Source organism: Chelatococcus sp. YT9 (assembly GCF_018398315.1).
Taxonomy (GTDB): domain Bacteria; phylum Pseudomonadota; class Alphaproteobacteria; order Rhizobiales; family Beijerinckiaceae; genus Chelatococcus.
In genome coordinates, this window is sequence record NZ_JAHBRW010000001.1 from 2,872,731 (window position 1) to 2,985,450 (window position 112,720).

At 63.3% G+C, this 112,720-nt stretch carries 103 protein-coding genes, 1 tRNA gene and 4 pseudogenes (2 of these 108 only partly in view); 65 read left to right on the forward strand and 43 right to left on the reverse strand.

Features of this window, described 5'->3' with window-relative positions; translation table 11 throughout:
* Positions 1–163: the 3' portion of a Do family serine endopeptidase gene (locus tag KIO76_RS13155; protein ID WP_213323696.1), read on the forward strand. 1,241 nt of this gene lie to the left of the window's left edge; 163 of the gene's 1,404 nt are visible here — the last part of the coding sequence; its start codon lies off the left edge, out of view; its stop codon occupies positions 161–163.
* A gap of 65 nt (positions 164–228) precedes the next feature.
* Complete coding sequence (locus KIO76_RS13160) at positions 229–1,542, forward strand: replication-associated recombination protein A (RefSeq protein ID WP_213323697.1); 1,314 nt, start codon at positions 229–231, stop codon at positions 1,540–1,542.
* 5 nt (positions 1,543–1,547) lie between these two features.
* Here the strand turns inward: KIO76_RS13160 and KIO76_RS13165 are convergent, their stop codons facing one another.
* Entirely contained in the window at positions 1,548–1,880 is a 333-nt protein-coding gene (locus KIO76_RS13165; protein WP_213323698.1) for a hypothetical protein, read from the reverse strand.
* 163 nt (positions 1,881–2,043) lie between these two features.
* Here KIO76_RS13165 and crcB point away from each other — a divergent pair, with 163 nt between their 5' ends.
* From crcB to KIO76_RS13190, 5 genes are all read left to right on the forward strand, one after another.
* Positions 2,044–2,427, forward strand: a complete 384-nt coding sequence (crcB, locus tag KIO76_RS13170; protein WP_213323699.1) for a fluoride efflux transporter CrcB — start codon at positions 2,044–2,046, stop codon at positions 2,425–2,427.
* Positions 2,428–2,436: 9 nt separating this feature from the next.
* Positions 2,437–3,987 (forward strand): RluA family pseudouridine synthase, encoded by a 1,551-nt coding sequence (locus tag KIO76_RS13175; RefSeq protein WP_213323700.1) that lies wholly within the window; start codon positions 2,437–2,439, stop codon positions 3,985–3,987.
* A 119-nt stretch (positions 3,988–4,106) separates the two neighbouring features.
* Positions 4,107–5,066, forward strand: a complete 960-nt coding sequence (locus tag KIO76_RS13180) for an omptin family outer membrane protease (RefSeq protein WP_213323701.1) — start codon at positions 4,107–4,109, stop codon at positions 5,064–5,066.
* Positions 5,067–5,190: 124 nt separating this feature from the next.
* Entirely contained in the window at positions 5,191–5,571 is a 381-nt protein-coding gene (gene copM, locus KIO76_RS13185; RefSeq protein ID WP_213323702.1) for a CopM family metallochaperone, read from the forward strand.
* 155 nt (positions 5,572–5,726) lie between these two features.
* The gene (locus KIO76_RS13190) at positions 5,727–6,455 is read left to right on the forward strand and encodes an ATP12 family chaperone protein (protein WP_213323703.1); all 729 of its coding nucleotides are present in this window, start codon (positions 5,727–5,729) and stop codon (positions 6,453–6,455) included.
* 209 nt (positions 6,456–6,664) lie between these two features.
* On the opposite strand, the gene KIO76_RS13195 is transcribed toward KIO76_RS13190, so the two are convergent.
* Both KIO76_RS13195 and KIO76_RS13200 read right to left on the reverse strand, forming a co-directional pair.
* Entirely contained in the window at positions 6,665–7,636 is a 972-nt protein-coding gene (locus KIO76_RS13195) for a glycosyltransferase family 8 protein (RefSeq protein WP_213323704.1), read from the reverse strand.
* Positions 7,633–8,808: a dipeptidase gene (locus KIO76_RS13200; RefSeq protein WP_213323705.1), complete on the reverse strand. Its 1,176-nt coding sequence runs from the start codon at positions 8,806–8,808 to the stop codon at positions 7,633–7,635. The genes KIO76_RS13195 and KIO76_RS13200 overlap by 4 nt, the downstream gene beginning before the upstream one ends.
* A gap of 305 nt (positions 8,809–9,113) precedes the next feature.
* Between KIO76_RS13200 and KIO76_RS13205 the strand changes: the two genes are divergently transcribed.
* Positions 9,114–9,575, forward strand: coding sequence for a hypothetical protein (locus tag KIO76_RS13205; protein WP_110375481.1), 462 nt, complete (start codon positions 9,114–9,116; stop codon positions 9,573–9,575).
* A gap of 46 nt (positions 9,576–9,621) precedes the next feature.
* Here the strand turns inward: KIO76_RS13205 and KIO76_RS13210 are convergent, their stop codons facing one another.
* Positions 9,622–11,028: a TIGR03808 family TAT-translocated repetitive protein gene (locus tag KIO76_RS13210; protein WP_213323706.1), complete on the reverse strand. Its 1,407-nt coding sequence runs from the start codon at positions 11,026–11,028 to the stop codon at positions 9,622–9,624.
* 280 nt (positions 11,029–11,308) lie between these two features.
* On the opposite strand from KIO76_RS13210, the gene KIO76_RS13215 reads away from it, so the two are divergent.
* Complete coding sequence (locus tag KIO76_RS13215) at positions 11,309–12,016, forward strand: DUF599 domain-containing protein (RefSeq protein WP_291977484.1); 708 nt, start codon at positions 11,309–11,311, stop codon at positions 12,014–12,016.
* A 19-nt stretch (positions 12,017–12,035) separates the two neighbouring features.
* Positions 12,036–12,314 carry a DUF3253 domain-containing protein gene (locus tag KIO76_RS13220; protein WP_502761854.1) on the forward strand — a complete coding sequence of 93 codons (279 nt, stop codon included), beginning with the start codon at positions 12,036–12,038 and terminating at the stop codon, positions 12,312–12,314.
* On the opposite strand, the gene KIO76_RS13225 is transcribed toward KIO76_RS13220, so the two are convergent.
* The 8 genes from KIO76_RS13225 to KIO76_RS13260 all read right to left on the reverse strand — a co-directional run bounded on the left by KIO76_RS13225 (position 12,274) and on the right by KIO76_RS13260 (position 20,299).
* A complete protein-coding gene (locus tag KIO76_RS13225; RefSeq protein WP_213323707.1) occupies positions 12,274–13,140 on the reverse strand; it encodes a YdcF family protein in 867 nt (288 codons plus the stop codon). The two genes, KIO76_RS13220 and KIO76_RS13225, sit on opposite strands and share 41 nt — an antisense overlap.
* 154 nt (positions 13,141–13,294) lie before the next feature.
* Positions 13,295–13,855, reverse strand: a complete 561-nt coding sequence (locus KIO76_RS13230; protein ID WP_213323708.1) for a lysozyme inhibitor LprI family protein — start codon at positions 13,853–13,855, stop codon at positions 13,295–13,297.
* Between the two features lie 90 nt (positions 13,856–13,945).
* On the reverse strand, positions 13,946–14,791 hold the full coding sequence (locus KIO76_RS13235; RefSeq protein ID WP_213323709.1) for an aldo/keto reductase: 846 nt from the start codon (positions 14,789–14,791) through the stop codon (positions 13,946–13,948).
* A 29-nt stretch (positions 14,792–14,820) separates the two neighbouring features.
* On the reverse strand, positions 14,821–15,660 hold the full coding sequence (olsC, locus tag KIO76_RS13240) for an ornithine lipid ester-linked acyl 2-hydroxylase OlsC (RefSeq protein ID WP_213323710.1): 840 nt from the start codon (positions 15,658–15,660) through the stop codon (positions 14,821–14,823).
* A 520-nt stretch (positions 15,661–16,180) separates the two neighbouring features.
* Positions 16,181–17,365 (reverse strand): isovaleryl-CoA dehydrogenase, encoded by a 1,185-nt coding sequence (locus KIO76_RS13245; protein ID WP_213323711.1) that lies wholly within the window; start codon positions 17,363–17,365, stop codon positions 16,181–16,183.
* A gap of 132 nt (positions 17,366–17,497) precedes the next feature.
* The gene (locus KIO76_RS13250; protein WP_213323712.1) at positions 17,498–18,229 is read right to left on the reverse strand and encodes a glycoside hydrolase family 25 protein; all 732 of its coding nucleotides are present in this window, start codon (positions 18,227–18,229) and stop codon (positions 17,498–17,500) included.
* A gap of 36 nt (positions 18,230–18,265) precedes the next feature.
* A complete protein-coding gene (mgtE, locus tag KIO76_RS13255; RefSeq protein WP_213323713.1) occupies positions 18,266–19,666 on the reverse strand; it encodes a magnesium transporter in 1,401 nt (466 codons plus the stop codon).
* Between the two features lie 135 nt (positions 19,667–19,801).
* The gene (locus KIO76_RS13260) at positions 19,802–20,299 is read right to left on the reverse strand and encodes a CAP domain-containing protein (RefSeq protein ID WP_213323714.1); all 498 of its coding nucleotides are present in this window, start codon (positions 20,297–20,299) and stop codon (positions 19,802–19,804) included.
* Between the two features lie 159 nt (positions 20,300–20,458).
* Between KIO76_RS13260 and KIO76_RS13265 the strand changes: the two genes are divergently transcribed.
* Genes KIO76_RS13265 through KIO76_RS13275 form a run of 3 tightly spaced genes read left to right on the forward strand, consistent with a single transcriptional unit; the run spans position 20,459 to position 24,341 of the window.
* Positions 20,459–21,703, forward strand: a complete 1,245-nt coding sequence (locus tag KIO76_RS13265) for a GNAT family N-acetyltransferase (protein WP_213323715.1) — start codon at positions 20,459–20,461, stop codon at positions 21,701–21,703.
* Positions 21,700–23,106, forward strand: a complete 1,407-nt coding sequence (locus KIO76_RS13270; RefSeq protein WP_213323716.1) for a lipopolysaccharide biosynthesis protein — start codon at positions 21,700–21,702, stop codon at positions 23,104–23,106. Before KIO76_RS13265 ends, KIO76_RS13270 begins: the two co-directional genes overlap by 4 nt.
* Positions 23,103–24,341 carry a GNAT family N-acetyltransferase gene (locus KIO76_RS13275; protein WP_213323717.1) on the forward strand — a complete coding sequence of 413 codons (1,239 nt, stop codon included), beginning with the start codon at positions 23,103–23,105 and terminating at the stop codon, positions 24,339–24,341. The genes KIO76_RS13270 and KIO76_RS13275 overlap by 4 nt, the downstream gene beginning before the upstream one ends.
* Positions 24,342–24,427: 86 nt before the next feature.
* On the opposite strand, the gene KIO76_RS13280 is transcribed toward KIO76_RS13275, so the two are convergent.
* Positions 24,428–24,513 (reverse strand) — tRNA-Leu (locus KIO76_RS13280).
* Positions 24,514–24,890: 377 nt separating this feature from the next.
* Between KIO76_RS13280 and lipB the strand changes: the two genes are divergently transcribed.
* From lipB to KIO76_RS13320, 8 genes are all read left to right on the forward strand, one after another.
* Positions 24,891–25,637 carry a lipoyl(octanoyl) transferase LipB gene (lipB, locus tag KIO76_RS13285; RefSeq protein ID WP_213323718.1) on the forward strand — a complete coding sequence of 249 codons (747 nt, stop codon included), beginning with the start codon at positions 24,891–24,893 and terminating at the stop codon, positions 25,635–25,637.
* A 237-nt stretch (positions 25,638–25,874) separates the two neighbouring features.
* Positions 25,875–26,627 (forward strand): SDR family oxidoreductase, encoded by a 753-nt coding sequence (locus tag KIO76_RS13290; protein ID WP_213323719.1) that lies wholly within the window; start codon positions 25,875–25,877, stop codon positions 26,625–26,627.
* Positions 26,628–26,834: 207 nt separating this feature from the next.
* Positions 26,835–27,182 carry a RidA family protein gene (locus tag KIO76_RS13295; protein ID WP_213323720.1) on the forward strand — a complete coding sequence of 116 codons (348 nt, stop codon included), beginning with the start codon at positions 26,835–26,837 and terminating at the stop codon, positions 27,180–27,182.
* Positions 27,183–27,375: 193 nt separating this feature from the next.
* Positions 27,376–28,251: a protein-L-isoaspartate O-methyltransferase family protein gene (locus KIO76_RS13300; protein ID WP_213323721.1), complete on the forward strand. Its 876-nt coding sequence runs from the start codon at positions 27,376–27,378 to the stop codon at positions 28,249–28,251.
* Between the two features lie 78 nt (positions 28,252–28,329).
* Complete coding sequence (locus KIO76_RS13305) at positions 28,330–28,767, forward strand: DUF1489 family protein (protein WP_213325249.1); 438 nt, start codon at positions 28,330–28,332, stop codon at positions 28,765–28,767.
* Between the two features lie 242 nt (positions 28,768–29,009).
* The gene (locus KIO76_RS13310) at positions 29,010–29,333 is read left to right on the forward strand and encodes a hypothetical protein (RefSeq protein WP_213323722.1); all 324 of its coding nucleotides are present in this window, start codon (positions 29,010–29,012) and stop codon (positions 29,331–29,333) included.
* Between the two features lie 355 nt (positions 29,334–29,688).
* Complete coding sequence (locus KIO76_RS13315; RefSeq protein WP_502761855.1) at positions 29,689–30,216, forward strand: VWA domain-containing protein; 528 nt, start codon at positions 29,689–29,691, stop codon at positions 30,214–30,216.
* Positions 30,213–30,944, forward strand: coding sequence for a DnaJ domain-containing protein (locus tag KIO76_RS13320; RefSeq protein WP_249729594.1), 732 nt, complete (start codon positions 30,213–30,215; stop codon positions 30,942–30,944). The genes KIO76_RS13315 and KIO76_RS13320 overlap by 4 nt, the downstream gene beginning before the upstream one ends.
* Positions 30,945–31,171: 227 nt before the next feature.
* On the opposite strand, the gene KIO76_RS13325 is transcribed toward KIO76_RS13320, so the two are convergent.
* Positions 31,172–32,662 carry a D-alanyl-D-alanine carboxypeptidase gene (locus KIO76_RS13325; protein ID WP_213323723.1) on the reverse strand — a complete coding sequence of 497 codons (1,491 nt, stop codon included), beginning with the start codon at positions 32,660–32,662 and terminating at the stop codon, positions 31,172–31,174.
* Between the two features lie 429 nt (positions 32,663–33,091).
* Here KIO76_RS13325 and KIO76_RS13330 point away from each other — a divergent pair, with 429 nt between their 5' ends.
* From KIO76_RS13330 to KIO76_RS13345, 4 genes are all read left to right on the forward strand, one after another.
* Entirely contained in the window at positions 33,092–33,433 is a 342-nt protein-coding gene (locus tag KIO76_RS13330) for a phasin family protein (protein ID WP_213323724.1), read from the forward strand.
* Between the two features lie 361 nt (positions 33,434–33,794).
* Positions 33,795–34,142 (forward strand): ATP-dependent Clp protease adapter ClpS, encoded by a 348-nt coding sequence (clpS, locus tag KIO76_RS13335; RefSeq protein WP_213325252.1) that lies wholly within the window; start codon positions 33,795–33,797, stop codon positions 34,140–34,142.
* 28 nt (positions 34,143–34,170) lie between these two features.
* Positions 34,171–36,660 carry an ATP-dependent Clp protease ATP-binding subunit ClpA gene (gene clpA / locus KIO76_RS13340; protein ID WP_213323725.1) on the forward strand — a complete coding sequence of 830 codons (2,490 nt, stop codon included), beginning with the start codon at positions 34,171–34,173 and terminating at the stop codon, positions 36,658–36,660.
* 4 nt (positions 36,661–36,664) lie between these two features.
* Complete coding sequence (locus KIO76_RS13345) at positions 36,665–36,859, forward strand: hypothetical protein (RefSeq protein WP_213323726.1); 195 nt, start codon at positions 36,665–36,667, stop codon at positions 36,857–36,859.
* Positions 36,860–36,968: 109 nt separating this feature from the next.
* On the opposite strand, the gene KIO76_RS13350 is transcribed toward KIO76_RS13345, so the two are convergent.
* From KIO76_RS13350 to KIO76_RS13365, 4 genes are all read right to left on the reverse strand, one after another.
* Positions 36,969–37,409 (reverse strand): HIT family protein, encoded by a 441-nt coding sequence (locus KIO76_RS13350; protein ID WP_213323727.1) that lies wholly within the window; start codon positions 37,407–37,409, stop codon positions 36,969–36,971.
* Between the two features lie 104 nt (positions 37,410–37,513).
* Positions 37,514–38,878: a GNAT family N-acetyltransferase gene (locus KIO76_RS13355; RefSeq protein WP_213323728.1), complete on the reverse strand. Its 1,365-nt coding sequence runs from the start codon at positions 38,876–38,878 to the stop codon at positions 37,514–37,516.
* Between the two features lie 46 nt (positions 38,879–38,924).
* The gene (locus KIO76_RS13360) at positions 38,925–39,665 is read right to left on the reverse strand and encodes a glycerophosphodiester phosphodiesterase family protein (RefSeq protein ID WP_213323729.1); all 741 of its coding nucleotides are present in this window, start codon (positions 39,663–39,665) and stop codon (positions 38,925–38,927) included.
* A 2-nt stretch (positions 39,666–39,667) separates the two neighbouring features.
* Positions 39,668–40,138 carry a RidA family protein gene (locus KIO76_RS13365; RefSeq protein WP_213323730.1) on the reverse strand — a complete coding sequence of 157 codons (471 nt, stop codon included), beginning with the start codon at positions 40,136–40,138 and terminating at the stop codon, positions 39,668–39,670.
* A gap of 199 nt (positions 40,139–40,337) precedes the next feature.
* Here KIO76_RS13365 and KIO76_RS13370 point away from each other — a divergent pair, with 199 nt between their 5' ends.
* Complete coding sequence (locus KIO76_RS13370; RefSeq protein ID WP_213323731.1) at positions 40,338–41,318, forward strand: EipB family protein; 981 nt, start codon at positions 40,338–40,340, stop codon at positions 41,316–41,318.
* Between the two features lie 9 nt (positions 41,319–41,327).
* On the opposite strand, the gene KIO76_RS13375 is transcribed toward KIO76_RS13370, so the two are convergent.
* Positions 41,328–42,617 carry a DNA polymerase IV gene (locus KIO76_RS13375; protein WP_213323732.1) on the reverse strand — a complete coding sequence of 430 codons (1,290 nt, stop codon included), beginning with the start codon at positions 42,615–42,617 and terminating at the stop codon, positions 41,328–41,330.
* A complete protein-coding gene (locus tag KIO76_RS13380; protein WP_213323733.1) occupies positions 42,614–42,904 on the reverse strand; it encodes a DUF3572 domain-containing protein in 291 nt (96 codons plus the stop codon). The genes KIO76_RS13375 and KIO76_RS13380 overlap by 4 nt, the downstream gene beginning before the upstream one ends.
* Positions 42,905–43,041: 137 nt before the next feature.
* Here KIO76_RS13380 and KIO76_RS13385 point away from each other — a divergent pair, with 137 nt between their 5' ends.
* Positions 43,042–43,413: a response regulator gene (locus KIO76_RS13385; RefSeq protein ID WP_213323734.1), complete on the forward strand. Its 372-nt coding sequence runs from the start codon at positions 43,042–43,044 to the stop codon at positions 43,411–43,413.
* A gap of 15 nt (positions 43,414–43,428) precedes the next feature.
* Positions 43,429–44,802 carry a PleD family two-component system response regulator gene (locus KIO76_RS13390; protein WP_213323735.1) on the forward strand — a complete coding sequence of 458 codons (1,374 nt, stop codon included), beginning with the start codon at positions 43,429–43,431 and terminating at the stop codon, positions 44,800–44,802.
* 441 nt (positions 44,803–45,243) lie between these two features.
* Here the strand turns inward: KIO76_RS13390 and rpmG are convergent, their stop codons facing one another.
* Entirely contained in the window at positions 45,244–45,411 is a 168-nt protein-coding gene (rpmG, locus tag KIO76_RS13395) for a 50S ribosomal protein L33 (RefSeq protein ID WP_110375453.1), read from the reverse strand.
* A gap of 235 nt (positions 45,412–45,646) precedes the next feature.
* Between rpmG and KIO76_RS13400 the strand changes: the two genes are divergently transcribed.
* The 4 genes from KIO76_RS13400 (at position 45,647) to dprA (ending at position 49,916) form a co-directional block, all read left to right on the forward strand.
* The gene (locus tag KIO76_RS13400; RefSeq protein ID WP_213323736.1) at positions 45,647–46,606 is read left to right on the forward strand and encodes an aspartate carbamoyltransferase catalytic subunit; all 960 of its coding nucleotides are present in this window, start codon (positions 45,647–45,649) and stop codon (positions 46,604–46,606) included.
* A 39-nt stretch (positions 46,607–46,645) separates the two neighbouring features.
* Positions 46,646–47,947, forward strand: coding sequence for a dihydroorotase (locus KIO76_RS13405; RefSeq protein ID WP_213323737.1), 1,302 nt, complete (start codon positions 46,646–46,648; stop codon positions 47,945–47,947).
* A gap of 25 nt (positions 47,948–47,972) precedes the next feature.
* Positions 47,973–48,572: a glycerol-3-phosphate 1-O-acyltransferase PlsY gene (plsY, locus tag KIO76_RS13410; protein WP_213323738.1), complete on the forward strand. Its 600-nt coding sequence runs from the start codon at positions 47,973–47,975 to the stop codon at positions 48,570–48,572.
* A gap of 93 nt (positions 48,573–48,665) precedes the next feature.
* Complete coding sequence (gene dprA / locus KIO76_RS13415) at positions 48,666–49,916, forward strand: DNA-processing protein DprA (RefSeq protein WP_213323739.1); 1,251 nt, start codon at positions 48,666–48,668, stop codon at positions 49,914–49,916.
* Between the two features lie 7 nt (positions 49,917–49,923).
* On the opposite strand, the gene KIO76_RS13420 is transcribed toward dprA, so the two are convergent.
* From KIO76_RS13420 to ruvX, 3 genes are all read right to left on the reverse strand, one after another.
* The gene (locus KIO76_RS13420) at positions 49,924–51,672 is read right to left on the reverse strand and encodes an adenylate/guanylate cyclase domain-containing protein (protein WP_213323740.1); all 1,749 of its coding nucleotides are present in this window, start codon (positions 51,670–51,672) and stop codon (positions 49,924–49,926) included.
* Positions 51,673–52,212: 540 nt separating this feature from the next.
* Positions 52,213–52,488 carry a hypothetical protein gene (locus tag KIO76_RS13425; protein ID WP_213323741.1) on the reverse strand — a complete coding sequence of 92 codons (276 nt, stop codon included), beginning with the start codon at positions 52,486–52,488 and terminating at the stop codon, positions 52,213–52,215.
* 178 nt (positions 52,489–52,666) lie between these two features.
* Positions 52,667–53,164 (reverse strand): Holliday junction resolvase RuvX, encoded by a 498-nt coding sequence (ruvX, locus tag KIO76_RS13430; protein ID WP_213323742.1) that lies wholly within the window; start codon positions 53,162–53,164, stop codon positions 52,667–52,669.
* Between the two features lie 146 nt (positions 53,165–53,310).
* On the opposite strand from ruvX, the gene KIO76_RS13435 reads away from it, so the two are divergent.
* The 5 genes from KIO76_RS13435 to gatA all read left to right on the forward strand — a co-directional run bounded on the left by KIO76_RS13435 (position 53,311) and on the right by gatA (position 57,452).
* Entirely contained in the window at positions 53,311–53,853 is a 543-nt protein-coding gene (locus KIO76_RS13435; RefSeq protein ID WP_213323743.1) for an MOSC domain-containing protein, read from the forward strand.
* 153 nt (positions 53,854–54,006) lie between these two features.
* Entirely contained in the window at positions 54,007–54,705 is a 699-nt protein-coding gene (locus KIO76_RS13440; protein ID WP_213323744.1) for a metal-dependent hydrolase, read from the forward strand.
* A gap of 242 nt (positions 54,706–54,947) precedes the next feature.
* The gene (locus KIO76_RS13445; RefSeq protein ID WP_213323745.1) at positions 54,948–55,460 is read left to right on the forward strand and encodes a hypothetical protein; all 513 of its coding nucleotides are present in this window, start codon (positions 54,948–54,950) and stop codon (positions 55,458–55,460) included.
* Positions 55,461–55,585: 125 nt separating this feature from the next.
* A complete protein-coding gene (gene gatC / locus KIO76_RS13450) occupies positions 55,586–55,873 on the forward strand; it encodes an Asp-tRNA(Asn)/Glu-tRNA(Gln) amidotransferase subunit GatC (RefSeq protein ID WP_213323746.1) in 288 nt (95 codons plus the stop codon).
* Between the two features lie 97 nt (positions 55,874–55,970).
* Positions 55,971–57,452: an Asp-tRNA(Asn)/Glu-tRNA(Gln) amidotransferase subunit GatA gene (gene gatA, locus KIO76_RS13455; RefSeq protein WP_213323747.1), complete on the forward strand. Its 1,482-nt coding sequence runs from the start codon at positions 55,971–55,973 to the stop codon at positions 57,450–57,452.
* 107 nt (positions 57,453–57,559) lie between these two features.
* Here the strand turns inward: gatA and KIO76_RS13460 are convergent, their stop codons facing one another.
* Positions 57,560–59,128 (reverse strand): hypothetical protein, encoded by a 1,569-nt coding sequence (locus KIO76_RS13460; RefSeq protein ID WP_213323748.1) that lies wholly within the window; start codon positions 59,126–59,128, stop codon positions 57,560–57,562.
* 263 nt (positions 59,129–59,391) lie between these two features.
* Between KIO76_RS13460 and gatB the strand changes: the two genes are divergently transcribed.
* Complete coding sequence (gene gatB, locus KIO76_RS13465) at positions 59,392–60,888, forward strand: Asp-tRNA(Asn)/Glu-tRNA(Gln) amidotransferase subunit GatB (RefSeq protein ID WP_213323749.1); 1,497 nt, start codon at positions 59,392–59,394, stop codon at positions 60,886–60,888.
* A gap of 30 nt (positions 60,889–60,918) precedes the next feature.
* A complete protein-coding gene (locus tag KIO76_RS13470; RefSeq protein WP_213323750.1) occupies positions 60,919–61,425 on the forward strand; it encodes a GNAT family N-acetyltransferase in 507 nt (168 codons plus the stop codon).
* A gap of 220 nt (positions 61,426–61,645) precedes the next feature.
* Here KIO76_RS13470 and KIO76_RS13475 read toward each other — a convergent pair whose 3' ends face one another.
* Positions 61,646–62,443 carry a class I SAM-dependent methyltransferase gene (locus tag KIO76_RS13475; protein ID WP_213323751.1) on the reverse strand — a complete coding sequence of 266 codons (798 nt, stop codon included), beginning with the start codon at positions 62,441–62,443 and terminating at the stop codon, positions 61,646–61,648.
* A 496-nt stretch (positions 62,444–62,939) separates the two neighbouring features.
* Here KIO76_RS13475 and KIO76_RS31745 point away from each other — a divergent pair, with 496 nt between their 5' ends.
* Positions 62,940–63,236 (forward strand): transposase, encoded by a 297-nt coding sequence (locus KIO76_RS31745; protein ID WP_213323752.1) that lies wholly within the window; start codon positions 62,940–62,942, stop codon positions 63,234–63,236.
* Between the two features lie 320 nt (positions 63,237–63,556).
* Positions 63,557–64,665: pseudogene (locus KIO76_RS13485) on the forward strand (IS110 family RNA-guided transposase).
* 295 nt (positions 64,666–64,960) lie between these two features.
* On the opposite strand, the pseudogene KIO76_RS13490 reads toward KIO76_RS13485, so the two are convergent.
* A pseudogene (locus KIO76_RS13490) lies at positions 64,961–65,530 on the reverse strand (IS66 family transposase); the annotation flags it as partial.
* Between the two features lie 96 nt (positions 65,531–65,626).
* On the opposite strand from KIO76_RS13490, the gene istA reads away from it, so the two are divergent.
* Positions 65,627–67,162: an IS21 family transposase gene (istA, locus tag KIO76_RS13495; RefSeq protein ID WP_213320978.1), complete on the forward strand. Its 1,536-nt coding sequence runs from the start codon at positions 65,627–65,629 to the stop codon at positions 67,160–67,162.
* Between the two features lie 64 nt (positions 67,163–67,226).
* Positions 67,227–67,930: pseudogene (gene istB, locus KIO76_RS13500) on the forward strand (IS21-like element helper ATPase IstB).
* 148 nt (positions 67,931–68,078) lie between these two features.
* Here the strand turns inward: istB and tnpC are convergent.
* Positions 68,079–69,122: pseudogene (gene tnpC / locus KIO76_RS13505) on the reverse strand (IS66 family transposase); the annotation flags it as partial.
* A 69-nt stretch (positions 69,123–69,191) separates the two neighbouring features.
* Positions 69,192–69,374, reverse strand: a complete 183-nt coding sequence (tnpB, locus tag KIO76_RS31360) for an IS66 family insertion sequence element accessory protein TnpB (RefSeq protein ID WP_283771437.1) — start codon at positions 69,372–69,374, stop codon at positions 69,192–69,194.
* A gap of 604 nt (positions 69,375–69,978) precedes the next feature.
* Between tnpB and KIO76_RS13515 the strand changes: the two genes are divergently transcribed.
* The 3 genes from KIO76_RS13515 (at position 69,979) to KIO76_RS13525 (ending at position 75,085) form a co-directional block, all read left to right on the forward strand.
* A complete protein-coding gene (locus KIO76_RS13515; protein WP_349629382.1) occupies positions 69,979–70,959 on the forward strand; it encodes a site-specific integrase in 981 nt (326 codons plus the stop codon).
* Between the two features lie 330 nt (positions 70,960–71,289).
* Complete coding sequence (locus KIO76_RS13520) at positions 71,290–72,072, forward strand: IS5 family transposase (protein WP_213320975.1); 783 nt, start codon at positions 71,290–71,292, stop codon at positions 72,070–72,072.
* A gap of 142 nt (positions 72,073–72,214) precedes the next feature.
* On the forward strand, positions 72,215–75,085 hold the full coding sequence (locus KIO76_RS13525) for an EAL domain-containing protein (RefSeq protein WP_502761886.1): 2,871 nt from the start codon (positions 72,215–72,217) through the stop codon (positions 75,083–75,085).
* A 114-nt stretch (positions 75,086–75,199) separates the two neighbouring features.
* On the opposite strand, the gene KIO76_RS13530 is transcribed toward KIO76_RS13525, so the two are convergent.
* On the reverse strand, positions 75,200–75,811 hold the full coding sequence (locus KIO76_RS13530; RefSeq protein ID WP_213323755.1) for a YqgE/AlgH family protein: 612 nt from the start codon (positions 75,809–75,811) through the stop codon (positions 75,200–75,202).
* Between the two features lie 250 nt (positions 75,812–76,061).
* On the opposite strand from KIO76_RS13530, the gene KIO76_RS13535 reads away from it, so the two are divergent.
* Positions 76,062–76,928: a protein-disulfide reductase DsbD domain-containing protein gene (locus KIO76_RS13535; protein WP_213323756.1), complete on the forward strand. Its 867-nt coding sequence runs from the start codon at positions 76,062–76,064 to the stop codon at positions 76,926–76,928.
* Positions 76,929–77,025: 97 nt separating this feature from the next.
* Positions 77,026–77,511, forward strand: a complete 486-nt coding sequence (locus KIO76_RS13540) for a peroxiredoxin (RefSeq protein ID WP_213323757.1) — start codon at positions 77,026–77,028, stop codon at positions 77,509–77,511.
* A 136-nt stretch (positions 77,512–77,647) separates the two neighbouring features.
* Here KIO76_RS13540 and rnhB read toward each other — a convergent pair whose 3' ends face one another.
* The 3 genes from rnhB to KIO76_RS13555 all read right to left on the reverse strand — a co-directional run bounded on the left by rnhB (position 77,648) and on the right by KIO76_RS13555 (position 80,208).
* A complete protein-coding gene (gene rnhB, locus KIO76_RS13545; RefSeq protein ID WP_213323758.1) occupies positions 77,648–78,373 on the reverse strand; it encodes a ribonuclease HII in 726 nt (241 codons plus the stop codon).
* Positions 78,374–78,584: 211 nt separating this feature from the next.
* Positions 78,585–79,031 carry a VOC family protein gene (locus KIO76_RS13550; protein WP_213323759.1) on the reverse strand — a complete coding sequence of 149 codons (447 nt, stop codon included), beginning with the start codon at positions 79,029–79,031 and terminating at the stop codon, positions 78,585–78,587.
* Positions 79,032–79,062: 31 nt separating this feature from the next.
* Entirely contained in the window at positions 79,063–80,208 is a 1,146-nt protein-coding gene (locus tag KIO76_RS13555) for a PA0069 family radical SAM protein (RefSeq protein WP_213325253.1), read from the reverse strand.
* Positions 80,209–80,451: 243 nt separating this feature from the next.
* Between KIO76_RS13555 and KIO76_RS13560 the strand changes: the two genes are divergently transcribed.
* Complete coding sequence (locus KIO76_RS13560) at positions 80,452–80,967, forward strand: glycosyltransferase family protein (protein ID WP_213323760.1); 516 nt, start codon at positions 80,452–80,454, stop codon at positions 80,965–80,967.
* A gap of 51 nt (positions 80,968–81,018) precedes the next feature.
* Here the strand turns inward: KIO76_RS13560 and KIO76_RS13565 are convergent, their stop codons facing one another.
* Complete coding sequence (locus KIO76_RS13565) at positions 81,019–81,903, reverse strand: uracil-DNA glycosylase (RefSeq protein ID WP_213323761.1); 885 nt, start codon at positions 81,901–81,903, stop codon at positions 81,019–81,021.
* A gap of 409 nt (positions 81,904–82,312) precedes the next feature.
* On the opposite strand from KIO76_RS13565, the gene KIO76_RS13570 reads away from it, so the two are divergent.
* From KIO76_RS13570 to KIO76_RS13580, 3 genes are all read left to right on the forward strand, one after another.
* On the forward strand, positions 82,313–83,989 hold the full coding sequence (locus KIO76_RS13570) for an electron transfer flavoprotein-ubiquinone oxidoreductase (RefSeq protein WP_249729597.1): 1,677 nt from the start codon (positions 82,313–82,315) through the stop codon (positions 83,987–83,989).
* A gap of 115 nt (positions 83,990–84,104) precedes the next feature.
* On the forward strand, positions 84,105–85,889 hold the full coding sequence (locus tag KIO76_RS13575) for a tetratricopeptide repeat protein (protein WP_291977123.1): 1,785 nt from the start codon (positions 84,105–84,107) through the stop codon (positions 85,887–85,889).
* A gap of 30 nt (positions 85,890–85,919) precedes the next feature.
* Entirely contained in the window at positions 85,920–86,837 is a 918-nt protein-coding gene (locus KIO76_RS13580) for a 4-(cytidine 5'-diphospho)-2-C-methyl-D-erythritol kinase (protein WP_213323762.1), read from the forward strand.
* Positions 86,838–87,031: 194 nt separating this feature from the next.
* Here the strand turns inward: KIO76_RS13580 and KIO76_RS13585 are convergent, their stop codons facing one another.
* Both KIO76_RS13585 and KIO76_RS13590 read right to left on the reverse strand, forming a co-directional pair.
* Complete coding sequence (locus KIO76_RS13585; RefSeq protein ID WP_213323763.1) at positions 87,032–88,315, reverse strand: NAD(P)/FAD-dependent oxidoreductase; 1,284 nt, start codon at positions 88,313–88,315, stop codon at positions 87,032–87,034.
* A gap of 6 nt (positions 88,316–88,321) precedes the next feature.
* Positions 88,322–89,338, reverse strand: coding sequence for a polyprenyl synthetase family protein (locus tag KIO76_RS13590; protein WP_213323764.1), 1,017 nt, complete (start codon positions 89,336–89,338; stop codon positions 88,322–88,324).
* 209 nt (positions 89,339–89,547) lie between these two features.
* Here KIO76_RS13590 and KIO76_RS13595 point away from each other — a divergent pair, with 209 nt between their 5' ends.
* Both KIO76_RS13595 and KIO76_RS13600 read left to right on the forward strand, forming a co-directional pair.
* A complete protein-coding gene (locus KIO76_RS13595; RefSeq protein ID WP_213325256.1) occupies positions 89,548–89,772 on the forward strand; it encodes a putative signal transducing protein in 225 nt (74 codons plus the stop codon).
* Entirely contained in the window at positions 89,762–90,571 is an 810-nt protein-coding gene (locus KIO76_RS13600; RefSeq protein WP_349629383.1) for a tRNA1(Val) (adenine(37)-N6)-methyltransferase, read from the forward strand. The genes KIO76_RS13595 and KIO76_RS13600 overlap by 11 nt, the downstream gene beginning before the upstream one ends.
* On the opposite strand, the gene KIO76_RS13605 is transcribed toward KIO76_RS13600, so the two are convergent.
* Both KIO76_RS13605 and KIO76_RS13610 read right to left on the reverse strand, forming a co-directional pair.
* Positions 90,572–91,015 (reverse strand): hypothetical protein, encoded by a 444-nt coding sequence (locus tag KIO76_RS13605; protein WP_213323765.1) that lies wholly within the window; start codon positions 91,013–91,015, stop codon positions 90,572–90,574.
* 31 nt (positions 91,016–91,046) lie between these two features.
* Positions 91,047–91,355: a hypothetical protein gene (locus tag KIO76_RS13610; protein ID WP_213323766.1), complete on the reverse strand. Its 309-nt coding sequence runs from the start codon at positions 91,353–91,355 to the stop codon at positions 91,047–91,049.
* A 471-nt stretch (positions 91,356–91,826) separates the two neighbouring features.
* Between KIO76_RS13610 and KIO76_RS13615 the strand changes: the two genes are divergently transcribed.
* The 6 genes from KIO76_RS13615 (at position 91,827) to KIO76_RS13640 (ending at position 100,355) form a co-directional block, all read left to right on the forward strand.
* Positions 91,827–92,744, forward strand: coding sequence for a glycine--tRNA ligase subunit alpha (locus KIO76_RS13615; protein WP_213325258.1), 918 nt, complete (start codon positions 91,827–91,829; stop codon positions 92,742–92,744).
* Between the two features lie 201 nt (positions 92,745–92,945).
* The gene (locus tag KIO76_RS13620; RefSeq protein ID WP_213323767.1) at positions 92,946–93,311 is read left to right on the forward strand and encodes an endonuclease domain-containing protein; all 366 of its coding nucleotides are present in this window, start codon (positions 92,946–92,948) and stop codon (positions 93,309–93,311) included.
* 89 nt (positions 93,312–93,400) lie between these two features.
* Complete coding sequence (gene glyS / locus KIO76_RS13625; RefSeq protein WP_213323768.1) at positions 93,401–95,767, forward strand: glycine--tRNA ligase subunit beta; 2,367 nt, start codon at positions 93,401–93,403, stop codon at positions 95,765–95,767.
* A gap of 166 nt (positions 95,768–95,933) precedes the next feature.
* Complete coding sequence (locus KIO76_RS13630; RefSeq protein ID WP_213323769.1) at positions 95,934–96,095, forward strand: DUF3096 domain-containing protein; 162 nt, start codon at positions 95,934–95,936, stop codon at positions 96,093–96,095.
* Between the two features lie 120 nt (positions 96,096–96,215).
* Entirely contained in the window at positions 96,216–98,894 is a 2,679-nt protein-coding gene (ppdK, locus tag KIO76_RS13635) for a pyruvate, phosphate dikinase (RefSeq protein WP_213323770.1), read from the forward strand.
* 201 nt (positions 98,895–99,095) lie between these two features.
* Entirely contained in the window at positions 99,096–100,355 is a 1,260-nt protein-coding gene (locus KIO76_RS13640; protein ID WP_213323771.1) for a cell wall hydrolase, read from the forward strand.
* Positions 100,356–100,533: 178 nt separating this feature from the next.
* Here KIO76_RS13640 and nadC read toward each other — a convergent pair whose 3' ends face one another.
* The 3 genes from nadC to nadA all read right to left on the reverse strand — a co-directional run bounded on the left by nadC (position 100,534) and on the right by nadA (position 104,382).
* The gene (gene nadC, locus KIO76_RS13645) at positions 100,534–101,388 is read right to left on the reverse strand and encodes a carboxylating nicotinate-nucleotide diphosphorylase (protein ID WP_213323772.1); all 855 of its coding nucleotides are present in this window, start codon (positions 101,386–101,388) and stop codon (positions 100,534–100,536) included.
* Between the two features lie 5 nt (positions 101,389–101,393).
* A complete protein-coding gene (locus tag KIO76_RS13650) occupies positions 101,394–102,971 on the reverse strand; it encodes an L-aspartate oxidase (protein WP_213323773.1) in 1,578 nt (525 codons plus the stop codon).
* 298 nt (positions 102,972–103,269) lie between these two features.
* On the reverse strand, positions 103,270–104,382 hold the full coding sequence (nadA, locus tag KIO76_RS13655) for a quinolinate synthase NadA (RefSeq protein ID WP_213323774.1): 1,113 nt from the start codon (positions 104,380–104,382) through the stop codon (positions 103,270–103,272).
* Between the two features lie 594 nt (positions 104,383–104,976).
* Between nadA and KIO76_RS13660 the strand changes: the two genes are divergently transcribed.
* Positions 104,977–106,221 carry an MFS transporter gene (locus KIO76_RS13660; RefSeq protein ID WP_213323775.1) on the forward strand — a complete coding sequence of 415 codons (1,245 nt, stop codon included), beginning with the start codon at positions 104,977–104,979 and terminating at the stop codon, positions 106,219–106,221.
* Between the two features lie 170 nt (positions 106,222–106,391).
* Complete coding sequence (gene wrbA, locus KIO76_RS13665) at positions 106,392–106,991, forward strand: NAD(P)H:quinone oxidoreductase (protein ID WP_213323776.1); 600 nt, start codon at positions 106,392–106,394, stop codon at positions 106,989–106,991.
* Between the two features lie 64 nt (positions 106,992–107,055).
* On the opposite strand, the gene KIO76_RS13670 is transcribed toward wrbA, so the two are convergent.
* On the reverse strand, positions 107,056–108,048 hold the full coding sequence (locus tag KIO76_RS13670; RefSeq protein WP_213323777.1) for an L-threonylcarbamoyladenylate synthase: 993 nt from the start codon (positions 108,046–108,048) through the stop codon (positions 107,056–107,058).
* Positions 108,049–108,261: 213 nt separating this feature from the next.
* Between KIO76_RS13670 and KIO76_RS13675 the strand changes: the two genes are divergently transcribed.
* The 3 genes from KIO76_RS13675 (at position 108,262) to KIO76_RS13685 (ending at position 111,969) form a co-directional block, all read left to right on the forward strand.
* Positions 108,262–110,040, forward strand: coding sequence for an acyl-CoA dehydrogenase family protein (locus KIO76_RS13675; RefSeq protein ID WP_213323778.1), 1,779 nt, complete (start codon positions 108,262–108,264; stop codon positions 110,038–110,040).
* Positions 110,041–110,339: 299 nt separating this feature from the next.
* A complete protein-coding gene (gene corA, locus KIO76_RS13680) occupies positions 110,340–111,335 on the forward strand; it encodes a magnesium/cobalt transporter CorA (protein ID WP_249729598.1) in 996 nt (331 codons plus the stop codon).
* Between the two features lie 442 nt (positions 111,336–111,777).
* The gene (locus tag KIO76_RS13685) at positions 111,778–111,969 is read left to right on the forward strand and encodes a hypothetical protein (RefSeq protein WP_213323779.1); all 192 of its coding nucleotides are present in this window, start codon (positions 111,778–111,780) and stop codon (positions 111,967–111,969) included.
* Between the two features lie 250 nt (positions 111,970–112,219).
* Here the strand turns inward: KIO76_RS13685 and KIO76_RS13690 are convergent, their stop codons facing one another.
* Positions 112,220–112,720 carry the end of an FAD-binding oxidoreductase gene (locus KIO76_RS13690; RefSeq protein ID WP_213323780.1) on the reverse strand. Its footprint extends 909 nt past the window's final position, so the window shows 501 of its 1,410 coding nt (coding positions 910–1,410); the start codon falls outside the window, past its right edge; it ends in the stop codon at positions 112,220–112,222.

Here is a 112,720-nt window from a genome sequence, read left to right on the forward strand (position 1 = left end):
GCAGCGCCTCGGCTTCCAGGCCGGAGACGCGATCCTGGCCGTCAACGGCAGGGAAGTCGAGACCACGCGTGACCTTGACAGTGCGATGCGCAGCCGCGCGAACTATTGGCAGATTACCATCAATCGCAAGGGACAGGTGTTCACCACCGTGTTCGGCGGCTGATCGGCGCGCTGTCACGCTCGCTAGGGACTGGGACAGATCCATGTCATTGCTGTCTGATCGCTTCCATGTCTGATCTCTTCGCATCAGCGGGCCTCGACCGCGGGGCGCCCCGGCCGCTGGCGGATCGCTTGCGTCCGCAGCGCCTCAGTGAAGTTGTCGGTCAGGATCATCTCGTCGGGCCGGACGGCGCGCTCACGCGCCTGCTCCGATCCGGCTCAATCGGGAGCCTCATCTTCTGGGGACCACCTGGAACGGGCAAGACGACCGTGGCGCGATTGCTCGCCCACGAGACGGATCTCGTGTTCGAACCCATGTCAGCGATCTTCTCGGGCGTCGGAGACTTGAAGAAGACCTTCGACGTCGCGCGTGGCCGCCGGGCGGTCGGGCAGGGCACCCTGTTGTTCGTCGATGAGATCCATCGCTTCAATCGGGCTCAACTCGATGCCTTCCTGCCGGTGATGGAGGATGGCACGATCACGCTCGTCGGCGCGACGACGGAAAATCCGTCTTTCGAGCTGAATGCCGCGCTTTTGTCGCGGGCCCGGGTCATGACCTTCCGCGCCCTTGATGAGAATGCGATTCAGGGATTGCTCGCAAGAGCCGAGGAAATCGAGGGAAAACCGCTTCCGCTCGACGAGGGAGCGAGGCTTGCGCTGGTCCATATGGCCGACGGCGACGGGCGGGCGTCGTTGACGCTCGCGGAGGAAATCTGGCGGGCTGCGGGCGAGGGAGAAGTATTCACCGCCGCTGCGCTGCAGGAGGTGGTGCAGCGGCGCGCGCCCATTTACGACAAGGCGCAGGAAGGGCACTACAACCTCATCTCCGCGCTGCACAAGACCATCCGCGGATCAGACCCGGACGCCGCGCTCTACTATCTCGCGCGCATGCTCGATGCGGGAGAGGATCCGTTGTTCCTCGCCCGCCGTCTGGTGCGCATGGCAGTGGAAGACATCGGGCTCGCCGATCCCCAGGCGCTGGTCGTCGCCAATGCGGCGAAGGATGCCTATGATTTCCTCGGCACGCCCGAGGGAGAGCTCGCGCTGGCGCAGACGGTGATCTATCTTGCGACCGCTCCGAAATCGAACGCCGCCTACAAGGCCTTCAGCGCCGCAAAGGCCGTCGCGAAGCAGGGCGGCTCGCTGATGCCGCCCAAGGTCATTCTCAACGCGCCAACCCGCTTCATGAAAGGTGAGGGCTATGGTGCGGGCTATGCCTATGACCATGACGAGCCCGATGCGTTCTCGGGCCAGGACTATTGGCCCGAAGCGCTCGGGCGCCAACACTTCTACGAGCCGGTCGAGCGCGGATTCGAGCGGGAGATCCGCAAGCGGCTCGACTGGTGGGAGAAGCTCAGGAGCGAGCGGCGAAGCCAGTCATGAGGTTCTCAGCAACGCTTGGCCTGGATCAAGCCTGTCAGCACACGGTTCCGGGCTTCGAGGGCCTCGATCTCCGCTTTCTCATAGCTTTTCAGATCCATGAAGAACAAGGCAGGCAGAAAGATCAGCGCTCCTGCCGCAATAGCGGCGTTCTTGCCATTGTTGGTCGCGCGTTCGCTGATCTTGGTGGAAATCTGCGTCGCGTTAGCCTGATACTCCGCCAGGAGCAAGGGACAGGAGCTCGTGGCATCCGTTAGAGACGTTGCGGCGATGGGGTGCGCTTCGCGTCCCCCGCAGCCGCCGAGCAATAGTATTGGCACCATAAAGGCTATGATTTTCACGAGAGAATCCCACAAAGACTGATCCCTCATGGATCACGGCGATGCTCTCGCTTCGACGCACCGCGCGTGGGGAGGCTTGCGTTTCCTGCCTTACCTGCGTGCTGGTCGTGGCCGCTCCGGCGCGCTAAACGAAGGACAGCGTCACGTCGATCGAGGGCTTTTCATGCAATCGCTGCTGCTCGTTTTTCTCGGCGCGGGGCTCGGGGGGTGCCTTCGGCATATCGTCAGCGCAGGTATTGGCCGGCTTCTCGGGGCGCAATTCCCCTGGGGAATTTTCGTCATCAACGTGACGGGGTCGTTCGCGATGGGGCTCGTCGCTGGTTGGCTTGCGTTCAAGTCAGAGGTCGGCTGGTCGCAGCCCGCGCGTTTGTTCATGGCGACCGGCGTGCTGGGAGGCTATACGACTTTTTCGTCCTTTTCCCTCGATGCCGTGGTGCTATGGGAGCGGGGTGAATGGATCCCGGCCCTGGGCTATGTCCTGGGCTCTGTTGTCATTTCGATTCTGGCGCTCGCTGCGGGGCTTGCCATTGTCCGGAACCTTGCGTGAGAGTTTTGCATGAGTGAGAACAAGGGTAGGCCGCCGCGCGGCCGAAGTGGTGGCTCGAAAGGGCAGGGTGGCGGTTCCACCTTCGGGCATTCGTCGTCGCGAGGCGCCGGTTCCAAGCGCTACCCCGCGCCGAAAGGAACCTATGCCCAAAAGGGCACGTCCGCATCCAGGGCGGCGTCTGCGCCGACGCGGGCAGCTGCGCCCAAGGCTGCAACCGTCGGCCAGCAGCGCCTTGGGCGCTCTGCCAACAGCGAGCGGTTGGAGAGCTATAGCGAAACCGAAGCCTTCGAAGCAAGCTCTGCCAAGCCGCGCCAGCGTTCCTCCCGGCCAGCGGGGCGGACGCCCCGGCCGGGTGTGGCTGATCGTCGTTCGCGCTCGGCGGATGATATGACAACGGGTACCCTGAAGCGCAGCCATGGCGATGGTCCGGAGACCGCCGGGGGACGTCGCCCGCATGATGAGAAGCCCACTCGCAAGACCCCGGTTCAGGCGCGGGCCGGCTCCCCAGTTTCCCGTGTGTCGCCCAAGCAGAAGCAAAAGGCGGAAGCCTCCGAGACCTTGGCGACCGGCGTGCAGACCCTCGTCGTGACACCAGACGAGGCGGACATGCGCGTCGACCGCTTCCTCGTGGCGCGGTTCCCGCAACTCGCCTTCACCCATATTCAGCGCATCGTGCGCAAGGGCGAACTGCGCATCGACGGCAAGCGGGCCAAGCCCAATGAGCGGTTGGCGGCTGGCCAATCCGTCCGCATCCCGCCGCTCAAGCTCGAGGAGCGGAAGGCGCCTGTGCGCGCTGCCGGCAGGGATCAGGCGGATACGGAGTTTCTGAAGTCCATCACATTATATGAAGATGGTGATGTGATGGTTCTCAACAAGCCGATGGGACTAGCCGTCCAGGGCGGCTCTGGCACCACGCGGCATGTCGATGGCTTGCTCGAGGCCTTACGTGATGCCGACGGCCAGAAGCCCCGTCTCGTGCACCGCCTCGACAAGGACACGGCCGGTTGCCTCGTCATCGCTAAGACGCGGCTCGCTGCGGCCACGCTCGCGAAGACCTTCCGGTCACGCTCCGCCCGCAAGGTCTACTGGGCGCTGGTAGCGGGCGTACCCCGCGTTAAGCAGGGCCGCATCTCCACTTATCTGGCGAAGGAGGAAGCCATCGACGGCGATGCCCGCATGCGCGTGGCGCGGCATGGCGACGACGGCGCCAGCCACGCGGTGACCTATTACGCCCTGGTGGATACCATGGCGCAGAAACTCGCCTGGCTCTCGCTGAAGCCGGTCACGGGGCGCACACACCAACTGCGCGCGCATACCGCTCATATCGGCCATCCCATCGTCGGCGATCCCAAATATTTCGATATCGAGAACTGGGAACTGCCCGGCGGCATCCAGAAGAAGCTGCATCTCCTGGCGCGACGCATCGTCATTCCGCATCCGCGCACGGGCAAACCCATTGATGTCACGGCACCTCTGCCGCCGCATATGCAGCAGACGTGGAATCTTCTTGGGTTTGATACAAGCCTCTACGACCCGATCGTCGAAGCGCCGGAGGAGTAAGGTCTACTCATAGGGATTGCCGGGGAAGCGTGGCGAGTTGCAACGCAATCAACGTGCCTTGCTTAGACGATAGCCGGTGGAAGGGATCTTTTCGCCCCACCAGGTGAGGAGATTCCAGTATGATTTCTCTGTTGAGGCATATCGTCTTGGCGATGTTGCTTGTGCCCGCCGGCGTTGCACAGGCGCGCGATGTAGAAGCGACGCGCCAAGCAGACTTCAAAGCCGATCGGTGGCATTTCTCGGTTTATTCCGGCTATCTGACAGGGCAGGCGACGGAGCTTTTATTTGATGGCGACGCGAAGGCCAGTCAGCTCAACTGGCAGATCGACAAGGCGCTTGTGCTGGGCGGCTCGGCCAGTTTCAGTCCGCTGGACTGGCTGACCCTTTCCCTGGGCGCTTGGACCGGCGTTGCCCATTCTGGCGCCGTAGACGATTTTGACTGGTCGAACGGCTATGCTGGTTTCGAGTCTTGGACAGACTGGTCGAATGGCAGGACGACCATGCCACGCGCCGTCCAGCTCGACCTTAACCTTGCCGCTCGGCTCTGGGAACATGCGGGCTTCCGGCTATCCGTGCTGGGAGGCTACAAGGAGCTTCATTTCAAATGGAAAGATTACGGTGGCTCATTCGTCTATAGTCACGATGGTTTCAGAGATGAAACGGGGGTGATTTCGGACGATCTTGGCATCACATACAGGCAAGATTGGCATATCCCCTATATGGGTCTCCGCGCACAATACGAGTTTGCTCGTTGGTCGCTGTCGGTAGACCTTACAGGAAGTCTATTCGGCTGGGGATCCGCCGTCGATCATCACATCTATCGCGCGCTAGTATCTCCCCAGAACTTCCGTGATGTGCGGATGATCGGCGCGAGCCTTGCCGCGGAATATCGCTTGGCGGATAATTTTTCGTTGGTGGCGAAGGCGGACTATCAACGTGTGGGAGAGGGGCGGGGATCTGTTGCGCTTTACGGATTCGACCGCGAGTCCGACGATTTCGGGTTTGATCATTGCCGCGACTGTGCCGGCGCATCCCTTGAGATGGCGATCTTCTCCGTTGGGCTCAAGGCGAGTTGGTGAGCGGGATCACAAACATGGAGAACAACAGGCCTTGACCTTGCCACGGGGCAAGCGTCGACCATCTGCGATAGATCGCGTCCGGACCTGTCTTGCGACGAGATCAAAGCTGATAATGGGAGCCTCTATGCCACTGAGAATGCAACTTCTCGCCGCAGTTGCCCTGATGCCACTGGCCGCCCAGCCCGCGTTCGCGCAGCCGGCCAATCCTCATGCCGGTCATGGCGCGCCCGCGCAGGCCGCGCCCACCGCATCACCGTCCACGAAGGCCTATGAGGCGGCCAACGCCGCGATGCATGGCGCGATGAGCATTCCCTATACGGGAAACGCCGACGTGGATTTTGTCCGCCAGATGATCCCGCATCACGAGGGCGCCGTGGCCATGGCGAAGATCGTGCTGGAGCACGGCAAGGACCCGGAGATCCGTAAGCTCGCGGAGGAGATCGTCGCCGCTCAGGACAAGGAAATCGCCTTCATGCGCGGCTGGCTCGCCAAACAGGGTCAGTGAGAGGGAACGTGCGCCGAGAGCGTTTGAGCCATGGCGGAGGGCGCCTTTGCGACGCTTCTCCCATTCCGCTTCTCAGACGATCCTTGGCCGATAGGCGAGATCGCGGTTAAAGAAAGGAATGTCACCAGCCTTGCGCCGATAAGGACAACTTTCTCATGCCGTCTGAATCGCTTTCCCCCGATCTTCCGAAGCGCTTCTACACCGTGGCGGGTGTGGATGCGCGGCCGGATGGCTTCGCGCTGGTGCTCGACGGGCGGGGCGCGCGGACGCCGGGGCGTAAGTCGCTTCAGTTTCCGACGTCCGCCCTCGCCGAGGCAGTCGCGGCCGAGTGGGCGGCTCAGGAGGGCGTGATCGATCCGCGCCAGATGCCGCTGACGCGACTTGCCAATTCGGCCATTGACGGCGTGGCTGACAATGGCGAGGCAGTTGCCGCCGAGATCGTCCGCTATGCGGGCTCCGATCTCCTGTGCTACAGGGCCGACCATCCCGAGAAGCTCGTCACGCGCCAGACAGCGCTGTGGGACCCTGTGCTCGCTTGGGCCAAGGCGGAGCTTGGCGCGCGCTTCATTCTCGCCGAGGGAGTGATGCATGTCGAGCAGCCGGCGGCCGCTCTGGAGGCGGTGGCGGCGCGGGTGGAACGCTATACCGAGCCCTTCGCCTTGGCCGCGCTCAATGTGATGACGACTCTCAGCGGCTCGGTGCTGCTGGCTCTCGCGGTCGCCGAAGGTCATCTCTCGCCGGCAGAGGCGTGGACCGCGGCCCATGTGGACGAGGATTCCCAGATCGAGGTCTGGGGGGAGGATGAGGAAGCCAGCGCTCGCCGTGAAGCGCGTTGGCTCGACTTCGCCGCCGCCGCCCGCCTGTTCGCGCTGTCGCGGACGTGATCAGAGCGAGCCCGGCAGCGCGCTGATTTCACACCGAAGCTCTGGGTCATTCTGGGGCGGCCGAAGGGGCGAGCCCTGAACCCATGATCACTGCGGCAAATTATGGAGGTGTCGGCCCGAAGCCTCCTTTTGGCTGCCGTCGTGTTCATGGGTGCCGGGCTCCTCGCTGACGCGAGATCCGGAAGCACGGCCCACGACCGGGCGCCGCCTCAAGGCCAGCCCGGCGGCGTGTCCGCGAAAGCCTGGGTCCTGAGATAGGCGAGCAGCCTCCGGCGAAAGGCCGCGAAGGCAGGTGACAAGGACGCGGGGACCTCTAAGGCATGAGGCGAGGGCACGGCATCTGCTGCCCAGGGCGTAGCCGTCAAGGCCTCGCGGTAGATCTGCGCGAACCGGTCCTCGCCCGCCCATTCTGCGAAATGCCAGGGCTTGGGATGATTGACGAAATGCATCACCACCGGCGCGATCAGGGATTCCAGATCGAGAAGCTGGAAGTCCCCCATGAAGTTGTAGCGGGGCGAAAGGGCAAGCCAGCTGTCCTGCAGCACTGCATTGAGGGCGCTCTGGTCGTGAAACTGACAGCGCGCCGGCGCGGCCGCGAGGAAGGCCAGGGCCTTCTCCGTTACCCTCTGGGCGCGCCACAGGTCTGGGTCGATGACGAGCAGGCCGGAGTTGAAGTAGGGACGTTCCAGCGGCAGGCCGAGGCCAGCGCGATAGGCGCGGAATTCCGCGGTGAGCGGCCCGTCCTCGAAATCCTTGAGGAAGATCATGTCGATGGCAGCCGCCAGCGGTCGGCCATGAAGCGGCAGACTGAGCAGCCGTGACAGGCCGGGACGCATGACGACCATGTCGGCATCGAGATAGACGATGCGCTGGTAGTGCCCGTCGAGCAGCGCCGGGAGAAAGAGCCGGCGATAGGCGGCATGGGTGACATGCCGCCCAAGCGGCAGGGCGGCCGTCTCGGACGATTTTTCCCAGGGCAGTAGGGTAATGCGGGCGCGCAAATCGGCCGCCATGGCGTCATAGCCCGGTGCGACATCATGCGCATCGCAGAGAATGACGATGCTGGCCGGGATATCCGGCTCCTGCGCCAGCACGGAGCGTGCCGCGACGATGGCCGCCTTGAAATAGCGCGCGTCTGGCGTCAGGCAAATGGCGGCGCGGTGGTCCGGCGGCGGGATCATGCGGGAAAGTCGCCGGTTTGTCCGAGCGCCGGCGTCTCGGTCTTGCGCAGGCGGATGCCGACGCGTTCCACAGTGCGGAAGACGCGGAGGAAATTGCCGCTCGCAAGCCCGGCGACGGCCTCATCGGACCAGCCGCGGCGGATCATCTCGGCGAGGAGATGAGGGAAGCGGCTGACGTCCTCCAGCCCCTGCGGCGTCGGGCCGCCGAAGAAATCCGAGCCGATCCCGACATGGGCGGGGCCGATGCGGTCGGCGATATACTCGATATGGTCCGCAAGCTGCTCCAATGTGGCGCGCGGCTGCGGTCCGGCTTCGCGGCTTCGCGCCCGCATGGCGGCCAGCACGTTGATGTTTTCGGCGTTCTTGCCGTAGGCGTCCTTGAAAGGGCGTGTCCAGTCACGCGAGGCCTGATTGATGAAGTCTGGCACGAAGGTCGCCATCACGATTCCGCCGTTCGCCTTCAGCCGATCGAGCACGTCGTCCGGCACGTTGCGAGGATGGTCGCAGAGGGCGCGCGCGTTGGAATGCGAGAAGACGATGGGCGCGTGCGAGATATCGAGCACCTGGTGCATGACGTCCACCGACACATGGGCGCAATCGACGATCATGCCGAGGCGGTTCAACTCCTGCACCACGGCGCGGCCGAAGGCGGTGAGGCCGCCATGGCGCGGCGCGTCAGTGGCCGAATCCACCCAATCGAGCGTCTCGTTGTGGCAGAGCGTCATCAGCCGCACGCCGGCGGCCTGCCAGATGCGCAGGGGGGCGAGGCTGTTCTCCAGCCCGACGCCGCTCTCCACCGTCATGAAGGAGGCGATCTTGCCTTGTTTCTTAGCGCGGAGGATGTCGCTCGCCCGTGTCGCCGGCAGAAACACGTCCGGGTAAAGCGCGTTCATGCGCCTGATGAGGTCGATCTGCTCGAGCGTGGTTCGCGCGGGATGCGGCACGGCCGTCGGCAGGAAGGCGGCCCAGAACTGCGCGCTGAGCCGCCCGGCCTTCATGCGGGGAATGTCCGTATCCGTGTTCTGATGGACGCGGGTGAGGTCATACGCGGCGACATCTCCTCGCGCCGCGCGATCGATCCGGATGACCCAAGGCAGGTCGTTGTGACCGTCAACAAGGGGCAATGTCTCCAGTAACCTTTGGGCCCTCTCGAGGGCCAAATCCTTGCTCATGGTTGCTCCCAGGACGCTCGCCGGATGCTTCGCCAAGCGCAAATCACATCTCGATGCGCTGAGCTAGGGTTCTGCTTAATGCAGGGTAAAGCAAGGGTTTGGGCGGATTTTTCCAATGAAAGCCAAGCTTTTTCACCGCCCGACCTTTAGCCGACAAGATTTGATCAACCACACCTGATCAGCATCGCTTAACCTGAAAATCCAGCAACCATTTCGCATTAACGGGTTGGCTAGGAGGGTTGCACGAAGGTTGACGCATCAAAGGCAATCAAGCGGCAAAAAATAAGGCCGCGGAGGCGTCGGTTATGATCAACAAGAAGCTTCGTGAGTTCGTGGACAGGGCCCTCGATCACAACAGCATCTCGGACGAGGACGTGCAGCGGCTGCAGGCCGACATCCTTGCGGACGGCATCGCGACCCGCGCGGAGGCGGACGCGCTGATCGCCGTCGATCGCATCGTCAACCCAACGTCACGCGCCTGGGGCGACGTGGTGATCGCCCTCATCGTGGACTATGTGGTTTGGGGCGAGCGTCCCAGCGGCATCGTGCGCGGCGAGGACGCCCACTGGCTCGTCGTCTCGCTGGGCGCCGGTGGCGGCCCGACCCCGGTGGCGCTCCGCCTCGCCCATGAGATCGTCCGCGAGGCGGCTCAGGTCGACGAGACGCTCTTGACCTTCATCCTGCGCAGCCAGCGCGGCATGCCTGAAACCGTCGTCGAGGAACTCGACCACTACCGCCGTCCCGCCCGGCGGACCGTGGCGGCTTGAGCTCGCCACGTCCATGATCGGCAAGTTTGCGGTTCTTCCGCGGCTATCAATTGAAGGCGTAGTTCTGGTAGAGGGTGACGTTGCTCAGGGTGGAGGAACTCGCATTTCCAAGATCCGTCGAGCCCGGTTCCCGGCTGATGACCCCGGTCGCGCCGTTGTAGACGGCGGGAACGATAGCGCCGGACAGGTCGCCGGATGTCGCGTAGCCCGTAATCAGGTTGCCGCCGACAAGAATTCGACCGTAGGTCGTGTCCGCGCGGATCAGTGCGATGCCGCCAGGGGCGTTTCGGACGGTGTTGGCCGTCACGACATCGAACATCTTCTGTGTTCCCAATTTTCCGGTATTGACGTTGGTCGGATAGACGGAGATCGCGTATCCTGCCGCATTCTCCACCATGTTCCCGTTGATCAGGACATCGCCCTGGCCGCCGATGCCAGCGCCAGTCGTCTGCGCCGGGCCGGTTCCGTAGGGAACGGTTCTTACTTCCGAGTCAATGACTTGATTGGATGATACGATGACGCGGCGACCCCCGGCATCGACATTGACGACGCTTATTCCAAAGCCTGAATATTTGACGATGTTACCGGTGACTATTCCGCCCTCATAGATGATAGTGGGGTCACTTGACCCGTCCGGCGCTTCGATATAAATCGCTGTTTCTTTCGAATCATAACAATAATTGTTTGTGACCTTTGCATCATCGCAGCTATTCACACGGATCGCGGACAGGGACGATCCGGAAATATTATTGCCGGCTATCGTTATTCCACCCGCGCGAAAGCTCGATATGCCATTCCCGTATTGGCCTGTTCCCCCGGCGACATTATCCGTATTGCTGATTTTATTATCCTGGATGATCGATCCGTCGAAACTGCGTATATATCGCCAAACCCCAATGCCATTGTTCCTGTTTTGGGTCAGTATATTGGTCGATATGATCATTCCAATGGAATCAATCAAAAATATACCAAATGAAAGGCTGTTGCTTGACGTGCAGCCCGTCACCTTTCCCTGCGATTTATAGAGATAAATTCCCGATCCGTTGGAATTGAGCGTCTGACAATTCTCAATATGGATGGATCGGCATGAATCCACGCTGATCAGCCCGTTTATTATGTTGCCCGGGGGAAAGGGCGTGTCGGTGCCGTCGACGACCATATCCCGTATCGTCACCCGCCCGATCTCACTGTTCCCTGGAAGCGGCTGGACGCGCAGACAACAGGTCGCTGTGGTTCCAAAAGGCAGCAGTTTCGTTCCCGCCGGGCTTCCGATGATCTCCACGGGCCGATCGATAACGATTTCACCAACGTGGTATGTGCCATCTGGTATGAAGAGTGGAAGTCCTTGAGCTGCTGCGGCATCCACGGCATTCTTCAATGACAGTGACTGATCAGTGCCAGTGTTTGGTGTGACCCCGTAGTCAACTGCATTCAATGATGTCACTGTAACCATGAAGACTCTCCCCAATCTTGCGGATGTATTCTAATATTAAATAGATCTTAATATCAATTTTTTAATGGAGAACTGTTCTTGGCCGGTGGGACGTGCCAGGGGGCGGCCTCGTTGGCACGTCTTGACCGCTCACGGGTTGCATGAGAGCAATCCGTGAAAGTATGAAACGGTAGTCCTTTCGGGTTGCGTGAAAATCAAGGGATGGGGGCGCCTTCGTGACTTGAAGGCAAGTGGACATGCACGACGACTGCGCTGCAGAATCAGGAGGCATCCATTGACTGTGGCCGACTATGTGGGGCTGGTGTTCTTCATCGCGGCCTGGCTTGGCTATCGCTTCATGGTGGAAGATAGCCGCTTCGCGACGCGCGGCCTCAACAGCCGGATGCATCGTGTCCGCCACCTCTGGATGCAGCAGATGCTCTCGCGGGACCTGCGCATGATCGATACCGCGATCATGGGGACCTTGCAGAACGGCGCGGCTTTTTTCGCATCGAGCTCCATCATCGCGCTCGGCGGCGCGCTGGCATTGCTGCGCTCCGGCGACGAGGCGCTCGCCTTTCTCGCCGATCTGCCGATGAGCGTTCCCGTTTCGCGGGCGGCCTGGGAGGTGAAGGTCATCGGCCTTGTCGTCATCTTCGGCTATACGTTCTTCAAATTCGCCTGGTCATATCGCCTCTTCAACTATGCCGCGATCCTCATGGGTGCGACGCCGATGGCCATTGACCGCGAACGGCCCGAGGCGATGCTGGCCGCGCGCCGCGCCGCTAACATGAGCATCGCGGCGGCCCGCCATTTCAACCGCGGCCAACGTTCCATCTTCTTTGCGCTTGCCTATCTCGGCTGGTTCATCAATCCCTATGCGTTGATGCTGACGACCTCAGGCGTTCTCGCCGTGATGTGGCGCCGTCAGTTCTCCTCGGAAGCCTTGGCTGCGCTTGGTCCTGATGACGATCTGCGGCCTGGGGATAGCGATGCGAGGGATGGGTGAGACGAATGAGTGACGCGGAATGACCGGGCCGATACGGATTTCAGAAGTGGATCTCGAAAGGGCGATGCTCGATCTCGCCGCGCGCTGCGCGCCCGGCAAGACCTTCGACCCGACCGACGTCGCACGCGTCCTGGCCGGCGCGGCGCCGGAGTCCTGGGGCCGCATCATGCAGCCGGTGCGGCGGACGGCGGTGCGGCTGGCCGAGGAGGGTCGCCTCGTCATCTACCGCAAGGGCAAGCCCGCCGATCCCTCAGATTTCAAGGGCGTCTACCGGCTGGGGCCGCCTCGGCTCGATTGAGCGCTGCCGCTGCCGCTGCCGCGCCGTTGGTCGGGGAGGGCAGGAGCGCATCCGTATAGCCCTTGAGGCGATAGGCGATCAGCCCCATGGCCTCGCGCACGGTGAGGTCGGTGAGGCGCAGCCCCTCGGAGACCATCCGGAAGGGCCTGATGTCGTCGATGCTGTCGTCGGCGCGGAAATCGACAGGATAGGGCTCCACATCGAAGCCGGCGGCGCGGAACGTGCCCATCGCACGCGGCATGTGGAAGGCGGAGGTGACGAGAAGCCAGCGCTCGCCGGGCTGCGGTGTCACCAGCTTCGCGGTGAAGAGGGCGTTCTCGTGCGTATTGCGCGACTGGCCCTCGTAGATCACGCGACTGTCGGACAGCGATGCTGACTGGAAGAGATCGCGCGCCATCTCGGCTTCCGATACGGGCGAGCGCAGGAGAATGGCATCGTGCCCCCCGGTGAAGACGACGCGCGCTTCGGGATTGTGGTGGGCGAGGGCCAGCGCGGCTGACACACGAGCCCCCGCGTCGGTGAGGCGCATCTGACCGCGCCGATAGTCCAGCGCACCGCCGAGCACGATGATGCCGTCAACCGGCCGCGCCGATGCGGCGGCGTCCCCCGCGGCGGGCGGAAAGCGGCGCTCGAGCTCCCGGATCATCAGGCGGGGCACCGGGCTCGAGCCGAACACGAGAAACCCGAGCGCGCCGAGCGCGACAAGAACCCGGCCCGCCTTGAAGAACCGCGTAAACAGGAGCAAGGCGCCGAGGCACACTGTCGCCATCATGAGGGTCGAAGGCGCCGTCAGGAACCAGATGATCTTCGATACGTAAAAGAACATGAGCGCGTCCGACTGCGGGAATCAGCCGTTTATTCAAAAGGCGAAAGCTTAACAGCTTCCGTCAGTACCCGGCCGTTTACGCCGGCATGGCAGCAAAGGGGCTGTTCTATGCCTCGCGCGCGATCACGATCACGCGGGCCGCCGACACAGGCGCTCAGCTGCGCTGCCTTTTCTTCTGGTGCTTGAGATAACGCTCGACCTCAATGGAACGGGCGGCGATCTCGCGCAACTGACATCCCTTCTGCATCGTTGCCGAGCGCTCCTGCGGTAGGTCGTCGCTCATGAAGTCGCATTTCAGCGTGTAATAGTTCTGCCAAGCACGCTGCAGCGTGGCGAAGCGCTTGCGCGCGCTGGCCGGAAGAGAGCGGTTGACCTCTGTGATGGATGCCTCCAGCCGCGTCTGCCAGACCGTGCGTTCACGCTCGGTGCAGGAGGCTTCGTGCCGTGTTCCCTGAGGCATGGTCAGCTTCACGCAGACGACAGCGACGGATCCAATGCAGGCGTAGGGGGATTCGGCGCTGCCGGCGAGGCAGGATTCGATGACCTCGCTGTCCGACTGGGCTGCGACGAGCTTCGGCGTAAGCCCGAAAGCGTTGACGCCCTTGTTCTCCTCGCCCGCGAACGCACTGGCGGCGGCGAGGCAGGCGATGGCGAAAATGGTGGGGCCGAAGCACTTCATGGGCGAGCCTATAGCCCGGACAGGAGGCGGGATCATGGCAAAGCTCACGGTAACGATCAACGCGTCAGACGCCCGGCAGGGCTTTGCATGCGCAGGCTAGCTACCGACTATTGCTGTGGATTTAGGCTATTTCGGGCCGTCCCATTGTGGTCCCCAGCTTGGGTTGATCAGCCGTCCGTCGGGCCGTGCCAGGGCCGAGATCGCCGCCATGTCGTCGTCATCGAGCGCGAAATCGAAGATGCGACTGTTCTCCACAATGCGATCTGGAGATTGGGACTTCGGGATGGCGACCACCTCGGGCTGCTGGATATGCCAGCGTAGCACGACCTGCGCTGGGGTCCGTTCTGTCCGTTCAGAGATCGCCGCGATCACTGGATCTGCGAGAATCTTCGTCCGGCCAAGGGGAGCGTAGGAGGTGAATGCGATCCCATGACGCCGGCAGGCCGCAAGCACCGCGCTCTGGTCGAGACGCGGATGATACTCGCACTGATTCGTGGCGAGCGGCTCGGTGCTGTGGTGGACCGCTTCCTCCACGAGTGCCACGGGGAAGTTGGACACCCCGATATGACGCGCGAGACCTTCGCGTTTCGCGGCGTTCAGGGCCCGCATCGATTCCTTGAGGGGAATTGATGGATTGGGCCAATGGATGAGGACGAGATCGACATAGTCGAGCTTCAGTCGCTTGAGGCTTGCTTCGGTCGCGCGCTCCAGCGCGCCAGAGCCGATCTGCTCGGGAGGCACCTTCGTGGTGATGAAAATACTCTCGCGCGGTACGCCTGCGGAGCGCAGCCCTTCGCCGACGGCCTCCTCGTTGTCATAGGCTATCGCGGTGTCGATGTGCCGATAGCCGTTCTGGAGCGCTGCTTCGACCGCCGCGGAGGCCTCGTCATTGCGGGATTGCCAGGTGCCGAGTCCGAGGACCGGCATGTTGGCGCCGTTGGCGTGAACGGTGGGATACGCGACAGTGGCCATGGGCAGGGCTCCAGTTCGGGCGAATGCTATCAGCTAGCCTTGTTGCGGAGCGCTTCCGCCTCCGCATAGAAACGCTTTTCCCATTCGTTGTGGTTGTCGAGCCCTTCCCGAATGAAGGGTGTGAAAATCGCGATGTTCAGGAGCGCCCAGTTGACTAGGCGCGCAGGGAAGCGCAGAGGCTTCACGAAATCGACGAACAGGACCACACGGGTCTTGTCCGTGTGATTCCAAGCCTCGTGATTGAAGGCGTCGTCGAAGATCAGCGCCTTGCCTTCTTCCCAATGGCAGATCTGCTTGTCGACGCGGATGGCGAGCTTGTCTCGTGGCTCCGGAACGATCAGGCCGACATGCAGGCGCAGCACGCCATTGTAAGGACCGCGATGGGCCGGCAGGTGCTTGCCGGGCTCGAAGATCGAGAACATGGCCGTCTTCAATCCCGGGATCTTCTGCACGATGCGCCAGGTTTCCGGGCATTGCTTGATATTGTTTTCGGACTTCAGCCCGTAGCCGGCGAGAAAGAACGTCTTCCAGCCCGTATCCTGACTGATCGTTTTCACGTCCGTCGAAATGTCCTGGAACGACGGCAGCTCGCTCTGGCGCAGCAGAACCTTATCCAGCTCGGCACGAATGAGATGGGCTTCCTTCTCGATCTCGAATGCCCAGGGGAACGTGGCCTTGTCGTAGACAGGCGGGTTGCCGACCTTGGAATACTTGAGGTTCAGCCCCTCGGCCCAACCGACGATGCCCATGAGAATGCGGGTCACCAGGCTCGCGCGCTCCATCGGCGCGATCCCCTCCGTCCCGAAGGTCTGCTTGGCTTCCGGCGCCGGAGCGCCGTTCGTCTGGTCCGTCGTTGCAGGTGAGCTCATCGCTACGAAGTCCATTTGGTCCATACGGGCTTAGCCTGTCACCGCCGACTCAGTGACGATTGCGACAAGCATCAGCATTGTCACGTGACATTGCCACGATCGTCCGGGTTCGTGCAAACGTCACAAATCAAGCTAATGATATGAGACGGCTCGGATATTTGCGAAGAATTCAAGAGTGCGCGCGGGTGTTTCTGTATAACCTGGAGGCGTCTTTCTGGGTCGTTATATAATTTAAGCTATTATTGGAATTAAGGAAAAGTTTGGTCGGCTATAATCAGTATTGATCTGCCCGTCTCTTGCAAAGAGACGGGCTTCTTGAAATGATTCTAATCTTGCCTGTGAGGAATTTCATTTCATGACTGGGGATCGCGCGCTTTGGAGCGCAATAGTTGGCGCCGGTAGCGACTGCACGATGTGCGCGAGCGCACTCTATTATTTTCTGTTGTGATTTCCGCCCCGCATCAGCGTGTCGCGCCTCCCGAATTGGACCGAGGGCGCGATGATCCTCCCACGGAGGGGATCAAGCTGTTTGAGAAAACAATTCGCGGCCGATCAGCATGCGTCGGATCTCACTCGTGCCAGCTCCGATCTCGTAAAGCTTGGCGTCGCGCAGAAGCCGTCCGGTCGGATAATCGTTGATGTAGCCATTGCCGCCGAGAAGCTGGATGGCATCGAGCGCGCACTGGGTGGCGCGCTCGGCGGCATAGAGGATGGCGCCAGCTGCATCCTGGCGGGTGGTCTCGCCGCGGTCGCAAGCGCGAGCCACCGCATAGACATAAGCACGCGCTGCATTCGTGGTGACGTACATGTCCGCGAGCTTGCCCTGGACGAGCTGGAACTCGCCGATAGACTGCCCGAACTGTTTGCGCTCATGCACATAGGGCAGGACGACATCGAGGCAGGCCTGCATGATCCCGATGGGACCTGCGGCGAGCACCGCGCGTTCATAATCGAGGCCCGACATCAGCACCCTGACGCCTTCACCTTCGGTGCCTAGCACGTTCTCCGCCGGCACCTCGCAATCCTGGAAAATCAATTCGCAGGTATCGGACCCACGCATCCCGAGCTTGTCGAGCTTCTGCGCGGTGGCGAAGCCCGCCATCTCCTTCTCGATCAGGAACGCGGTGATCCCGCGAGGTCCCGCCGCCGGATCCGTCTTCGCATAGACCACCAGCGTGTCCGCCACAGGCCCGTTGGTGATCCACATCTTGTTGCCGTTGAGGATGTAGCGGTCGCCGCGCTTCTCGGCGCGGGTTTTCATCGACACGACGTCGGAGCCCGCGCCAGGCTCCGACATGGCGAGAGCTCCGACATGCTCGCCGGTGATGAGCTTCGGCAGGTAACGCTCCTTCTGCGCCGGGCTGCCGTTGCGACGGATCTGGTTGACGCAGAGATTTGAGTGAGCGCCGTAGCTCAGACCGACCGACGCCGATGCCCGCGAAACCTCTTCCATCGCGATGCAATGCTCGAGATAGCCGAGACCCGCGCCGCCGTACTCCTCCTCGACGGTGATGCCGTGGAGGCCGAGGGAGCCCATGGCGGGCCAGAGGTCACGCGGGAAGATGTTGCTGCGATCGATCTCTTCGGCACGGGGGGCGATTTCAGATGCCGCAAAGCTGTGTACCGTCTCGCGGATGGCGTCGGCGGTCTCACCGAGGTCAAATCCGAGCCCGAAACCCCGTCCCGAAAATGCGCCGGGCGCCATGGACGCCTCCCTTGCCGTTGTCATTGGCCGCCAGCTTACCGGCGGCCGGTCAACAAGTCATCGCAAGAGTGTGTTTGCTTGAGTGGTGGTCGCGCGGCCGGGATGACCCTGGGCGCCACCCATCAAGAACGGTCAGAGCGTTCCGTTGAGGAACTTTTCCCACATCGAGGCCGTGCCGAAGAAGGCGTTGCGATCCACCTTTTCCTTGATGCCCGGCACCTGGCCCACCGCTGTATACTGCCAGAACCACCAGTTCCTGTGGTCGAAGCGGCTCGTGGGATAGCGGCGGATGCTGCGGACCCAGATCGGGTAGGCCTCGAAGTCATCCTTGATCACGTCGTTGAAGAACGTGATGTCCGTGTAGATCACCGGCCGCTTACCGTAGGCGCGCTCCATCTCCTCCAGCATGATACGCATTTCCGCTCGTGCTTGAGCGCGCGGAATGGTTTTCGGGCAGGTCTTGGAATGGCCGTTCCACTCCACATCGAGAACCGGCGGCAGTGCTTCGGGATCGTACGGGACGACCTGTTTGAACCACTCGACCTGTTCACGCGCCGGCCGGCACCAGTACGTGAAGTGATAAGCGCCGCGCGGTACGCCTGCCGCCTTCGCCGCATACCAGTTCTCTTCGAACTTGGGATCCTTGTGGTCGCCGCCCTCGGTCGACTTGATCCAGGCGAAATAGACCCCGCCTCGTCGCACGGCGTTCCAGTCGATGTCGCCCTGCCAGCGCGACACGTCGATGCCGTGGATGGGGTAGTCCTCCGGGACGGGATCGCGTGCCGGTCCAGCGCAGGCGCTGACGACAAGGGCGACGGCCACGGAGAGGGCTTTACGAAGGGTGGAGGAGGAAAACGCGAGCATAAGTCAACGTTTTGACTGAAAAGATTTAAGTTCTCTTTACGACCGACTTAACCACAGCGTCGCGATGCCAAGAAATGAAAAGAATCCGATCACATCGGTGACAGTTGTGACGAAGGGGCCTGATGATACCGCCGGATCGATCTTGAAGCGGTGAAGCGCGAGGGGGATGAGGATGCCGCCAATGGCCGCGGCGGTCAGCACGATCATGAGGGCTAGCCCGATGATGACGCCGAGGCCCGGGACGCCGGACCAGAGCGCGGCCATGGTGCCGAGCAGGAGCGCGAAGCCGACGCCGTTCATCAGCCCCACGGTCATCTCGCGGCGGATGACGCGCCAGGCATTGGCCCGCCCGAGCTGGCGCGTTGCGATGGCGCGCACGGTCACCGTCATGGTCTGGGTGCCGGCGTTGCCGCCCATGGACGCCACGATCGGCATCAGCACGGCGAGCGCCACCATGGCCTGGATCGAGGCTTCGAAAGTGTCGATGACGGTCGCGGAGACGAGGGCGGTGAGGAGATTGGCGAACAGCCAGGGGAAACGGCCCTTGACCGTATTCCAAACGCTGTCGGACAGCTCTTCGTCGGCCTTGACGCCGCCTAGCGCCTTCAGGTCCTCGTCCGCCTCCTCGTCGAGCACGTCGACGATGTCGTCGACCATCATGACGCCGACCAGGCGCTCGCTGTCATCGACGACGGGTACGGAGACGAGGTTGTAGTGCTGCATCAGGAGCGCGACTTTCTCCTGGTCGTCGGTCGCATGGACGCGCTGGTGGTCTTCGGTGGCGATGGTGTCGATGCGATCGCCCCACCGCGCCCGCATCAGCTTGTCGAGGGGGACGGCGCCGAGCAGGCGGTGAGCGGGATCGACGATGAACACTTCGTAGAAGGTGTCGGGGAGATCCGGCGTGTCGCGGATGTAGTCGACCGTCTGCCGGACGCTCCAGAAGGGAGGCACGGCGATGCAGTCCGTCTGCATGCGGCGGCCGGCCGATTCCTCAGGATAGTCGAGGCTGCGCTGGAGCGCGATCCGTTCCAGCGCCGGCAGCTTCTCCAGGATCTCGGCCTGGTCGTCGTGGTCGAGATCCTCGAGAATATAGACGGCATCGTCGACGTCGAGATCGCGAACGCCCTCGGCGACCTCGTCGTTCGACAACTCCTCGAGGATTTCCTCGCGGACAGTGTCGTCGACCTCGGTGAGGGCGGTGAAGTCGAAATCCTTGCCGAGCAGGCTGATGAGGCGGGGACGGTCGTCCGGCTGGAGCGCTTCGAGCAGGGAACCGACGTCTGCTTCGTGGAGGTCTTCCACCAGGTCGCGCAGATCATTGCCGTCGCCCGCGCGTATTGCCGTCGAGGCGCGCTCGATGACGGAGGGCCAGATCTCCCCTTCCGCGTTGCGAAAACTATTCGCCTCAGCCGTCGTGTCTCTGACGTCAGACATGCTCGGATCCGGTATCTTGCGGCTTTGGGCGGGGCGGGAATGCCTGCGCTCAGACGGAATCAGAGCGCTGCATCCGCCTCACTCGTTGTCCTATCCACGGCATTTTTCAAGCTTTAGCTGATCCATGTGACAGCGCTAAAGCTTCGGGCGCCCGTCTGGCGTCATATCTGGGCTCGCCAGGACAAGTGCCCAGTAGTTCTTGCCGGCGCCGCGCGCCCGCGCGAGCCCGATACGGGTCGCTTGTGGCAGGAGAAGGTTCTTGCGATGACCGGGGGAGTTCTGCCATCCGCGTATCGCGCCCGCGAGATCCCTGTATCCCATGCCAAGGTTCTCCGCGCTGTAGCCCCAGATGAAGCCCATGCCTTGCATGCGGCTGGAGAAATCCCCGGCAATGGTATGAGACAGCGTATCGCTGGCAGCCATGGCCTTCGCCTGCTGGAGGGCGGCTTCATTCAGCCGGCTGTCGACAACGACTGGACCTAGACCCTGACTTCGCCGGAATTCGGAGATTGCTGCAGCGGCTGCCGGCGCATCACGGGTGCTGGCTTCCTCGATCGCATGGCGGGGCCGCGGGCCAGCACAGGCGACGACGATCAGACATAGCGCAAGCACACACAGCGATCTCAATCCCATCCGCCATCTCCCTTCGAGCGAAGCCATCCGCTTCGACGACAAAATCGGTGTGGCAAATCAATGACGCTGCAGCCGGGCGCGTCATGCTGTCATGCATCTTATAATTGTGAAACAATGCAGAAATAAATCATAGGTAGAGTTCCCGGCGAGTGCCCTGCTGTGGGGACGATCGAGGGGGCACCGTTGCCTGTCGCGCTGCAACTTTTTCAGTCCATGCAATCGGTTGAAGGCGTCTGGCGCAGACTGGAAGCTGACGGCTCTCTCACCCCGTACCAGCGGTTCGATTTTCTGCGGGCTTACCTCACCGCCGTCCCGGACGAGCGCCGGGCTATAGCGGCTGTTGGTTTTTTCGCGGAGCAAAGGCCGATTGCCCTGCTTCCCCTTGCCATCACGAGACGCTTCGGCGTGGTGACGGCTCGGCTGATAGGAGCGGAGCTGGGGGGCAGCGGCTGCTTGATCATGGGAAATGGGTCCGAGGCGCACCTGTCGGCCGCTTTGCTTCGCGCGGCTTTCGACCTTGTGCGGCGCGAGATCGGGCGGCTCGATCTGGTCAATCTGAAGAACTTGCCCCCCTCCTGGTTCGAGCGGCAAAACCCGCTGCTCGTCCTGCCGCATTGGCGGGCATCCGATGATCTCTACAGCCTCGCAATCGATGACAGCACCTTTGCCCGGCGCATCAGGGCCAAGCGTCGCGCCAATATCGAGCGTGGCAGGAGGCGGCTGAACGAATTGTTCGGGCCTATTGCTATCAGGAGGGCAACGACGCCCGCAGAGCTCGCCGCGATCCATGCCGCCTTCTTGTCCCAGCGTGGGCAGCGCTTCGCGCGGATGGGCATCGACAATGTCTTCGCGCGTGAGGAGGTCGTATCCTTCTTCCTCGAAGCGTCGCGCCAGTCGTTCGGCACGGAGCGACCGGCGCTGTGTTTTCATGCGCTCTACGCAGGAGAGCAGATTGTCGCGACAGCCTGCGGCACGTTCTGCGGTTCGCACTACTCCATGTATATCAATTCAACCGCACCGGGGCCCGCCGCAAAATACAGCCTGACAGCCATTCTCATGCAGGAACTCCTGCGCGAACTCGTCGCCTGCGGCGTGACATCCATCGACATGGGCGTGGGCGATTTTCCCTACAAGCTCGAATGGACCGATCCCGTTCCGCTGTTCGACAGCGTCGTGGGCACCAGCCCGCTCGGCCATATGCTCGCGCCTCTTGTCATGGCCAAGGGCATGGTGAAACGCCTCGTCAAACGCAATGACCATCTATGGTCGATCGTCAGTCAGGTCAGACTCGCCCGCCATCGCCTCCATCACTTTGGCGAACGATTGTGGGAGCGCTTCGGTCAACGGGCGGCGAGCGCCATTGCCTGGTGCTCGTTGTTTGATCATGCGGTGCAGGTCCTGTGAAGCTGCGCGCAACCGTGACCTCGGTCCGTGCGCTCGTGCCCCGCACCGGCTTCGGCAAGGTTGGACAGGGCGCAACTGTGATGGGCGCCCGCCTGGCCGGCGCTGCCCTCGGCTTCGCCGGCCAGGCCATGTCCGCCCGGATGCTCGGCCCGGACGAGTTCGGGCGGTACGGCGTCATGCTGGTATGGCTGCTGCTGCTTGGACATGCGGCGTCTGCCGGCACGAGTCAGCTCGTCTATCGCCATCTGCCGGTCTATCGCGCGGCGGGATCGGGGGATCTGGCGCTCGGTCTGCTGCGAATGGCTGGCGCGATGGTGGCGATCACATCGCTTGTCCTTGCCGGCGGAGGGCTTCTGGCCCTTCATCTGGCGCTGGCCGGTATCGACGGCCGCTATGTGGCTCTCGGTACGCTGGCGCTTGGCGCCGTACCGCTTCTGGCGACCCAGGATCTGCTCGAAGCGATCGCGCGCGGTCTGGACAGGCCGGTCCTTGGCATCGCACCAGCCTTCCTCCTGCGTCATCTCGCACTGCTTCTCGGGCTCGCGGCATTGAGCTTGTTCGGCGGCAGCACGGATGAAATCACAGTCCTTTGCCTCACGATCGGCGGGCTGGTCGCCAGTCTCCTGATCCAGGCCTGGCTCATCCTTCCGCATGTCCTGCCACTGCTTCGCAGAGCGCGGCCACTCTACCGCCCGACCCAATGGTTGCGGACCGCTTTGCCGATCGCTTGGGTGGAAGCGGCCGAGGTGCTGTTTCAGAACATGGACATGATCGTACTCGCGATCTTCGTGCCCGCCGAGGAGGCCGCGCTGTATTTCGCGGCGACGCGTCTCGTTCAGATCCTCGGCTACGTTCCCTATGCGTCATCGGCCGTAACCGCGCAGACCTATGCGGTGCTCGGCGAAGCGCGTGACGGCGCAGGCCTGCAAAAGCTGGTCGGGAGGACTTCCCTCGCTGCGACGGTCCTTGTCGGGCTGGGCGCGACCTGCCTCTCCCTGGCGGGACACCACCTCCTTGGCCTGTTCGGCACAGAGTTCACGGCGGCATCTGGGCACCTCCCGGTTCTGTGTGCCGGGCTTTTCCTCGCTTCCGCGCTTGGTCCCGGGGAGGATGTCCTCACGATGCTCGGCCAGGAACGCGCCTGCGCGCGCATTTATATGACGGCGCTGGCTGCCGGCCTTCTGGCGCATCTCGTCCTCATACCCGCTTATGGCGCGACGGGGGCGGCAGCGGCAATGGCGATCGGGCTTTGCCTGCGCGGTGCCTTAATGGCTTCTGTCGCCTATCGCCGCCTCGGACTCATCCTTCCGGCTGGCCTTGGCTGGCTCGCGGCTCGCCCAGGAAACGGCGCAGCAAAGCTCGACATGCCGGTGCCCGCTTCGACTTCAGGGGAGCGGCCATGAGTTGGGTGGCGGATCCGCCCAAAGGGGACGGGGCGCAAAGCCCCGCTCCGCATCTCGCGGCGGGCAGCTTGCCGCGACCGGATATTGGCCTGACATGTCTCGAGGCCGGGGAGATCGGTGCTCTCGATCCCGCCGGCTGGGACGAGCTGTCACATCACGCGCTGGAGCCGAACCCGTTCTATGGGCGCGCCTATGTCCTTGCCGGGCTCCAGACGATCGATCGAAATCTCGGTCTCCGGATGGGCGTGATGACGGCGGCGGGGCAACTCGTGGGCCTGTTTCCCTTTCATCGACGCGGACCACGCGGGAGAGGCGTCGCCGTTGGCGCCGGTAATCTCTACCAGTTTTGCTGCACCCCGCTGGTTCACAGGAACCACGCTGAAGCCGTATTGGAGCGATGGGCGGTGGCCGTCGGCCGGGGCGAGCTTCCCTCCCTGTGGCGCTTCAACCATATCGGCTTGGAGGGACAGCTGATCACGCGATGGCGCCGCGTCCTGGGACAGCATGAACTCGTGCTGCGGCCGATCTACCAATACGAGAGACCGCGCTTGACGGCCATTGCAGGCAGCTTCCAGGCTCATTGCAGGCAGTTCGTTTCGAAGGCGCGCCTCAAAGATGTCCAGCGTACGACGCGGCGTCTCCAGGAATTGGGAAAGCTGCGTTTCGAAAGAGCGACCCAGGACGCGGATATCCGGCAGCGCGTCGAGGACTTCCTTGCCATCGAGAACGCGGGATGGAAGGGCCGGGCGGGCAGTTCTTTCCTAGCCCGGTCGCAGCACGCTCGCTTTGCTCGCCTCGCCTTCATGGCCGGGCGTGGGCGGATCACGACCGTGACGGACAGCCTGCTGCTCGATGACAAGCCGATCGCGGTCAGCCTCAATCTCGTTGCCGGCGATACGATGTTCACGCCTAAAACCACCTACGACGAAGCCTACCGGCGTTACAGTCCCGGGCTCGTTTTGGAATTTCGCGCTATGCAGGCGTTCTATGAGGAGAGTGCAGATGCCGCTGACAGCAGCGCAGTGGCCATCATGGATGCAGCCACGACCGTGGACGGCCATCTCGTGCAAGGGCTGTGGAATGCCACGAGAAAGATGGGGTCTGTGCTGATTGGCCCCGATCAGCCGCGCACCCATGCACAGGCTCTTTATGAGAGAGGCCATCATCGCCTGCGGGAGATGGTGAAGACATGGGTGAAGGGGTATAAAGGGAGCTTGATCAGACTTCGGTCTTGATCGGCTTCAACCTTCCAGGGTTACCGGCGATTGTCTCGCTCTCACCGTGGATTCTTCGGTCGTTGCACCAACCCTCTGATGGGGGTTGGTGCGGTCGAGAGGACTCGAACCTCCACTCCTTTTGGGAACTACCACCTCAAGGTAGCGCGTCTACCAGTTCCGCCACGACCGCATCGCTTCGGCGGTTGATGACCGAAGCGAGGGTGGATCTAACAGATCGATCGGGAGCCTACAAGAGCCTCAAGACGCTTTCGTGAAGAGTTCTTGCGCTTTCTTGGCGTCTGTCGCCTTGCTCCTTCGGGCAAAGCCTTGTCAGCCTTCGTTCCGCTGCGCTTCAGCTCGTCATCGGGGCTTGTGGAAAGCTTGATTGAAGACCAATTTGGCAAGAATGGAATCGTCCCAGACTGTGGGGCCATCGTCGGGTCTCCAGCGAGAACTTGTGCCGCGCCGCGATTCACGTGATCGGCCCGTCCGGGATAGCGAATGGGAATCGGGAAGCGGATCACTGCTTTGGCGGCGGTTCCTCAACTTCAATCCGAATAGAATGGCATGGCAACTTCAGGCATGACGACGTCAGGACAAACCCGCGATAGCCTGGCGGATACGATGATGCGATCGACGGCGGGAGCGCCTGTCGCGTGGATTGTCACTGAGGGATTGGTTGACTACGAGGTGGCAATGGCCGCGATGGAGGCGCGTGTCGCGGCGATCGCTGAAGGCCGTGCCGCCGAGTGTGTCTGGCTTATCGAGCATCCGCCGCTCTACACGGCGGGAACATCCGCCAATGACGCCGATCTCGTGGATGCTACCCGTTTCCCCGTGCATCATACCGGCCGCGGTGGCCAGTATACTTATCACGGTCCGGGCCAACGGGTGGCCTATGTCATGCTGGACCTGAAACAGCGTGCCCAGGATCTGCGGTTGTTCGTCTCGGCGCTGGAGCAGTGGCTGATCGCGACGCTCGACGGCTTCAATATCCGCGGCGAGCGTCGCGAGGACCGGGTCGGTGTCTGGGTGCGGCGCCCGGACAAGGGCGCGCTCACCGAGGACAAAATCGCCGCCATCGGCATACGCGTGCGCCGCTGGGTGACCTTTCACGGCATCAGCCTCAATGTCGAACCGGACCTTGGGCATTTCTCGGGCATCGTTCCCTGCGGCGTGACCCAACACGGGGTCACAAGCCTGGTCGATCTCGGCATTCCGATTACGATGCCAGAGGTGGACGATGTGTTGCGGCGTGCCTTCGAGGAGCAGTTCGGTCCCACGATCCTCGGGGACTCGCGCAGCCTCCTCTAAGGTGCGCTGGAGCTGCGGCGGCCCATCGACCATCTGTCGTCAGCGCTATGCCCTCGCCGACGCGAAGGCCGGAACGAGGCGATGCTCCGACAGGCCCGCAGCGAGCAACTGAGCCTGCGACGTTGCGGTGCCCTTCAAAAATCGCGCCCATCAGCATGACCGGTCTTGCGTCTCTCCTGCCGACCATCCGATAAATGCGGCTCATACCGCGTTGACAAGGCGATCGGGAGAAAATGCATGGCAAGGGGTAAGGTAGCGCTGGTGACCGGGGCAGGTTCCGGTGTGGGACGCGCGGTAACGCTCGCTTTTGCCCGTGATGGCTACACGGTCGTGCTGGCCGGACGGCGCGTCGACGCGCTCAACGAGACCATCAGCCTTTCGGCCCAGCCTGACCAGCTCCTGGCCGTGCCCACGGACGTCAGCGACGCGGTTTCGGTGAACGCTTTGTTTGAGATCGTGAGGGAGCGTTTCGGTCGTCTCGACGTGCTGTTCAACAATGCTGGCGTCAATGCTCCGGGCATTCCGCTGGAGGACCTCACGGTCGAGCAGTGGCAGAATGTCGTCGATGTCAATCTCACCGGCCCGTTCCTCTGCACCCAGGCGGCCTTCCGCATCATGAAGGATCAGGATCCGCGCGGCGGACGGATCATCAACAACGGCTCCGTCTCGGCCACGGCCCCACGCCCCAACTCGGCTCCCTATACGGCCACGAAGCACGCGATCACTGGACTGACGAAGTCCACCTCTCTCGACGGGCGCAAGTATGACATCGCCTGTGGCCAGATCGACATCGGCAATGCGGCCACCGAAATGGCGATGCGGATGACCAAGGGCGTGCCGCAAGCCGACGGCTCGGTCCGCGTTGAGCCTGTGATGGACGTTGCTCATGTGGGCGAGGCCGTGCTTGGCATGGCAAACTTGCCGCTCGACGTGAACGTGCAGTTTATCACCGTGATGGCGACCAAGATGCCGCTCGTGGGGCGCGGCTAGCCGGGGAAAGGGGGGCGGGATCCCCAAGCACCGCACGCTGTTTCGCCATGTCAGCCGCGCCTAGAAATAGATGAGCAAACTCACCGACTTGGCGGAGATCAGATTTTTCCAATCCTGATCGGATTTGCGCTAGACAACTATCCGGACATTTCGCATGTCCAATTGCCGGGCCGAGCACCGGTTAGACTTTTTATCGAGGAGAATTCAATGTCGATTGAGCGTTTTGGTGTCGGCCCGCGAATGAGCGAAGCGGTTGCCTATGGAAATCTCATTTTCCTGGCGGGCGAGGTCGCGGAAGACCGCACGCAGGACGCGGCTGGCCAGACCCAGCAGATTCTGGCGGCGATCGATGAGACCTTGGCGAAGGCCGGGTCCGACAAGACCAAGATCCTGAAGGCCAATATCTGGTTGTCGGACATCCGGTATTTCGCCGACATGAACAAGGTATGGGACGCGTGGGTGCCGCAGGGCCACACGCCTGCCCGCGCCACTGTCGAGGCCAAGCTCGCCGCTCCGGACGTGCTCGTCGAGATCATGGTCGTTGCTGCTCGTTGAGCACGTCATGTTGATTTGGTGGGGGTGAACGGGGATCAGGGTTGAACCGGGAGCCCGTGACGCCGTCCGCTCGAGAAAAACCGCACCGGAGCCGCGGCCAAAGGTCGTTCTGATAAGGCCCTTGTGGTCTTCCAGTCGGGCCCGGCGCCGGCTCCGGAATGCGCTGACTTCACCTGTTGTCGAAGGCTGTTCCATGGCGCAATCAAGCCAGCCCGAAGGTCTTGATGCAGTCCGCCGCGATTTTGCGGAGCGCGTCGCGGAGCGCACGCGTCCACGTGATCCAAGGGTCATCGCGGCTTTTGCCGAGGTCCCGAGAGAACGTTTTCTCGGGCCGGGCCCCTGGCTCATTCGCTCGGCGGACGGCTACATGCGCACCCCGGATGCGAACCCCGTCCACATCTACCGCGATGTCCTGGTGGCGCTCGAGCCCCTGCAGCGGATCAACAACGGACAGCCGTCCCTGCATGCCGCAGCCATCGCCAACCTCCGCCTGAAGCCTGGGGATACCGTGCTTCATGTGGGTGCGGGTACCGGATATTATACGGCGATCCTGGCCGAGGTCGTTGGGCCGGAGGGGCAGGTTCACGGTTATGAGATCGAGCCCCGACTGGCCGCCCTCGCAAAGACCAATCTCGCCGAACGCGCGAATGTCGCTCTCCATGATGAGGTGGATCCGCCCGCCTTGCCGCAGGCCGACGCGATCTATGTCAGCGCCGGCGCCGGCGGTCCGCAGCTGCCCTGGCTTAATGCGCTCAATCCCACAGGGCGCCTGATCTTTCCGCTAACGGGCGATGATGGGAGCGGGGTGATGCTCATCGTCAGGGCGACTGAGAATCCGCAGGTTTTCGAGGCGCGTTGCCTTGGGCCGGTGCAGTTCATCCCCTTGGTCGGCGGGCATGATGATATCGCGAGCCCCCACATTGCCGCCGCATGGACCGATGGGCGTCTCGCCCGAGTGCGCACGCTGTTCTCCGGCAAACCGGTCGAACCGGCCTCCTGCCTCCTGGAAGGCGATGGATGGTGGCTGTCGAGCCAATCGATCACATCAAAGACGCCATCGTCCGAATAGGGCGATCTCATCGGGCTTATCCACCGGCGCCGGCGCCGAGCAGGTTGTCTGATGGCGCGCGTTCATGACAATGGAAACATGGCACTCAATCTGATCAAGCTCTGTGTCGGCGTGGAAACGATCCAGGAACTCGAAGAGTGGATCGCCAGGCGTCTCGCGGAGAAGGAGCGTCTCGGCCAGCCCGTCGAGCAACTGCATGTGACGCGCATGGCACCGAAGCGTGTTGATGAGCTGCTGGATGGCGGATCGCTCTACTGGGTGATCAAGGGACAGATTTCCTGCCGGCAGAAGCTCACGGATCTGCGGGTGTTCACCGACAAGGAGGGCATCGGCCGTTGCGCGCTGGTGCTCGAGCCCACAGTCGTTCGCGTCAGGCCGAGGCCGATGCGTCCCTTCCAAGGCTGGCGCTATCTCGCGGCAAAGGATTCTCCCGATGATCTTGCCGGTGGCGCGGACTCGATCGATGACATGCCTGAACCGATGCGACGCGAGCTTGCCTCACTGGGGCTTCTCTGAACGTTCTGCACTCCGGAGAGGAGGGGGGCTTGAGCGCAGCGCTCGTCGATGCAGTTTTTCCTGCAAGCTCAGCTGCGACGCTGCAGTGTCCCAGGCAGCGCGGCATGTCCCGAGAAGGCGGATGCGCCGACGCGATCCTATCTAAACCCCTCTTTGGTTGGACGCCGAATTCCGTCGGCAACCGCGTACACTTTTCAGCGCGATGCTTTAAACTCGCCGTGTGCTGCTTCGGAGTTCGCGTCATGGTCTCCCGCCTTGTGGTCATCGCCTTGACCTGTTGCCTGACAGGCTTGCCGGCAATGGCAGCTCCCTGTATCGGGCCGGAAGCCTTGCCTGGCGTGTCCGCCGCGCCGCGTTCCGTCGGCGATGCGTCAAAGTCGAAAAGTGCGGCAGCTCGCGCCGACGCGCGGAAGACGCGCCCGTCGCGCAATTGTGACGCCGGCCTCGCTGGTGGAGCGCCGCAGGCCTCGGGCGTAGTCACACGCAAAGGCAATGCCCTCACGTTCGGCGACACGGAGATCCGTATCAACGGGCGGGTCAGGGTGGAAGGTGCCTATGGGCGCTGACCCAGGCCCGAGTCGATCATCACCTTCCGTGATGCTTCTCTCGCCTTATCCACGATGGCGGGGGTGTTGCGCTTCGGCGTCGAATCCCGCCATCCGCATGCAATTGGCAGGCGACCTTCCGATATAGGAGGGAGAAGAGCTGCGGCGCGAAGCATGGGAGGCGAGCATTTCTGACAAAACGGCAACGGGCGGCAGCAAGCCGCCGGTCGCAAGCAAGGCAGCGGACGTTGACCTGTTTCTGTCGCAGGCGAGAGCTCTCACGGATAGCGCGCATGGGGGGCGGCTTATCTTTGCGCTGGATGCGACACTGAGCCGCCAGCCGACATGGGACATGGCCTGTCGGTTGCAGGCGCAGATGTTCGACGTCACGGCGGCCCAAAGTGGTCTTAACATCCAGCTGGTCTATTTCCGCGGCCTCGATGAATGCCGGGCCTCGCGATGGCTTGCAAGCGCTGCCGCGCTGAAGGGCTTGATGGAACGGATCGATTGTCGCGGTGGACAGACGCAGATCGGGCGCGTGCTCGATCACGCCGCCTCTCAGGCCGCCAAAGCACGGGTCGGCGCCCTTGTCTTTGTTGGTGACGCCATGGAGGAAAACATCGACACGCTATGTGCATCCGCCGGCAAACTTGGATTGCTCGGGGTGAAGGCGTTTGTGTTCCAGGAGGGGCATGACCCCGTCGCGGGTCAAGCCTTCGCCGAGATCGCGAGATTGACGGGCGGCGTGCATGAAAGTTTTGACCTGCGCGCGCCACAGTCGCTAGCTGGGTTGCTGCGCGCGGCCGCCGCTTATGCCAGCGACGGTGTCGCAGGCTTGACGCGCCTGGCGAGCGGAGAGCCGGAAGCGCGGCGGCTGCTTGCGTCACTCGGGGGAGCGCGATGATTTTTCTGGCCGCGGGCTGTCTTACGCTTCTGTTTTTCTGGTGGCTTGGGCGGAACTACGCCAAGGCTGATCCCAAGAAGCTCGCCAACCTGCTTCGGCGGGGCGGGGGTGTCGCTGCTCTGGGCGTTGCGGCGCTCCTCCTGTTGCGTGGCCGTTTCGACATGGCCATTCCGCTGGCGGGGCTCGGCTGGTGGATGGTGAATGGCGGGGCGTTCTATCTTCCCGGCAATCTCGGTGCCTACTGGCCCGGCGGGCAACGCGGCGCCAAGCCACAGCCTGGGAGACGCTCCTCTGTCCGATCGGTCACCGTCGCCATGGAGCTCGACCACGATACAGGGGATCTCACCGGCCACGTGCTGGGGGGGCCTTACGCCGGCCGTGATCTCGGGAGTTTTACGAAAGAGGAACTCGTTGCCCTGCGCGATGCGGCGCTGAGTGCCGATCCTGAAGGCGCCCGGCTTCTAGAGGCTTATCTGGATCGCCGATTTCCCAGCTGGCGTGAATACGCTCAGGCGGACCTTCACGCGCGGAGCGGCGGCGGAGATCGCTCGATGACGCAGGAAGAGGCGCTTCAGATATTGGGTCTTGCTGCCGGCGCGAGTGAGAACGAGATCCGTGGCGCGCATCGGGCTCTGATGAAGAAACTGCATCCCGACCAAGGGGGCTCGACGTATCTCGCGTCCCGGGTGAACCAAGCCAAGGATGTCCTGCTGAACCGTCATAACTAGCGCTCATTCATCAGCGGGGAGAGATAAGTACCATATTCGGGTGCGTTTCGCATCGACCTCTACCCAGGGGGGTGGGGCGACAGCGGGTTCGCCGTCACACGAAAATGGCGGCTTCGGCGGTGTCCCGGGGCAATCCATCACTGTCCCGGTCGTCCTGTTGAATGTCCGGATCGACGCCCTCGTGTGGCCAGGATGCCAACCGGGCTCAGGCGGGCTTCGCCCTCAGATCACCCGCGCGTGGCGAAGCATGAAAAGCCTTGCTTTTTCAATGTTTTGCATGCGGCTTGGGCGCTGTCGGTGTCGAAGCCGGAGAAGCGGGCGCGATAGAGTGTCGTGCCGCCCTTCGTGATCTTCTCGGTGAAGGGCGAAGCTTTCGCGAGCGTGCTGCGGGATTTGGACTTGGCCTGGTTGAGAATGTCGTTGGCCTTGTCGGCGTCCGCGGTTGCGCCGAGCTGGATCACCCAGCCGCTGACGCGCGTGACCTTGGCGGGCTCGTCACGCGGCTCCGCCTTTGGCTCGGCCTTGGCGACGACCGTCGCTGCAGGCGCCTTGGCGGCAGGTGCCTTGGCCGCCGGCGCTTCGGGACGCGGTGCGGGCGGGGCCATGGCGGCGGGAGCGCTGCGGTTCCACTGCATGCTCTGGGACGGTGTTGCCGTGGAGCCTGACGCGGAAGCAACCACAGGCCTGATATTGGCGAGGTTGATGGCCTTCGGCTGGCGCGAAGGCGTAATGGAGCTTGTCGTCTCTTCAAGCGCATCCTGGGCAGCGGAGGCGACCGCGACAGGCTTTGCGGTATCTCGGGACTCCGAAGCCGACGCGAAGGCCAAAGCGGAGGACTGGCGTGCGCCGGCGTAGGCATGCGGCAGATTGCTCGTGATGAGGTCTGCCATGATGTTGTCGCGCGACGCCGCCGAGCGGCCACCGAGCACCGAGGCGACCACCTCGCGGCCGCCTGACTTCGCGGAGGTCAGCAGGTTGAAGCCCGATGCGCGCGTATAGCCGGTCTTGATGCCATCGACGCCTTCGATACGATCGAGAAGCCGGTTGTGGCTACGGATCGTCCGGCTGCCGTACTGGAAGGAGCGGGTCTCGAAATAGGCATAGTATTGGGGGAAGCGTTCCTGGATCGCGCGACCGAGCACGATCAGGTCTCGCGCCGTCGTGATGTTCGGCGGAGAATTCGGCAAGCCATGGGGATTGTAGAAGGTGGTGCGGCTCATGCCCAGCGCGCGTGCCTTCGCGGTCATCATCCGTGCGAACTGGCTCTCCGACCCGCCCAGATTTTCGGCGACCACCATGGACACGTCGTTGGCGGACAGCGTCACCATCGCCTTGATGGCATCCTCGACCTTGATTGTGGTGCCGGGCCGGACGCCGAGTTTAGTCGGGGGTTCTGCGGCTGCCTTGGCGGAGACCTGCAGGGGCGTGCTCAAGCTGATGCGGCGCTGGTCCAGCTGCTCGAACAGCAGATAGAGAGTCATCACCTTGGTGATAGAGGCCGGGATACGCGGTTCGTCCTCATTCTTCGCGTAGAGGGTGCGCCCCGTCTTGGCGTCGACCACCATGGCGGCGTAGGGGGGATTATAGGCTGGCGCCGCCCTTTTTTTTCGCGCTTCGGCGGGCGAAGTCGTCAAAATTGTCAATGACGCAACAATGCCGATAACGCCGGCAAGCGCGACAGGGCGGTGACGTTTGGCCGCTACGCAACCCCAGACCATGTGTCTGTCCCCAACTCGAAAACTCTACTCTGCGCCTCGGTTCACGCGAACCGTTACATGCGCGGCACGGTCAACAACGCTAGGTCCATGCGGTTACGGATGAGTTAATGAGCGGGCGACTTAAGTTATTAGAAAACAAGAGAATGTTCATCTTTTGTTAAGCTTGACATTGCGTTGACGCGAGGGTCTGAGGGGCTCGGGGGACGGGCCGCTCGGTAGCGCCCGTCCGGGGGGCGGTTTTACCGTTCGATGGCGGCTCGCGATCGGGACTATTCGTCACATTTGATCCTATTTTGCACCGCAACATTATTCCTTGACACTCATTGTGCGCTGCACCTATATAGCATCAACGAGATCAGTGGTAGGGCGCCCGTGGGGGGCGCAGGCTGCCACCGTTTACGCCGCTTAGGGGCGGAGGAGGCTTACCGCATGTCTATCCAGTTCGAGAATTTCCAGAAGTACGGCAAAGAGCAGGTCGAGGCGACGCTGAAGACCTTCGGTACCGTTTCCAAGGGCGCCCAGAACATCGCCGTGGAAGTGGCCGATTATTCGAAGAAGTCCTTCGAGGACGGCACGGCCACGCTCGAGAAGCTCGTAGCCTGCAAGACCCTCGACAAGGCCGTCGAGATCCAGGCCGACTACCTCAAGACTGCCTACGAGGGCTTCGTCGCCCAGTCGACCAAGTTGAGCGAGCTTTATGCAGATCTCGCGAAGGAAGTGTTCAAGCCCTACGAGGGTCTTTACGCCAAGGTGAAGTCGCCGGCGAACTGAGCCGCAAGGCGCGGGGCCGGATGATCGTCGACCTTATCGACGAACGCGTTTCGGTACCGTGAACCACCGACCTAGATCGTGAAGTGAAAAAAGCCCGGCTTTTGCCGGGCTTTTTTTGTCGTGTTTCCAAGGCTCTGGGAGCCTTTCGGCAGCTTTTCGCCGGTCCCGTTTCAGGCGATGATGACGGTGGCGTGTAGTGAACGCACTGGCGCCTCGCCCGTCTCGACACTAGATTAGCCGGGTGAGGGAGCGAAGCGGGGTCGTGGGACGACGCTGAGGCGCTGGTCTCAGGTGGTGGAGATGAGTTCCGATCGATTGCTTCATGGTCAGGATGACTACGAGTGCCGATGAAACCAATGCCATGCTGACGCGCATGGCTGAACGTCGCCGTGGCAATTCAATCGGACCGGAAGGGCCCGGAACTGCCCTGCTTACAAAGACGAAGCCTCGGACGAAACGCCCGAGTATGTACCGGGTTCTATTGCTGAACGACGACTACACGCCGATGGAGTTCGTCATCCATGTTCTGGAGCGCTTTTTCAACAAGGATCGGGAGGAGGCCACCCGCATCATGTTGCATGTGCACCGGAACGGCGTGGGTGAGTGCGGTATATTCACCTACGAGGTGGCGGAAACCAAAGTGACCCAGGTCATGGACTTTGCCCGGAAGCACCAGCATCCTTTGCAGTGCGTGATGGAAAAGAAGTAGCGGCGGCTATCGCAAAAGGATTTCGACGTTGCCCACATTCTCTCGCAGCCTAGAGCAGGCCTTGCACAGGGCTCTCGCCTTTGCCAACGAGCGGCACCATGAATATGCGACGCTCGAGCACCTTCTTCTCGCGCTGGTCGATGATCAGGATGCGGCCGCGGTTATGCGCGCCTGTAATGTCGACCTGGAGGCCTTGCGGCGCAATCTGCACGAGTATGTCGATGCGGAGCTGACCAACCTCGTGACCGACGGGCGCGAGGATTCGAAGCCGACGGCCGGTTTCCAACGGGTTATCCAGCGGGCGGTGATCCATGTCCAATCGTCCGGTCGCGAGGAAGTGACCGGGGCTAACGTGCTCGTGGCGATATTTGCCGAGCGCGAAAGCCACGCGGCCTATTTCCTGCAAGAGCAGGACATGACACGTTACGACGCGGTCAACTACATCAGCCATGGCATCGCAAAGCGGCCGGGACTGTCAGAAAATCGTTCGCCCCGTGGCGCCGATGAGGAAAATGACAGCCGGGCCGCGAACAACGATGAGGCGGAAGGTCAGCGCAAGAAGAAGGGGGACGCCCTGGACGCCTATTGCGTTAATCTGAACAAGAAGGCCAGGGACGGGCGGATCGATCCCCTGATCGGGCGCGAGCCCGAGATCCAGCGGACCATCCAGGTCCTGTGCCGCAGACAGAAGAACAATCCGTTGCTGGTTGGTGACCCAGGCGTCGGTAAGACCGCGATCGCCGAGGGCCTCGCCCGCAAGATCGTGACCGGAGACGTTCCGGATGTGCTTGCGGATGCGACAGTCTTTGCCCTCGATATGGGCACGCTGCTCGCCGGCACCCGCTATCGCGGAGATTTTGAAGAGCGCCTCAAGCAGGTCATGAAAGAGATTGAGGCGCATCCCAACGCGATCATGTTCATCGACGAGATCCATACGGTGATCGGCGCCGGCGCGACGTCCGGCGGTGCCATGGACGCGTCCAATCTTCTGAAGCCAGCGCTCGCCGCCGGTACGCTGCGCTGCATCGGCTCGACCACCTACAAGGAATACCGCCAGTATTTCGAGAAGGACCGCGCGCTCGTTCGCCGCTTCCAGAAGATCGATGTGAATGAGCCGAGCGTCCCGGACGCCATCGAGATCCTCAAGGGCCTGAAGCCTTATTTCGAAGACTTTCATAAGCTCCGTTATACCAATGACGCCATCAAGGCGGCGGTGGAACTCTCGGCCCGCTATATCCACGATCGTAAGCTCCCGGATAAGGCGATCGACGTGATCGACGAAACGGGCGCCTCGCAGATGCTGGTGCCCGAGGGACGTCGGAAGAAGACCATCGGGGTCAAGGAGATCGAGTCAACGATCGCGACGATGGCCCGTATACCGCCGAAGACCGTGTCCAAGGACGATGCTGAGGTGTTGCAGCACCTGCATGAGACCCTTGAGCGGGTGGTCTACGGCCAGAACAAGGCGATCGATGCTCTGTCGTCGGCGATCAAGCTGGCGCGCGCCGGTCTGCGCGATGCCGAGAAGCCTATCGGCTGCTATCTCTTTGCCGGACCGACCGGCGTCGGCAAAACGGAGGTGGCCCGCCAGCTCGCATCGGCGCTCGGCGTCGAGCTGCTGCGGTTTGACATGTCGGAATATATGGAGCGCCACACGATCTCGAGGCTGATCGGCGCGCCTCCGGGCTATGTCGGCTTCGATCAGGGCGGGCTCCTCACCGACGGTGTCGATCAGCATCCGCATTGCGTGCTGCTGCTCGATGAGATCGAGAAGGCGCATCCCGACCTGTTCAACGTGCTGCTGCAGGTCATGGATCATGGCAAGCTGACGGATCACAACGGCAAGCAGGTCGATTTCCGAAACGTCATCCTGATCATGACGACCAATGCCGGCGCCGCCGACATGGTCAAGCCGGCCTACGGCTTCACGCGGACCAAGCGGGAGGGTGACGACCAGGAGGCGATCTCCAAGCTGTTCTCGCCGGAGTTCCGCAACCGTCTGGACGCCACGATTTCCTTCGGCCATCTGCCAAAGGAGGTCGTCTCCAAGGTGGTGGACAAGTTCGTGCTGCAGCTTGAGGCGCAACTTGCCGATCGTAACGTCACGATCGAACTGTCCGACGAGGCGCGGGATTGGCTGGTCGAGCACGGCTATGACGAGACCATGGGTGCGCGGCCGATGGCCCGCCTCATCCAGACCACTATCAAAACCCCGTTGGCGGACGCTGTTCTGTTCGGGCAACTGCGCGGTGGAGGCGCGGTGAGGGTCGTGGTTCAGACGGACGAGGCCGGCCACAAGACGCTTGGGTTCGAGTTTCCCGCCGGCCCGGTGACGCCGAAGCCCGAGCCGGACGTGGCCGAGGCCGTGAAAAAACACGTGAAACGTCGGCCGCCAACGGCTAAGAAGCAGCCGTCACCGCGTCCGCGCCGCAGCAAGGGCGGGACGGATGGCGATGACGACAGCGGGGGACCGCTTGCGGTCCGCACGGTTCCCAAGGTGCCGTTGATCAGGAGTTGACGTGGTGTCGACGTATTTCCAGCGTCGCCGAGAGCGGCAGCGAAAGCGTCGGCGCTTCGAAGAGATCGTGGCCTGGATCGTCGTGCCCATCATTGTCCTTGTGACATGGTGGGTCGGCGCCCAGCTATATAGCATCTTCGAAGAGCCTGCTTCGCGGGTGATCCGCGAATTGACCTCACGCGGTGAACGCGTGCCGTAATCGAAAGGGCTTGGCCAGAAACCGGGCTAGACACTCGACAAAGGTAAGCGGCCGATTTGGATCTCGGCCGCTTTTTTATCCGCTGTGGCATGCCCGCCGTGACCGCAGGTCAGCCGGTCCAGCCGCTGAAACCGATGGCCCTGCGGATTTTCTCGGCTTGCGATTTCAGGAGGTCCGGGTCCGCCATCGCACCAGTATGCCCGCGCAGGGGCACTCCCTCCCAGCGCGGGATCACGTGCATGTGGATATGGAAGACTGTCTGTCCGGATGCGCTTTCGTTGAACTGCATCACGGTGACGCCATCGGCGTCGAAGGCAGCCTTCACGCCCTTCGCGAGCTTCTGAACACTCACCATCAGAGGGCCGAGCACCGCGGGATCGACATCAAGCATGTTGCGCGCGGCCGACTTAGGCACGACGAGTACATGGCCATCCCCCTGGGGCATGATATCCATGAAGGCGAGCGTATGCTGGTCCTCGTAGACGCGCTCGCACGGCAGAACGCCGCGAATGATCTTGGCGAAGATATTGTTGGGATCATAGGCCGTCACGGTCGCAGTTCCTCACTTGACTCTAGGCCGATGGTCGGCCGATTCCGGCGCCGTATCAAGCTTGCATATTACAGTGCGCATCACGCTGTGGCTGCGGGAGGCGCTCAATCCCCGTCCCGGTGGCGAAAGGGCGTGAATTGATCGAGCTCGCGCGCCTCCTCGACCACTGCGGGCCGCTCCTGTTCCAGATAAGCGGCAACCGCCCGGCGCAGGGCGCGGTCCGCGATATCATGCGCCGAATAGGTGAGGACGGGGCGATAGCCGCGCGCAAGCTTGTGCTCGCCCTGGGCGCCGGCTTCGACCCGCGTAAGCCCGCGGGCGATGGCGAAATCGATGGCCTGGTAGTAGCAGACCTCGAAGTGCAGGAAAGGGTGATCCTCGATCGCGCCCCAGTTCCGGCCATAAAGCGCATCGTCGCCGATGAAATTGATGGCGCCGGCGATGAAACGCTTGCCGCGTTTGGCCATCACCAGCAGGATGCGGCCGGCCATGGCTTCGCCGATCAACGAGAAGAAGCGGCGGTTGAGATAGGGCCGACCCCATTTCCGCGAGCCCGTATCCTGGTAGAAGGCGAAGAAGGCGTCCCAGTGGGTCTCGGTGATGTCCGAACCCGTAAGCCATTCGATCGTGATGTCCCCGGCCAACGCGTCGCGCCGTTCCCGGCGAATGGTTTTGCGCTTGCGTGATGCGAGGCCGTCGAGGAAATCCTCGAACCTCCCGTAGCCCTCATTCGTCCAGTGAAACTGCCTGTCGACCCGCTGCAGAAAGCCGGCGTCGCCGAGTGTCTCCCATTCATCGCGCGGGAGAAAAGTGGCGTGGATTGACGACGCGCCGACCCGGTCGCGCACCGCGCGCAGGCCCATGATCAGTGCAGCGCTTGCCGTGGCGTGGTCCTGGCCGTCGCGGATGAGAAGGCGGCGGCCCGTCGCCGGGGTGAAGGGAACGCTCACCTGGATCTTCGGATAATAATCTCCTCCCGCGCGCTCGTAAGCGTCCGCCCAGGCGTGATCGAAAACATACTCGCCCTGGCTATGGGACTTCGCATAGGCGGGGGCAGCCGCGACCAGCACGCCCGCGGCATCATGAACGAGCACATGCGCGGGCGCCCAGCCGGTCCGGGCGGAGACACAGCCGGACACTTCCAGGGCCTTCAAAAAAGCATGGCTTATGAAAGGGTTGAATCGCTCTTGTTGAGAGTTTGATTCAGGCGAATGGGGCGCCTCCGCCGGGCTCCCATGCGCCTCACCTGTGTGGCCGCTAGGCTGCCCGGCTGCCTCGGCCGGATGTGGAGATGGGGCTTCGCAATTCGGTTCGTTTTTGGAGTCACTTATTGATGAAAGCTGAGGCGATGGTTGAAGCTGCCGGGGATTGGCGCAGGCATCCCACTCCGCAGCTGCGACGCTCGTAATAGCGTTGGTCACGCTGATCGTCGTCTTGCTGCCCGTCTCGGCGCGCGTCTTAGCGGTCATGGCACAATCCTAGAGGGGTTTCCCGCTCCAGGGAATCACCTCCTCGTTACGGAACGAAGTCCTCGAATATCATCTGGTCTGCGTGCGCTGCGGCCTGTTCGCGATCCATAAGGCTTCGCACGGTCCAAGTCAGGACCGGCATCCCAAAATGGCGCGCCATGACCGTGGCCGTCGCCGGCAAGTCAGCGACCCGCCAGGCAAGGAAATCAGGCCGCGAGTGGTTGATATGCAAGAATTGGGCGAGTTCCCTCCGCTTTTCGGCGTTCAGATGGACCCAATCCGTATCCTCATATCGGCTCTCCGCCACAATTCCGCGAGGTACGCCGGGCGCGAGATCCTTGAAAGCCGCGATGACATCGGGGTCGAACGACATGACCGCGAGCGGCTCGGAGCGGCTGTCGACAACCGCGGCGGTGCGTCGGATCAGCGCGAGATTACCATCGAAGCGGCTTTTCACCTCGATCACCAGAGGTACCCGGCCCCCGATCCTGTCCAAGAACGCCGACAGCGGTTCGATGCGGTTCCCGGTCGCCTTGAAGGGTATCGCTGCCAGCGCGGCGGCCGTATGAGCGTCGAGACGTCCCTGGCCATGTGTCAGTCTGTCGAGCACGAAGTCATGGTAGACGACCGCTTCCCCATCGGCGGTCAATTGCACATCGCATTCGATGGGGAAGCCCCGCGCTATGGCCGCCTCGGCGGCATCGGCGGTGTTTTCGATCACATCGACCCGATTGTGCAGCCCGCGATGGGCAATCGGCCGCGTGCAAAGCCAATCGGGAGCGGTCATGATCAGGCAACCTCGAAGAGAGCTTCGACCTCGACAGCGGCGTCCAGCGGAAGCTGCGCGACGCCAACGGTGCTGCGGGCGTGGCGGCCGAGATCGCCGAAGACCTCAACCATCAGATCGGACGCGCCGTTCATCACGCCGGGCACAGAGCCATAGGTCGGTGTCGAATTGATGAAGCCGCCGAGCCGCACCACGCGAGTGATCCGATCGAGATCGCCGAGGGCGGCCTTGGCCTGGGCGAGGAGATTGATACCACACAGGCGGGCCGCCTGTTGGCCAGCCTCCAGGGAGATTTCGCCGCCGAGCTTGCCTTTATGCGCATCAGCGAGCTTGCCGTCAGGACCGAGGCAAAGCTGGCCGGAGATCGTCAGCAATTGGCCGCTCAGTACGAAGGGCACATAGTTGGCGATCGGTGCTGCGGGTGTCGGTAGAGTGATACCGAGTTCTGCCAGCTTGGAGGCAATACGGCTCATGGAAGGGTTCCTTGTCTTGCAAACATGGACAACATGGCCACCTTCGCAGCGGAAGGCGGGCTGAGAGCGTTGTCGCCTACCGCCGCCGGGATCGCAACGGCGGATATCGTGGAGCTGGGTCATTGATCCCGCGAGATAGTTGGCTGATGCTGTGTTAGGTGGATCGGTCAAGCGCCGTGCAATTCCTATGGAGGTCATCATGGCAAGAAAGCCCGTCGTCTTCACTGCGATGGCCTTCACGTTGCTCTGCGCTTCGGGCGCCATGGCGGGGGCTATGCCCGGGGTTTCCCTCGCGCCACACAGGGCGGTCTATGATCTCTCACTCGCCGACAGCAGCAATGCCATTCAGTCTGCCATGGGACGCGTCGTCTACGAGATCACTGGCACGGCCTGCGACGGTTATGCTTCGCGCTCGCGACAGGTTGTCGTTCTCGAGGGCGAGAGCAGCGCCTCAACCACCGATATGCGCATGACGACTTTCGAAGATGCGAGCGGCGGCTCGTTCCGGTTCAAGGCAGAGACGCGCAATGCCAATGCGCCGCCGAAGCTGATCGATGGCGAGGCTGTGCGACGCGACGGTGCGGTCGCCGTCAATTTCGTCAAGCCTGGCCGCGAAACGCTGAAGCTTGGCGATGCGATGTTTCCCGCCGCCCATCTCAAGACCCTGATCGCCGAAGCGAAGGCGGGCAAGCCCATCGTCGAGGCGCGCGTTTTCGATGGCTCGGAAGATGGACGCAGCTTCTACGACACGCTGGCGGTGATCGGGCGGGCCGACACGATCAGTTCCAAGACAGCACGCCCAGGCAAGGACGACCTCCGCAAGGACGAGCTCGGGGAGGGCGAGGTCGGCGAGAGTGGGGCTGGCAAGAGTGGGGTCGGCAAGAGCGATCTTGCCAAGGGAGATCTGACCAAGGGCGATCTCGGCGCTAGCGACGAGATCGCCGACGCCGAGCGCCAGCGCCGGCTTGATGGCCTGTTCGGCAACGCTTCGCATTGGCCGATTGCGATCAGCTATTTCAAGCAAGCGACGGGGCGGAGCGAGGCCTTGCCCGTGTATGTCTTGAGCTTCGACCTTTACGAGAATGGCATCGCCCGTTCGCTGACGCTCAAATACGACAATTTCACGCTCAAGGGCGAGCTGAAGGAGCTGGAGCTGCTCAAGGCGGCCGCCTGCGAGTAGACAGGACGATCAAGCTTTGCGGGGGGTGCCGAAGACGATGCCCTTCACCACGGCGCCCGCGCCGAACTTGGCACGCAGGTCATCCACCGCCCGCTCCATGCGGGCCTGGCGTTGGGCGCTCTGATCGGCAAGGTCACCCTGGTCGGCCTCGACGGCGGGGTGCAGGTCGGACGTGCCGATGCCGATGAGCCGAAATTGGGTGCCATCGCATTCGGGCAGGAGCAGGTCCTTTCCCGTTTCGAATAGACGGCTGGCGAGCTGCGTGGTGGGAACGCTGCGCGAGCGGCTGCGCAGCTTGAAGTCGGCAGTTTTGAGCTTCAGCGTGACGGACCCGGCGGCGAGCTCCGCCGCCTTCAGGCGTGTCGACAGCTTTTCGCTGAGGCGCCACAGGATGGGTAGGAGATCGGCGGGCGCGCCAATGTCCTCGTTGAAAGTCGTCTCGGCGGAAACGACCTTCGCTTCCCTGTTTGGGCTGACGACGCGGTCATCGATGCCATAAGCGAGCCGCTGCAATCGCCCGGCTTCCTTGCCGAGAAGCGTCATCAATTTGTTTGGAGACGCGGCGCGCAGATCCCGAATTGTCCGCACGCCGGCACGGTCGAGCTTCTCCACGGTCACCGCCCCGACGCCGAAAATGATCGAGACGGGCTTGTCGGCGAGAAAGCCGTCGACCTCTTGCTTCCCGATGATCGCGAAGCCCCGTGGCTTATCGAGGTCCGAGGCAATCTTCGCCATGAACTTGTTGGTCGACAGCCCGATGGAGACGGTGATGCCAACCTCGCGTTCCACGCGTCGGGCGAAGCGCGCCAGGATGATGGCAGGACTTGCGTGGTGCAGACGCTCCGTGCCGCCGAGATCGAGAAAGGCCTCGTCGATCGAGAGGGGTTCCACCATCGGTGTCAGATCCAGCATCATGCTCCGGATCTCGCGGCCGACGCGGACATATTTGGCCATGTCCGGCTTGATGACGACCGCGTCTGGGCACAGCTTCAGCGCCTTGAACATGGGCATGGCCGAGCGAACGCCGAACGTTCGCGCGACATAGCAGGCAGTCGATACAACACCACGCTTGCCGCCGCCGATGATTATCGGTTTTATTGCGAGCTCGGGGGAGTCTCGTTTTTCAATTGCCGCATAGAACGCATCGCAGTCGACGTGGGCGATGTGCAGCGTATCGCGTTCGGGATGGGCTAGGAGGCGGGGACTGCCGCAGGCGGGACAGCGATTGAGCGCGCGGGCCGCCACGGTATCGATCAGGCAATCGCGGCATAGGAAGCGCGATTGACCGGGCGTGTTCATTGGGGGGCTCCAAGACCAGCAAGCTTTTGCCGTGCATTGGATATCACCTGTGGATCGAGCCGGTGATTGGCCGCGAAGGTCAGGAGCAGGGCTTCGTCCGAGGCGAGATAGTCGAGTACGGCCGCCAGAAAACCGGGTTGGCTGGCGCTTTCGCGGATAGTGCCGGGGGTGAGGCCGGTGATGCCGAGGAAACGCTCCAGTCGTTCTTCGTCCGAGGCGAGGAAACCAAGCGCTTGGAGCGCGATTTCCTCAGGGTCTGGAACAGGTGAGGGGCGTTGCAGTGCCATGGCGTCATCCAAAGGGGGGCGAGGGTGAGATTGGATTTGCGTTTCGTCAACTGGTCAATGGTAATGATGCCGGGCTACGGCTTTGCGCGCGTGGACTCCCCACATGTGGGATGTACTCTAGATGATGGGAACTGGTGATGCGCAAGACGGTGCTGATCGTCGAGGATAACGAGCTCAATATGAAGCTCTTCAGCGACCTTCTTGAAGCCCACGGATATGCGACGCTCAAGACCTCGAACGGCATCGAGGCGATGGAGCTTGCGCGCAGCGACCATCCAGATCTCATCATCATGGATATCCAGTTGCCCGAAGTTTCGGGGTTGGAAGTGACACGCTGGCTGAAAGCCGACGACACCCTGAAATCCATTCCCGTCATCGCAGTGACGGCCTTCGCCATGAAGGGCGACGAGGAGCGGATCCGAGAGGGCGGTTGCGAGGCCTATCTCTCGAAGCCGATTTCGATATCACGCTTTCTCGAGACAGTACGCACCTATCTCGAATCCGCCTGAGTGGGGGGCTGATGGATGTCCGCTCGCGTGCTCGTCGTCGATGATACGCCTATCAATGTGAAATTGCTCGAAGCGCGATTGTCTGCGGAGTATTTCGACGTGCTCAGCGCCTCCAATGGGCGCGAGGCGCTGGAAATCTGCGAGCAGAATCGCTGCGATATCGTGCTGCTCGATGCCATGATGCCGGGCATGGACGGGTTTGAAGTCTGCCGCAAGCTCAAGTCGCAGCCTAGTACCGTTCATATACCGGTTGTGATGGTGACGGCGCTTGACCAGCCGAGTGATCGCCTGCGCGGTCTCGATGCGGGTGCTGACGACTTCCTGACCAAGCCGGTCGACGACATGGCACTTATCGCGCGCGTGCGTAGTCTCGTGCGTCTGAAGGCCGTGACCGACGAGTTGAGGACGCGCGTGATCGCTTCGCGCGAGTTCGGGCTTGAGGACGCGCTCGTTTCTGCAACCGCGGAAACCGGACAGAACGCGCGTGTTTTCGTCATCGAAGACCGCCCGGCGACCGCTGAGCGGCTGGCCGCCGCACTGTCCATCTATCATCATGTTGATTGGGAGGCCGACCCGCAGCAGGCTCTGGCGCGGGCTGCCGCGGAAAGCTACGACGTCATTCTCGTCAACCTCGATATCGGAGGCTTCGACGGGCTCCGACTTTGCGGCCAGCTCCGCGCGTTCGAATCAACGCGAAACGCCGTTGTCCTCATGATGGCACGGGCGGAGGACAAGGAGCGCATCCTGCGCGGCCTCGATATCGGCATGAACGACTATCTGTTGCGGCCGGTTGATCGCAATGAGCTGGTGGCCCGGGTGCGGACGCAGATGCGGCGTAAACGCTTCGCGGATCGGCTGCGCGACAGCGTGCAGGCGTCGCTCGAGCTCGCGGTCATCGACCCTCTGACAGGCTTGTATAATCGGCGTTTTCTCGACGCGCGACTCAGCGGCGCCTTTGAGGCGCCAACGCTCGGCACGCGCCCGCTCGTGCTGCTGGTCCTGGATATCGATCACTTCAAATCCGTCAACGATCGCTTCGGACATGATGCCGGCGACGAGGTTCTGAAGGAATGCGCGAGCCGCATCCGAGCGCAGACGCGAGGCATCGACGTGGTGGCGCGTTTTGGGGGCGAGGAAGTGGTGATCATGGTACCGGATGCCACGTTGGAGGCTGCCGAGGCGATGGCCGAGCGCATCCGCGAGGCGATCGAACACAGGCCTTTTCTCGTGAACGGCGAGAGAGAGAGCGTCGACGTTACGGTGTCGATTGGCGTCGCCGCGCGGCTGACGAGCGATCAGTCTCCGGGCGACCTCCTGCGTCGGGCCGACCAGGCGCTCTACCAAGCCAAACAGGCCGGCCGAAACTGTGTCGTCGCCGCCGCAGCCTAGGCTTTGCCGCGGGTGAAGGATGCTGTGATCAGATGATTCAGGGTACCAGGTTCTGCCGCGTCAAGAGAGCACCGGGGAGCGCTTAACCCCCATACGGACTTATGCACCGCGAATGTGCGCAAAGCATTGCTTTCGGCAGCGGGTTCGCTACTGTTCAGTCATGGCGGCCTTCCGGTGACCGCCTCGATATTCCCCTGCGGAATGCTCAGGTCCGCCGCATCTCCTGGGTCCCGTGGGGTTCGGCCGGTCTGGAAGTGGTGTTCTGTGGCCTCCTCGAACGCTGCTTCCGACCGGCCACCAACCCTTGCTCCGGTCAGTCACGCTCTCGTGCCGTGGCAACAAAAAAGGGCGCCGATAGCGCCCTTTTTTGTGATCGTGATCACCACAACGAGACCCGTGTCCCTAAGCACTATGAAGCACCTAGGGCTCGCGGGCTATCGATCACTTGATCTTCGATTCCTTGTACTCGACGTGCTTGCGGGCAACCGGATCATACTTCTTGATCGTCAGCTTGTCCGTCATCGTGCGAGCGTTCTTCTTCGTCACGTAGAAATGGCCGGTATCGGCCGTCGACACGAGACGGATCTTGATGGTCGTGGCCTTGGCCATAGCGGAAACCTCTTGGCAATCTGTCGCGCTGTGTGGATGGCACGCGCAATAGGATAGGAGCCGGACAAGGCCCGGCTCCAACGTGCCTTGGAGATGCTGCATTCGCGCGCGGAAGTCAAGCCTGCTGGGGATGCCGTGACGCGCACAGGTGACAGGAAGGCGGCGTGGCGCGATAAGGCTTCACACGAACAATCTTGTTGCCGGCATCGGAACCTCCTATAGCGATGACTTCAAGATGACAGCTTCACGCGCCGCCGATCGCCCTCGCGAATTTCCCCATCGCCATCTCCTCGGCATCGAGGGGCTGACACCCGCCGATATCATCGGTCTGCTCGACCGGGCGGAAGCCGCCGTCGAGGTCAGCCGGCAGGTCGAGAAAAAACGGGCGACCCTGCGCGGACGAACGCAGATCAATCTGTTCTTCGAGCCCTCGACGCGGACGCAATCGTCCTTCGAGCTCGCCGGAAAAAGGCTCGGCGCCGATGTCATGAACATGTCGGTGGCCTCGTCCTCGGTGAAGAAGGGCGAAACGCTCATCGACACAGCGGCCACGCTGAACGCCATGCGCCCCGACATCATCGTCGTGCGCCACCAGGCGGCCGGGGCGGTTCATCTGCTGGCCCGCAAGGTCGACTGCTCGGTGGTGAATGCCGGCGACGGCGTCCACGAACATCCGACCCAGGCACTCCTCGATGCCCTTACGATCCGCCGCAACAAGGGGCGGATCGAAGGACTAGCGGTTGCCATCTGCGGCGACATCCTGCATTCACGGGTAGCGCGTTCCAACATCCTCCTCCTGCAGGCGCTCGGCGCCCGGGTGCGCTGCATCGGTCCCTCGACTCTCTTGCCCGTGGGGCTCGATCGCTTTGGGGTCGAGATTTTCACCGATATGCGCAAGGGGCTCGATGGTGTGGACATCGTCATGATGCTGCGGCTCCAGCGCGAGCGCATGAACGGTTCCTTCGTGCCGTCCGTGAAGGAATATTTCCACTTCTACGGCCTGGACCGCGAGAAGCTGGCTCTTGCCAAGCCTGACGCGCTCGTCATGCATCCCGGGCCGATGAACCGCGGGGTCGAGATCGATTCCGAGGTTGCAGACGGCGCGCAATCCCTGATCCGCGAACAGGTCGAGATGGGTGTCGCCGTGCGTATGGCGGTGCTGGAGGCTCTCGGCAGCCAGTTGCCGAATACCTGAGTTCCAAGAACGGCGTTCAACGCCAGCATGAGGTGTGTCATGGCTTCGGCCCATCCGCCCATCCTGTTCAACAACGCGCGCCTCGTGGATCCGGCGAGCGGGCGTGACGGCCATGGCTCGCTGCTGATCGAGGATGGCGTGATCAAGGACCTCGCCTGGGGCGCTGCCGCTGGCGTGCCGGAAGGTGGCGAGATCGTCGATTGCAAAGGGCATGTGCTGAGCCCAGGCCTCGTCGACATGCGCGCCTTCGTGGGAGAGCCCGGTGCTGAGCATCGCGAGACGTTGAAGACCGCGAGCGAGGCAGCTGCCGCCGGCGGTGTCACAACGATCGTCTGCATGCCAGATACCAATCCCGTTATCGACGATCCGGCCATCGTCGAATTCGTACAAAGGCGGGCCCGCGAGACGGCGATTGTCAATATCTGCCCGGCCGCGGCGCTGACCAAGGGGCTCGCCGGCAAGGAAATGACCGAGTTCGGCCTTTTGCGGCAGGCCGGCGCCGTTGCCTTCACCGACGGCGCGCGCTCCGTCACCAACGCCCAGATCATGCGCCGGGCCTTGACCTATGCGCGCGATCTCGATGCCCTCATCCTCCACCACACCGAGGACCCCGATCTCGTCGGCGACGGCGTGATGAACGCGGGTGAGCGGGCGAGCCGGCTGGGGCTGGCCGGAGTGCCGCGGGAGTCGGAGATCATCATGTTGGAGCGCGACCTGCGCCTGCTTCGGCTGACCGGCGGACGCTACCACGCGGCCATGATCTCGACCGCGGATTCGGTGGAAGTGGTCGAGCGGGCAAAAGATGCGGGGCTTGGGGTGACCTGCGGCGTGTCCATCAACCATCTCGCCCTGAACGAATTCGACATCGGCGACTACCGCACCTTCTTCAAGCTCGCGCCGCCCTTGCGGCACGAGACCGACCGGATGGCGATGATCGAGGCACTGGCGCGCGGCACGATCGATGTGGTGGTCTCCGACCATAACCCCCAGGACGTCGAGACCAAGCGGTTGCCCTTTGCGGACGCCGCTGACGGCGCCATCGGTCTTGAGACGCTCCTGTCGGTCGGCCTGCGGCTCGTTCACAATGAACAGATCAAGCTGCCGGCGCTGTTGAAAGCCATGACGAGTCGTCCGGCGGACCTGCTCGGTCTGCCTCAGGGCAGACTCGCGCCCGGGGCTCCGGCGGATCTCATTCTGCTCGATCTCAATCTCGCCTATACGCTCGACGCACGTGAGCTCAGGTCGCGCAGCAAGAACTCGCCTTTCGACGAAGCGCGTCTCGAGGGGCGGGTTCTCATGACATATGTTGCGGGGCGTTGCGTCCACCGCTACGCTGAATAACCTTTCGCGGGGATGGGCTGCGGCCATGGGTCTGACTGAGCTTTGGCCGATCATTGTTGCGGCCGTTTTTGGCTATCTTCTTGGTTCCATTCCCTTCGGCGTCGTGATTACGCGCTTGGCGGGCCTCGGCGATATCCGCGCGGTGGGCTCGGGCAATATCGGCGCCACAAATGTTCTGCGCACCGGCAAGAAGGGGTTGGCCGCGGCCACACTGCTCGGCGATGCCCTGAAAGCCACGCTCGCCATCGTGATCGCGGCGCAGTGGGGGGAGGGGCCGGCGCTCGCGGCTGCCTTCGGGGCCTTCATGGGCCATCTTTTCCCGGTCTGGCTGTCCTTCAAGGGGGGCAAGGGTGTTGCCACCTTTCTCGGCTGCCTGATCGCGCTGAACATGTGGGTCGCGCTGTTCTTCGCGGTGGTGTGGCTGGCTGTCGCCTATTTCAGCAAGTTCTCGTCACTTGCCGCTCTGATCGCGAGTGCCTTTGCCGCGCCGGCGCTGTTGATCGCTGATCAGCCGGGGGCTGCCACGCTCTTCGCGGTCCTGACGATCTTCCTCTGGGCGAAACACCGCGGCAACATCGTGCGCCTGATGACGGGACAGGAGAGCCGGATCGGCAGCAAGGGCTAGCGGGGAAGAGGCCTGCGTAAGTTGAAGCGTGAGAGGCTGGGGAGCCGCTCTCGCTTCAGGATTTAACGGGTTATCGATAGGGGGAGCTATCGGATGGGGGGACTTAGCCTCAATGACGACCAGCGCCTGAGCTGGCTCAGGCTTACGCGGTCGGAAAGTATCGGTCCGCGCAGCTTTCGCGCGTTGATCAGCCGCTTCGGCAGCGCCGATGCGGCGCTCGCGGCGCTTCCGGACATCGCGCGACGTCGTGGTCGTCCCCTCCGTATCCTCACACCGGCAGAGGCCGAGCGGGAGATGGCGACGGCCCGGCGGTTCGGCGTGCGCTTCGTTGCACTCGGCGAGGCGGACTATCCCGCACATCTGCGCGAGATTGACTCCGCGCCTCCGCTTGTCGCCTTGCGTGGGGATGCCGCCGTCCTTGGTCGCCCGATGGTCGCGATCGTCGGCTCACGTAATGCCTCGGCGGCCGGCCTGAAATTCACGGAGCGCCTGGCCGCGGGACTAGGTGCCGCGGGCTTTGTCGTCGTCTCGGGACTGGCGCGCGGCATCGACACGCGCGCCCATGCGGCGAGCCTTTCATCGGGGACGGTGGCGGTTCTGGCCGGAGGCCATGACAAGATCTACCCGGCGGAGAACGAGGCGCTGGCGGGCCGCATCCTCGCATCCGGCGCGGTGCTCTCCGAGATGCCGATGGGCTACGAACCCCGGGGACGGGATTTTCCGCGGCGTAACCGTATCGTGTCCGGGCTGTGCCTTGGCGTCGTCGTCGTCGAGGCGGCTCGCCGCTCCGGCTCGCTCATCACCGCGCGCTTCGCGGCGGAACAGGGGCGGGAGGTCTTCGCCGTGCCCGGTTCCCCGCTCGACCCGCGCGCGGAGGGTACCAACGACCTGATCCGCGACGGCGCCACCCTCTGCGCCGATCCAGACCACGTCATCACTGCGCTCGCCCCGCTCATCGGCCGAGAAGCCCAGCCCGGCGGCGCCTGGAACGACCGGCCCGTTGATCTGAGCGGCGAGCCCCTCTGGGAGGAACTGGAGGGGCTTGATATCGAACCGCCTCCGGCGGTGCCGATCCAGCGGGATTACTTGGCTCAAGGGCTCGACCCCGATGGGGACGAGGCGGAAGGCATACACGAAGCCTCTCCCGATGGGGGGCCACTCGCGGACGGTCACTCACCCCACGGCCGGCATCTTCTCGCGCTGCTCGGTCCGCAACCGGTCCTGCTCGATGATCTCGGCCGCCTGTCCGGGCTCGCGGCGCGTGAGATCCAGCGGGCGATCGTGGAGCTGGAGCTCGGCGGCTATGTGCTGCGCCACGCCAATAACAGCGTTTCGCTCAAATGAACGCGGCTCAGCCTTGAGGGGTCAGGGCGGCAGGTTGCTTATCGCTTGATTTCTCAGCCATCACCGCGAAATCAGTCACAGCGTAGATGTGCTCGGTCTTTCGACGGCCTCGCACGGTGATCTCATGCCGCGCGCAGCCGTCGAGCGTAAGCCCTGAGCCCGCGAGGGCGGATTCGGAGACTACCGCGAAAGCCTTGAATTCCTTGGTCATCGCCTCAAGCCGGCTCGCCGTGTTGACGGTATCGCCAAGGGCAGTCAGGGCGCCATTGTTGCGACCGTTTGTCGACAGTTCGGTCGCCGCGCCGACACGCCCGAGCACCGCCGGGCCGGTGTGAATGCCTATCCCCATGCGCAGGGGTTGCCGCAAGGTCGTGGCGAATTCGCGGTTGATCTCTTCCAGGGCAGCCTGCATGGCGCGGGCAGCGAGGAGGGCGTTGCGGCTCCCGGCGCCTTGCGCCGGCGCGATGCCAAACAGCGCCATGATTCCGTCGCCGAGGAACTTGTCGACGATGCCGTCGTGGGAGCGGATGGCCTCCGACATCAGCTCGAAATACCGATTGAGCAGAAATACGGAGTCGTAAGGATAGATGCGTTCAGTCAGCGCGGTGAAGTCGCGCAGGTCCGTGAACATCACCGTGACGCGGCGCTCGATGCCCCAGCGATATGGATCGGCGCGGCTTCCGGCCGGCTCCGGTTCGGCGATCGCCACGAGGCGGCGCAGCGTCAGGGAATGAGTCGGTCTGATCTGGCAGGCAAGGCGCACACCTGTCGGCGCGTTGATACGCTCCAGCGCCGCCGCCTCTCCCACTTGCGGGGGCGGGAGGCTGTCGAAACCCTCGGTTATCAGGACACGGCAAGTGCTGCAGCGGCCGCGTCCGCCACAGGCTGCCGCGTGGGGGATGCCGTTAGCACGGCTGATCTCCAGCAACGTGGGGCCGGGATGCGCGCGAACAGACTTCAAACCGGTGTAGTTTATCGAGAAGCCCGGGCGGATTCGGGCGACGACGAGCCGCGCGACGAGGATGAACAACACGGCAGCGCCGATGGCGAGAAGTACTGAGACGCCCTGACTGGTTAGTTTTTCCAGATCTTGTGCCTGCTGCGGGGTTAGAGCGCTCCCCGGCGCAACCACCTCCAGCCGACGGGCACTCTCCGTGAAGCCGAGGATGCCAAGCGCCGGAACGAGCACCGCAAGGGCAAGGAGCCAGGGGGCCGCTCTCGTATAGAAGGCTTTTGTCGAGAGCCAGAAGTGTAGCCCGATGCAGCCATGCAGCCAGACGATAAGGAGTAGCAGTGGCTGCTGCACCGCAAGAGCGGGCCAGATGTTCCGCAAAACATTCGTGTAGCGATCGTCGAGGCCGTAGAGCAGGCTCATCCCTCGCGTGGCGAGAATGTGCTGGAGCAGCCAGAATGGGATCGCAAGGCCGAGGATCAGCTGCAGCGCTTCGCTGAACGGCATGCGCCATGTCGTGCGCCGCACAAGCTTCCACAGGCCGAGGCTGATATGGATGACAAGGGAGCCATAAAGCAGCACGGTGCCGGGGAGCGAGCGCCAGAAAGCGCGCCGCACCACGTCGAACGCTTCCATCCATGTGACGTCGACAATGCCCAGCGCGTTATTGACGAAATGAATGAGCGCAAATGCGAAGAGGACGAGGCCGGATGCGAGACGAAGCCTCGCAATGGTCAGCTGACGACGGGAAAATGGTTGGTGCAGCCATGCGGTTCCGGTGCCCCATACGCCTCTAAGATCCATAAATGCCCATCACTTGGAAAATGCGCCTGCCTCGGTGCAGGATTCACCATAGCCTATTGACGGGGCTCATGGACAACAGTCCGCATCTTCAAAGGGTGGGGTCGAGCGTCGCGGCTTGCCGCCGGCCGCGCACAATTCGCTATGCGTTCAGCGTCGCTGGGGGAAGGACGTGAGATGGCGTGGCGACCGACGCTCCTCCGAGCTGCAGGCCGTACGCGCTTCCATACCGAAGGCACCTGGACCGCTCTCCCGATTGAGGGGAGAGCGCCAGGCCCGTCGTTGATTTCATAAGTAGGTGGCCGTGTTGTCGCGGCGCCAGGACCCAGCGCTCAGCATATGGCAGGATCCCTGACCGTGCTGACGGCAATCCGACGGACCGAAGGTCGTTCCCTCAGCCAATGGAAAAGTGCAGGCACTGGAATGCTGACTCATTCGAAACGGACGCGACGGTGCAATATAGTTGGAAAACTCGATAATATAAAAGAATAGATATGCTGATATTGATGAATTTCGCAGATACGTTTTGCTGCGAAAACTCAGCTATTTCTGTGTGGTTTCATCTTGTCCCGGCAACTGGCCAGCCATAGGCTGGTGTTTGCGCCGGGCTGTCTTACGCGCCTCCTCGCGCACCATTTCGAGAAAATAAGCAATCACATCCAGCCGTGCGCTACGGGACATGGCGGCCATTTCGCTCGACAGTTGCGCGATATATTCGGCGACTTCACTGGCGTTCGCAAATTTTTCGGTGCTATTTTCAAGAATTCTGTATCGTGTAGGGCTGTTTTTTGAAATTTCTTCATGGTTGCTGGCGAGCATAATCAATCAATCCATTAATGGAAATGAGTAAATACATTTCTTAAAATGTACTGAAAATTTGAAAGGGAATGATAAAGAATACTTGGAAGCAGTAATAGCGTTTCTAGCATGAGTTTCAGCTTTTAGGCGAGCGGAAAATGCGGGTTCACCGCGGCCTGGAGGCGGATTTTTTGGGCGATCAGCCGAGCTCCGTGAGTTGGCGATTTTGACGCGCAATTTCTGAAAGACGGTCGAGCGCGCCCTGCAGGATGTAGCCCGCTGCAATCTTGTCGACGACCTCAGCCCGGCGGGCGCGGGAGGCATCAGCCGCGATCATCGCGCGGTTGACAGCAACCGTGGTCAGGCGCTCGTCCCAGAGGACGACTGGCAGGTCGAGATGTCTGTCAAGATTACGGACGAAGGCGCGGGTTGCCTGGGCGCGTGGACCTTCCGAGCCATCCATATTCAGGGGCAGGCCGACAACGAGGCCCGCGACGGCGTGGGTCCGACAAAGCATGGTCAATCGTTCCGCGTCGGCTGTGAATTTGACGCGGCGGATGGTTTCCAACGGCGTGGCGACGACGCGCTGGACGTCCGAGAGGGCGAGGCCAATGGTCTTGGTGCCGAGGTCCACGCCGATGAGACGCGCGTTGCGCGGCAGATCCGCAAAAATTTCAATGGGTACGATCGTTGTCATGCTGCCATGTTAGCACGCTTGCCCCGATGGTCGCGGGGCGACGGCGCTTTTATCTGCAAAGCGCTTCTCGCCCTGGGGCTTCAGTGCACGAGCTGCTTCAACGAGAGAGCTGTAGAGGAATGCGAATGAGACCAGGAGAGCCGGCAATGAGTGGTGTTGTCGTTGCGGTCAGCCGCGCCGCGAGCCACGCTTTCAGCAAGGCGAACGAACCCGCCATCCGGCTTCTAGCAGGGCTGGGCGTGGAAGGCGATGCCCACTGCGGGGAGACTGTGAAGCACCGCTCCCGCGTGAGGGCGGATCCCACCCAGCCGAATTTGCGCCAGGTCCATCTGATTCACAGCGAATTGTTCGATGAGCTGCGGCTGGCCGGCTTCAGCGTCGTTCCCGGCGCGATGGGAGAGAACATCACCACCAGCGGCATTGATCTCCTGGCATTGCCGACCGGGGCGGTCCTGGCGATCGGCAGCGACGCCGCCGTTGAGATCACGGGCTTGCGCAATCCCTGCAGCCAGATCGACGACTTCCAGCCCGGTCTCCTGAAGGCGGTGCTCGGCCGTGATGCCGAAGGCAGTCTCATCCGGAAGGCGGGAATCATGGGGATCGTTCGGCGCGCGGGGATGGTGCGGCCGGACGATGTCATTACGATCCATCTCCCGTCGGGACCACATCGCCCGCTCGAGCGGGTTTAGAGCCGTCCGCCTGTCCCATCAGATATATTGATGATCCGCCCCGCGGCATGGGCAGGCGACTTCCCGATTCATCCTGATCTGACCTATGGTCGGGACCTTCCGATCCCCGAGCGGCGCGAGCATGCCCGCCGCTCAAGAGCAGAGGAGAGCCTCATGAAAATCACCTGGTTCGGGCATTCCGCCTTCCGCCTCGACTTCGCTGACAAAGGGGTGCTGATCGATCCCTTCTTCACCGGGAATCCCGCCTTTACAGCCGACGTGGCCAAGATCTCCGAGGGCATCAGCCATATTCTCGTCACCCATGGGCATGCCGATCATGTCGGCGACACCCTGGCCATTGCCAAGAATACGGGTGCGACCGTCGTCACGAACTTCGACCTCGGCATGTGGCTGGTATCGCAAGGCCTCGAAAAGTTCGAGCCGATGAACACGGGCGGCACGGTCGATGCCGGTGGTTTTCGTGTGAGCCTCGTCCGTGCCGACCATTCTGCCGGCCTTGGGGAAATGGGCGTGGAACGTCCGCTCGGCAGCGCCAATGGTATGATCGTCAAGGCAGATGGGGAGCCAACCGTCTATCACATGGGCGACACGGATATCTTCAGCGACATGGAATTGATCGCGGAGGTCCATGAGCCCGATATCGCCATGGTGCCGATCGGTGATCGTTTCACGATGAGCCCGCTGACGGCCGCTCTCGCCGTCCGCCGCTTCTTCAAGCTCAAGGCCGCGATCCCGTGCCACTACGGGTCGTTCCCGATCATCGAGCAGAACGCCGACAAGTTCGTCGCCGCGATGCATGACCAGGAGACCAAGGTCATTGTTCCCCACAAGAACGAGGCCTTTGTGGTTTGATGCCGGGGGCCGGACGTCTGGTCTGCGATGCCCCCTCGGCACGCGGCATTCATCTCAAGTCGAATGGCAGCTTCGGTCCGTAATACCTTCTAGAGAGGCACTTTTCCGGGAGGCGGCGAGCACTCGCCGTAGCGTGGCATACAGTTGGTCACGGGGGCGTTAACCCTGTGACCAAGCGGGAATCGCATCTGGCCGCATTTGGTGCGATAACATCGTTTACGAATTCTTTACCAAGGCGGTAAATGAAGCGCCCTCATCTCCATACCATTCCAGGTGGCGGCTCGGGACGCAGGAGCGCGGATAGCTCCGGCGGCGCGGATGCGCGTGCGATCGTGGTGGATGATGACGAACTGCGGGGCGGCTGGGTCGCGGTCGATATCGATCGTCTTCCTTTCGTGCCAGTCCCCCGCTCGCGCATGCGACTGGCCTGGCGCGCTCGCGGGCTTGCCGAAGGCCGCCTGGCCGCCCAGTTCCAACTGCCTCCTCCTGAGCCGGCAGAGACTGCGGCCTGCCCGGCGGAACCGCCATGCAAGGCCGCGACGCGGATACCACCCGATCGCATCGTGCGTGTCGGCCGCCAAGTCGTGCCGTCGCGGCGTGCGAGGGCTTGGGCCGAGGCTGCCCGCCAGCGCCAACAGGAGCTCGACGCTGCAGCGGGCTCTGCGCAGCCCGGACCTGGCGTGTCCGGGGCAGAGGACCGGCGACAGGATGACGCCGCGGCCGCGCCGTCTTCGTCGCAGCTCGAGCGCGCCTGATTGCCGGGCGCGGCTCTCGTGAGGAATTCCGCCTGAGGCACCGCCGGTATCTGTCACGCGGGTTGCGGCGTGAAATGCCGGGGTGCTATAGCCGCATGATCTGAAACGAGATCCGGCTTGAGCTCATGTCCGTCGACGCCACCACCGTTCGCCGTATCGCGCATCTCGCGCGCATCGCTGTCACGGATGAGGATATTCCCCATCTCCAGGGCGAGTTGAACGCGATCCTCGCCTTCGTGGAGGAGCTCGACCAGGTCGACGTCACCGGCGTCGAGCCCATGACCTCCGTGACGCCGATGGCGTTGTCCCAACGCGAGGATGTCGTGAGCGACGGGGGCTATCCTGACCTCATCGTCGCGAACGCTCCGATGACGGAGGATCATTTCTTCATGGTGCCGAAGGTGGTGGAATAACCTATCGGCTGGCGAGCTGCGTGCCGCTGTCACGATCCCATCATTCCAGACGGATCTCTCATCCGTCCCTGACCTTGCCCTTGCAACGAGAGCTCCAGTGACCGATCTGACGGACCTCACTCTTACCGAAGCGCGTGATGGCCTTGCGGCCAAACGCTTTTCCGCGACCGAATTGACCAAGGCTCACATCGCGGCGGTCGAAGCGGCGCGGAGCTTGAACGCCTTCGTGCTGGAGACGCCGGAGCATGCGCTTGAGCAAGCAGCCGCCAGTGACGGCCGTATTGCGCGCGGTGAGGCGGGCCCGCTCGAGGGCATCCCGGTCGGTGTGAAGGATCTGTTCGCGACCAAGGGCGTGCGCACAACAGCCTGCTCGACAATTCTCGGAAATTTCGTGCCGCCGTATGAATCGACCGTGACGTCCCAGCTCTGGCGCGACGGTGCCGTCATGCTCGGCAAGCTCAACAATGACGAATTCGCCATGGGGTCCTCTAACGAGACCTCCAGCTTTGGCCCGGTGGTGAACCCGTGGCGGCGCGCTGGATCGGACGCGAAGCTCGTTCCCGGGGGCTCATCCGGTGGTTCGGCGGCGGCGGTCGCGGCTGGGCTATGCCTCGGCGCCACGGCGACCGATACCGGCGGCTCCATCCGCCAGCCGGCCGCCTTCACCGGCACCGTTGGCATCAAGCCGACCTATGGACGCTGCTCGCGCTGGGGTACGGTAGCCTTCGCCTCCTCCCTCGATCAGGCCGGGCCAATCGGCAAATCCGTGCGCGATTGTGCCGTCCTTCTGAAGTCGATGTCGGGCCACGATCCAAAGGACTCGACCTCCGCGAATGTCCGCGTGCCGGACTTTGAGGCGGCGGTAGCGCGCGGCGTCAAGGGTCTGAAGATCGGCATTCCGAAGGAATATCGCGTCGAGGGCATGCCGGCGGAGATCGCCGATCTCTGGCAGGCGGGCCAGGACTGGCTGAAGAGCGAAGGTGCGACGATCGTCGATATCTCGCTGCCGCATACCAAATACGCGCTGCCCGCCTATTACATCGTGGCACCCGCAGAGGCTTCCTCCAACCTCGCCCGTTATGACGGCGTGCGCTATGGCCTGAGGGTGCCCGGTCAGAACATCGTCGAGATGTACGAGAAGACGCGCGCCGCCGGCTTCGGCCCAGAGGTGCGCCGCCGTATCATGATCGGCACCTATGTGCTGTCGGCCGGCTATTACGACGCCTATTATCTCCGCGCGCAGAAGATCCGCACGCTGATCAAGCGTGATTTCGAGACCGTTTTCCGCGAGGGTGTCGATGCCATCCTGACACCGGCGACCCCGTCGGCCGCCTTCGGCCTCGGCGAGATGCAGACGGCCTCGCCGGTCGAGATGTATCTGAACGACGTCTTCACGGTGACGGTGAACATGGCAGGCCTACCGGGCATCGCGGTGCCTGCCGGCGTCGACAGCCAGGGCCTTCCGCTCGGGTTGCAGCTCATCGGGAGGCCCTTCGACGAGGAGACCTTGTTCGCCACCGGACAGGCCATCGAGAACGCGGCCGGCCGGTTCACACCGCCGCAGAGCTGGTGGGTATGAGTTCGGCCGTTTGCTGCGACGGCTAGGGCGGCTCTTCGGCCCCAGGCCTGAGATCCACGCCTCGGTGGGCGATGGCTGGGGCGTCATCGCTTATGGGCGCGAGTGGCTCATAGCCTCGATGCGGGGCTAGGCGCCGATGGTGCGGCTTGGAGGCTGAAGACCTCGTAACCAAAGGCTTTGCCTGCGTCATGCAGCGGGAGGAGTTGTTTGAGCCTCGCGATCACCTCCGCCATATGGAGCGAGTCATTCACGAAGAACTGCGTAACACCCTTGTTCCGCAAAGCATCCAACAATTCCGACTGCTCGTCAGGGCCTGTGAAGACGAGTTTCGCGGCGTACTGACGAAGATGCATGACGAACAGGCCGGTGCTGAGATCGCCCCAAACCATGCTATTGGGCGGGAGCGCGAGTGTGGTCTCCTGGTGGCGTAGTGGGTTCACCTCCTTGATCGGCGCAACAAGAGCCGCGATCAAGAGAGCAATCCCTGCCGCAGCCGCAAGACCGTAGCGCGCCGGCTCGTCGCGCCAGCGTACAAATCGCTGGTGAGACGCCAGGGTGAAGGCGGCCGCGTAGCATGTCCACACGCTCGCTCCGACCATGTAGTATTCCGTCCGCAGATGGTGTGTGAGGAAGAATATCACGTTCACGCCGAAGCCTATCGTTATGGCGAGCGGCATGGCGTTGGGGAGCCTTAATGGCAGTTTCGGGCGCAGCAGCCACACGGCCACCAGCCCAATGGCGGCTGCGACGGTGAATGCCGATGGCCAGCCCAGCGTGAGATAATAATGGGCGTTGGACAGCATCATATCGGCTTCGAACTTCGGCGGTGAGGCGTCATTGGAGCCATAGGTGGTTTTCCACGGCGCGCCGGCGTTTATTGTGTTGGAGATTAGGACCGGTACGGCTCCAAGGAGGATACCGAGACCCGCAACGAGGCCCTCGTAAAACGTCTGGCGGGATCGTTGCTTCAGAAAGAGCAACCCGTAAACGGCGAGGGGGCCGACTCCAATCAGGACGTTGGTCACGCGCATATTGCTCGCGAACCCGACAGCAACGCCTGCCGCCAGGGCGAGCCAGAGGCGCCGAGAATACGCTTGGCTGGAAAACGCCTGGACCTGAAGTGCTGCCGCAATGATAGCCATCAATATCGTGGGACCAACCGACCACGTGACATACAAGCGATCGAAGAGGAGGATCGTCGCGGCGCCAAGCAGTCCCATCCCCACAGCATTGATGGAGCTCCGCGTCAGAACGGCGCAGGCGAATGCCAGGGCAGCGACGAGCGCCACTAGCACCATATCGAGCGCCCTGGATTGAATGCCCGAGGAGAACGCGGCGAGAAGAAGGCCCGTGCCTGGCGGATATTGAATTATGATCTTGCCGGTTGTCAGGTCCAGGTGGTGGCAATGTGGAGCAATGACCTCGCCGTAGCGAGCCATCGATTCCTTTGCTTTGCCCACGAAATCAATGAGCAGTTCTGGCATCGGGCCGGACAATTCGGTGCTGAAGCCGCCCAGCCCTTGCTTTCGGAAAAGTTCGGCCTGGCGCAGGTAGCCGAACGGGTCACACCCGAGCGGCATCTCGATTCGCTCCGGCAGCACTTTAAGCGATTGATAGGTGACAGCAGCGAGCAGGAGGCCCACGGCGAGAATGATGGAATTCTGTCGCGAAATCACTCGGGCTTCATCCACGGCAAATCTACAGATGGCCTATGCCATAGGGAGTCGGTGGTTTCCTGGCAACAGTATTGCGGGCGCGCCGACGGACGGGCACGGAATTAGCGTCTATAACAGGTGGTGATCGTATTCCCCGCCAGCCCGGTCTCCCGGGAGACGCGAGCGTCGGAATGGGTTCGCGGCGCAGCTTCCTCTTGACGTCGAGAAGAACGCAGGCCAAGCGAAGTGTTCGGATATTATGAGATCGAGATGAGATTGACGCCATGAATGCGCATACGCGGCCAGCCGATCCGGCCAAGCTCATCAAAGGGGCGACCGGGGATTGGGAAATCATCATCGGTATGGAAATCCATGCTCAGGTGTCGTCCAATTCGAAGCTGTTCTCCGGAGCCTCGACGGAGTTCGGCGGCGAGCCCAATGACCATGTGTCCCTCGTCGATGCAGCGATGCCGGGCATGCTGCCGGTGATCAACGCCGAATGCGTGGCTCAGGCTGTGCGCAGTGGTCTGGGCCTCAAGGCTGAGATCAACCTTGTCTCGGTCTTCGACCGGAAAAATTACTTCTATCCGGATCTGCCGCAGGGCTATCAGATCAGCCAGTACAAGAGCCCCATCGTCGGAGAGGGCGAGGTGATCGTCGATATGCTCGACGGATCGCGCTTTACCGTGGGTATCGAGCGCCTGCATCTGGAACAGGACGCCGGCAAGTCGCTGCACGACCAGCACCCGACCATGAGCTTCGTCGACCTCAACCGGTCGGGCGTCGCGCTGATGGAGATCGTGTCGCGGCCGGACCTTCGTTCAGCCGAGGAAGCCAAGGCCTATGTGACGAAGCTGCGCACGATCCTGCGTTATCTCGGCACCTGTGATGGCGACATGGAGAAGGGCTCGCTGCGCGCCGACGTCAATGTCTCGGTGCGCCGGCCTGGCGAGCCGCTCGGCACGCGCTGCGAAATCAAGAACGTCAATTCCATCCGCTTCATCGGCCAGGCGATCGAGTACGAAGCCCGCCGGCAGATCGACATCCTCGAAGACGGCGGTGTGATCGACCAGGAAACGCGCCTGTTCGACGCCGGCAAGGGCGAGACGCGGTCCATGCGCTCGAAGGAAGAGGCGCATGATTACCGCTACTTCCCCGATCCGGACCTCTTGCCGTTGGAACTGGAGGAGGCCTATGTCGAGGAGCTGAAGCGCGGCCTGCCGGAACTCCCCGACGAGAAGAAGGCGCGCTTTGTCGAGAGCTTCGGCCTGTCCGCCTACGACGCGGCCGTGCTGGTGGCCGAGCGCGAGACGGCCGACTTCTTCGAGGCCGTGGTCGCGAAGCCCGATGGCGGCGCGCGCGACGGCAAGGCTGCGGCGAACTGGGTGATCAACGAGCTGTTCGGGCGCCTGAACAAGGAAGGGCTCTCCGTCACCGCCTCGCCGGTGTCGGCCGCCCAGCTCGGTGCCATCATCGACCTCATCGGCGAGGAAGTGATTTCCGGGAAGATCGCGAAGGACCTCTTTGAGATCGTCTGGAGCGAGGGCGGCGATCCGCGCCAGATCGTCGAGGACCGTGGCATGAAGCAGGTCACCGACACAGGCGCGATCGAGCAGGCGATCGACGCCATCATCGCCGCCAACCCGGACAAGGTTGAGCAGGTCAAGGCGAAGCCGACAATGCTCGGCTGGTTCGTCGGGCAGGTGATGAAGTCGACGGGCGGCAAGGCCAACCCCCAGGCGGTCAACGGACTACTCAAGTCCAAGCTTGGTCTCGAATGATTGACGCCGGGCGCTTCGATACCCGCCGATTTGGCATCGCGTGATCCATTGGAACCGGGTGCCGCCTTTCTGCGTCCTGCGCGCGATAACGACGCGCAGGATCTCTTCGGCCTGGTCGCGCTCTGCTTTGCGGACTATCCGGGTTGCTATGTGGATCCGCACGAGGATCTCCCGGACCTGCGGGCGCCGGCCCGCTCCTACGCGGGGGAGGGATGCGGCTTCTGGGTCGTCGAAGACGGGCAGGGCCGGGTCGGTGCTTCGATCGCGCTGGATTATGTACAGCCAGGTATTGGCGAGCTGCATCGCCTCTATGTGAGGCCGGACCTGCGCCAGCGCGGCCTCGCGGCACGCCTGGTCGCCCATGCCGAGGAGCATGCCCGCCGTCATGGGGCGAGGGCTGTGCTCGCTTGGTCGGACACCCGCTTCGCCAGCGCTCACCGCCTTTACCGTCGGCTCGGCTACAGCCAGGGTGCGGATACCCGGCACCTCCGCGATATTTCTCATTCGCGGGAGTACCGTTTCGAGAAGTCGCTTTGACGCCACGGCTGGCATGCGCGGTGGCGGCGGCATTGCATCGATCGCGTCGTCCGCAAGCAGGCGGTGATGCCGAACGAGAGCGCGGAATCATAAACGACCGCAAGCCAGAGAGTTTCCGTTTAACCGATCTTGGACAGTCCGGTGCTCGTCGAGTTGGCACGCACCTCGCCAATGATAGACTTTGAGGGGATCGTCATATCTCCATGGAGGGTGGCAAACACTATCCCCGCCGCGCGATGAGCGCCTTGACCTCGACGATTTCTTTGAACTGACCTGTGGGTGACAGGACGGCGAGCTCCCGGCGCAGTTCCTCTTCGAACGCGTCCTTGCTGGTGCCGAGCGCCTTGGGCGACGTGACGGACATCGAGAATGTCCGACCTACGATAGCGTCCGTATCAAGCGTCTGGGGGAACAGCACGCTGTGACGTTCCAGATCCCGGAATGGCGAGGCGAGCAGCACCGCCTCATGCGGAAGGCGTGAAGGACTGCGCCGCGCCTCGCGCTGCCGCGCTTCCTCGGGCGCATAACGCGCCGCGAGCGGCTCAAGCACCGTCTTGCGCCAATCCTGGCCGGGGTAGGGGATCTGGCCGTCGCTGAACAAGGCTACCGCACCGCCGCCCAGGATCATGCGGTCCAGGCTCGCAAGGGTCGCCTCCCGGTTCATCCAATGGAATGAGCGACCCATGGTGACGAGCTGATAGCGACCACCCAGCCGGTCGAGATCGAAGGAGGAGCCCTGCGCGAAGACCACGGACACGGCTGCTTCGTCAGCGGCGTCACGGGCGGCCGCGAGCATAGCGGGCTCCGGATCGACAGCAGTGACGTGGTATCCGAGGCGCGCGAAGGCGATTGCAAGAAGCCCCGGTCCGGTACCAAGATCGAGGATGGGCGCGCCGGGCGGCAAATGAAGACGGTCCGACACGAATTTGATCAGGTCCGCCGGATAATTCACGCGATAGCGCGCGTAGAAGGGGACGGTCGTCTGGAACCGGTGAGGATTGAAGACCGGGGTGTTCATCGCCGCACCTATCCGTTGAGATTGCCGCTCGGCTAGTGAGCGAATCTAACGTGGGCTTGTGCCATGAGCGTGACAGCTGGCGGATGCGTCTCAAGCCGACGAAAGATGGACGCGGGCCGTCCCGCCGTCAATCGAGCCATCAGGGAGCGTCCAGCTTGCTCCCAAGACTTGGAAGCGCTGCGTCACGTCATCGCAGATAGTCGGTCGCGGCGCGCGACTGGGCCGTCTCGTCATGCCGCGGCTTGCGCCGAGGCATGACGATCCCATGAAGTCGCAATTAGTGCTGTTTTAGACACTCGCTGGAGAACTGCCGCCACGTCTTGCCGCCCGTGGCATTGGCTGTCTTGGCCTTCTGCCATTGCGCGCCACAGTCCTTCATCCGGGCACGCGCCGCGAGCTGCGCCTCGGTTGGTGGCTTCTTTGCAGCAGGGGCGGCGCTGGGCTTTGCGGCTGCTGTCGCGGTCGGCGCCGGCTTGGCCTGGGCCGGCGCTGCGCCGTGAGTGGCCATCGGATTCTGTGGCTGCGACGTTTGGGCGCTGGCTGGAAGAGCGAAGGCCGCAAGAGCGGCGACCGCGGCAATGGAACTGACAATTGGCTTAGGCTGCAGATCGTCAAGCGTCGTCAGCGCGCCTTCAAGATCACGGGCTTGACTTGGATCGTCGAGCGCAGCTTCGCCTGGCTCGGTCGCAATCGTCGGCTTAGCAAGGACTATGAGTACCGTGTACAGACGTCAGAGACGATGATCGACATCGCAGCAGCCCGCCTCATGCTCAACCGGCTCGCTCAAGGTTAATTTCCAAACGCCCTCTGAGTGGTCGTGGGGCTTTTTCACCGCGGCCGGCGGTCTGTTCGGCTCATGGTGCGCATCGAAAACTCAGCTTTATGTGCCAGAACACGTGCTGAACGGGCTGCTCGGCAGCCTGACAAGTGTTGTCGGAATCATCTACATCCTGAGTTTTGTGATAAAATTGCCCTTCTCGCTTTAACTGCCGAGTGGCGGTCATCAATGTAAGACCGTATGTCCGGCTCTGCTGGTGAGGTGGCTCGCCCTACACTGCGCGTCCGAGGGTTGCTCGGGCGGCCGAGCCGATCCTCATCACAGGAGGACGAGCCGTGGCAGATTATAGGGAAGCATTTGTCGGAATCGATGTCGCAAAACTGAGGAACGCCATCGCGATTGCGGGTTCCGGCCGGGAGGGAGAAGTTCGCTTCTTCGGCGAGGTCGACGCCTCGGATGCGAGCATGCGCCGTGTTATCCAGCGGATCGCCGGCAGGTTCGATCGAGTTCATTTCTGCTACGAGGCTGGCCCGACCGGCTATGGCCTCTATCGGCTGATCCGTTCGCTGGGTCACGAATGCATCGTGGTGGCCCCGTCGCTGATTCCGAGAAAGCCAGGCGACAGGGTGAAGACAAACCGCCGGGACGCTCTTTCTCTGGCCCGGCTGCTGCGCGCCGGCGAACTGACGGCGGTATGGGTTCCTGATGAAGGCCACGAAGCCATGCGAGATCTCGTCCGTGCCCGGGCGGCCGCGGTCGAGACGCTTCGGGTCCATCGGCAGCATGTGAGCGCCTTCATGCTCAAGCACGGACGCATCTATCCTCGCAAAAAGGGCTGGACGATGCGCTATCTGCGCTGGCTACAAGAGCAACCGTTCGATCATCCCGCACATCAGATTGCGCTCCAGGAACTGGTCGAAGCGGTCCGATCTCGAAAGAGCGGGTCGAGCGACTTGAGCGTGTGATCGAGGAGTTCGTTTCGGCCTGGTCGTTGGCGCCGATCGTGCGAGCGCTGCAGACTTTGCGCGGCGTAGACCTGATCGTCGCCGTGACATTCGCCACCGAGGTTGGCGACGTGACCCGGTTCGACAGTCCGCGCCAGCTCATGGGATATCTCGGCCTCGTTCCTGGAGAACGATCGACCGGCGAGACAGTCAGACGGGGCGGCATCACCAAGGCGGGAAACGGCCGCGTTCGCCATATGCTGGTCGAGAGCGCCTGGACCTATAGGCATGCGCCGAGGGTCGGGGCGAAGAAGCTATACCGTCTGGAGCAAGCATCTCCAAGGGTGCGAGAGATCGCCTGGAAGGCGCAGACCCGACTGACGACCCGATATCGGATGTTGAGCGGCCGGGGCAAGAAGACAACGGTGGTCTGCACAGCGATCGCCCGTGAGTTGGCCGGCTTCATGTGGGCCGTTGCAAGGGAGGCGCAAGCAGCCTGATCCAGCCGCCGCAGCGACATACATCCTTCGCGCATGGGCGGAGGCGGGACCACGGCAGGGGAATGCCCGTCAGACGCTTTGTGGCCGGCAATCTGGCCGACGCCCGCAGTAAGATAGGAACAGCCCCGGACGCATAATCGGGAATGCGGTAACCAACCCGCGCATCAGAGCTTGATCACCGACGTCCTTCAGTTCCGCCTCCACCCATGCGCGATCATCAGAATGAGCAGCCGATCCCACAATCGGTTGCGCCCTCGCGTTCCAAACCTTGACAGCGGACATCAGAGCGGTGTTCTCAGGCCACGGCCTTGATCTCGGGCTCGATGATGTAGGCCCAGGGCAGGAGGTCGTCGATCTGGCTGTTGGGGTGGCCGTTGACGACCCTGGTGAGCACGTCGGCGAGATAGCCGAGCGGCTCGACAGCGTTGAGTTTGCAGGTTTCGATCAGCGACGCGACGACGGCCCAATGCTCCGCGCCGCCGTCAGAGCCTGCGAAGAGCGCGTTCTTGCGGTTGAGGGCGATCGGCCGGATGGAGCGCTCGACCACGTTGCTGTCGATCTCGATGCGGCCATCATCCAGGAACCGGGTGAGGCCTTGCCACCGCGAGAGTGCATAGCGGATCGCCTCGGCGAGCTTGGTTTTCTGGCTGATCAACACGAGCTTCTCGCGCAGCCAAGGCTCGAGTTCGGCAATGATCGGCAGGCTCTTTTCCTGGCGCAACACACGGCGTGCGTCCGCCGGCTGGCCGCGGATATCGTCCTCGATCCGATAGAGTTCAGCGATGCGCCGGAGTGCGGATTCCGACGTAATCCGGCCGGGCATTCCAACCTGAAGCCGGCCCCCGTTCCGACGTGAAGCCGGCCACCATTCCGATCAATATCCGGCCACTTTGAAGGCCTGAGCAGGAGCACCTGGGTCAGCAACTTTGGCATGACGGTCCTTTTGAACAAGGGACGCGTAATGCCGGCAAAGAGAAGGCTGACCATGAGACAACTACGACAGATGCTGCGGCTTGCCGGCGACGGAACCAGCGCCCGCGAGATCGCACAGAGGCTGGGCATCGCGCGCAGCACCGTGCAGGATAATCTGAAGCGGGCAGAAGCTTCAGGGCTGAGTTGGCCGCTACCAGGCGAACTGACCGACGACGCGCTGGAGAACCGGCTGTTCGCCCGCGCCGGGGTGAAGCAGGGTGCGCGCCGGCTGCCGGAACCGAACTGGGCAGATCTTGCTCTGGAGTTGAAGAAGCCCGGCGTCACGCTGATGCTGCTTTGGGAGGAGTACCGCGCCGTCCATGCCGGCGGCTATGGCTACAGCCGTTTCTGCGACCTGTTTCGCGGCTTCGAGAAGCGCCTGTCGCCGACGATGCGCCAAGAGCATGTCGTCGGCGACAAGGTGTTCGTGGACTATTCCGGCAAGAAGATCGCCATCATCGATCCGCTGACCGGCGAGATCCGTGAGGCGGAGATTTTCGTCGGCGTCCTGGGCGCATCCGGCTACACCTATGCGGAAGCGACCTGGACGCAGACATTGCCGGATTGGATCGGCGCGCATGTACGCATGTTCAGCTTCTTCGTCGGCGTCCCGCGCCTGATCGTGCCCGACAACCTGAAGTCCGGTGTCAATCATGCCTCCTTCTATGATCCGGAGATCAACCGCAGCTACGGCATGATGGCCTCGCACTATGGCGTCGGCGTGCTGCCGGCGCGGCCGCGTCGCCCGAAGGACAAGGCCAAGGTCGAGAACGGCGTGCGTTTTGCCCAGACCTGCATCCTCGGCCGGCTGCGGCGGCAGACATTCTTCTCGTTAGCCGAGGCCAATACCGCAATCGCCGGGGCGCTCGACCGCATCAATGACCATGTCATGCGCCGCCTTGGCGTCAGCCGTCGCCATTTGTTCGAGACGGTGGAACGGCCGGCGCTGGCGAGCCTGCCGGTGCAGGATTACGAGTTCGCCGAATGGCGCCTGGCCCGCGTCGCCACCGACTACCATGTCGAGTTCAAGACCTTCTTCTATTCCGTGCCGCACAGCCTCATTCGCCAGCAGGTCGACATCCGCGCGACCAGCAGGACGATCGAGATCTTCCATCGCGGCAAGCGCGTCGCCGTTCATCAGCGCCGCTATGGCGGACGCCGTTACGGCACCAACCCTGAGCACATGCCCAGTTCCCACCGTCGATATGCGGAGTGGACGCCGGCACGCTTCCGGCGCTGGGCCGCGTCGATCGGACCACAGACCGAGGGGCTGATCATCGCCATTCTGGCCAGCCGGCCCCATCCCGAGCAGGGGTTCCGCACCTGCCTGGGTGTTTTGCGTCTCTATCGCGATCTTCATCGTGATCGCGCCGAGGCGGTCTCGGCACGCGCCGTCGAGATCGGCGGACTGACCTGCAAGAGCATCGCCGCCCTCATCACCAACCACAAAGCCGCCCGGCCCGCCGGCAATCCCGGCGCCATCATCGACCACGCCAATCTGCGTGGTCCTGGTTACTTCCATTGAGGAGATAAAGATCATGCTGACCCATCCCACCCTCGACATGCTGCGCGACCTCGGACTGCACGGCATGGCCAAAGGCTTCCAGGATCTCGACGCGCAGCCGGAAGCGCGCGCCCTCGATCATGGCGAATGGCTCGCCATCCTGCTTGATAACGAAGCGACGCTGCGCCGTCAGAAGCGCTTCGAGGCGCGTGCCCGCGCCGCCAGGCTACGCCATGATGCGCAGGTCGAAGACGCCGACTTCCGTGCCGAACGCGGGCTCGACCGTTCCCTCTTCCTCAAGCTCGCAGGCTGCGATTGGATCCGCCAGCGTCACGGGCTCCTGATCACAGGCCCGGCCGGTGTCGGCAAGAGTTGGCTCGCCTGCGCTCTCGGCCACAAGGCCTGTCGCGAGGACTTCTCCGTCGTCTATCACCGCGCGCCACGGCTCTTCGCCTCGCTCGCTCTCGCAAGGGAGACGGTCGCTATGCCAGGATGCTGAAGGCGCTGGCCCGCACCGACCTGCTCATCCTCGACGATTGGGGGCCTGAAAAGCTCAACGACGAACAGCGCCGCGATCTCCTCGAGATCATCGAGGACCGCTATGAGCGGCGCTCGACCATCGTCACCAGCCAGGTGCCCGTCGACCATTGGTATGAGATCATCGGAAATCCCACCATCGCCGACGCCATCCTCGACCGCCTCGTGCATAACGCCTACCGCATCGAACTGACCGGCGACAGCATGCGAAAACGGCGCGCGCCAGAAAACCCGGAACCAGCTCAGACTTGACCAGAAACGAAACTCGAACCAAACCTCAACAACGACCCAGGTGATCCACAAAGGTGGCCGGCTTCAAATCGGAATCCCGGCCGGAATGAAATTGGAATGGGTGGCCGGTAATTGATCGGAATCACTGGCCGGCTTCGTCGGAATGCGCACGCCGGAGCGCCTCGCTCGCGATCGGCGCCGGGCCGGATGCGGCCAACTCATAGAAGCGCCGGCGGACATGTGCCCAACAGAAGGCAAGCGTTGCGCCGCTCTTTTCAGCCAACGTGCGATAACCGCCATAGCCATCGACCTGCAGGATTCCGCTGAAGCCGGCGAGATGGGCGATCGGCCGCTCCGCCTTGCGGTCCGACGCATAGACATAGGCGACGCCCGGTGGATCGGCTCCGTCCCATGGCCGGTCGTCGCGAGCATAGGCCCAGAGCTGCCCGGTCTTGGTTTTGCCGCGGCCGGGATCGAGCACCGGCGCCGTGGTCTCGTCGGCGAAGAGCTTCGGTGAGGTCTTCAGCTTCTCAAGCAGCCGCTCATGCACCGGACGCAGATGCCAGGCGGCACGGCCGACCCAGTCGGCGAGCGTGGAGCGGTCAAGATGGATGCCCTGCCGGGCGTAGATCTGCGCCTGGCGATAGAGCGGCAGATGATCGGCGTATTTGGAGACCAGAACCTGGGCGACCGTCGCTTCGGTTGGCAGCCCGCCCTCCACGAGGCGCGTCGGCGCCGGCGCTTGGACAACGACGTCCTCGCAGGCGCGGCAGGCGTATTTGGGCCGGCGCACCACGATCACGCGCAGCTGCGCCGGCACGATATCGAGCCGCTCGCTCACATCTTCGCCAATCCGGTGAAGCCCGTTGCGGCAACACGGGCAGGCGTGGTTATCGATGTCGACGACCATTTCGATGCGCGGAAGATGGGGCGGCAGCGCGCCACGGTTCGCCCGGCGCTTCGCAGCCTTTGCATTGCGCTCCGCGGAGGCGACCTGTTCCTTCGCTTCCTCGCCGGCGGCCTCGATCTGCTCGGCTTCTTCCAGACCCAGCAGAAGCTGGTCTTCCGGCAGCGTTTCGGCACGACGGCCAAAACGGTGGCGCTGCAATTCCTTGATGATCTGGTAGAGACGGGCGTTCTCAACATCCCGCGCCAGGACCATCGCCTTCAGCGCATCCGGATCGTCGGGAAGCTGGTCCGCCGTCATCGCCATGACAGGACCAGACCATATTTGCCCCTGCCGGGCGACAACGGAATCCCGTCTGATTCACTTCGTCGCGGATCAGCCGGCCTGGACGGGAACGCGTGTCCGCCGCGCTTCATGGACCCGCCGCCAGTCGAGCCCTTCAAGCAGCGCCGATAGCTGCGCTGCCGTCAACCGCATCACGCCGTCCTGCACTTTCGGCCAGCGGAACTCGCCATCCTCAGGCGCTTGGCGTAAAGGCAGACGCCGGTGCCGTCCCAAAGATCAGCTTTATCCGGTCCGTCCGTTTGGCACGGAAGACGTAGACCGCACCGCTGAACGGTTAGGTGGCGCGCCACCTAACCGTTCTTATGCATCGGGGAAGATTATGTGGCGGAGCCGTCCGGGCACCAGCCGGGGACCGCCAAATCTGGCATCCTCCGCCACATAACGTTTCGTACCTTTCGGGTGGGCGCGGGATTTCCCTGCGCCGGTATCCCGGAGGGTGCAACATGCTCGAGTTCTATTTTTCGTATGGTAGGGTGCTCAAGCGCCTGCGTAGCGGTGCGCTCGGTGACGAGATGGATCGTCTAGCGGAGCATTTTTCACGCTTGGTTACAAGCAAGCATCCGCCAAGATTTATCTGAGCCGGATTGCGCGTTTTAGCCAATTTGCCGCGCCGCGCTGTGGTCCGATGCCGATCCATCAAGATGTCGTTGATAGCTATTTATGCAGGTTTATTACGGATTCTCCACGCATTGGCGCAGTGTCGGCGCTGGGACACGCACGGCGAGTTGCTCCGGAGCGATTCATTGCTTCCGTTCCCAGTGTAGAAGATGATCCGGATGCTCCGCTTCTGGCCTCCTTTTCGGACTATTTGCGCAGGGTGCGAGGGCTTGAGCCGAAGTCCCGCGAAGGCGTTCTCCTGGGTGGCCGCCGCTTTCTGGATTGGTTCCGCCATCATCATTCCGGCCAAGACCTCGCTGCGCTGACGGCTGAGCACGTCCTTGCTGCTGTCGAGCATCAGCTGTCGCTATCGGCGACCTCCGGCACCCGTACGGCAGCGACTTCTCGCATCCGAACATTTCTTCGGTTTTTGCATTGGGCTGGCCACCACGACCAGGAACTTGCCCGCGTCGTCCCAGGAACGCCCCACTGGCGTTTGGCGCATTTGCCGCCGCGCCTTGCATGGGATGCCGTTCGGCACGCCATCGACGCAATCGGCGCAACGACACCCGTCGACATCCGCGATCGAGCTGTCTTGCTGCTACTCGCCACAACGGGCATTCCCAACGGCGAGCTGCGCGCCCTTCAACTTCAGGATATCGACTGGCGAACCGGCGAGATCTTTGTCCGGCGTACCAAGGGCAAGCGTGATCGGGTGGTGCCGCTCCTCGAGGAGACCGGCGCGGCACTCGCCGACTACATCCTACGCGCTCGACCGAAGGTGGACAGTCCGTATCTGTTCCTGTCCTTCACGCCGCCGGTGGGACCTTTCAAGTGCGCGTCGCCTGTTTCGAGGATCGTACGGAAGCGGTTGCAACATGGCGGAATCAAACTCGGGCGGGTCGCAGGTGCGCATCTCCTGCGCCACAGCTTGGCCACCCAGCTCGTGGGGCAGCGAAGGCCGATTAACGAGGTCGCCGATCTTCTCGGCCACCGCAGCATCAACACGACAGCGTTGTACGTGAAGGTTGCGGTCTCGCAGCTCGCCGAGGTCGCACTCCCTTTCCGGGAGGCGTCGCATGACCGCCTTTGCCCGATTCCTCGGCGAGAAGGCCGAGCGTTACATCGAACTGCGCCACTCCCTCGGCTACGCCTTCAGCAAGCAAGCCGGGACGTTGCGGGCTTTCGTCCGCTACGTTGAGCGCGCTCAGCTCGATGGGCCCGCCACTCGAACGATGGCGCTGGACTTCGCGCTGTCGTTTGGAGGAGCCGCCAACAGCCGCGCCACTCGTCACGGAGTGCTTCGCCGATTCTACGAGTATCTCGCAGTCTATGACACCCGAACCGAGGCCTTGGAGCGCAGAGCCTTCCCGAGGTCCAGGGCCGTTCCGCCGCCGCGTATTCTCAGCGAATCCGAGTTGGAATCGCTCATCGACGCATGTGGTCTCATTTCGCCAAAGATGCCTCTCAGAGGGCGTTTGGAAATTAAGGATTGCGGTGTTCCTTGCCGTCCGTTGAACGGAGGCAAGGGATGGGCGGTAGCCAGTACGTATCGAACGTGACGGATGAACAATGGTCGATTGTTGAGCCGCTACTGCCGAAAGCGAGCCGGCGCGGCCGACGACGACGGATCAGTCTTCGTGCCGTCCTGGACGCGATCTTCTATCTGCTGCGTACCGGCTGCCAATGGCGCCAACTGCCGAGAGATTTCCCTGCCTGGAACACGGTCTACTGGTACTTTCGGTCATGGCAGCGAACCGGCATCTGGGTTTGTCTGCAACGTGAACTCTACCGGCTTACCCGACTTCGGGCCGGTCGCGCGGAATGTCCGACCGTCGTGATCATGGATGGACAGTCGGTCAAGACCACCGAGGTCGGCGGAACCCGCGGTTTTGACGCCTTCAAGCGGGTGAAGGGCAGAAAGCGTCACATTCTGGTCGACACGCTCGGCCTGCCGATCGCCAACCGCGTCGAAGCTGCCGATGTTTCGGATCGGCGCGCCGGTGCCTTGCTGACAAACGGATTGCGCGCGCTCTTTCCGGCGATCACCACCATCATCGCCGACGCGGGTCATGAGAGCAAGAAACTCTCCCGCGCGCTGGCAGAACAGCAAGGTTGGCGGCTGCAGATCGTCAAGCGTCGTCAGCGCGCCTTCAAGATCACGGGCTTGACTTGGATCGTCGAGCGCAGCTTCGCCTGGCTCGGTCGCAATCGTCGGCTTAGCAAGGACTATGAGTACCGTGTACAGACGTCAGAGACGATGATCGACATCGCAGCAGCCCGCCTCATGCTCAACCGGCTCGCTCAAGGTTAATTTCCAAACGCCCTCTGAGCTCGGCCGTCACTCCACAAAATGGGGATGGCGCGTCGGTTCGCCTTGCGTAGGCTTGGCTGCACGGGTACGAGTGAACCATGAGCCGGGCGCCTATCCGCATGAGAGTTCTGCGTTGCGTGTGATCCGCGTTCTCACCCTCGTTGTCTGCGGCCTGTGGCTCGCTCTGGCGGCATCGCCCGCCAGCGCGGTGGAGGCCGTCAGGGTGACCCTCGACGCTGCGGCGGTCGATCTGACCCCGGTAGTCGAGCACTACAAGTCCGAGGGCGACCTCATCCAGATTTCAACGGCGCCGGGGCCCGACGGCATCGTGCGTCGCATCGCGGTGAAGGCGCGGGAAGGCGGCACGCGACCGGACTGGATCGTTTTCGCGCTCACCAACGACACTGATGAGCAGATCGACAGGCTGCTGGTGGCGCCGCACTACCGCCTCGTTGGTTCGGGCGTCGTCTGGCCGGACCTAGGCTCTTCCCGCATCGCCGCCATCACGGCAAGCCAGGGCATCCGGCCGGAGCGGGAAGACAGCCCGGACGCAGATATCTTCACGGTCACGCTCGATCCCGGCACCACCGTCACCTTCGTCGCCGAGCTCAACACGTCCAACCTGCCGCAGCTCTATCTCTGGGAACCGGAGGCCTACAAGCACAAGGTCAACGGGCTCACCCTCTACAAGGGCATCATCATCGGCATTGCCGGTCTTCTCGCGCTCTTTCTGACCGTCGTCTTCGTTGTGAAGGGCGCAGTGATCTTCCCGGCCGCCGCGGCGCTCGCCTGGGCAGTGCTCGCGTATGCCTGTATCGATTTCGGCTTTTTTCAGCAGATCTTTCCAATCGCCGCAGCCACGGAGCGCATCTATCGCGCGGCCGCTGAGGCGGTGCTTGCCGCGACGCTCCTGGTCTTTCTTTTCGCCTATCTCAACCTCAGTCGCTGGCACGTCCGCTACAGCCACGTCACCTTGTTCTGGCTGCTGTTCCTTGGTGCACTCGTCGGACTTGCTGTCTTCGATGCGCCCATCGCCGCCGGTGTCGCCCGCATATCGATCGCCGCCATCGCCGCCGTTGGCTTTGCGCTCGTCGTTCATCTCGCGAGCCACGGCTATGACCGTGCGGTCATGCTGATACCGGCGTGGCTCCTGCTCCTCGTCTGGGTGGCGGCCACCAGCTTCACGGTTTTAGGTGAGCTGTCGCGGGATCTCGTGCCGCCGGCGCTCATCGGCGGTCTCGTTCTCATCGTCCTGCTTATCGGCTTCACGGTCATGCAGCATGCCTTCGCCGGCGGCGCGCTCGCACAGGGCCTTGTCAGCGATAGCGAGCGAAAGGCGCTGGCGATTGCTGGATCCGGTGACATTGTCTTTGATTGGGACGTCTCCGCCGACCGCATCTTCGTGAGCAATGAGGTCGAGCAGCTTCTCTCGCTACGCCGCGGCAGTCTTGAAGGACCCGCCTCGGCCTGGCTCGATATCATCCACCCCTTCGACGCGGACCGTTACCGGGCGACGCTGGATGCCGTGCTGGAGCAGAAACGCGGTCGTATCGCGCTCGATTTCCGGCTGCGGGCCGCTAACGGGCAGTACTACTGGTTCAATCTGAAGGCCCGGCCGGTAGTCGGGAGCGATAACGAGGTCATCCGCGTCGTTGGCACGCTGAGCGATGTCACTGAGCATCGAAACGCCGAGGAGCGGTTGCTCCACGACGCGGTGCACGACAATCTCACGGGCCTGCCGAACCGTGAACTGTTCCACGATCGGCTCGACAGCGCGCTCGTGCTGAGCCGCCGTGGCGGCATGATCCGTCCCACCGTCATCGTCGTCGACATCGACCGCTTCAAGGCGGTGAACGAGTCCGTCGGCCTTTCGGCGGGGGATGCGATCCTCTTGACGCTGTCGCGCCGCCTCGGACGGCTCCTGAGGCCCCAGGACAGTCTTGCGCGCATCTCAGGCGATGAGCTTGCCGTGATCCTGGTGTCGGAACGTGAGTCCGACCGCATCATCGCCTTTGCCGACATGATCCGGCGTGCGGTGACGACGCCTGTCACCTTCGCCGAACGCGAAATCTTCCTGACGGCTTCCATCGGCATCGCCCTGCACGACTCGCAGGATGATGTGAAGGGCGAGGAAATGCTGCGCAACGCCGAGATCGCGATGATCCACGCCAAGCGTCAGGGCGGCGACCGGATCGAGGTGTTCCGGCCGGGGATGCGCGGGCAGGGCACGGACAAGCTGGCCATAGAGAGTGACCTACGCCGGGCGCTCGAGCGCGGTGAGATGAAGGTCTATTTCCAGCCGATCGTCCGGCTGGAGGATCGAACGATCGCCGGCTTCGAGACCCTTCTGCGCTGGGATCACCCGCGCCAAGGGCGGCTGATGCCCCACGACTTTATTCCCATTGCGGAAGAAAGCGGGCTGATCGCAGAGCTCGGCGCCTTCGCGCTGGAGCGCACGGCGCGCGAACTCTCCGTCTGGCAGCGCGCCCTGGAAGTGCATCCGCCGATCTTCGCCAGCGTCAACATATCGAGCCGCCAGTTGCTCCGGCACGACCTCCTGCATGACGTCAAGACGGTGCTTGCCCGAACTCCGGTCGAGCCCGGATCGCTCAAGCTCGAGCTCACCGAGAGCCTCGTCATGGAGAACCCGGAATACGCCGCTCAGATGATGTCGCGCATCCGCGATCTCGGGGCAGGGCTCTCGCTCGACGATTTCGGAACCGGCTATTCCGCGCTGTCCTATCTTCAGCGCTTTCCCTTCGACACCATCAAGATCGACCAATCGTTCGTTCGCCAGCTCGGCAATGGCACGCGGCCCGTGATCCTGCGCGCGATCATTTCGTTAGCCCATGATCTTGGTATGGAAGTGGTTGCGGAGGGCGCGGAGAATGAATCCGACGCGGTCGAACTGGCCCAGCTCGGTTGCGAATATGCCCAGGGCTTTGCCTTCGGTGAGCCGATGACGGCCCATGATGCGCGCCGCCTCGTGGGAGCGGCGCCCGAGGCCGCCTGAGACAAGCCGCAGGCGGCGCATTTCAGTGCACTAATCCAGTGTTCGTCAGAAAGTGCGCCTTCTTCGGATCTCACGCCCAATCCGAGGCTGCCCCGAGATCATGGGCGGTGGCCTTCAAGCGTGGCCGGCCTGGCCCGATAGCATACCTGGTTCGATGCCGAGATTGCGCAGGGCGAGGTCGTAACGGCTCTCGATGGATGCCCCGAAGAGCAGATCGAGGTCGGCCGGACCGTTCAGCCAGCCATTGGCCTGAATCTCGCTTTCGAGCTGACCGGGAGACCAGCCGGAATAGCCGAGCGCGAGCATGGCGCTCGAGGGCCCTTCTCCGCGGGCGATTGCCTTCAAAATGTCGACTGTTGCCGTTAGGCAGATTCCATCGTCGATCGACAAAGTCGAATTGTCGATGAAGAAGTCATCGGAATGCAGCACAAAACCGCGTCCGGTCTCCACCGGTCCGCCACGCAAAACCTGGATGTGTTCTGCTCGCGTCGGCAGCCGGATCACATCTTCGGGGGGGATGATGTCGAGTTGCACCAGGACATCGGGAAAGCTCAAGTCGGGAGCGGGGCGGTTCACGATGATACCCATGGCGCCCTCTTCTGAATGAGCGCAGACATAGATGACGCTCCGCGCGAAACGCTCGTCGCTCATTCCGGGCATGGCGATGAGCAGCTGCCCGTCGAGAAAGCCGCCCATGTCGTCGTTCGTTGGCTGCACAGATCGCATCAAGAGGTCCTTTTTCGCCTATGCTACGATCATAGGTACGGTTTTCAACGCTTTTCGCACGGGCTAGGTTGCAGGCCTTCACGCAGAATTGGCTCGTATATTGAGAATCCCGCCTTTAGAAAATCCGGCGATACCGCGTTGCCCATCTCTCCAGGCGTGGAGATCGCGTTCGAAGGCGTGGCTTGGACCATGCGAAGCCGGGAGATCTCGGCGAAAGTGGCGGGTGCATGCAAAGGATTGTGAACGGCATATGAGCAGGTTTGCCCCTCTGGCGTCTGCCTCGATCGTCTGGATAGGGCTTTCGGCAAATGCTCTGGCGCAGGATGCCGGCTGGCGCCCGGCAACAAAGGCCGCGCCTGCCCATTCCACCGTCCAGCTCGCTCCCGTGGCTGTCCCTCCTGATAGTCCCAATCGCGAGGTCATCATCGATATCGCGCTCCAGCCCGGCTACAAAACGTACTGGCGGACTCCGGGCGATTCGGGGGTCCCACCGACCTTCGATTGGTCGAAATCCGAGAATCTGGGTTCCGTGACGATCAAGTGGCCGGCTCCGAAATGGTTCTTCGACGGCAGCGGTTATGCGATCGGCTATGGCGGCCGCGCCCGCTTTCCCGTTTCGGTGGTGGCGCAGGACAAGGACAAGCCGCTCGTCCTGAAGCTCAATCTCGACTATGCCGTGTGCAAGGAGATCTGCATTCCGGCGAAGGCGGAGGTGAGCCTTCGCCTTCCTGCGGCCGGCGAGGCCGTGTCACTGCCTCTGGCGGACCCCTTCGCGGGGAACATTCCACGCAGAGTGGGCCTTGGCGAGGCGGTCGACGGCATCTCGATCACGGTCGTCGAAGGCCCTGTAAAGGCCTTGGTCGTCAAGGCGCGTCTTCCGCATCAGGACGGTGGTGCCGTGGAGGGCAACCTCTTCGTGGAGGGGCCGGAGGGTTGGCTCTTCGGGAGGCCAGAGCGCGAGGCGCTGGAGGGCGACGAGGTCCGCTTCAGGGTGCCATTGAGCGACAAGCCGAAACACATCTCCGCGACGAAGATTCCATTGCTGCTGACCCTTGTCGCCGCAGGCCGGTCCATCGAGGTGGTCTCCGACCTCGACGTCAGCGCCATTGCGCGTTAACTGATGATCCAGCGCAGCTCGCGTGCTGGGTCCCGCGTTGTGCATGGGGCCGCTTTCTTACGGCCCACCAGGGCATCATCCTCAGGAGTTCCAAGACATGGCCATCAAAGTCGGCGATCCGCTACCCCAGGTGACCTTCCGCATCCCCACGTCGGATGGTCCGGCGGCCAAGTCCACGGATGATCTTTTCAAGGGACGGCGAGTCGTGCTGTTTGCCGTGCCGGGCGCCTTCACGCCCACCTGCAACAACAATCATCTGCCGGGCTTTCTGGCCAAGGCTTCAGAGATCAAGGCGAAGGGCATCGACGCCATTCTTGTCACCGGCGTGAACGACGTCTTCGTGATGGGCGCCTGGGCGAAGGCGACGGGCGCCGAAGGCACTATCGAATTCTTGTCGGATGGCAGCGCGGAATTCGCGACCGCTATCGGGCTCGCCTTTGATGGCAAGGGCTTCGGTCTCGGCACCCGCTCCCAGCGCTACTCGATGGTCGTGAACGACGGTGTCGTCGAGCAGCTCAATGTCGAGGAAACGGCTAGCAAGGCCGAGACTTCCGGTGCAGAGGCGCTGCTCGCCCAGCTCTGAGGCGTCGGCCTTCGTTGTCCGAAGGGCCGCGCACGGCTCGTAGCACTGGATCTTGCGCCTCCGGACTTCGCCCGGGGGCATTCTCTTGGTCCGGGCATTTTCTCGCGGGACGCCCCAGGCTTGACGTTGGACGGCGCTAAACGGCCAGTGCGGCGAGAGATAAGGCCTCGGTCTCCGCATCGGAGGAAGGCTTGAGCGGTGCGAAGCTCATCCGGTGGAACGGGCAGGGACCGTGGGTCGCGATGGCGGCGCGATGCTCTGCCGTCGCGTAGCCTTTATGGCGGGAGAAACCATAGGCCGGATAGCGGCCGCATAGCCGCTTCATCATGCGATCGCGCGTGACCTTGGCGACAATCGCCGCGGCGGCGATCGACACGACATTGGCGTCGCCTTTGACGACAGCCTCGACCTCACAGGGAGCAGGTGGGCGATCAATGCCGTCGACCAGCGCCACCATGGGCGCTACCGGGAGCGCGGCTAGCGCGCGAGACATGGCGCTGAGCGTCGCCTGGCGAATATTCATCACGTCGATGCCGCTTGCTGAGACGCTGGCGATGCCGACGTGGCTCGTTGTGACGATGATGTCGTGCAGGCGCTCGCGTTCCGCGGCATCCAATATCTTCGAATCGGCCAAGCCGTCGGGAATATGGTCGGGGTCGAGAATGACGGCTGCGACCACCACGGGCCCCGCCAGCGGCCCGCGACCCACCTCATCGACCCCGGCCACAGGCCACAGCCCCCGGGTCCGCAAGCGCGATTCGCGATCATAGGTCGGTCCGTCCGGCATGACGAGCGGCAGGGTGATGCTGTCGGGGGTCACGGGTTGAACAGCGGACGAATCGGAGCGACGGGGACGTTTCATGCCGCCATGGTGCGCGCTACGCCCTAAGTCTCAAGCATAAAATCCCCGAACTGCTGAGCAAAAATGCCGCTGAGCGGAGTGGCAAGGAAAACGGCCGCCCATAAAGGCGAGCCGCAAGGCTGAACAGTCCCGATCAGTCCCAAGCCAAGCGGAGCCACACGGACCGGGCCAAACGGAGGCTTGGCGTAGATCGCCGCGAAGCGAGCTGCCCTCAGGCCGGCAACGCAACGAGCCCCCGCTCATCCAGCGGAAAATAGGGATTGTAGGCGACCTCCCAGGGATGGCCATCGGGATCGGCGAAATAGCCGGAATAGCCGCCCCAGAACGTCTTCGCCGGTTTCTTCAGAAGGAGGCCACCTGCCGCGACGGCGTTGTCGACGGCTAGGTCCACGTCCTTCTCGCTCGCGAGATTCTGGGCGAGCGCGAAACCGCCGAAACCCGGTGGCGTCGGTGCAAGGCCTGCATCTTCCGCCAACCGCTCGCGCGACCAGACAGCGAGGACCAGATTATCGAGCGCGAAGAAGCTCACATCGTCCGTGCTCGCTTCTTCCGACCGGCGCCAGCCCAGCCGCTGATAGAAGCTTGTGCTGCGCGCGATATCACTGACCCCCAGCGTAATCAGGCTTACCTTCGGGGCGAGCTGTTTCGGCGATGTCATCATGTCCTCCGCGCATTTTAGCGGCCCTCGATCAGAACAGACTGAGTTGCTCCGTCGCCGCTTTCGGCGGCGTGAACAGATCGGTCCGCAGCCGCCTGCGCTGCTTGTTGAAACCGATCTTCGACGCCGCGACCTCGAAGCGTCGACCGATCATCCAGGCGTAGGGTCCGCTGCCGACCATGCGATCGCCCCAGCGCGCGTCATATTCCTTGCCGTTGCGCGTGGACCTTACGAGCGACAATACATGGCGCGCTTTCCCGGGATGATTGGCGATAAGCCAGTCGCTGACGATATCCTTGATTTCAAGGGGCAGGCGCAACAGTACATAGCCGGCCTCACGGGCCCCGGCCGCGTGGGTGCGCTCCAGGATGGCCTCGATTTCCGCCTCGTTGATGGCGGGAATGATGGGCGCGACGAGAACTGTGACCGGTATCCCGGCGGCAGCCAGGCGTTCGATCGTCTCGAGGCGCTTCGATGGCGTAGCGGCGCGGGGCTCCATGCTACGGGCGAGTTTTGAATCGAGGGTCGTCACCGAGATGGCGACCTTGGCGAGCCCCTTCGCCGCCATTGGCGCGAGGATGTCGATATCGCGTGTGACGAGGGCTGATTTCGTGACGATGCCGACGGGATGATTCGTCTCGGCCAGCACCTCGAGGACGCTCCGCATGATGCCGTATTGCCGTTCGATCGGCTGGTAGGGATCGGTATTGGTGCCGATCGCCAGCGTCTGGGGCTGGTAGCCTGTCGCTGCCAGCTCCCGCTTCAGGAGGGTCGCTGCTTCCGGCTTTGCGAAGAGCTTCGATTCGAAATCGAGGCCGGGTGACAAGCCCATATAGGCATGCGTCGGTCGCGCGAAGCAGTAGACACAGCCGTGCTCGCAACCCCGATAAGGGTTGATCGAACGGTCGAACGAGATGTCGGGCGAATTGTTGCGCGTGATGATTCGCCGTGCCTTTTCAATGCCCACCTCGGTCTTGAAGGGCGGCAGTTCGTCGATCGTGCCCCAGCCGTCGTCGACATCCTCGCGCTGAATGGGCTCGTAACGCGCTGCGGGATTTGTCACCGCGCCGCGTCCGCGACGGCGCTCGCGCTCGATGGCTTGGTCGTGCTGGCCGGGCAGGGCGCTGAACGCCGGGTCCCGGCGTTCCAACTCCTCCTGCGAGGGTTCGCGCGGCATCACACGAGGCTTGCGTGAGGGTCGCTTCGCCCGCGCCGCTAGTTCCTCGGGCAGCGGCGATTGGACACGCGCGCTGGCAGTCGATGAAAGGCCCTTGATCAAGGCTCGCTGAGCCATGATGATCCCTCTATGACTTCAATCTATAATCCCCAGTATGAGAACAAATAGCGAACATTGCAAGCTGAGCCGTGTGCGTTTCGCGAGCTCGTTCGGCAGCGTGCCCCGTATCCTCAGGTCGTCGGAATGATTTCGGCGGTGATTCGCGCGGAGGGCGACGTCGAGGCGCTCGCGTTTACGCTTGCAGCGCTCGTTCCCGCCGTCGCTGAGGGCGTTCTTCGCGATGCCGTGATCGTCGATGGCGGTAGTGATCCGCAGGTACGAGACCTCGCAGAGGCTGCGGGCACCGCTTATGCGACTTGGCGTGACGGCGGTGCTTCAAGGGGTAGCGCGTGGCTGGCCGGTGCTGACGCTGCGCGCGGGCCCTGGTTCCTGCTGCTGACCGCTGGCGACGTGCCGGGGCCTAACTGGATCCCGGCAGCAGATCGTTTCATCCGTTCCGCGGGTAGTGATGGTTCCGCGCTGTTCGACAGCGAGACCGGAGGAATATGGAGGCTGGCCAAGGGCCTGATGAGCGGGGCCAAGCGACGGCGCTACCTGGCGAGCGGCATGATCGTGCCGCGCAGCGCGATTGAGCAGGGCTATGCCGCTGCCTCGAGGATGCAGCGGTTGCCAGTCGGCTTGCAACGACACACCGCTTGATCGCCTCTCATCGGCGCCCTCGGCCAAGCTCGTCCGGCCAAGCTCGGCCGGTTAAGCCTGCGACGCTTGCAGTGAATCGAGCGTGCTGCGCAGGGCGCGGAAATCGCGCCACGCGAGCTTCTTCTGCAGAGGCTGGCGCAGCAGATAGGCGGGGTGCAAGGTGGCAAGCGCGCGGATCGCGCGGGTGCCGGTGTGGTATTCGACCCATTTGCCGCGGCTGCGCAGGATACCCTCCTTGATTGCGAGGAGCGCCTGTGCCGACGGACCCCCGAGGCAAACCAATATATCGGGATCGCAGAGCTCGATCTGCCGCTCGATAAACGGCCGGCAGATGGCGGCTTCCTGAGGCGTCGGCGTGCGGTTTCCCGGTGGCCGCCAGGGCACGATATTGGCGATATAGACGCTTTGCCGATCGAGCCCGATGGCCGCGAGCATGCGGTCCAGAAGCTGGCCGGACCGACCGACAAAGGGCAGGCCCTGGAGGTCTTCCTCGCGGCCGGGCGCTTCGCCGACCAGCATGACACGCGCCGAGGGATTGCCGTCCGCAAAAACGAGAGATTTTGCCGTGCGCTTGAGCGCGCAGGCCTCGAAGGCGGCCAGTCGGTCACGCAGTTCGTCAATGGTGCGCGCGCCCCGGGCTGCGCTCCGGGCTGATAGGGCCGCTTCGTCGGCTGTTTCCGCACCCTGCGGAAACGCCGATACAGCGGCACCCCTGGGTGGTTCCGCCGGTGCTCGTGATACGACGGCACGCTCGGGCGCCGGCGGGCGATCGTCCTCGACCCTGCGGGCGCGCTGTTCCGTGCGCGCGGCCGCCTCCGCCGCCGTATCTGCAAACCGGTCGTGCGGCTCCTCGTCGAGCGCGAAGTCGATGCCGGCTTCGACATAAAAGTCGAGCAACGCCTCGAGCGCCCGGGCATCGTAAGTATCGAAGGTCATGCCTGATGATACGTCGGTGTCCGCCGCCGGCCAAGAAGCGATCGCCGCAGATTGGCTTCGTCAAGGAAGGGTCCCATCGCGAGATCCACGGCATGAGGCATTCAGTCGCAGTTTGCGCGGTCGGGCTGCCACTTTGCGAGAAGCCCGCCCGCTATGCTTTTGAAAGACTCGAAACTATGCGAGTTCTCGGGTGGGGACGTGTTGCGAAGGCAATGGCGTCACCTGTCGGGGCCAACATGAGCCGATTTTATCCGATTTGCTCATGAGGTCATGCGTCAAGTGATTGAAGTTATTTGTTGTTCCGTCGAAAGCTGCCCGCTAGAGAGGCAATGCGGGATCTCGATTGAACTGAACCAGGCTGGATGGGGTCGACGAACCACATCCGCAACGAAGAGCGAGGAACGGACGCATGGAGCTGCCCGAGCGCGAGGGAATGGACTACGACGTCGTCATCGTGGGCGCCGGCCCGGCGGGACTGGCGGCAGCCATTCGTTTGAAGCAGCTCGCGGCCGAAAAGGGCCATGAGGTTTCCGTCGTCGTCGTGGAAAAAGGCTCCGAGGTCGGCGCCCATATCCTGTCCGGCGCCGTGATCGACCCTATTGGTCTCGACAAGCTCCTGCCCGGTTGGCGAGAGGATCCGGAGCGGCCGCTGACCACTGAGGTGACGGCCGACAAATTCTATTATCTCGGTCCGGCCGGTGGCGTGCGGCTGCCGAATTTCGCCATGCCGCGGCTGATGAACAATCACGGTAATTTCGTCGGCTCGCTCGGCAATGTCGCGCGTTATTTGGCTGCCCAGGCGGAAGCGCTCGGCGTCGAGATCTATCCCGGGTTCGCCGCGACCGAGATCCTGTACGGGGAAAACGGCGAGGTCACCGGTATTGCCACCGGCGACATGGGGGTCGGCCGCGATGGTGAGCCGAAGGCCGACTATACCAGGGGCATGGAACTCAGGGGCCGTTACACGCTGTTCGCGGAGGGTGCGCGCGGAAGTCTCACCAAGCAGCTCCTGAAGCGCTTCGGCCTCGATGAGGGTCGCGATCCGCAGAAGTTCGGCATCGGCTTGAAGGAATTGTGGCAGGTGAAGCCGGAGCGCTTCCAGCCCGGCCTCGTACAGCATTCCTTTGGCTGGCCGCTCGACAACAGCACTGGCGGCGGCTCCTTCCTCTACCATTTCGACGATCATTTCGTGACGGTCGGCTTCGTGGTGCATCTCAACTACCAGAACCCGACACTGTCGCCCTTCGATGAATTCCAGCGGTTCAAGACACATCCCTTCATTCGTGAGGTGTTCGAGGGCGGCAAGCGGATCGCCTATGGCTCACGTGCCATCACCGAGGGGGGCTGGCAATCCGTGCCGAAGCTCACCTTCAAGGGCGGCGCGCTCATAGGCTGCGCCGCGGGCTTCGTCAATGTTCCGCGTATCAAGGGCAGCCATAACGCCGTGCTGTCCGGCATCCAGGCCGCCGACGAGGCTTTCGCCGCGCTGGCGGATGGTCGTGGTGGGGATGAGCTCGCCGGATACGAGAACGGCTGGCGCACATCGGCTATCGGGCGTGATCTCAAGCTCGTGCGCAACGTCAAGCCGCTATGGTCGCGCTTCGGTACGATGATGGGCGTGGCGCTCGGCGGCGTCGACATGTGGACGAACGAGCTCTTCGGCTTCTCGGCCTTCGGCACGCTGAAGCATGGCAAGCCCGACTATGCCACCCTGAAGCCGATCGACCAGGTCAAGCCGATTACCTATCCGCGGCCGGACGGGGTCGTCTCGTTCGACAAGCTGTCATCGGTGTTCCTGTCTAACACCAACCATGCGGAAGACCAGCCGGTCCATCTCAAGCTGGCCGACCCCGGCATCCCCGTAAACTCCAACCTGCCGCTCTATGGCGAGCCCGCGCGGCTCTATTGTCCGGCAGGCGTTTACGAAGTGGTCTATGATGACGAAGCGAACCGCAAAGACCCGCGCTTCGTGATCAACGCGCAGAACTGCGTGCACTGCAAAACCTGCGACATCAAGGACCCGGCGCAGAATATCACCTGGGTTCCGCCCGAAGGCGGCGGTGGCCCTAATTACCCCAACATGTGATGACAAAAGGGACGGGAGCGACAGCACGGCGCCTTGCCCCCACCCGCCAAAATCGTCATGCTGCTCGCGTCATAGAGTCCCGAGCCCATTGGGCGTCCGATTTCGGAAAAGTCACGTGATCAGATCGTCGGCGCGTCGGCGCCTTGCTGTCATTGCTTCCCTTCTTGTCGCGAGTGCGGTGGCCGTGCCGCTGCCGGTATCGGCCGCCCGGTCAGCCGAGAAACCGGTTGTCGCGATCGAGTTTCCCGAGGCGCAAAGCCTGGAGGGCAATTTTCTCGCCGCGATCGTCGCGGGGTCAGCGCGGGATACCGGTGCGGCTGCCGTGTATTTCCGCGAAGCCCTGCGGGATGATCCGCGCAATGCGGAACTCGTCGAGCGTGCCTTCGTCGCGTTCCTGGCCGATGGAGACATGCCGGAGGCCTTTCGCGCTGCTCAGCAGATCGTGAAGCGTGAGCCGAACAATGGGTTGGCCCGGCTGGCATTGGGCGTGAAGGCGCTCGAGGCCAAGCAATATACGACCGCGCGGCGCGAACTCATGCGCGGCGGCCGTGGTTATGCCAATGACATTACGGCAACGCTCCTCTCGGCCTGGGCCTGGGCGGGTTCCGGCAACCTGAAGCGGGCACTCGAGACTGTCGACCGCCTGAAGGGCGAAAGCTCCTACAATGTGTTCCGCGACTATCACGCCGGCCTGATCGCCGCCATGCGCGGCAATCCGAAGGAAGCCGAGAGCCGGCTGTCGGCTTCCTACAATGCGGAGCGCACGACACTGCGGGTTGTCGATGCCTACGGGCGGCTGGAAGCTGGCCAGGGCCGCAAGGACAACGCCGTTGCCGCCTATGAAGCTTTCGAGAAGCTGATGCCGCGCCATCCGGTGGTGCGCGCAGCCCTCAAGGACCTCAACGCTGGCAAGGCGCTGAAGCCGCTGGTGGTGACGCCGCAGCAAGGCGCCGCGGAAGTGCTCTATGGCCTGGGTGCGGCGGGCAATAGCCAGGGTGATGAAGTCGCCGCGATGATCTATCTGCGGCTCGCCCTTTTCCTCGACCCGAATCACGATCTCGCAAAGATCACGCTCGGCGACATCCTGGAACGACTGAAGCAGTATGAGCAGGCCATCGAGGTCTACAAGTCCTTGCCTGCTGATTCGCCTCTGAAGCCCCACGGCGAGGTGCAGGTCGCTCTGTCCCTCGACGCCCTCGATAAGACCGATGAGGCCATCGCTTATCTGAAGGCGGACGTGGAGCGTAATCCGACCGATGTGGAAGGGCTGGCGGCTCTCGGCAGCATTCTGCAGAAGCGCAAGCGCTTCGCTGAGTCGGCGGAGGTCTACTCCAAGGCAATCGAGCAGATAGGCACGCCGGAGACTGGAAACTGGCCGCTCTTCTATTCTCGCGGCATTGGTTACGAGCGCTCGAAGCAGTGGCCCAAGGCGGAAGCCGATTTCAAGAAAGCTTTGCAGCTCGCTCCCGAATCAATCGGGCGGGATCGTGCGCTCATCCTGAACTATCTGGCTTATTCCTGGGTGGATCAGGGCATCAACATCGACGAGGCCTTCCAGATGCTGAAGCGTGCGGTGGAGCTGCGCCCGCGCGACGGCTATATCGTCGATAGTCTCGGCTGGGCCTATTACCGCCTCGGGCGCTATGACGACGCAGTCCGCGAGCTCGAGAAGGCGATCGACCTGAGGCCTGCGGATCCCACCATCAATGACCATCTCGGCGACGCCTATTGGAAGGTGGGCCGGCGGCTCGAGGCGAAGTTCCAGTGGAACCACGCCCGGGATCTCAATCCCGAACCCGAGGATCTCACGAAGATCCTGAAGAAGATTGAGAATGGGCTGCCGGACGATGAAAAACCGGCTGCCGCCGAGGCGCCGAAGACGGACAAGAACGGCGGCTGACGCCGCCGTTCCGGCGTCGCGGTCTCTGTGATGGCAGCGCGTGGCGAGATCAGCCGCGGGAATGGCCGGCTGGAAACGCGCGCGCCGGCCAAGATCAACCTGACCTTGCATGTGACCGGCCGCCGCGCGGACGGCTATCACGCACTGGAAAGCCTCGTGGTCTTCGCCGGTGTGGGCGATCACCTCTCGTTCACGCCGGAGGACGAACTCGCTCTTAGCCTGAGTGGTCCGCGCGCCGCCGGCATCGGCAACGGCGCGGACAATCTGGTGCTGAAGGCCGCCCGCGCGCTCGCCGAACGGGTTCCCGGGCTTGTCCTCGGCCGTTTTCACCTTGCCAAGCGGCTACCGATCGCCTCCGGCATTGGGGGCGGCTCCGCCGACGCGGCGGCGGCGCTGAGGCTGATCGCGACGCACAATGGGCTTCAGTTGTCGGACGATCGCCTGATGGCGGCCGCCCGTGCCACGGGTGCCGATGTGCCGGTCTGCCTCGGCAGCGAGGCGCGGATGATGAGCGGGGCAGGAGAGGATCTCGGGCCGCCGCTCGCCCTGCCGCCGTTGTTTGCGGTCATGGTCAATCCGGGTGTCGCGGTCGAGACGGCGTCCGTGTTTCGCGGCCTCGGCCTCAAGCCCGGGGAACTGCGTTGCGGCGCGACGCATCCCGATCTCGCCGCGGCGACATGCGGGGCGACAAACGCGCGCGCCGAACTCGGGGCGGCCCTGCTCGCCGCTCGCAACGATCTCGAGCCACCGGCGCGGGTCGTGGCTCCGATCATCGATGTTGTCATGAATCAGCTCCGCGCCCAGCGCGGCTGCTGGCTCACCCGGATGTCCGGCTCCGGCGCCACGGTTTTCGGCCTGTTCGATGACTGCCACGCCGCGGCTGCGGCGCGCCAAGCTATCGCCGCGGCCGAACCCGGCTGGTGGGTGAAGGCAACGGTGTTCCGGTAGTTTCCCTTTGGGCTTCCGCTCCACCGCCCCTATTCCTCCCGCAACGAGGGGGAGGGCTGCCAGGTCGAGCATTGTGGACGAGCGACACTGCATCGTGGAAGTTTGTGGCGGCGCCATACGCGCGCCGCCTCCGTAGGGAGGATAAGGGTGAGGAGAACCACACCCTCGCGGCCATCCCTCAGTTGCGATGGACGTTAGAGATAGCCATCCACGAGATGGGCCGCCTGCGCGCCCATCTCGTAAAAAATTTCCTTGGCCTGGCGCAGCGGTTGGGCCGCGGGCTCGGTGACCGGCAGGGGCAGGTCCGCCTCGGCGATGCCGCCGGCTATGTGCTCCGCGAGCACATAGCCGAAGACCGTGCCGGGGGCTATTCCGCGGCCGTTATATCCGCTGAAGCTGATCACATTCTCTGCGAGCTTGTGGAAGCGGGGCAGGTTGTCGGCGGTCATGCCGATCTGCCCGTACCACAGGCTCTCGAAGTTGATTCCCTTGAGTTGTGGAAACAGCTTGCCAAGGGAGCGCCGAGCCCAGGCCTCGTGCACCGCACGGCCGGTTCCGCGCAAAGCGCCAACGCTGCCAAACACGAGACGCCCGGCGCGATCGAAGCGGAACGAGCTCAGGATCGGCCGCGTGTCCCAGGCGCCCTGGCGTTCTGGCAAAATGCTCCGCTGCAGCTCTTCACTCAGCGGCTCGGTCGCCATGTTGAAATAAGGCAGGTGGACGAGCTCGTGGCGGATGGCGGGCCACGGCCCATGAGTATAGGCGTTCGTCGCCACGACAATCCAGTCGGCGCGGATCGACGACTGCGGCGTGCGGATGGTCCAGCGGGGACCCGCGCGCTCGGTGCTGGTGACGGGGCTTGCCGTATAGATCTTGGCGCCCGCCTTGATCGCGGCGTCGGCGAGGCCGCGGACGTAGGCGAGGGGCTGGATCGTTCCAGCGCGACGATCCAGCAGGGCACCCGCATAGGCGGTTGAGCCCACATGGCGCGCGGTCTCCTCCGCGCCCAGCATCGTCACCGGGGCGCCGCGCGCCTGCCATTGGTCCGCGCGCTCCTGGATTTCCTCCAGGCCCTTCTTGCCGACGGCACAATGGAGCGTGCCCGCCTTCACCAGCTCGCAATCTATGGCGTTGCTTTCGATCATCGCATAGACGAGCCGAGGCGCATCGCCCAGCAGGGTCAGCAGGCGTTCGCCATAGTCCGCGCCGAGGGCTGCGGGCAGAGCGGAGGGCATGACCCACATGCCCGCATTGACCAACCCGACGTTTCGGCCCGAACCGCCGAAGCCGATCTCATGCTCCTCCAGAACGACGACCTTGGCGCCCCCGCGGGCGAGGCGGAGAGCGCAGGAAAGGCCTGTGAAGCCCGCTCCGATGACGACGACATTTGCCTCGAAGGCGCCTTGCGCGACGGATGTAGCCGGCGCCGCGGGCGCCGTAGTCTCCCACAAGCCGTGGGATTGTGGGTTACTGAGCATGGGGGATCAGTGGGCCCGGGCGATGCAGAAGTCCACGGTGTCGAGCAGCGCCCGGCGCATGGGACTGTCCTGGAAAAGCTCGAGCGCGTCGCGCGCCATCGCGCCATAGTGGCGGGCGCGCTCAATCGTGTCCTCCAGAGCCCTGTGACGACGCATGATGGTGATGGCCGTATCGAGGTCGCTCTCGTTGACCTCACCCTGTTCAAGCGTGCGTCGCCAGAACTCGCGCTCATCGTTGGTGCCCCGCCGGAAGGAGAGCACGACGGGCAGAGTAATCTTGCCCTCGCGGAAATCGTCGCCGACGTTCTTCCCGAGTGCGTCCGAGGTTCCGCCATAGTCGAGTGCGTCGTCGACGAGCTGGAAGGCGATGCCAAGATTGGTGCCGTAGCTGCGGCAGGCGGCGCGCTCGGCTTTCGGACGATCCGCGATGATCGGGCCGACTTCCGCTGCCGCCGCGAAGAGTGCGGCCGTTTTTGCCCGCACGACGGCGAGATAATCATCCTCCGTCGTTGCGGTGTTCTTGGCGGCCGAGAGCTGCCAAACCTCGCCCTCTGCAATGACAGCCGCGGCATTGGCCAGGACGCCGAGCGCCTCGAGCGAGCCGACTTCCACCATCATCTTGAAGGCTTGGCCGAGAAGAAAATCGCCGACGAGCACGCTCGCCTCGTTCCCCCACAGCATGCGGGCGGCGAGCTTGCCCCGGCGCATATCGCTCTCGTCGACGACGTCGTCGTGCAGGAGGGTGGCGGTGTGCATGAACTCCACGCTGGCCGCCAGCTTGATGTCGCCGTCGCCCTTGTAGCCGGTCAGCAGGGCAGTCGCGAGGGTCAGCATAGGTCTGAGGCGCTTGCCGCCGGATGAAATGAGGTGGTTTGCCACCTCCGGGATCATCGTGACATCCGATCCCGTACGCGACAGGATGAGGCTGTTCACACGGTCCATGCGGCCAGCGACGAGATGGATTAGCCCATCGATGCTGCCACGCTCACCCGACTTTTCCTCGAAGGGGACGACGACGCCCACGATTCGGCCCTCCACACACTACGCTTGAGTGCCGGCGGAAAACGCAACCGGCGCCGCCGACCATGCACGCCGCCGACGTTTGCCGCAACCATGCGCTTTGCCACAACCCCGCCGGTGCCTCCAAAAGCGCGGATTTTCTGAGGATTGCGGACTCGGACGTATAGGAATTGGCTGACGACAGCGCCGCGCGGACATGCCACAAGGGTGCGATGATCGAGCTCATCCGGACCAACGACATCGTTCTTCTCGGAGCCGTCGAGGCTTTCCTCAGGGAAGCCGGCATCCATGTTTTCGTCGCCGACGGTTATATGAGTGTCCTGGAAGGATCGGTCGGAGCCTTGCAGCGCCGCCTGCTCGTCGCCACCGACCAGGCAGAGGAGGCTCGGCGCTTGTTGCGCGAGGCTGGCTTCGGCGGTGAATTGCGTGTCGATTGAGGCGGGGAGGAAGCCGATCGCGCCGATTGGCTCGGACGCTTCGGTCGACAAGACGCTGAGCGTGGATGCCTTCTTCGGCGGGCGCCTCACTCTGACGCAGCCACGCAAGGGACATCGCGCCGGTACCGATGCAGTGCTGTTGGCAGCGGCGGCCGGCGACCCACGTGACGGCACTGTGGTGGACCTTGGCGCTGGCGTCGGCACAATCGGCCTTGCGATCGCGGCGCGTTCACCCCTGGCCCGCGTGGTCCTCGTGGAAAGCGAGACGGGGCTTGCGGCCCTCGCCAGGCACAATGGGGCTGCCAACGCGCTTGACGCCAGGGTCCGCGTGATTGAAGCGGATGTGCTCGCGCCGGCGAGGGCCCGTCACGCCGCCGGACTTGTTTCAAACATGGCGGATCTTGTGGTGAGCAACCCGCCATTCTACGCGCCGGGCCGTTTCCGGACCTCGCCCGACGCGGTCCGCAGCCGCGCCCATGCGATGGACGACAATCTCCTGGACCGTTGGGTGCGCACAGCCGCCGATCTCTTGAAGCCACGCGGACGGCTCGTGATGATTCATCGCGCCGACGCTGTCGCCCTGGTCTTGTCTGCTCTCGCGGGACGTTTTGGCGCGGTGTCACTCATGCCGGTGCATCCGCGCGACGGCGAGCCGGCCGTGCGCCTGCTCGTGGCGGGAATCAAGGGCAGCCGTGCGCCGCTCAGCCTGCGGCCCGGCATCGTACTGCATGCCCCGGGGGGCGGATTCACCGCCGAGATGGAGGCGGTGAACCGCGGGGATGCGTTGCTGACCCTGTGATCAGCGGTCGCTCGGGCCGCGATCGCGGCCGAAAGGCATCAGATTCGGCGGCGTGATCGTGATGAGCGGCCGTGTTCGCTCCCGCCGGTCGAGGCGATCACCCCGCCGAGGATCATCGAAGCGGGTCGGCTCCTCGCGCCCGTTGAAGTCGCGAGCTCGCGTGTCCCGGCGATCACCCCGCCGAGGATAATCGAAACGGTTCGGCTGTTCACGGCCGTTGAAATCTCGGTCACGGATATTTCGCCTTTCGAAGCGATCGCGGCTGTCCTGACGCGTGTCGAAGCCGCGTCCGTCAAACTGCGCGAGGGTGGGGCCCCTTGAAGCCGATTGGCCAGGCGCGGCTACGGCCTGCGCAAAGGGAAGGACGAGGGCGACCAGTGCGGCGGCGCCGCACAACCGGGCGGCAAGCGCAATATCTCGGCCAATATGAGCAATGTCTTTCATGGGGAATATTCCTTCAGGGAGGGGTGAGCGCTCAGCGGCAGCGGCAGAGCGGCGCGCGGTGCGGACGCACCGGACGGATCTGGACCGTCCGATGAATGGTCCGTTCGCGTTCTCTCGGCAGGATCACCATGGGTCGCGGCATGGGTCGTGGCATGGGCCCGGGGTGAAGCCGATGCCGCGCCGGTCCCCTGCGGTCGCCAGGTCTGAACTGGACGGTCGCGACCTCCGGGCGGTCCAACCAGACGCCTGATGGCGCGAGCGGTGCGGCGGAGGCCGGGGTGCTTCCCGCGACAGCGATGCCGGCTCCCATAAACAAGGCACAGAACAAGGTCTTGGTCATTGCAATATCCCACGCATACAAGCGCCGCCGCACCCTGCGAGGGCTAGACCCGCCGGGTGCAATCTCTGCGTGTGTCCTGAATGGACGTATGCCGATGGTTGTTCCGCGCCTTTGCCGGGATTGCGCTTATCGCCAGCAAACAGGCGTTCGATGGCAGAGCTCGCGTATTCGGCTGCATACCCGCCGTGCGAGGGGCAGGGCAGGGGCTAGCCTGTTCCGCCCGGTTGTTTTGGCAACCATTGGCATGCCCACCGCGCTTTCCAAGACATCACGGCGTGGCACATGCACTCCCTCGCGGGAGGGGTAGGGGTGGCGGACCGCGATGGCGAGCTGGCCGATGGGGAGTTGTCCGATGGGGAGTTGAGGGATGGGGAGTTGACTTGGCCAAGCCCCTGGCTAGGGTGCGCCGGCTTCCCCGAAGCGTTCCTTTCTCAAAGCGTGCAAGGCTCGGCGATGAACGCGCCCGACTTCATGAACCCGACGCGCTCCTTCCAGGGGCTCATCCTGACGCTGCAGCAGTTCTGGGCCGCCCAGGGCTGCGCCGTGCTGCAGCCCTACGACATGGAGGTCGGCGCCGGCACCTTCCATCCGGCGACGACGCTGCGCGCGCTCGGGCCGAAGCCGTGGAAAGCTGCCTATGTGCAGCCCTCGCGCCGCCCAAAGGATGGCCGCTATGGCGAGAACCCCAACCGCCTGCAGCACTACTATCAGTTCCAGGTCATCCTGAAGCCTAACCCGCCGAACCTGCAGGAACTCTACCTCGCTTCGCTCGAGGCGATCGGCGTCGACCAGGCGCTCCACGATATCCGCTTCGTGGAGGACGACTGGGAGAGCCCGACGCTCGGCGCCTGGGGGCTGGGCTGGGAATGCTGGTGCGACGGCATGGAAGTGTCGCAGTTCACCTACTTCCAGCAAGTGGCGGGTTTCGAATGCGCGCCGGTGGCCGGTGAGCTGACCTATGGCCTCGAGCGCCTCGCCATGTATGTGCAAGGCGTCGAGAACGTCTACGATCTCAATTTCAACGGCCGCACCGGCGCGGAGAAGGTCACCTATGGGGATGTTTTCCTGCAGGCCGAACAGGAATACTCGCGGCATAATTTCGAATATGCCGATACGGAACTTCTCTTCCGGCATTTCCGGGACGCTGAGGCCGAATGCAAACGCCTCCTTGACTTCGGCGAGCCAGAGGCGGGCGCCAATGATCAGCGCCACAAGCTCGCCCTGCCGGCCTATGACCAATGCATCAAGGCGAGCCACGTGTTCAACCTGCTCGACGCGCGCGGCGTGATCTCCGTCACCGAGCGCCAGAGCTATATCCTGCGCGTGCGCGAACTCGCCAAGGCCTGCGGCGCGGCCTGGCTCAAGACGGAAGGCGGCGGGGCGGCCTGAAGCGGGATGCCCCCACCCCTTACCCCTCCCCGCAAGGGGGAGGGGCGCGATCCGCGTCGCGCTTTTTCGATAGTGGCTTAGTCTTCCCGACGCTTCCCGACACGCCATGCTTGAGCCTATGATCTCCAACGCTGCCTCGCCCCTCCCCCTTGCGGGGAGGGGTAAGGGGTGGGGGGAAGCCCATTGGGGGATGGGTCATGGATGGGGCGAAGTCGAGCCGCGCGGGCGCGCGCGTTGCGGCACAACCAGACCGAGGCGGAAAAGGAATTGTGGTGGCATCTGCGCCGCAGGCTGCCGCTCATCGGTACGCATTTCCGCAGGCAGGTCGGCATCGGGCCCTATATCGCGGATTTCGCCTCGCATGGCCTGAGGCTGGTGATCGAACTCGACGGCAGCCAGCACGGCGAGGACAATCATCGCTTGCGGGACGAGACGCGCAGCCGCTTTCTTGAAGCGCGCGGCTATCGCATCCTGCGTTTCTGGAATGCCGAGGTGTTCCAAGATATCGCGGGTGTGCTCGATACCATTCACGCAGCGGCCGATAAGGCGGCCAGGGCGAAAACCTGATCAAGACCGCCCGTGTGAGTTGCCAAAGGGATCAAGCGTGGTAAACGCTGAGCGCGAACAGAGCGCAGGTTCCCGAGCCTCAGGTCCCCATGCCCGATTTTCTCCTTGAACTCCTTTCCGAAGAAATCCCCGCGCGTATGCAGCGCAAGGCGGCGGAGGACCTCAAGAAGCGCGTCACCGACGCCTTGGTCGAGCGGGGCCTCGTCTATGAGGGCGCGCAAGGGTTCGCGACCCCGCGGCGGCTGGCGCTCAGCATCATCGGCCTGCCGCCCCGCCAGCCGGACCTGCGCGAGGAGAAGAAGGGGCCGCGCGTCGGCGCGCCGGATCAAGCCATTCAGGGCTTCCTGAAGAGCGCGGGCCTTGCCTCGATCGACGAGGCCAAGGTCGTCAGCGACGGCAAGAAGGGCGAATTCTACGTCGCCGTCACCGAGCGGCCGGGCAAGGAAACCCCCGAGGTGCTGGCCGAGATCCTGCCCGGCATCATTCGCAATTTCCCCTGGCCGAAATCCATGCGCTGGGGTGCGGCGTCTGCCGAGGCCGGCTCGCTGCGCTGGGTACGCCCGCTGCAATCCATTCTGGCCACCTTCGGGCCGGAAACGGAAACGCCTGATGTCGTGCGCCTCGAGGTCGACGGCATCGTCTCGTCCGACGTGACGCGCGGACATCGCTTCCTGGCCGGGCCGAACCCGATCCTCGTGCGCCGCTTCGAGGACTATGTGGCCGCGCTGGAGCGCGCCAAGGTGGTGCTCGACACGGACGAGCGCAAGCGCCGTATCCTGAACGACGCCAAGACCATGGCCTTTGCTCTGGGCCTCGAGGTGGTCGAGGACGAGGGGCTGCTGGAGGAAGTCGCCGGTCTCGTCGAATGGCCGGTCGTCCTGGTCGGCACCTTCGAGGAAGCCTTCCTCGACATTCCGCCGGAGGTGATCCGCGCCACGATCCGCGCCAACCAGAAATGCTTCGTGCTGCGCGATGCCAAGACGGGCAAGCTCGCGAACCGGTTCATCATAACAGCCAATATCGAGGCGAAGGATGGCGGCGCGGCGATCGCCGCCGGCAATGCCCGCGTCGTGCGCGCCCGCCTGTCGGACGCCAAGTTCTTTTGGGAGACCGACAAGAGGCCGTTGCCGGATTACGCGGACTCGGGCGTTAAGCCGCTCGACCAGCGGCTGAAGAAGCTGGAAGACCTCGGCATCATCTTCCACGAGAAGCTCGGCACCCAGGGCGAGCGCATCGCGCGCATCGCGGCGCTGGCGCGCGAACTGGCGCCTGTCGTCGGTGCGGACGCGGACACGGCCGAGCGCGCCGCGCGGCTCGCCAAGGCCGATCTCGTCACCGAAATGGTCGGCGAATTCCCCGAGCTGCAAGGCCTGATGGGCCGCTACTACGCCGAGGCGCAGGGCGAGGACACCGCCGTCGCCGCGGCGATCGAGGATCACTACAAGCCGCAAGGCCCGTCCGACCGCGTGCCGACCGATCCGGTCAGCGTGGCCGTGGCGCTCGCCGACAAGCTCGACACGCTCGTCGGCTTCTGGGCCATCGACGAGAAGCCGACCGGCTCCAAGGACCCCTATGCGCTCCGCCGCGCCGCGCTCGGTGTGATCCGGTTGGTGCTGGAAAATGAGCGGCGGATCCCGCTCGCAACGTTCATCCGCACGGCGCACCACGGTCTCTATTTTCTCTCGAAGCGTGACGTTATAGGCGTGCACGTGGCGGCTGATCATCCAGACATTCCGCATGATGGGGCAGCCGCGCAAGGCCCGGTTCATGTCGATGACCTCGGCATGGATATCGGGCTGGAGCGCGTTCTTGTTGCTTTGCAGCACGGCGCGGAATTCGATTGGCATGCCGCGGATCCGTTGAAGCAATCCATCTCTCACACGGTTCTCACGCCTGCGTTCATCGTCAGCCGCGACCTCCTCTCCTTCTTCCACGACCGCCTGAAGGTCTATCTGCGCGACCAGGGCGCGCGGCATGACCTGATCGACGCGGTGCTGGCGCTCGGCGAGGGCGGGGCCGCGCAGGACGACCTCCTGATGATCGTCCGCCGCGTCGAGGCGCTGGGGCGCTTCCTCGACACGGAGGACGGCAAGAACCTGCTCGCCGGTTACAAGCGCGCCGCCAATATCCTGCGCATCGAGGAGAAGAAGGACGGCCGCGCCTATGACGAGGCGCCGGACGCCACTCTCATCCTCAATGCCGGCGAGGAGGAGGAGCGGGCCCTGGTCGAGGCGCTGCGTGTGGCCGAGATGGAAGCCAAGGCCGCCGTGGGCGGGGAAGACTTCGAGGGCGCCATGAAGGCGCTGAGCGTGCTGCGCGCGCCCGTCGATGCCTTCTTCGACAAGGTCACGGTCAATGCGGATGATCCCGCCGTCCGGGCCAATCGGCTGAAGCTCCTCAATGCCATCCGCGCGGCGACGCGCACAGTGGCGGATTTCTCGCAAATCGCGGGATAAGCGTGGCAGGGAGCGCAATTTGCGGGCAATGGCGCGCGCGAAGTGCCCCCCTCCAGCGAAACTTAAACCTCCTTGGCCACGTTAAGGCTCAGTTCGCCGAGGCTGGCTTGATCTGCGCCATCGCCGCGATGTCGCGGCCGGCTCTCGGCGGCGAGGAGACATATCCATGAGCTTCAACCTCATCGTCATCCAACCGCTGGTTGCGCTGATTGCCGGCATACTCATTCTGATCATGCCGCGGCTCCTGAATTTCATCGTGGCGCTGTACCTGATTTTCATCGGTGTGGTCGGCCTCTTCGGCGACCGGATCGGTCCGCTGCTCAATTAAGGCCTTCCTGCGGCAGGTTCATTTTGTGCACCGCATCGCATTGCCTTTTGGCCCCAGATGCGCCAAGCCTCCACCTGCCGTTAGGTGATTGAAGTAACGAGTGTGGAAGGCAGGCTAGCAATGGCAAAATGGGTCTACACTTTCGGCGACGGTCGCGCCGAGGGCGAGGCGGGCATGAAGAACTTGCTCGGTGGCAAGGGCGCCAACCTCGCGGAAATGTCCAATCTCGGACTTCCCGTGCCTCCGGGGTTCACGATCACCACGGAGGTCTGCACCTACTTCTACGAGAACGGCCAGAGCTATCCGCCGGACCTCGCGGCTGCCGTCGATGCCGCGCTCGCCCATGTCGGCGGGCTCACCGGCAAGACCTTCGGGGATGAGGCCAATCCACTGCTCGTCTCGGTGCGCTCCGGCGCCCGCGCCTCGATGCCGGGCATGATGGACACGGTGCTCAATCTCGGTCTCAACGACGTGACCGTCGAGGCTGTGGCCAAGGCAGCCGGCGACGAGCGTTTCGCCTGGGACAGCTATCGCCGCTTCATCACCATGTATTCCGACGTCGTGCTCGGCGTCGGCCATCACCACTTCGAGGAGGCGCTGGAGCTCTATAAGGAGCGCAAGGGCCTTGACCTCGACACGGATCTCTCCGCCGAGGACTGGAAGGTCCTCGTGAAGACCTACAAGGACATCGTGCAAAAGGAGCTGGGGAAGCCCTTCCCGCAGGCCCCGTCGGAGCAATTGTGGGGGGCGATCGGCGCGGTTTTCGGCTCCTGGATGAATGCCCGCGCCAACAAGTACCGCGAGCTGCATGGCATTCCAGCGAGCTGGGGCACTGCCGTCAACGTGCAGTCCATGGTGTTCGGCAACATGGGCGACACCTCGGCGACAGGCGTCGCCTTCACCCGCAATCCCTCGACCGGCGAGCGCGCCTTATACGGCGAATTCCTCATCAACGCCCAGGGCGAGGATGTGGTCGCCGGCATCCGCACGCCGCAGGATATCACCGAGGCCGCACGCATCGCGTCCGGCTCGAGCAGGCCCTCTCTCGAGAAGGAGATGCCAGCCGCCTATGCCGAGCTCGTGCGCATCTACGGTCTGCTCGAGAAGCACTACCGCGACATGCAGGATCTCGAATTCACCATCGAGAACGGCAAGCTGTGGATGCTGCAGACCCGCAACGGCAAGCGCACGGCCAAGGCGGCGCTGCGCATCGCCGTCGAGCTCGCGGCCGAAGGCCTGATCACCGAGGAAGAGGCCGTGACGCGCGTCGAGCCGGCGGCGCTCGACCAGCTTCTGCATCCAACCATTGATCCGAAAGCCGAGCGCAAGGTGCTGGCCACCGGCCTGCCGGCCTCGCCGGGGGCTGCCTCCGGCGAGATCGTCTTCACGTCGGAGGAGGCGGAGGAAGCCAAGAAGGCGGGCCGCAAGGTCATCCTCGTGCGTGTCGAAACGAGCCCTGAAGACATCCATGGCATGCACGCGGCCGAGGGCATCCTCACCACCCGTGGCGGCATGACCTCTCACGCCGCCGTCGTGGCCCGCGGCATGGGCAAGCCCTGCGTTTCAGGAGCCGGCAGCCTGCGTGTCGATGGGGCGACCGGAACGTTGACCGCGGCCGGCGTCACGTTGAAGCGCGGCGAAATCATCACGATCGACGGCGGCACCGGTCAGGTGCTGGCGGGCAAGGTCAAGATGCTCGAGCCAGAGCTGTCCGGCGAGTTCGGCACGCTGATGGGCTGGGCGGACAAGGTGCGCCGCATGAAGGTGCGCGCCAATGCCGAGACGCCGCTCGATGCCAAGACGGCGCGAACCTTCGGCGCCGAGGGTATCGGCCTCTGCCGCACCGAGCACATGTTCTTCAACGGCGAGCGCATCCTCGCCGTGCGGGAGATGATTCTGGCTGATGACGAAGCGGGCCGCCGTGCGGCTCTTACGAAGCTCCTGCCGATGCAGCGCGCCGATTTCGTCGAGCTGTTCACCATCATGCAGGGTCTGCCGCTGACGATCCGCCTGCTCGATCCGCCGCTGCACGAGTTCCTGCCGCGCACGGACGAGGAGGTGGCCGAGGTCGCGGCCTCCACAGGTACGAGCGTCGCCAAGCTGAACGCGCGCGCCCATGAACTGCACGAGTTCAACCCGATGCTCGGGTTCCGCGGCGTCCGCCTGGCGGTCGCCTTCCCCGAGATCGCCGAGATGCAGGCGCGCGCCATCTTCGAGGCGGCCGTGGAGGCCGGCAAGGCGACAGGTCAGCCAGTGACGCCGGAAATCATGGTGCCGCTCGTCATGACGAGGGCCGAGCTCGACCTCACCAAGGAGCGCATCGACGCCATGGCCAAGGCGGTTGCTGCCGAGACGGGCGTCACCATCGCCTATCAGGTCGGTACGATGATCGAGCTGCCGCGCGCCGCCATCAAGGCGGGCGAGATCGCCGGGACAGCGGAGTTCTTTTCCTTCGGCACCAACGACCTCACTCAGACGACACTCGGCATCTCGCGCGATGATGCAGGTTCCTTCCTCGGTTCCTACACGGCGAAAGGCATCCTGCCGGCCGATCCCTTCGTCACCATCGACGTCGAGGGCGTTGGCGAGCTGGTGAAGCTCGCGGCCGAGCGCGGCCGCGCTGCCCGTCCCGGCATCAAGCTCGGCATCTGCGGCGAGCATGGCGGTGATCCCGCCTCCGTCGCCTTTTGCGAGACGGTCGGGCTCGACTACGTGTCCTGCTCGCCTTATCGGGTGCCGATCGCACGCCTTGCCGCCGCGCAGGCGGCCCTCGCTGGCCGGAAGGCGAGGGGCGCCTGAGGCCCGGCCGGGATTGCTCCGAAATGGACCAGCCGGGTGCTATTCACAGCACCCGGCCTTAACGCCCTTTTTACGTTACCGGGCGATTATTTTTTCCGTGATGGCGCGGCTTCCGTTTTCCCGATGCGTGGGGAGGTAACAGGCTGCCGCACCTGGTAAGGCAGGCCTCAGGGGCTGCCGCAGCGCGGAAATTGTACCGGTATGCGTTTGCGTCGTCGATCCAGCCTCACCATTGGAGCTGCCTGGGCCCTGGGCACCGTTGCTCCCTGGGCGCTTGCTTGCGGCATGCTGGTTTCGTTCACGGCCAGCGCCGGCCAGAACTTCACCGCCGAAGTCGCGTTCTCGCCTGTCCGCTCCGCGCTCATCAATGATGGTGCTGTGCTGATCCAGGCCGTGCAGTCGCGGCAGGTCGCGCCGATGATAGCCCTGCCGGGCATGGGTATTGAAGGCTTGCAGACGGCGAGCCTTTCTTTCGAGATGCCCCTCGATATTCGCCCGGTTCGGCCGGAGATCCCGCCCAAGGATGAGCTGAAGGCTTCCCATGACGGCTATCCGCAGCTCGACCGCAGCGCGAAGGGCGATCCCCTCGTACGCCTGCGCCCAGGGCTGAGCCGCACCCAGCCCGCGCTGCCAGCCCGTCCGCAAACGCCGTTCGACGTTGTCTTCTCGCAAAACGAACGGGTTCTCCCGCAGACGATCTTCATGCCGGGCTCCACCGAGATCCCGGCCCATGAGGATATGCTGGTTTTCGAGCCGTTGTCGCCGGAAGACTTGACGTTGACGGAACAGGCGACGGCGCCCCGTTCTCCCACGGTGACAGGGGCAGGCGGTACGCGCACCGTGGTCGGCGAGAACGGCGCCACGCCTGCCGCACCACGCGCTGCCGTGCTTGCTTCCACGACACCGGCGCCGGCTGATGCGACACCGATGGAAATTGCGGCGGCACCGGTGTCCCTGCCGCCGCTGGGCGGCGACGGCGGGCAGAACATGAGCACCATCGCCAAGGCGGACGGCTCGCGACCGAACTATGCCAGCCTCGTCGACAGCACTCGCGGCGCCGCCGAGGAACAGTGCCTGGCGGAGGCTGTCTATTTCGAGGCGCGGGGCGAATCCGACCAGGGGCAGGCGGCTGTCGCACAGGTCGTTCTCAACCGCGCCAAGAGTGGCCTTTATCCCTCGACCATCTGCGGGGTCGTCTACCAGAACCGCCACCGCTACAAGGCCTGCCAGTTCTCCTTCGCCTGCGAGGGAAGGTCACTTCGCATCACCGAACAGGGTCCCTGGCAACGAGCCCGACGCGTCGCGAGCGAAGTGCTGCGCGGCAAGGTCTACCTCTCAGAGGTTGGCGGCTCGACGCATTATCACGCCGATTACGTGCGCCCCTATTGGGCGAAGCGCCTGAAGAAGATGGACGTCATCGGCCGCCACATCTTCTACAAGCTGAGGCCGGGCCAGACTTAAAACACGCGGACAGAATCCTCGGCGGGGCAGGCGGCCCGCCTACGTCGGCCGCGTTGCCAATCGTGAGCATCCCCTCTCAAACCAACACGGCTGTTGCTGAGTTGGCATTGCTGAGAGCAACACGGCAACAGCCGTGTTGCGTGGAAGAGCGAAGGGTGAGGGTTATAACAAACTGACCTTATCCCACCTTCACGTCGAGGCCGAGATCCATCACGGGCGCGGAATGGGTGAGCGCTCCGACCGAGATCATGTCCACACCAGCCTCGGCGACCGCGGCGACCGTGTCGAGATTGATGCCGCCTGAGGCCTCCGTCAGCATGCGCCCGCCGACCATATCGACGGCCTGACGCAAGAGGGACGGCGACATGTTGTCGAGCAGGACGACATCGGCGCCTTCGTCGAGCACCTCAACCAGCTGCGCCAACGTATCGACCTCGATCTCGATCTTCACCATATGGCCCGCATGCGCTTTTGCAGCGCGAAGCGCGGCAGCGATGGAGCCGGCGACCGCAATGTGATTGTCCTTGATCAACACCGCATCGTCGAGGCCAAAGCGATGGTTCATGCCGCCGCCTGAGCGCACGGCGTGCTTCTCGAAGGCACGCAGCAAGGGCGTTGTTTTCCGCGTGTCAACGATGCGCGCGCGGGTATGGGCCACGCGCTCCACATACTGCGCCGTGAGCGAGGCGATGCCTGACATCCGGCCCATGAAGTTGAGGGCCACGCGCTCTGCCGACAAGATCGAGCGCGCGGCGCCCGACACACGGGCCACGACGGTGCCTGCCTCGACACGTCCGCCATCGCGAATGTCGGCCGTGAACTGTACGGTGGCGTCGATCTGGCGGAAGGCCTCCGCGGCTAAATCAACACCCGAGATCACACCGGTCGCGCGCGAGGCGATGACAAGGGCGGCCGGCGTCCCCGCGGGAATGCAGGCATTGGTGGTGATGTCGCCAGCCCGTCCGAGGTCCTCGGCTAGGGCCGCGGCTACCGCTTCGCGCACGGTCAAGGGGTTGAGCACGAGATCCTGCATCGTCGTCATTCTCCTGTGGCGCGCTGGCGGGTGAGGCCGAGTTCCGTCGCGGTCACGGTCTCGAGCGCCGTGAGCGTCGTCATGGTGCGGCGCGCCCAGGCCGGATCCGTCTGTGGGAAATCGGCGCGGAAATGTCCGCCACGGCTTTCCTGGCGCAGGAGCGCCGGGGCGGCTACGAGGAATGCGGCTGTCGCCATATGCGCCAGCATGATGCTTTCCGCGCTGGCATCGATATCCATGATTGTGGCAATCGCGCGCTTCAGCCCGGTCTCGTCACGGACAACGCCGACATCGGTTTGCATGACGGCGCGCAGACGCGCGATGGCTTCCCTGTCGCGGGTGGTCGGCATACCGGGGCGTGGCTGCCGCAGCGGTACGACGCTCGGCGCGGCCGGCGCATCCAGCCCCTTGAGATCGCTCGCCACGCGAGCGCCGAAAACGACAGCTTCGAGGAGTGAGTTCGAGGCGAGGCGGTTCGCGCCATGGACGCCGGTGGAGGCGACTTCTCCCGCGGCCCAGAGACCAGGCAGCGACGTGCGACCCTGCGCGTCGGTGACGACGCCGCCCATATGGTAATGGGCTGCAGGCGCGATCGGGATCGGCTGGACCGCCGGGTCTATTCCGACGCTGGCGCAGGCCGCGTAAGCGGTTGGGAAATGCTCCGCGAAATGACGGCCGAGCGCCTCGCGCGCATCGATGAAGGCGCCTCGACCGGCGGCGATCTCCGCGAAGACACCGCGCGCCACGACATCACGCGGGGCGAGTTCCGCATCCGGGTGCAGATGCAGCATGAAGCGCTCGCCGGCGTTGTTGATCAGCACAGCGCCGTCGCCGCGGATCGCCTCGCTCGCGAGCGGTGCGGGGTCTCGGCCAATGTCGATGCCGGTCGGATGGAACTGCAAGAACTCCGTGTCCGCGACCACTGCTCCGGCGCGCGCGGCTATGGCGAGACCGATGCCGTTCGATTCCGGGGGATTGGTCGTGACGCGGTAAAGATGTCCTGCCCCCCCGGTGGCTAGCACGGCCGCGCGTGTCGGAAAGAACGTGGCCCTGTCCGCCGCGCCGCCTTCCCCGCGGGCGAAGACCCCGCTGGCGCGTCCATCAATCACGACCAGGTCTTCGGCAATGAAGCCTTCCAGAACTTTGATCGAAGGCGTCTTGCGGACGGCCGCGATCAACGCCTGCATCACGGCCTGACCCGCGGTGTCGCCACCGACACGCACGATGCGACGAAAGGAATGTGCGGCCTCCCGCGATTGCAGAAGGCGGCCCTCCAGGTCACGATCGAAGGGTACGCCATAGTCGAGCAGTTCAAAGATGCGCTCGGGGGCTTCCTGCGCCAGCGACAACGCGGCTGCCTCGTCCACGAGGCCAGCGCCGGCGACCATGGTATCGGCCGCATGGCTCTCCGGACTATCGCCTTCCGCCATTGCTGCCGCGATGCCACCCTGCGCCCAGGCCGACGCCGCTCCCTCACCGAGGGAGCGCGGCGAGAGCACCAGGCAGGGCAGAGGGCTGAGCTTAAGGGCCGTGAAGAGGCCGGCGAGCCCGCCACCGATGATGACGATATCGGGCTGGGACATGATCTGCCTTTCGATAGCGGGTCACCCCGCTTCCCTCTTCCCGCGCAGGGAAGAGGTAGATTAACCGCTAGCCTGATGACAGCGGCCGTCTTGATGCCAGTGTAAGCACCTGGGGAAATGCACTGGCGTGATCCTCTCCTGAAGGGGGAGGTGGCGCAGCGAAGCTGCGACGGTGGTGTCCCCAACCGGCTCGGAGCTTCGCTCGGATCACCCTCCCCCAGCGGGGAGGGATCAGGCCCCGACAAGCCTTGCGTTCCAACCGTTTACGGGCCGTGTCGCTTCCGGGCGTCGCGCGCGCTCAGCTTTTGAGGTTGACCATCCGCTCGACGGACCGGCGCGCGCGGGCGGCGAGCTCGGGCTCGATGATCACTTCCTCGCGCATATGGATCAGGCTGTCGAGGATCTTCGGCAGGGTGATCCGCTTCATATGCGGGCAGAGATTGCACGGCCGCACGAATTCGACGCCTGGCGTCTCGGTCGCGACGTTGTCGGCCATCGAGCACTCCGTGACCATGACTACCCGGCGCGGGCGATTGGTCTTCACCCAGTCGATCATATGGGCCGTCGAGCCGGCGAAATCCGCCTCGGCGATCACGTCAGGCGGGCATTCCGGATGCGCGATGATGCTGACGGAGGGGTCGGCGTCGCGATAGGCGCGCAGTTCCGCGCCGGTGAAGCGCTCATGCACCTCGCAGGCGCCTTTCCAGGCGATGATCTCGACCTTGGTCTGGGATGCAACGTATTTTGCGAGATATTGATCTGGCACAAAGAGCACGCGGTCGACGCCGAGGCTCTCCACCACCTGGACGGCATTGGAGGATGTGCAGCAGATGTCGACCTCCGCCTTCACCTCTGCCGAGGTGTTGACATAGGCGACGACCGGCACGCCGGGATAACGCTGCCTGAGCAGGCGCACATCGGCGCCTGTGATGGATTCAGCAAGCGAGCAGCCCGCTGCCGCATCCGGGATCAGGACAGTTTTCTCGGGGCTGAGGAGCTTGGACGTCTCGGCCATGAAATGCACGCCGCCCTGGACGATCACATCCGCCTCGGCCTTGGCGGCAAGGCGTGCGAGCTGCAGGGAGTCACCCACCACGTCGGCCACACAGTTGTAGATCTCCGGCGTCTGATAGTTATGCGCCAGGATGACCGCGTTGCGCTCCTTCTTGAGCTCGTTAATGGCCTTCACGTAGGGCGCGAAAAACGGCCACTCGACCGGGGGGATCACCGATTTGACGCGCTCGTAGAGATGAGCGGTCGCAGCCTCGACCGCGGGCGTATAGGTCAGATCCGGCACCGCGACCGGGGGAAAGCGGCGCGCTGCGACCTTGGCTTCGGACGCCGCTTTGGCGCTGGAAGTGACCTTGGCCTCGGAGGAGACGTTGATCCGAGTTGCAACATGGCCGGTCATTGGCGTTTCCTTTTGCTCAATTTGAGCATATGTGCCGACTAATAAGTCCTGACGACCCTCTTTGTCGCCCTATTATGCTCATTTCGAGCATAAGGATTGTAGCACTCACTCTCGATATTTTCCAGAGGCAAACAACTCGTTCTTATGCGGCTGGTGCTCAGGTGCCATGCTGGCGGCGCAAGCTGCGAGCGACACCCGGTCCGTTGGATATTGGCCCGTGCGGTCCCACTTTGAAGGGGCAAGTTCAATCCAAGCCGCGATTTTCATCCGTTTCGCCAAGTATTTCCCAAGCCCCGCCCGGCGGACAAAGGCCTCTTCCAAAGTGGCGCCCGCAAGGCCATGCATCGGTATCGATGATGCCTCACGTAATAATTATTCATTGTCGTGATACGAAATGCGGCGGTAAGTTCTGTCCGCGCTTCGCCCCCGGATTTGGACGATCCGAAGCTCGGGGCGAAACGCCTGTCGCGTGTCACTAGGCGGCTCCCGAACATGCTGAGTGCCGTTCGGGATAATCACATTATCTGCATCCCGGATGCGTTCATTCCAGCGCATCTGGTCTAGTCAGCCCAGTCGGGTTTCGGGAAACGATCCATGGCCACAGCACCCTCGACTGCCGGGACCTCCGCGGCCAAACGTCCGGTCGCGCCGGAGATGATCATTCTGGCAGGATGTCTGATCGCGCTCATTTCCTTTGGCCCTCGCGCGGCTAGCGGGTTGTTCCTGCTGCCGATGAGCACGGACTACGGTTGGGGACGCGAGGTGTTCAGCCTCGCACTCGCCGTCCAGAATCTGCTCTGGGGGATTGGCTCCCCCTTTGCGGGCGCGATAGCCGATCGCTTCGGCATCGTGCGCGTCTTCTTCGTGGGTACCATTCTCTACGTGCTGGGACTGGTGCTGATGACGCAGGCCTCGACGCCTGGCATGCTCAACCTGTCCGCCGGCGTCATGATAGGCTTCGCGCTGTCCGGTTGCTCGTTCAATCTGGTGCTCGGCGCGTTCGGCAAGCTGTTGCCCGACCGCTGGAAGCCAATGGCCTTCGGAGCCGGCACGGCGGCAGGGTCGTTCGGCCAGTTTCTCTACCCACCGCTCGGACATTTCTTCATCGAGAGCTTCGGCTGGCAGACAACGCTGCTCATCTTCGCGGGCAGCCTCCTGCCGATCCTGCCGCTCTCCATGGCGCTGGCAACGCGCGGATCGGCGCCGGCCGCCGGGACGGCATCCGTTCCCGGCCAATCGGTCCGCCAAGCCCTATCTGAGGCCTTCCGTCATCCGAGCTATGTTCTGCTCGTCCTCGGCTTCTTCACCTGTGGCTTCCAACTCGCGTTCGTCACGGTCCACTTGCCGGCCTATCTGGAGGATGTTGGGCTCGCTGCGTGGGTGGGAGGCTGGACGCTGGCGGCCATCGGCCTTGCCAACGTGGTCGGTTCGCTGTCATCCGGCTACCTATCGACACGCATGCCTAAGCGTTGGTTGTTATCGCTCATCTATCTCCTGCGCTCGGTCGTCACTGTCGCCTTCATCATGCTGCCGGCCTCGCCCGCATCGGCAATCACCTTCGGTGTCCTTACGGGCCTGCTCTGGCTGTCCACGGTGCCGCCAACGTCGGCTCTCGTCCTGTTGATGTTCGGCTCGCGATACATGGCGATGCTCTATGGTTTTGCCTTCTTTTCCCACCAGGTCGGCGGCTTCCTCGGCGTCTGGCTGGGCGGCGTGCTCTACGAAGGCTTTGGCTCCTATGCGGTCGTCTGGTGGCTCTCCGTGGCCTTGGGCGTCGCGTCAGCCGTGATCAACCTGCCGATCAAGGAGCGCGCGGTGTCCCGGCCGCAGCCAGCTTGAACACGGCGGAGCACAGGAAAGGCGACTGACTTTGCGCTGGTGCAATGTTGGTCTTGCGAGTTTCGGGCTTCGCCTTGCACAGCTAGAAGGTATATCTTCCCGGCAGAGGTCGCCGGTTAAGCTCTGCAGCGGCTGGCCGAAGAGTGACAGACGATCACGGAGATCGAGTGATGGCGAAGGTTCTTGTCCTGTACTACTCCTCCTACGGCCATATCGAGACCATGGCCCAAGCGGTGGCCGAGGGCGCGCGGGAGGCGGGTGCCGACGTGGTCGTGAAGCGCGTGCCGGAAACGGTGCCGGAGGAAGTCGCCAAGGGCGCCGGTTTCAAGCTTGACCAGCAGGCCCCCATCGCCACCGTCGCTGAACTGCCCGAGTACGACGCGATCATCTTTGGTGCGCCCACCCGCTACGGCAGCTTTGCCTCCCAGATGCGAGCGTTCATCGATCAGACCGGCGGGCTGTGGGCCAAGGGCGCGCTGGTAGGCAAGGTCGGTTCGGCCTTCACATCATCCGCTACCCAGCACGGCGGCCAGGAATCCACCATCCTGACGTTCCTGCCGACGCTTCTGCACCACGGCTTCGTGGTTGTCGGGCTTCCCTATGCTTTCGCTGGGCAGATGGGCCTCGAGGAGATCAAGGGGGGCTCGCCCTACGGCGCCTCGACCATCGCAGGCGCCGATGGCAGCCGCAAGCCCTCTGCCGTCGAGCTCGATGGCGCCCGTTACCAGGGGCGCCACGTCGCCACGATTGCCGCCAAGCTCGCGGGCTGATTGCACGTTGAGTGTGAGCCGATGACGGCCGGGCTTGTCTCGGCCATTGTCTTATCTGCGAAGGTCAGCGGGGGGCGGCAGCCCGCCGCAACCGGTCATTGATAGCCTCGCCCAAGTCATGATCAGGAATGGGGGCGACGGCTATGATCGTCGGCCGCGTCGAATCGATATGGCGCAGGTAGGAAAAGAGATTGGCCGCAGCCTCGATGAGGTCGCCGCTCTCGCTGAGGTTCAGGATCATCGCTGCGCGCTCCAGCCCAGTGGGTCTCCCGCTCCCGAAAAGAAGCACCGCCTCGCCGGGGGCAATGGTCGTCGCGTCCATCCGCAGGCTCGCATGGGGCGCGTAGTGCGAGGCGAGCTGGCCTGGGGAATGTGGCGCTGTCCCGTCGGTCTCTTCACGCTCCGCCAGCGCCATGCCCAAGACCTCCTCGATCGCACGACGGCTGGTCCCGCCCGGTCTCAGAAGGCGGGGCCTGTCCTCCAGGCAGGACACAACGGCCGATTCCAGACCGACGACGGTCGCGCCGCCGTCGATCACGGCGGCGATGACGCCATCGAGATCGCCCAACACATGTGCCGCCGTCGTGGGGCTCACGCCGCCTGAGGGATTGGCGGATGGCGCAGCCAGCGGGCGTCCGACAGCGCGCAGAAGATCGAGCGCCACGGGGTGGGCCGGAATGCGGATGGCGATGCTGTCGAGGCCAGCGCTCGCCAACGGGGACACGGGACAATCCGGCGTGCGCGGCACCACAAGCGTCAGCGGCCCTGGCCAGAAGGCATCAGCGAGCTTGCAGGCGAGCGCGTTGAACTGGCCGAGCTTACGGGCTGCCGTGAAATCGGCAACATGGGAGATCAGGGGATTGAACCGCGGGCGGCCCTTGGCCGCATAGATCGCGGCCACGGCCTCGCCCTGGGTCGCATCGCCTCCGAGCCCATAGACGGTCTCTGTCGGAAAGGCGACGAGCCGCCCCGCCTTCAGAAAACTCGTCGCGCGGGCGATGCCGGCCGCGTCAGCTACTAGGCATTCCGTTGCGACAGGGGGGACGCTCGTCGCCATGGACCGCTTCTCACTTTTGCAACTGCTGTCATGATATGAAGTGGGGGCTTACGCGGCGTCCCGCGCCTCCGTCAAGCCATAGAGCATTTCGAGCGAAGTGGGCATCGGTTTGCGCGTGAAGGAAAATGCGATCAAGCAAGCAGCTCGAGCATTTCGGCGGTTTGAAGAGACGTCGAAAAGCTTGGGGCACCGAATGCCGGAGGGAGGCATCCAATGACCTATCGCGCGCCTTTGTCAGAAATCATGGTCACCATGCGGCACGCTGCGGGATTGGACGTGGCTGTTCGCGAAGGTCTTTACGGCGAACTGTCGGTGGATCTTGTCGAGGCGATCCTCGGTGAGGCAGGCTCGTTCGCAGAGGAGGTGATCGCGCCGCTCAATCGAACGGGCGATACTGATGGGGCGAGGTTGCTCGACGGTGGTGTCGTAACCACGCCGGGATGGCGCGATGCGTATCGCGCCTGGGCGAGGGGCGGCTGGAACGGCCTTGTCGCGCCGGAGGAATGGGGTGGGCAAGGCCTCCCGATGATCGTGCAGGTCGCCTGTCTCGAGCTCTGGAACTCCGGATCCATGGCCTTCGCCATCGGCCCCACGCTGACGGCGGCAGGCATCGAGGCGCTCGACATTCACGGCACGCCTGAATTGCGCCGGCTCTACCTGCCCAAACTCGTGTCAGGTGAGTGGATGGGCACCATGAACCTCACCGAGCCTCAGGCCGGCACAGACCTCAGCGCCCTGAAGGCGCGGGCGGAGCGCGCTGCCGATGGCAGCTACCGCATCACGGGAACGAAGATCTTCATCACCTACGGCGATCACGATCTCACAGACAATATCGTCCATATGGTGCTCGCGCGGCTCCCGGACGCTCCGCCCGGCAACCGTGGCATTTCGCTGTTCCTGGTGCCGAAGTTCATCGTGAACCCGGACGGCAGCCTCGGCGCCCGCAACGATGTCGTCTGCCAATCCCTGGAGCACAAGCTCGGTATTCACGGCTCGCCGACCTGCGTCATGGCCTATGGCGACAAAGGCGGCGCCACGGCCTATCTCGTCGGGGAAGAGAACCGCGGCCTCGCTTGCATGTTCACGATGATGAACAACGCGCGCCTTGCCGTGGGCGTGCAGGGCGTCGGCGTGGCCGAGCGGGCCTATCAGCAGGCGCTCGCCTATGCCCGCGAGCGTCGCCAGGGACGTCGTCCGGACACGCCGGCGGGGCAATCCGCGCCGATCATCGCCTTTCCCGATGTCCGGCGGATGCTGATGACGATGAAGGCGCTCACGCAGGCCGCACGTGCCATCTGCTATCTCACGGCGAGCGCGCTCGATGGTGCCAGGCTGGCGCCGGACATGGTCGAACGCCAGCGTGCTCACGAGACTGCCTCGCTGCTGACCCCGATCGCAAAGGCCTTCTCGACCGATGTCGGCTTCGAAGTCGCGTCGCTTGGCGTCCAGGTTCATGGCGGGATGGGCTATATCGAAGAGACGGGGGCCGCCCAGCACCTTCGCGACGCTCGTATCGCCATGATCTATGAAGGGACGAACGGCATTCAGGCCATCGACCTCGTCACCCGCAAGATCGGCCAGTCTGATGGGGCGGCCGTTCATGCCCGGATTGCCGCGGTCCGTCGCACCGTCACACGGCTCCTTGCCGCCAATCGCCCGGAGTTCGGCGGGACGGCGGCGCGTTTGCGTGGTGCGGCCGAAAGTCTGGATCGTGCAACGAGCTATCTGCTTGCTGCGTTGCAGAGCGGGCGGACTGACGACGCGCTCGCAGGCGCGACTCCGTATCTCAGGCTGTTCGCCATCGTGCAGGGGTTGGCGTCGCTCGCGGATATCGCGCTCGCCGACGCCGATGATGCGCCGGAGCGCGCCGCCCATGCGGCCCTCGCGCGCTTCTTCGCGGACCATGTCACGATCGGAGCGGATGCCCTAGCGGCCGATGTCATGGGGGGTGCCGGCGTGCTCGGGGAGAGCGAGACGGTCTTGTTCCCCTAGAATAACCTCGCTTCTTACCTTCCCCGCGAGAGACGGAGTGGCGGCATGAGTCAGGCCGCCAGGAGCAGCCGCGAGAAGCGGATAGAGCCCGCTCCGTTTCCCCGAGCTCTCGACGTGGGACACACCTCCCCTCCTTGCGATGAGGGACGGGGGTAGCGCCAGGCCCGCAGATACTTGTCACATATCGAATATAGAGAGATGTGATAGACGATCAGATAAAGCCGGGCTTGCGCTGATGGAGCGAGGCGCCGGAGGTGTTCCGTGTCCTCACGCCGGCCGACGCGAGCCAGGGAGAGACCATGCTCATAGCCTACAGAGCGCCGCAGGATTTTGCCCGTGATGTCGAGATGCGGCTGGAGCGCAGTGTCGTGCCGGCCGATGGTATTGTCCCTGAGGGTACGCTCTGGCTGGACCTGGTCAGTCCGACTTCGGTCGAGGATAAACTCGTGGAGCAGCATCTCGGCATCGAGATTCCGACCCGCGAGGATATGGAGGACATTGAGCCTTCAGAGCTGCTCTATGTCGAACACGGCGCGCGCTACATGACGGCGCGTCTCCTGTTCAATGTCGCGAACGAACCCCAGATGGCCGGCGTCACCTTCATCGTAAAGGACAACGCGCTCGTGACAGTGCGCTATGATGAGCCGAAGGCGTTCGCCATGTTCGCCAATCGCGCGTCACGGCCGGGCGGATGCGGGCCGACGGCCGACGCCATCGTCGTCGGCTTGCTGGAAACAGTCATCGATCGGGCCGCCGAGGTTCTGCAAGCGACGGCCGACCGCATCGATCGCGTCTCGCAGGACATTTTCGAGAAAGCGCCGGGCACGGTGCGCAAGAGGGGTGACTATTACGACACCCTGCAGGCTCTCGGTCGCTATGGCACGCTGATCTCGATGAGCCGGGAAAGCCTGGTGTCGATCGAGCGTGTGCTCCTGTTCCTCTCCGCAAGCTATCGGACGACGAAGGCGCCGAAGGAGCTCAGGGAGCAGGTGCGCACGACGCTTCGCGATCTCCAGTCGCTGGAGGAACACGCGACTTTCCAGTCTAACAAGATCCAGTTCCTGCTCGATGCGTCGCTCGGCCTCGTCAACCTCGAGCAGAACAACATCATCAAGCTGTTCTCGGTGGTGGCCGTCATCTTCATGCCGCCGACCCTCGTGGCGTCCATCTACGGCATGAATTTCCAGATCATGCCTGAGCTGCATTGGGAGTTCGGCTATCCCCTCGCTATCGGCGTCATGATCGCAGCGGCAGTGGCGCCCTATCTCTTCTTTCGCTGGAAGCGCTGGCTGTAGCGGCCGATCGGCGTGGCGGATGAGGAACGCAAGCCGGCTCGTCTCAACGCGCTTGATGCCGCCGCAAGCGGAATCGCTTGAATCGATGTCTGCGCGGCCCAATGCAAATGGTTGATTTTTATGGTTAATGAAAGGTTTTCACGGGATTGTCTCGCCGGCGCAGGCCGCGGACGGGCTTTGATAGTGATACGAGATGCTGGCGCCAATTATGCTGGCAGGCGAGGAGGATAGGCAGCGGGCTTGAATCAATCCGCGCCACTTCGCGTGTTTTCCCGCCGTTCCACGCGGTGCCCGTGACTCACTTTCTCAGCAGACCAGGTTAACGGCCTATCGCACTTTGCAGATTTTCGTCGAGCGACAGAGCTCCGGTCCCGCGCGTTCTCCGCTCGCGACTTTCTCCGTGCAGAGCCGCCGCGGGGGTGAATCGGGCGAGGGTTTGATCATGGAGCAGACGGTGACCACCTCCCGCACGGGCCGCTTCATTGCCTGGCAGATTTTCTCTAGCTGGCAGGTGATGTTTCCTGACGCGCCCGGCGCGCCTTTCCGGTTGCCGCCTTGGGTGGTTGCCGATTTTGACGGTTCACTCGCCTTTCCGCGTCGGGAGGTGTCAGGCTTCAGGGAAGTCTCGGTCTGAAAGGTCGGCGACGTTACAGCTGCGGCCTTGCGCCGGCCTTCCGGCGCCGACAAAGCCGGGACAACTGCGGCCATCAGGAAAACCGCCGCTAGAACCGAGGGTAAAATACGCATGACACGCAACACCATGAATAGGGGTGGCTAGGTTGCAAGCCACGCTGGGGAGAGGGCCCATCCTATCAATGGAGGTGATTGCGTCGCGGACACGGCTGCGTGATGTCACGCAGCCAGTGCCGCTAACGATCTCAGATTTAAACGATAACACCTGGATTGAGGATGCCGGCCGGGTCGAGCGCGGCCTTCAATGTTCGCATGAGTTCCATGGCAACAGGATCCTTCACGGCAGGCAGCGCCGCACGCTTGAGGCGCCCGATGCCATGCTCTGCGGAGATCGAGCCGCCATGGCGGATGACGATGGCGTGAACGACTTCGTTGAGATCGTGCCAGCGATCGAGGAACGCTTGCTTGTCCCAATCGACAGGCTGGCTGAAATTGAAATGGATATTGCCGTCGCCGATATGGCCGAAAGGAACCGGGCGGATGCCGGGAATCAACTTTTCGGCGGCGGCGCTGGCCTCCTCGATCAGCACGGGAATTTCAGCGATCGGTACCGAGACGTCGTGCTTGATCGAGCCGCCTTCGCGGCCCTGTATCTCTGAGAGAGATTCGCGTAAGCCCCAGAAGGCGAGACGCTGGTCCAGCGAGCTCGCAAGCACGGCGTCCAGGACGAGACCATCCTCAATAGCGCCACC

Excerpts from the sequence above, each read along its gene's own strand:
- lipB (WP_213323718.1), top strand. The coding sequence starts at position 24,891 with ATGGCAACTTCAGGCATGACGACGTCAGGACAAACCCGCGATAGCCTG.
- KIO76_RS13605 (WP_213323765.1), bottom strand. The coding sequence starts at position 91,015 with ATGAAAGACATTGCTCATATTGGCCGAGATATTGCGCTTGCCGCCCGG.
- mgtE (WP_213323713.1), bottom strand. The coding sequence starts at position 19,666 with ATGTCTGACGTCAGAGACACGACGGCTGAGGCGAATAGTTTTCGCAAC.
- KIO76_RS13650 (WP_213323773.1), bottom strand. The coding sequence starts at position 102,971 with ATGTCCCAGCCCGATATCGTCATCATCGGTGGCGGGCTCGCCGGCCTC.
- rpmG (WP_110375453.1), bottom strand. The coding sequence starts at position 45,411 with ATGGCCAAGGCCACGACCATCAAGATCCGTCTCGTGTCGACGGCCGAT.
- KIO76_RS13245 (WP_213323711.1), bottom strand. The coding sequence starts at position 17,365 with ATGGCGCCCGGCGCATTTTCGGGACGGGGTTTCGGGCTCGGATTTGAC.
- KIO76_RS13540 (WP_213323757.1), top strand. The coding sequence starts at position 77,026 with ATGGCCATCAAAGTCGGCGATCCGCTACCCCAGGTGACCTTCCGCATC.
- copM (WP_213323702.1), top strand. The coding sequence starts at position 5,191 with ATGCCACTGAGAATGCAACTTCTCGCCGCAGTTGCCCTGATGCCACTG.
- KIO76_RS13200 (WP_213323705.1), bottom strand. The coding sequence starts at position 8,808 with ATGAGCAAGGATTTGGCCCTCGAGAGGGCCCAAAGGTTACTGGAGACA.
- KIO76_RS13675 (WP_213323778.1), top strand. The coding sequence starts at position 108,262 with ATGACCTATCGCGCGCCTTTGTCAGAAATCATGGTCACCATGCGGCAC.
- KIO76_RS13385 (WP_213323734.1), top strand. The coding sequence starts at position 43,042 with ATGCGCAAGACGGTGCTGATCGTCGAGGATAACGAGCTCAATATGAAG.
- KIO76_RS13565 (WP_213323761.1), bottom strand. The coding sequence starts at position 81,903 with ATGACCTTCGATACTTACGATGCCCGGGCGCTCGAGGCGTTGCTCGAC.
- KIO76_RS13580 (WP_213323762.1), top strand. The coding sequence starts at position 85,920 with ATGGCAGCGCGTGGCGAGATCAGCCGCGGGAATGGCCGGCTGGAAACG.
- KIO76_RS13260 (WP_213323714.1), bottom strand. The coding sequence starts at position 20,299 with ATGGGATTGAGATCGCTGTGTGTGCTTGCGCTATGTCTGATCGTCGTC.
- plsY (WP_213323738.1), top strand. The coding sequence starts at position 47,973 with ATGGGTCTGACTGAGCTTTGGCCGATCATTGTTGCGGCCGTTTTTGGC.
- nadA (WP_213323774.1), bottom strand. The coding sequence starts at position 104,382 with ATGACCGGCCATGTTGCAACTCGGATCAACGTCTCCTCCGAGGCCAAG.
- wrbA (WP_213323776.1), top strand. The coding sequence starts at position 106,392 with ATGGCGAAGGTTCTTGTCCTGTACTACTCCTCCTACGGCCATATCGAG.
- KIO76_RS13275 (WP_213323717.1), top strand. The coding sequence starts at position 23,103 with ATGAGTTGGGTGGCGGATCCGCCCAAAGGGGACGGGGCGCAAAGCCCC.
- clpS (WP_213325252.1), top strand. The coding sequence starts at position 33,795 with ATGCTGACGCGCATGGCTGAACGTCGCCGTGGCAATTCAATCGGACCG.
- olsC (WP_213323710.1), bottom strand. The coding sequence starts at position 15,660 with ATGAGCTCACCTGCAACGACGGACCAGACGAACGGCGCTCCGGCGCCG.
- KIO76_RS13405 (WP_213323737.1), top strand. The coding sequence starts at position 46,646 with ATGGCTTCGGCCCATCCGCCCATCCTGTTCAACAACGCGCGCCTCGTG.
- KIO76_RS13305 (WP_213325249.1), top strand. The coding sequence starts at position 28,330 with ATGGCACTCAATCTGATCAAGCTCTGTGTCGGCGTGGAAACGATCCAG.
- KIO76_RS13295 (WP_213323720.1), top strand. The coding sequence starts at position 26,835 with ATGTCGATTGAGCGTTTTGGTGTCGGCCCGCGAATGAGCGAAGCGGTT.
- KIO76_RS13660 (WP_213323775.1), top strand. The coding sequence starts at position 104,977 with ATGGCCACAGCACCCTCGACTGCCGGGACCTCCGCGGCCAAACGTCCG.
- KIO76_RS13330 (WP_213323724.1), top strand. The coding sequence starts at position 33,092 with ATGTCTATCCAGTTCGAGAATTTCCAGAAGTACGGCAAAGAGCAGGTC.
- nadC (WP_213323772.1), bottom strand. The coding sequence starts at position 101,388 with ATGCAGGATCTCGTGCTCAACCCCTTGACCGTGCGCGAAGCGGTAGCC.
- KIO76_RS13620 (WP_213323767.1), top strand. The coding sequence starts at position 92,946 with ATGGGGCGAAGTCGAGCCGCGCGGGCGCGCGCGTTGCGGCACAACCAG.
- corA (WP_249729598.1), top strand. The coding sequence starts at position 110,340 with ATGCTCATAGCCTACAGAGCGCCGCAGGATTTTGCCCGTGATGTCGAG.
- KIO76_RS13180 (WP_213323701.1), top strand. The coding sequence starts at position 4,107 with ATGATTTCTCTGTTGAGGCATATCGTCTTGGCGATGTTGCTTGTGCCC.
- gatB (WP_213323749.1), top strand. The coding sequence starts at position 59,392 with ATGAATGCGCATACGCGGCCAGCCGATCCGGCCAAGCTCATCAAAGGG.
- KIO76_RS13225 (WP_213323707.1), bottom strand. The coding sequence starts at position 13,140 with ATGTTCTTTTACGTATCGAAGATCATCTGGTTCCTGACGGCGCCTTCG.
- KIO76_RS13160 (WP_213323697.1), top strand. The coding sequence starts at position 229 with ATGTCTGATCTCTTCGCATCAGCGGGCCTCGACCGCGGGGCGCCCCGG.
- KIO76_RS13325 (WP_213323723.1), bottom strand. The coding sequence starts at position 32,662 with ATGGTCTGGGGTTGCGTAGCGGCCAAACGTCACCGCCCTGTCGCGCTT.
- KIO76_RS13560 (WP_213323760.1), top strand. The coding sequence starts at position 80,452 with ATGATTTCGGCGGTGATTCGCGCGGAGGGCGACGTCGAGGCGCTCGCG.
- KIO76_RS13610 (WP_213323766.1), bottom strand. The coding sequence starts at position 91,355 with ATGACCAAGACCTTGTTCTGTGCCTTGTTTATGGGAGCCGGCATCGCT.
- ruvX (WP_213323742.1), bottom strand. The coding sequence starts at position 53,164 with ATGACAACGATCGTACCCATTGAAATTTTTGCGGATCTGCCGCGCAAC.
- KIO76_RS13435 (WP_213323743.1), top strand. The coding sequence starts at position 53,311 with ATGAGTGGTGTTGTCGTTGCGGTCAGCCGCGCCGCGAGCCACGCTTTC.
- KIO76_RS13420 (WP_213323740.1), bottom strand. The coding sequence starts at position 51,672 with ATGGATCTTAGAGGCGTATGGGGCACCGGAACCGCATGGCTGCACCAA.
- KIO76_RS13595 (WP_213325256.1), top strand. The coding sequence starts at position 89,548 with ATGATCGAGCTCATCCGGACCAACGACATCGTTCTTCTCGGAGCCGTC.
- glyS (WP_213323768.1), top strand. The coding sequence starts at position 93,401 with ATGCCCGATTTTCTCCTTGAACTCCTTTCCGAAGAAATCCCCGCGCGT.
- KIO76_RS13530 (WP_213323755.1), bottom strand. The coding sequence starts at position 75,811 with ATGCGATCTGTGCAGCCAACGAACGACGACATGGGCGGCTTTCTCGAC.
- KIO76_RS13615 (WP_213325258.1), top strand. The coding sequence starts at position 91,827 with ATGAACCCGACGCGCTCCTTCCAGGGGCTCATCCTGACGCTGCAGCAG.
- rnhB (WP_213323758.1), bottom strand. The coding sequence starts at position 78,373 with ATGAAACGTCCCCGTCGCTCCGATTCGTCCGCTGTTCAACCCGTGACC.
- dprA (WP_213323739.1), top strand. The coding sequence starts at position 48,666 with ATGGGGGGACTTAGCCTCAATGACGACCAGCGCCTGAGCTGGCTCAGG.
- KIO76_RS13440 (WP_213323744.1), top strand. The coding sequence starts at position 54,007 with ATGAAAATCACCTGGTTCGGGCATTCCGCCTTCCGCCTCGACTTCGCT.
- crcB (WP_213323699.1), top strand. The coding sequence starts at position 2,044 with ATGCAATCGCTGCTGCTCGTTTTTCTCGGCGCGGGGCTCGGGGGGTGC.
- KIO76_RS13315 (WP_502761855.1), top strand. The coding sequence starts at position 29,689 with ATGTTCGACGTCACGGCGGCCCAAAGTGGTCTTAACATCCAGCTGGTC.
- KIO76_RS13670 (WP_213323777.1), bottom strand. The coding sequence starts at position 108,048 with ATGGCGACGAGCGTCCCCCCTGTCGCAACGGAATGCCTAGTAGCTGAC.
- KIO76_RS13630 (WP_213323769.1), top strand. The coding sequence starts at position 95,934 with ATGAGCTTCAACCTCATCGTCATCCAACCGCTGGTTGCGCTGATTGCC.
- KIO76_RS13300 (WP_213323721.1), top strand. The coding sequence starts at position 27,376 with ATGGCGCAATCAAGCCAGCCCGAAGGTCTTGATGCAGTCCGCCGCGAT.
- KIO76_RS13230 (WP_213323708.1), bottom strand. The coding sequence starts at position 13,855 with ATGATCCCGCCTCCTGTCCGGGCTATAGGCTCGCCCATGAAGTGCTTC.
- KIO76_RS13520 (WP_213320975.1), top strand. The coding sequence starts at position 71,290 with ATGGGCGGTAGCCAGTACGTATCGAACGTGACGGATGAACAATGGTCG.
- KIO76_RS13365 (WP_213323730.1), bottom strand. The coding sequence starts at position 40,138 with ATGAGCCGTATTGCCTCCAAGCTGGCAGAACTCGGTATCACTCTACCG.
- KIO76_RS13380 (WP_213323733.1), bottom strand. The coding sequence starts at position 42,904 with ATGGCACTGCAACGCCCCTCACCTGTTCCAGACCCTGAGGAAATCGCG.
- KIO76_RS13535 (WP_213323756.1), top strand. The coding sequence starts at position 76,062 with ATGAGCAGGTTTGCCCCTCTGGCGTCTGCCTCGATCGTCTGGATAGGG.
- KIO76_RS13640 (WP_213323771.1), top strand. The coding sequence starts at position 99,096 with ATGCGTTTGCGTCGTCGATCCAGCCTCACCATTGGAGCTGCCTGGGCC.
- KIO76_RS13355 (WP_213323728.1), bottom strand. The coding sequence starts at position 38,878 with ATGACCGCTAAGACGCGCGCCGAGACGGGCAGCAAGACGACGATCAGC.
- KIO76_RS13370 (WP_213323731.1), top strand. The coding sequence starts at position 40,338 with ATGGCAAGAAAGCCCGTCGTCTTCACTGCGATGGCCTTCACGTTGCTC.
- KIO76_RS13250 (WP_213323712.1), bottom strand. The coding sequence starts at position 18,229 with ATGCTCGCGTTTTCCTCCTCCACCCTTCGTAAAGCCCTCTCCGTGGCC.
- KIO76_RS13205 (WP_110375481.1), top strand. The coding sequence starts at position 9,114 with ATGATCAACAAGAAGCTTCGTGAGTTCGTGGACAGGGCCCTCGATCAC.
- KIO76_RS13310 (WP_213323722.1), top strand. The coding sequence starts at position 29,010 with ATGGTCTCCCGCCTTGTGGTCATCGCCTTGACCTGTTGCCTGACAGGC.
- KIO76_RS13570 (WP_249729597.1), top strand. The coding sequence starts at position 82,313 with ATGGAGCTGCCCGAGCGCGAGGGAATGGACTACGACGTCGTCATCGTG.
- KIO76_RS13400 (WP_213323736.1), top strand. The coding sequence starts at position 45,647 with ATGACAGCTTCACGCGCCGCCGATCGCCCTCGCGAATTTCCCCATCGC.
- KIO76_RS13390 (WP_213323735.1), top strand. The coding sequence starts at position 43,429 with ATGTCCGCTCGCGTGCTCGTCGTCGATGATACGCCTATCAATGTGAAA.
- istA (WP_213320978.1), top strand. The coding sequence starts at position 65,627 with ATGCCGGCAAAGAGAAGGCTGACCATGAGACAACTACGACAGATGCTG.
- KIO76_RS13320 (WP_249729594.1), top strand. The coding sequence starts at position 30,213 with ATGATTTTTCTGGCCGCGGGCTGTCTTACGCTTCTGTTTTTCTGGTGG.
- KIO76_RS13685 (WP_213323779.1), top strand. The coding sequence starts at position 111,778 with ATGGAGCAGACGGTGACCACCTCCCGCACGGGCCGCTTCATTGCCTGG.
- KIO76_RS13475 (WP_213323751.1), bottom strand. The coding sequence starts at position 62,443 with ATGAACACCCCGGTCTTCAATCCTCACCGGTTCCAGACGACCGTCCCC.
- KIO76_RS13375 (WP_213323732.1), bottom strand. The coding sequence starts at position 42,617 with ATGAACACGCCCGGTCAATCGCGCTTCCTATGCCGCGATTGCCTGATC.
- gatC (WP_213323746.1), top strand. The coding sequence starts at position 55,586 with ATGTCCGTCGACGCCACCACCGTTCGCCGTATCGCGCATCTCGCGCGC.
- KIO76_RS13555 (WP_213325253.1), bottom strand. The coding sequence starts at position 80,208 with ATGCCGCGCGAACCCTCGCAGGAGGAGTTGGAACGCCGGGACCCGGCG.
- KIO76_RS13585 (WP_213323763.1), bottom strand. The coding sequence starts at position 88,315 with ATGCTCAGTAACCCACAATCCCACGGCTTGTGGGAGACTACGGCGCCC.
- ppdK (WP_213323770.1), top strand. The coding sequence starts at position 96,216 with ATGGCAAAATGGGTCTACACTTTCGGCGACGGTCGCGCCGAGGGCGAG.
- KIO76_RS13175 (WP_213323700.1), top strand. The coding sequence starts at position 2,437 with ATGAGTGAGAACAAGGGTAGGCCGCCGCGCGGCCGAAGTGGTGGCTCG.
- KIO76_RS13360 (WP_213323729.1), bottom strand. The coding sequence starts at position 39,665 with ATGACCGCTCCCGATTGGCTTTGCACGCGGCCGATTGCCCATCGCGGG.
- KIO76_RS13550 (WP_213323759.1), bottom strand. The coding sequence starts at position 79,031 with ATGACATCGCCGAAACAGCTCGCCCCGAAGGTAAGCCTGATTACGCTG.
- KIO76_RS13425 (WP_213323741.1), bottom strand. The coding sequence starts at position 52,488 with ATGCTCGCCAGCAACCATGAAGAAATTTCAAAAAACAGCCCTACACGA.
- KIO76_RS13210 (WP_213323706.1), bottom strand. The coding sequence starts at position 11,028 with ATGGTTACAGTGACATCATTGAATGCAGTTGACTACGGGGTCACACCA.
- KIO76_RS13290 (WP_213323719.1), top strand. The coding sequence starts at position 25,875 with ATGGCAAGGGGTAAGGTAGCGCTGGTGACCGGGGCAGGTTCCGGTGTG.
- KIO76_RS13220 (WP_502761854.1), top strand. The coding sequence starts at position 12,036 with ATGACCGGGCCGATACGGATTTCAGAAGTGGATCTCGAAAGGGCGATG.
- KIO76_RS13195 (WP_213323704.1), bottom strand. The coding sequence starts at position 7,636 with ATGATCCCGCCGCCGGACCACCGCGCCGCCATTTGCCTGACGCCAGAC.
- KIO76_RS13235 (WP_213323709.1), bottom strand. The coding sequence starts at position 14,791 with ATGGCCACTGTCGCGTATCCCACCGTTCACGCCAACGGCGCCAACATG.
- KIO76_RS13445 (WP_213323745.1), top strand. The coding sequence starts at position 54,948 with ATGAAGCGCCCTCATCTCCATACCATTCCAGGTGGCGGCTCGGGACGC.
- KIO76_RS13190 (WP_213323703.1), top strand. The coding sequence starts at position 5,727 with ATGCCGTCTGAATCGCTTTCCCCCGATCTTCCGAAGCGCTTCTACACC.